Source organism: Cellulomonas sp. Leaf334 (assembly GCF_001424195.1).
Classification (GTDB): domain Bacteria; phylum Actinomycetota; class Actinomycetes; order Actinomycetales; family Cellulomonadaceae; genus Cellulomonas.
The window spans coordinates 459039-574381 of the sequence record NZ_LMOO01000005.1; the positions used below are offsets into that span (position 1 = coordinate 459039).

The 115343-nt window shown below is 72.6% G+C and carries 105 protein-coding genes, 1 tRNA gene and 1 riboswitch (2 of these 107 cut by a window edge); of the genes, 73 read left to right on the forward strand and 33 right to left on the reverse strand.

Annotated features, from left to right (window positions below; translation table 11 throughout):
* The 3 genes in view from ASF78_RS12545 to ASF78_RS12555 are tightly spaced (at most 56 nt apart) and all read right to left on the reverse strand, a layout consistent with a single transcriptional unit that may run on beyond the window.
* Window positions 1–110, reverse strand: the start of a protein-coding gene (locus ASF78_RS12545; protein ID WP_156374152.1) for a PQQ-binding-like beta-propeller repeat protein. It extends 1402 nt beyond the left edge of the window; only the first 110 of its 1512 coding nucleotides appear in the window; the start codon lies at window positions 108–110; the stop codon falls past the left edge of the window.
* A 56-nt stretch (window positions 111–166) separates the two neighbouring features.
* Window positions 167–940: a trehalose-phosphatase gene (otsB, locus tag ASF78_RS12550; RefSeq protein WP_056589645.1), complete on the reverse strand. Its 774-nt coding sequence runs from the start codon at window positions 938–940 to the stop codon at window positions 167–169.
* Window positions 933–2381 carry a trehalose-6-phosphate synthase gene (locus tag ASF78_RS12555; RefSeq protein WP_056589648.1) on the reverse strand — a complete coding sequence of 483 codons (1449 nt, stop codon included), beginning with the start codon at window positions 2379–2381 and terminating at the stop codon, window positions 933–935. The genes otsB and ASF78_RS12555 overlap by 8 nt, the downstream gene beginning before the upstream one ends.
* Before the next feature lie 95 nt (window positions 2382–2476).
* Here ASF78_RS12555 and ASF78_RS12560 point away from each other — a divergent pair, with 95 nt between their 5' ends.
* The 16 genes from ASF78_RS12560 to ASF78_RS12630 all read left to right on the forward strand — a co-directional run bounded on the left by ASF78_RS12560 (window position 2477) and on the right by ASF78_RS12630 (window position 21338).
* Window positions 2477–4201, forward strand: coding sequence for a serine/threonine-protein kinase (locus ASF78_RS12560; protein ID WP_056589651.1), 1725 nt, complete (start codon window positions 2477–2479; stop codon window positions 4199–4201).
* Between the two features lie 105 nt (window positions 4202–4306).
* Window positions 4307–4489: a hypothetical protein gene (locus tag ASF78_RS22395; protein ID WP_156374153.1), complete on the forward strand. Its 183-nt coding sequence runs from the start codon at window positions 4307–4309 to the stop codon at window positions 4487–4489.
* On the forward strand, window positions 4486–4902 hold the full coding sequence (locus ASF78_RS12565; RefSeq protein WP_056589654.1) for a hypothetical protein: 417 nt from the start codon (window positions 4486–4488) through the stop codon (window positions 4900–4902). The genes ASF78_RS22395 and ASF78_RS12565 overlap by 4 nt, the downstream gene beginning before the upstream one ends.
* 29 nt (window positions 4903–4931) lie before the next feature.
* Complete coding sequence (locus tag ASF78_RS12570; protein ID WP_056589657.1) at window positions 4932–5438, forward strand: hypothetical protein; 507 nt, start codon at window positions 4932–4934, stop codon at window positions 5436–5438.
* A 34-nt stretch (window positions 5439–5472) separates the two neighbouring features.
* Window positions 5473–6378: a thioredoxin domain-containing protein gene (locus ASF78_RS12575; protein WP_056589660.1), complete on the forward strand. Its 906-nt coding sequence runs from the start codon at window positions 5473–5475 to the stop codon at window positions 6376–6378.
* A gap of 55 nt (window positions 6379–6433) precedes the next feature.
* Window positions 6434–6510 (forward strand) — tRNA-Thr (locus ASF78_RS12580).
* A 54-nt stretch (window positions 6511–6564) separates the two neighbouring features.
* On the forward strand, window positions 6565–7428 hold the full coding sequence (locus tag ASF78_RS12585; protein WP_082495021.1) for a hypothetical protein: 864 nt from the start codon (window positions 6565–6567) through the stop codon (window positions 7426–7428).
* A 57-nt stretch (window positions 7429–7485) separates the two neighbouring features.
* On the forward strand, window positions 7486–7761 hold the full coding sequence (locus ASF78_RS12590) for a hypothetical protein (protein WP_056589663.1): 276 nt from the start codon (window positions 7486–7488) through the stop codon (window positions 7759–7761).
* Window positions 7762–7880: 119 nt separating this feature from the next.
* Complete coding sequence (locus ASF78_RS12595; RefSeq protein WP_056589666.1) at window positions 7881–8936, forward strand: hypothetical protein; 1056 nt, start codon at window positions 7881–7883, stop codon at window positions 8934–8936.
* On the forward strand, window positions 8933–9412 hold the full coding sequence (locus ASF78_RS12600) for a hypothetical protein (RefSeq protein ID WP_056589670.1): 480 nt from the start codon (window positions 8933–8935) through the stop codon (window positions 9410–9412). The genes ASF78_RS12595 and ASF78_RS12600 overlap by 4 nt, the downstream gene beginning before the upstream one ends.
* A 42-nt stretch (window positions 9413–9454) precedes the next feature.
* Complete coding sequence (locus ASF78_RS12605) at window positions 9455–9721, forward strand: hypothetical protein (protein ID WP_056589673.1); 267 nt, start codon at window positions 9455–9457, stop codon at window positions 9719–9721.
* A gap of 65 nt (window positions 9722–9786) precedes the next feature.
* Window positions 9787–14157 (forward strand): FtsK/SpoIIIE domain-containing protein, encoded by a 4371-nt coding sequence (locus tag ASF78_RS12610; RefSeq protein ID WP_056589676.1) that lies wholly within the window; start codon window positions 9787–9789, stop codon window positions 14155–14157.
* Window positions 14154–16973 carry a fibronectin type III domain-containing protein gene (locus ASF78_RS12615; RefSeq protein WP_056589679.1) on the forward strand — a complete coding sequence of 940 codons (2820 nt, stop codon included), beginning with the start codon at window positions 14154–14156 and terminating at the stop codon, window positions 16971–16973. The genes ASF78_RS12610 and ASF78_RS12615 overlap by 4 nt, the downstream gene beginning before the upstream one ends.
* Window positions 16970–17938 (forward strand): MoxR family ATPase, encoded by a 969-nt coding sequence (locus ASF78_RS12620; protein ID WP_056589682.1) that lies wholly within the window; start codon window positions 16970–16972, stop codon window positions 17936–17938. Before ASF78_RS12615 ends, ASF78_RS12620 begins: the two co-directional genes overlap by 4 nt.
* 2 nt (window positions 17939–17940) lie before the next feature.
* Window positions 17941–19131: a DUF58 domain-containing protein gene (locus tag ASF78_RS12625; protein ID WP_056589685.1), complete on the forward strand. Its 1191-nt coding sequence runs from the start codon at window positions 17941–17943 to the stop codon at window positions 19129–19131.
* Window positions 19128–21338: a transglutaminase-like domain-containing protein gene (locus ASF78_RS12630; protein WP_056589687.1), complete on the forward strand. Its 2211-nt coding sequence runs from the start codon at window positions 19128–19130 to the stop codon at window positions 21336–21338. The genes ASF78_RS12625 and ASF78_RS12630 overlap by 4 nt, the downstream gene beginning before the upstream one ends.
* Here the strand turns inward: ASF78_RS12630 and ASF78_RS12635 are convergent.
* The 4 genes from ASF78_RS12635 to ASF78_RS12650 form a co-directional block, all read right to left on the reverse strand.
* Window positions 21335–22942, reverse strand: a complete 1608-nt coding sequence (locus tag ASF78_RS12635; protein ID WP_056589692.1) for a serine/threonine-protein kinase — start codon at window positions 22940–22942, stop codon at window positions 21335–21337. The two genes, ASF78_RS12630 and ASF78_RS12635, sit on opposite strands and share 4 nt — an antisense overlap.
* Before the next feature lie 50 nt (window positions 22943–22992).
* Window positions 22993–23907, reverse strand: a complete 915-nt coding sequence (locus ASF78_RS12640; protein ID WP_056589695.1) for a hypothetical protein — start codon at window positions 23905–23907, stop codon at window positions 22993–22995.
* 65 nt (window positions 23908–23972) lie between these two features.
* A complete protein-coding gene (locus ASF78_RS12645; protein ID WP_056589698.1) occupies window positions 23973–24572 on the reverse strand; it encodes a pentapeptide repeat-containing protein in 600 nt (199 codons plus the stop codon).
* A gap of 36 nt (window positions 24573–24608) precedes the next feature.
* Complete coding sequence (locus ASF78_RS12650; protein ID WP_056589701.1) at window positions 24609–25280, reverse strand: response regulator transcription factor; 672 nt, start codon at window positions 25278–25280, stop codon at window positions 24609–24611.
* 101 nt (window positions 25281–25381) lie between these two features.
* Here ASF78_RS12650 and ASF78_RS12655 point away from each other — a divergent pair, with 101 nt between their 5' ends.
* The 7 genes from ASF78_RS12655 (at window position 25382) to ASF78_RS12685 (ending at window position 30369) form a co-directional block, all read left to right on the forward strand.
* Entirely contained in the window at window positions 25382–26539 is a 1158-nt protein-coding gene (locus ASF78_RS12655; protein ID WP_235518555.1) for a sensor histidine kinase, read from the forward strand.
* A 229-nt stretch (window positions 26540–26768) separates the two neighbouring features.
* Window positions 26769–27347: a hypothetical protein gene (locus tag ASF78_RS12660; protein ID WP_056589707.1), complete on the forward strand. Its 579-nt coding sequence runs from the start codon at window positions 26769–26771 to the stop codon at window positions 27345–27347.
* 82 nt (window positions 27348–27429) lie between these two features.
* A complete protein-coding gene (locus ASF78_RS12665) occupies window positions 27430–27972 on the forward strand; it encodes a signal peptidase I (protein ID WP_056589710.1) in 543 nt (180 codons plus the stop codon).
* Complete coding sequence (locus tag ASF78_RS12670; protein WP_056589713.1) at window positions 27969–28523, forward strand: LPXTG cell wall anchor domain-containing protein; 555 nt, start codon at window positions 27969–27971, stop codon at window positions 28521–28523. The genes ASF78_RS12665 and ASF78_RS12670 overlap by 4 nt, the downstream gene beginning before the upstream one ends.
* Window positions 28524–28568: 45 nt before the next feature.
* Entirely contained in the window at window positions 28569–29159 is a 591-nt protein-coding gene (locus ASF78_RS12675) for a hypothetical protein (RefSeq protein WP_056589716.1), read from the forward strand.
* A gap of 44 nt (window positions 29160–29203) precedes the next feature.
* Entirely contained in the window at window positions 29204–29803 is a 600-nt protein-coding gene (locus ASF78_RS12680) for an RICIN domain-containing protein (protein ID WP_056589725.1), read from the forward strand.
* Window positions 29800–30369 carry a hypothetical protein gene (locus ASF78_RS12685; protein WP_056589727.1) on the forward strand — a complete coding sequence of 190 codons (570 nt, stop codon included), beginning with the start codon at window positions 29800–29802 and terminating at the stop codon, window positions 30367–30369. The genes ASF78_RS12680 and ASF78_RS12685 overlap by 4 nt, the downstream gene beginning before the upstream one ends.
* Before the next feature lie 55 nt (window positions 30370–30424).
* Here the strand turns inward: ASF78_RS12685 and ASF78_RS12690 are convergent, their stop codons facing one another.
* A complete protein-coding gene (locus ASF78_RS12690) occupies window positions 30425–31222 on the reverse strand; it encodes an SGNH/GDSL hydrolase family protein (protein ID WP_369816329.1) in 798 nt (265 codons plus the stop codon).
* A gap of 14 nt (window positions 31223–31236) precedes the next feature.
* Window positions 31237–31914, reverse strand: coding sequence for a uracil-DNA glycosylase (locus tag ASF78_RS12695; RefSeq protein ID WP_056589730.1), 678 nt, complete (start codon window positions 31912–31914; stop codon window positions 31237–31239).
* Between the two features lie 176 nt (window positions 31915–32090).
* Between ASF78_RS12695 and ASF78_RS12700 the strand changes: the two genes are divergently transcribed.
* The 3 genes from ASF78_RS12700 (at window position 32091) to ASF78_RS12710 (ending at window position 33399) form a co-directional block, all read left to right on the forward strand.
* Window positions 32091–32396: a DUF3263 domain-containing protein gene (locus ASF78_RS12700; RefSeq protein ID WP_056590854.1), complete on the forward strand. Its 306-nt coding sequence runs from the start codon at window positions 32091–32093 to the stop codon at window positions 32394–32396.
* A gap of 105 nt (window positions 32397–32501) precedes the next feature.
* Window positions 32502–33092: a LytR C-terminal domain-containing protein gene (locus tag ASF78_RS12705; protein WP_056589733.1), complete on the forward strand. Its 591-nt coding sequence runs from the start codon at window positions 32502–32504 to the stop codon at window positions 33090–33092.
* Window positions 33093–33195: 103 nt separating this feature from the next.
* Window positions 33196–33399: a cold-shock protein gene (locus ASF78_RS12710; RefSeq protein WP_056589736.1), complete on the forward strand. Its 204-nt coding sequence runs from the start codon at window positions 33196–33198 to the stop codon at window positions 33397–33399.
* Window positions 33400–33463: 64 nt separating this feature from the next.
* On the opposite strand, the gene ASF78_RS12715 is transcribed toward ASF78_RS12710, so the two are convergent.
* Window positions 33464–34954 carry a hypothetical protein gene (locus ASF78_RS12715; protein ID WP_056589739.1) on the reverse strand — a complete coding sequence of 497 codons (1491 nt, stop codon included), beginning with the start codon at window positions 34952–34954 and terminating at the stop codon, window positions 33464–33466.
* Between the two features lie 254 nt (window positions 34955–35208).
* On the opposite strand from ASF78_RS12715, the gene groL reads away from it, so the two are divergent.
* Window positions 35209–36834, forward strand: a complete 1626-nt coding sequence (groL, locus tag ASF78_RS12720) for a chaperonin GroEL (protein WP_056589741.1) — start codon at window positions 35209–35211, stop codon at window positions 36832–36834.
* A gap of 189 nt (window positions 36835–37023) precedes the next feature.
* Here the strand turns inward: groL and ASF78_RS12725 are convergent, their stop codons facing one another.
* Window positions 37024–38250 (reverse strand): pyridoxal phosphate-dependent aminotransferase, encoded by a 1227-nt coding sequence (locus ASF78_RS12725; protein ID WP_056589744.1) that lies wholly within the window; start codon window positions 38248–38250, stop codon window positions 37024–37026.
* Window positions 38251–38475: 225 nt separating this feature from the next.
* Between ASF78_RS12725 and urtA the strand changes: the two genes are divergently transcribed.
* From urtA to ASF78_RS12755, 6 genes are all read left to right on the forward strand, one after another.
* Window positions 38476–39735, forward strand: coding sequence for an urea ABC transporter substrate-binding protein (gene urtA / locus ASF78_RS12730; protein WP_200940600.1), 1260 nt, complete (start codon window positions 38476–38478; stop codon window positions 39733–39735).
* Window positions 39736–39812: 77 nt separating this feature from the next.
* On the forward strand, window positions 39813–40697 hold the full coding sequence (urtB, locus tag ASF78_RS12735) for an urea ABC transporter permease subunit UrtB (RefSeq protein WP_056589747.1): 885 nt from the start codon (window positions 39813–39815) through the stop codon (window positions 40695–40697).
* Window positions 40694–41782, forward strand: a complete 1089-nt coding sequence (gene urtC / locus ASF78_RS12740; RefSeq protein WP_056589750.1) for an urea ABC transporter permease subunit UrtC — start codon at window positions 40694–40696, stop codon at window positions 41780–41782. The genes urtB and urtC overlap by 4 nt, the downstream gene beginning before the upstream one ends.
* Entirely contained in the window at window positions 41779–42642 is an 864-nt protein-coding gene (gene urtD, locus ASF78_RS12745; RefSeq protein WP_235518557.1) for an urea ABC transporter ATP-binding protein UrtD, read from the forward strand. Before urtC ends, urtD begins: the two co-directional genes overlap by 4 nt.
* The gene (gene urtE / locus ASF78_RS12750) at window positions 42642–43334 is read left to right on the forward strand and encodes an urea ABC transporter ATP-binding subunit UrtE (RefSeq protein ID WP_056589754.1); all 693 of its coding nucleotides are present in this window, start codon (window positions 42642–42644) and stop codon (window positions 43332–43334) included. Before urtD ends, urtE begins: the two co-directional genes overlap by 1 nt.
* A gap of 25 nt (window positions 43335–43359) precedes the next feature.
* Window positions 43360–44064 carry a GntR family transcriptional regulator gene (locus ASF78_RS12755; protein ID WP_056589757.1) on the forward strand — a complete coding sequence of 235 codons (705 nt, stop codon included), beginning with the start codon at window positions 43360–43362 and terminating at the stop codon, window positions 44062–44064.
* 173 nt (window positions 44065–44237) lie between these two features.
* On the opposite strand, the gene ASF78_RS12760 is transcribed toward ASF78_RS12755, so the two are convergent.
* Window positions 44238–44816, reverse strand: coding sequence for a hypothetical protein (locus ASF78_RS12760; RefSeq protein WP_056589760.1), 579 nt, complete (start codon window positions 44814–44816; stop codon window positions 44238–44240).
* 84 nt (window positions 44817–44900) lie between these two features.
* Between ASF78_RS12760 and ASF78_RS12765 the strand changes: the two genes are divergently transcribed.
* The 3 genes from ASF78_RS12765 (at window position 44901) to atzF (ending at window position 51138) form a co-directional block, all read left to right on the forward strand.
* On the forward strand, window positions 44901–45500 hold the full coding sequence (locus ASF78_RS12765) for a TetR/AcrR family transcriptional regulator (protein WP_200940601.1): 600 nt from the start codon (window positions 44901–44903) through the stop codon (window positions 45498–45500).
* A 131-nt stretch (window positions 45501–45631) separates the two neighbouring features.
* Window positions 45632–49234 (forward strand): urea carboxylase, encoded by a 3603-nt coding sequence (uca, locus tag ASF78_RS12770; RefSeq protein WP_056589766.1) that lies wholly within the window; start codon window positions 45632–45634, stop codon window positions 49232–49234.
* Between the two features lie 20 nt (window positions 49235–49254).
* Window positions 49255–51138: an allophanate hydrolase gene (gene atzF, locus ASF78_RS12775; RefSeq protein ID WP_235518558.1), complete on the forward strand. Its 1884-nt coding sequence runs from the start codon at window positions 49255–49257 to the stop codon at window positions 51136–51138.
* Window positions 51139–51244: 106 nt separating this feature from the next.
* Here atzF and ASF78_RS12780 read toward each other — a convergent pair whose 3' ends face one another.
* The 6 genes from ASF78_RS12780 to ASF78_RS12810 form a co-directional block, all read right to left on the reverse strand.
* The gene (locus tag ASF78_RS12780) at window positions 51245–52735 is read right to left on the reverse strand and encodes a hypothetical protein (protein ID WP_156374154.1); all 1491 of its coding nucleotides are present in this window, start codon (window positions 52733–52735) and stop codon (window positions 51245–51247) included.
* Window positions 52736–52838: 103 nt separating this feature from the next.
* A complete protein-coding gene (locus ASF78_RS12790) occupies window positions 52839–53114 on the reverse strand; it encodes a DUF4031 domain-containing protein (RefSeq protein WP_056589776.1) in 276 nt (91 codons plus the stop codon).
* A gap of 114 nt (window positions 53115–53228) precedes the next feature.
* Window positions 53229–53519 (reverse strand): WXG100 family type VII secretion target, encoded by a 291-nt coding sequence (locus tag ASF78_RS12795; RefSeq protein WP_056589779.1) that lies wholly within the window; start codon window positions 53517–53519, stop codon window positions 53229–53231.
* A 280-nt stretch (window positions 53520–53799) separates the two neighbouring features.
* Window positions 53800–54567: a hypothetical protein gene (locus ASF78_RS12800; protein ID WP_056589782.1), complete on the reverse strand. Its 768-nt coding sequence runs from the start codon at window positions 54565–54567 to the stop codon at window positions 53800–53802.
* 43 nt (window positions 54568–54610) lie between these two features.
* Complete coding sequence (locus ASF78_RS12805) at window positions 54611–56110, reverse strand: cell wall metabolism sensor histidine kinase WalK (protein WP_056589785.1); 1500 nt, start codon at window positions 56108–56110, stop codon at window positions 54611–54613.
* A complete protein-coding gene (locus ASF78_RS12810) occupies window positions 56107–56841 on the reverse strand; it encodes a response regulator transcription factor (protein ID WP_056589788.1) in 735 nt (244 codons plus the stop codon). Before ASF78_RS12810 ends, ASF78_RS12805 begins: the two co-directional genes overlap by 4 nt.
* Window positions 56842–57022: 181 nt before the next feature.
* Between ASF78_RS12810 and ASF78_RS12815 the strand changes: the two genes are divergently transcribed.
* Window positions 57023–57784 (forward strand): type 1 glutamine amidotransferase, encoded by a 762-nt coding sequence (locus ASF78_RS12815; RefSeq protein ID WP_082495024.1) that lies wholly within the window; start codon window positions 57023–57025, stop codon window positions 57782–57784.
* Between the two features lie 48 nt (window positions 57785–57832).
* Here the strand turns inward: ASF78_RS12815 and ASF78_RS12820 are convergent, their stop codons facing one another.
* Both ASF78_RS12820 and ASF78_RS12825 read right to left on the reverse strand, forming a co-directional pair.
* Entirely contained in the window at window positions 57833–59494 is a 1662-nt protein-coding gene (locus tag ASF78_RS12820) for a DNA repair helicase XPB (protein WP_056589792.1), read from the reverse strand.
* Window positions 59491–61902 carry a helicase-associated domain-containing protein gene (locus tag ASF78_RS12825; protein WP_056589795.1) on the reverse strand — a complete coding sequence of 804 codons (2412 nt, stop codon included), beginning with the start codon at window positions 61900–61902 and terminating at the stop codon, window positions 59491–59493. The genes ASF78_RS12820 and ASF78_RS12825 overlap by 4 nt, the downstream gene beginning before the upstream one ends.
* Window positions 61903–62017: 115 nt before the next feature.
* Here ASF78_RS12825 and ASF78_RS12830 point away from each other — a divergent pair, with 115 nt between their 5' ends.
* Window positions 62018–63238, forward strand: a complete 1221-nt coding sequence (locus ASF78_RS12830; protein ID WP_369816330.1) for a M20 family metallopeptidase — start codon at window positions 62018–62020, stop codon at window positions 63236–63238.
* 12 nt (window positions 63239–63250) lie between these two features.
* Here the strand turns inward: ASF78_RS12830 and ASF78_RS12835 are convergent, their stop codons facing one another.
* A complete protein-coding gene (locus ASF78_RS12835; RefSeq protein ID WP_056590873.1) occupies window positions 63251–63601 on the reverse strand; it encodes a TraR/DksA C4-type zinc finger protein in 351 nt (116 codons plus the stop codon).
* Window positions 63602–63712: 111 nt separating this feature from the next.
* Between ASF78_RS12835 and ASF78_RS12840 the strand changes: the two genes are divergently transcribed.
* From ASF78_RS12840 to ASF78_RS12855, 4 genes are all read left to right on the forward strand, one after another.
* Window positions 63713–64096: a cold-shock protein gene (locus ASF78_RS12840; protein WP_056019542.1), complete on the forward strand. Its 384-nt coding sequence runs from the start codon at window positions 63713–63715 to the stop codon at window positions 64094–64096.
* Between the two features lie 2 nt (window positions 64097–64098).
* The gene (locus tag ASF78_RS12845) at window positions 64099–65133 is read left to right on the forward strand and encodes a DUF3027 domain-containing protein (RefSeq protein WP_056589799.1); all 1035 of its coding nucleotides are present in this window, start codon (window positions 64099–64101) and stop codon (window positions 65131–65133) included.
* The gene (locus ASF78_RS12850) at window positions 65130–68159 is read left to right on the forward strand and encodes an ATP-binding protein (protein ID WP_056589802.1); all 3030 of its coding nucleotides are present in this window, start codon (window positions 65130–65132) and stop codon (window positions 68157–68159) included. The genes ASF78_RS12845 and ASF78_RS12850 overlap by 4 nt, the downstream gene beginning before the upstream one ends.
* A 97-nt stretch (window positions 68160–68256) precedes the next feature.
* Window positions 68257–68898, forward strand: a complete 642-nt coding sequence (locus tag ASF78_RS12855; protein ID WP_056589806.1) for a CAP domain-containing protein — start codon at window positions 68257–68259, stop codon at window positions 68896–68898.
* 19 nt (window positions 68899–68917) lie between these two features.
* Here the strand turns inward: ASF78_RS12855 and ASF78_RS12860 are convergent, their stop codons facing one another.
* Window positions 68918–69160, reverse strand: coding sequence for a DUF2530 domain-containing protein (locus ASF78_RS12860; RefSeq protein WP_082495025.1), 243 nt, complete (start codon window positions 69158–69160; stop codon window positions 68918–68920).
* Window positions 69161–69230: 70 nt separating this feature from the next.
* Here ASF78_RS12860 and ASF78_RS12865 point away from each other — a divergent pair, with 70 nt between their 5' ends.
* A complete protein-coding gene (locus tag ASF78_RS12865; RefSeq protein ID WP_056589808.1) occupies window positions 69231–70730 on the forward strand; it encodes an NCS2 family permease in 1500 nt (499 codons plus the stop codon).
* 52 nt (window positions 70731–70782) lie between these two features.
* Here the strand turns inward: ASF78_RS12865 and ASF78_RS12870 are convergent, their stop codons facing one another.
* Window positions 70783–71400: a low molecular weight phosphatase family protein gene (locus tag ASF78_RS12870; RefSeq protein ID WP_235518560.1), complete on the reverse strand. Its 618-nt coding sequence runs from the start codon at window positions 71398–71400 to the stop codon at window positions 70783–70785.
* A 209-nt stretch (window positions 71401–71609) separates the two neighbouring features.
* On the opposite strand from ASF78_RS12870, the gene ASF78_RS22400 reads away from it, so the two are divergent.
* From ASF78_RS22400 to ASF78_RS12890, 3 genes are all read left to right on the forward strand, one after another.
* Entirely contained in the window at window positions 71610–72209 is a 600-nt protein-coding gene (locus tag ASF78_RS22400) for a hypothetical protein (protein ID WP_156374155.1), read from the forward strand.
* Window positions 72210–72381: 172 nt separating this feature from the next.
* Window positions 72382–74247 carry a DUF4012 domain-containing protein gene (locus tag ASF78_RS12885; protein WP_056589817.1) on the forward strand — a complete coding sequence of 622 codons (1866 nt, stop codon included), beginning with the start codon at window positions 72382–72384 and terminating at the stop codon, window positions 74245–74247.
* 66 nt (window positions 74248–74313) lie between these two features.
* The gene (locus ASF78_RS12890; protein WP_082495027.1) at window positions 74314–74832 is read left to right on the forward strand and encodes a peptidase; all 519 of its coding nucleotides are present in this window, start codon (window positions 74314–74316) and stop codon (window positions 74830–74832) included.
* A 338-nt stretch (window positions 74833–75170) separates the two neighbouring features.
* Here the strand turns inward: ASF78_RS12890 and ASF78_RS12895 are convergent, their stop codons facing one another.
* Window positions 75171–76835, reverse strand: coding sequence for a polysaccharide biosynthesis tyrosine autokinase (locus ASF78_RS12895; RefSeq protein WP_235518561.1), 1665 nt, complete (start codon window positions 76833–76835; stop codon window positions 75171–75173).
* A gap of 119 nt (window positions 76836–76954) precedes the next feature.
* Here ASF78_RS12895 and ASF78_RS12900 point away from each other — a divergent pair, with 119 nt between their 5' ends.
* The 11 genes from ASF78_RS12900 to ASF78_RS12935 all read left to right on the forward strand — a co-directional run bounded on the left by ASF78_RS12900 (window position 76955) and on the right by ASF78_RS12935 (window position 88424).
* Complete coding sequence (locus tag ASF78_RS12900) at window positions 76955–78448, forward strand: sugar transferase (protein WP_082495029.1); 1494 nt, start codon at window positions 76955–76957, stop codon at window positions 78446–78448.
* Between the two features lie 284 nt (window positions 78449–78732).
* On the forward strand, window positions 78733–79767 hold the full coding sequence (locus ASF78_RS22405; protein ID WP_156374156.1) for an O-antigen ligase: 1035 nt from the start codon (window positions 78733–78735) through the stop codon (window positions 79765–79767).
* Between the two features lie 3 nt (window positions 79768–79770).
* A complete protein-coding gene (locus ASF78_RS12905; RefSeq protein ID WP_056589826.1) occupies window positions 79771–80745 on the forward strand; it encodes an NAD-dependent epimerase/dehydratase family protein in 975 nt (324 codons plus the stop codon).
* Between the two features lie 286 nt (window positions 80746–81031).
* Complete coding sequence (locus ASF78_RS22005; protein WP_369816331.1) at window positions 81032–81955, forward strand: glycosyltransferase; 924 nt, start codon at window positions 81032–81034, stop codon at window positions 81953–81955.
* A gap of 40 nt (window positions 81956–81995) precedes the next feature.
* Window positions 81996–82835, forward strand: coding sequence for a glycosyltransferase family 2 protein (locus ASF78_RS12915; protein WP_162243358.1), 840 nt, complete (start codon window positions 81996–81998; stop codon window positions 82833–82835).
* A complete protein-coding gene (locus ASF78_RS22010) occupies window positions 82832–83845 on the forward strand; it encodes a glycosyltransferase (protein ID WP_082495032.1) in 1014 nt (337 codons plus the stop codon). The genes ASF78_RS12915 and ASF78_RS22010 overlap by 4 nt, the downstream gene beginning before the upstream one ends.
* Window positions 83846–84241: 396 nt before the next feature.
* On the forward strand, window positions 84242–84448 hold the full coding sequence (locus ASF78_RS23070) for a DapH/DapD/GlmU-related protein (RefSeq protein ID WP_369816338.1): 207 nt from the start codon (window positions 84242–84244) through the stop codon (window positions 84446–84448).
* A 122-nt stretch (window positions 84449–84570) separates the two neighbouring features.
* Window positions 84571–85833, forward strand: coding sequence for an oligosaccharide flippase family protein (locus ASF78_RS22410; RefSeq protein WP_056589838.1), 1263 nt, complete (start codon window positions 84571–84573; stop codon window positions 85831–85833).
* Window positions 85830–86462, forward strand: a complete 633-nt coding sequence (locus tag ASF78_RS22020; protein WP_162243360.1) for a CatB-related O-acetyltransferase — start codon at window positions 85830–85832, stop codon at window positions 86460–86462. Before ASF78_RS22410 ends, ASF78_RS22020 begins: the two co-directional genes overlap by 4 nt.
* A gap of 145 nt (window positions 86463–86607) precedes the next feature.
* On the forward strand, window positions 86608–87933 hold the full coding sequence (locus ASF78_RS12930) for a UDP-glucose/GDP-mannose dehydrogenase family protein (RefSeq protein ID WP_056589840.1): 1326 nt from the start codon (window positions 86608–86610) through the stop codon (window positions 87931–87933).
* A gap of 2 nt (window positions 87934–87935) precedes the next feature.
* Complete coding sequence (locus ASF78_RS12935; protein WP_056589842.1) at window positions 87936–88424, forward strand: CAP domain-containing protein; 489 nt, start codon at window positions 87936–87938, stop codon at window positions 88422–88424.
* On the opposite strand, the gene ASF78_RS12940 is transcribed toward ASF78_RS12935, so the two are convergent.
* Together ASF78_RS12940 and ASF78_RS12945 are read right to left on the reverse strand one after the other, a co-directional pair.
* Complete coding sequence (locus ASF78_RS12940) at window positions 88425–88844, reverse strand: VanZ family protein (RefSeq protein ID WP_056589845.1); 420 nt, start codon at window positions 88842–88844, stop codon at window positions 88425–88427.
* The gene (locus ASF78_RS12945) at window positions 88841–89275 is read right to left on the reverse strand and encodes a VanZ family protein (RefSeq protein ID WP_162243361.1); all 435 of its coding nucleotides are present in this window, start codon (window positions 89273–89275) and stop codon (window positions 88841–88843) included. Before ASF78_RS12945 ends, ASF78_RS12940 begins: the two co-directional genes overlap by 4 nt.
* Window positions 89276–89333: 58 nt before the next feature.
* Here ASF78_RS12945 and ASF78_RS12950 point away from each other — a divergent pair, with 58 nt between their 5' ends.
* From ASF78_RS12950 to ASF78_RS12970, 5 genes are all read left to right on the forward strand, one after another.
* Complete coding sequence (locus ASF78_RS12950) at window positions 89334–89756, forward strand: MarR family winged helix-turn-helix transcriptional regulator (protein ID WP_056589851.1); 423 nt, start codon at window positions 89334–89336, stop codon at window positions 89754–89756.
* Complete coding sequence (locus ASF78_RS12955; protein WP_056589853.1) at window positions 89753–91084, forward strand: MFS transporter; 1332 nt, start codon at window positions 89753–89755, stop codon at window positions 91082–91084. The genes ASF78_RS12950 and ASF78_RS12955 overlap by 4 nt, the downstream gene beginning before the upstream one ends.
* A gap of 194 nt (window positions 91085–91278) precedes the next feature.
* The gene (locus ASF78_RS12960; RefSeq protein WP_056589856.1) at window positions 91279–95742 is read left to right on the forward strand and encodes a carboxypeptidase regulatory-like domain-containing protein; all 4464 of its coding nucleotides are present in this window, start codon (window positions 91279–91281) and stop codon (window positions 95740–95742) included.
* Window positions 95743–95894: 152 nt separating this feature from the next.
* On the forward strand, window positions 95895–97715 hold the full coding sequence (locus tag ASF78_RS12965; RefSeq protein WP_056589860.1) for a DUF4012 domain-containing protein: 1821 nt from the start codon (window positions 95895–95897) through the stop codon (window positions 97713–97715).
* Between the two features lie 117 nt (window positions 97716–97832).
* On the forward strand, window positions 97833–98540 hold the full coding sequence (locus ASF78_RS12970; RefSeq protein WP_056589863.1) for an LPXTG cell wall anchor domain-containing protein: 708 nt from the start codon (window positions 97833–97835) through the stop codon (window positions 98538–98540).
* 76 nt (window positions 98541–98616) lie between these two features.
* On the opposite strand, the gene serC is transcribed toward ASF78_RS12970, so the two are convergent.
* Window positions 98617–99750: a phosphoserine transaminase gene (gene serC, locus ASF78_RS12975; RefSeq protein ID WP_056589866.1), complete on the reverse strand. Its 1134-nt coding sequence runs from the start codon at window positions 99748–99750 to the stop codon at window positions 98617–98619.
* Window positions 99751–99877: 127 nt separating this feature from the next.
* On the opposite strand from serC, the gene ASF78_RS12980 reads away from it, so the two are divergent.
* From ASF78_RS12980 to ASF78_RS12995, 4 genes are all read left to right on the forward strand, one after another.
* Window positions 99878–100582 (forward strand): metal-dependent transcriptional regulator, encoded by a 705-nt coding sequence (locus ASF78_RS12980; protein ID WP_056589869.1) that lies wholly within the window; start codon window positions 99878–99880, stop codon window positions 100580–100582.
* A 291-nt stretch (window positions 100583–100873) separates the two neighbouring features.
* Window positions 100874–101039, forward strand: a riboswitch (cyclic di-AMP (ydaO/yuaA leader).
* 2 nt (window positions 101040–101041) lie between these two features.
* A complete protein-coding gene (locus ASF78_RS12985; protein ID WP_056589872.1) occupies window positions 101042–101818 on the forward strand; it encodes a C40 family peptidase in 777 nt (258 codons plus the stop codon).
* Window positions 101819–102109: 291 nt separating this feature from the next.
* Window positions 102110–102571 (forward strand): HNH endonuclease, encoded by a 462-nt coding sequence (locus ASF78_RS12990; protein WP_056590881.1) that lies wholly within the window; start codon window positions 102110–102112, stop codon window positions 102569–102571.
* Between the two features lie 127 nt (window positions 102572–102698).
* Window positions 102699–103637, forward strand: coding sequence for a universal stress protein (locus tag ASF78_RS12995; protein ID WP_056589875.1), 939 nt, complete (start codon window positions 102699–102701; stop codon window positions 103635–103637).
* Here the strand turns inward: ASF78_RS12995 and ASF78_RS13000 are convergent, their stop codons facing one another.
* Window positions 103638–104120 (reverse strand): Lrp/AsnC family transcriptional regulator, encoded by a 483-nt coding sequence (locus ASF78_RS13000; RefSeq protein WP_056590884.1) that lies wholly within the window; start codon window positions 104118–104120, stop codon window positions 103638–103640. It lies immediately after the preceding gene.
* A 168-nt stretch (window positions 104121–104288) separates the two neighbouring features.
* On the opposite strand from ASF78_RS13000, the gene ASF78_RS13005 reads away from it, so the two are divergent.
* A complete protein-coding gene (locus ASF78_RS13005; RefSeq protein WP_056589878.1) occupies window positions 104289–105449 on the forward strand; it encodes a hypothetical protein in 1161 nt (386 codons plus the stop codon).
* A gap of 169 nt (window positions 105450–105618) precedes the next feature.
* Here ASF78_RS13005 and rocD read toward each other — a convergent pair whose 3' ends face one another.
* From rocD to ASF78_RS13020, 3 genes are all read right to left on the reverse strand, one after another.
* The gene (gene rocD, locus ASF78_RS13010) at window positions 105619–106821 is read right to left on the reverse strand and encodes an ornithine--oxo-acid transaminase (protein WP_056589881.1); all 1203 of its coding nucleotides are present in this window, start codon (window positions 106819–106821) and stop codon (window positions 105619–105621) included.
* The gene (gene ddaH, locus ASF78_RS13015) at window positions 106818–107663 is read right to left on the reverse strand and encodes a dimethylargininase (protein WP_056589884.1); all 846 of its coding nucleotides are present in this window, start codon (window positions 107661–107663) and stop codon (window positions 106818–106820) included. The genes rocD and ddaH overlap by 4 nt, the downstream gene beginning before the upstream one ends.
* 105 nt (window positions 107664–107768) lie before the next feature.
* Complete coding sequence (locus tag ASF78_RS13020; RefSeq protein ID WP_056589886.1) at window positions 107769–108251, reverse strand: SRPBCC family protein; 483 nt, start codon at window positions 108249–108251, stop codon at window positions 107769–107771.
* A gap of 35 nt (window positions 108252–108286) precedes the next feature.
* On the opposite strand from ASF78_RS13020, the gene ASF78_RS13025 reads away from it, so the two are divergent.
* Window positions 108287–109276, forward strand: a complete 990-nt coding sequence (locus tag ASF78_RS13025) for an aldo/keto reductase (RefSeq protein WP_056589889.1) — start codon at window positions 108287–108289, stop codon at window positions 109274–109276.
* A 3-nt stretch (window positions 109277–109279) separates the two neighbouring features.
* On the opposite strand, the gene ASF78_RS13030 is transcribed toward ASF78_RS13025, so the two are convergent.
* On the reverse strand, window positions 109280–110020 hold the full coding sequence (locus ASF78_RS13030; RefSeq protein WP_056589891.1) for a hypothetical protein: 741 nt from the start codon (window positions 110018–110020) through the stop codon (window positions 109280–109282).
* Window positions 110020–110475, reverse strand: a complete 456-nt coding sequence (locus ASF78_RS13035) for an OsmC family protein (RefSeq protein ID WP_056589895.1) — start codon at window positions 110473–110475, stop codon at window positions 110020–110022. Before ASF78_RS13035 ends, ASF78_RS13030 begins: the two co-directional genes overlap by 1 nt.
* Window positions 110476–110576: 101 nt before the next feature.
* On the opposite strand from ASF78_RS13035, the gene ASF78_RS13040 reads away from it, so the two are divergent.
* The 5 genes from ASF78_RS13040 to ASF78_RS13060 form a co-directional block, all read left to right on the forward strand.
* Window positions 110577–111062: a septum formation family protein gene (locus tag ASF78_RS13040; protein ID WP_056589898.1), complete on the forward strand. Its 486-nt coding sequence runs from the start codon at window positions 110577–110579 to the stop codon at window positions 111060–111062.
* A gap of 4 nt (window positions 111063–111066) precedes the next feature.
* Entirely contained in the window at window positions 111067–111459 is a 393-nt protein-coding gene (locus ASF78_RS13045; RefSeq protein WP_056589902.1) for a DUF4280 domain-containing protein, read from the forward strand.
* Between the two features lie 120 nt (window positions 111460–111579).
* The gene (locus ASF78_RS13050) at window positions 111580–112152 is read left to right on the forward strand and encodes a DUF4255 domain-containing protein (RefSeq protein ID WP_056589905.1); all 573 of its coding nucleotides are present in this window, start codon (window positions 111580–111582) and stop codon (window positions 112150–112152) included.
* Window positions 112153–112154: 2 nt separating this feature from the next.
* Window positions 112155–114359, forward strand: a complete 2205-nt coding sequence (locus ASF78_RS13055) for a carboxypeptidase-like regulatory domain-containing protein (protein WP_056589909.1) — start codon at window positions 112155–112157, stop codon at window positions 114357–114359.
* Window positions 114359–115343 carry the beginning of a carboxypeptidase-like regulatory domain-containing protein gene (locus tag ASF78_RS13060; RefSeq protein WP_056589911.1) on the forward strand. 1538 nt of this gene lie beyond the right edge of the window, so only the first 985 of its 2523 coding nucleotides appear in the window; its start codon is at window positions 114359–114361; its stop codon lies off the right edge, out of view. Before ASF78_RS13055 ends, ASF78_RS13060 begins: the two co-directional genes overlap by 1 nt.

Sequence of the window (115343 nt, forward strand, 5' to 3'; positions counted from 1 at the left end):
CGGACGTCGTCGGGGGGCTCCGCGGCCACCGGCTGGTCCGGGGCCTGGCGCGCGGGGGCGCGCTCGTCCACGACCTCGACGAGCTCGACCTCACGCATCCGGCCGGGCATGAGGCGCACGCTACGCCTCGACCCCACGACCGACCAGCAGAGGCCGGGTGAGGTCCTTACAGCTGGTCGGCGAGGGCCGCCAGCGCGGCCACGAGCTCCTCCGGGTCGTCCACCCGGTACCGCGCGATCGTCGTCCCGTGCCCGACCTTGACCGTCACGTCGTCGTCGTGGAGCGCCTCGAACGCGTGCTCGTCGGTGACGTCGTCGCCGGCGTACAGCACCACGGGGGCGGCGAGCTCGTCGCGCAGCGCCGCGAGCGCCTCGCCCTTGCTCGCGCGCAGGACCGAGATCTCGACGACGTCCTTGCCGTGCAGGACGCCGGAGCCCAGCCGTTCGCCGAGGGTGATGGCCTCGCGCTCGGCCGGTTCGGCGTCGACCGCCTCCGCGAGGCGGGTGTGCACGACGACGGCGGTCGGCTTCGTCTCCACCCAGACGCCGTCCCGGCCGCGTGCGATCCGGGCCGCCTCCGCGCCCAGCGACGCCAGACGGTCGGCCTGCTCGTCGGTCAGCTGGACGACGTCGCGGTCCAGCCCGAACGTGGTGACGCGGGCGCGCTCGGCCCCGTGGCTGCCGATGAGGAACGTGCCCTCGGGCACGTGCGCCAGGACGTGCAGGTCGTGCATGGCGCGGCCGGACACCAGCGCGAGCGCGACGCCGGGGGTCTGCGACAGTCGGGCGAGGACCTCGACACCGGCGGGCAGGATGCGGGAGGTCGACGGGTCGTCCTGCAGCGGGGCGAGGGTGCCGTCGAAGTCGAGGGCGACCAGGAGCGGCCGGCGGGCGGGGTCGGCCGCGACCGCGGTGAGGACCGTCCGCAGCGCGTCAGTCACGGGTGGCTCGCACGGGGACCGCGTTGAGGGCGGCGAGGAAGTCCTCCGACCAGGCGACGACGTCGTGCCCGAGCACCCGTCGCCGCAGCCGGCGCATGCGCTTGCGGGACTCGCGGGGGTCCATGTGCACGGCGTACGTGATCGCGTCCTTCATCCCGTCGATGTCGTGCGGGTTCACCAGGACCGAGCCGGTGAGCTCGTCGGCGGCGCCCGTGAACTCGGAGAGCACCAGCGCGCCGCGGTCGTCGGACCGGGCCGCGACGTACTCCTTGGCCACGAGGTTCATGCCGTCGCGCAGCGCGGTGACCAGCATGACGTCCGCCGCGAGGTACAGGGCGGCCATCTCCTCCATGGGGAACGACTGGTGCAGGTACTGCACGGGCGCGTGGCCCACCTGGCCGTAGTCGCCGTTGATCCGGCCGACCAGGAGCTCCACGTCGTCCCGCAGCTGCTGGTACGCGCCCACGTTCTCCCGGCTCGGGCTGGCCACCTGGACCAGCGTGGTGCTCTGCGGGGACAGCCGGCCGTCGAGCAGGAGCTCGCCGTACGCCTTGATGCGGTGCCGGATGCCCTTGGTGTAGTCGAGCCGGTCCACGCCGAGCAGCAGGAACTCCGGGTCGCCCAGCTCGCGGCGGATCTGCAGGGCGCGCTCGCGGACGGCGTCCGTGCGGGCCAGCTGGTCGAACGCGTGCGAGTCGATCGAGATGGGGAAGGCCGCGGCGCGCACGTGCCGCCCGGGACCGGTGTGCCCCTCCTCCTCGTTGAGGGTGACCATCTGCCCGCGCGTCGTCAGGTCCGTGAGCCGTCGCACGACGCGCACGAAGTTCGCCGCGTCGCCCGCCCGCTGGAAGCCGACGAGGTCCGCGCCGAGCAGGCCCTCGATCACCTGCACCCGCCACGGCAGCTGCGCGAACAGCTCCAGGGGCGGGAAGGGGATGTGGTGGAAGTACCCGATGCGCAGGTCGGGCCGCAGCTCCCGGAGCAGCTTCGGGACGAGCTGGAGCTGGTAGTCGTGCACCCACACGGTCGCGCCCTGCGCGGCCTGGTCGGCGGTGGCCTGCGCGAAGCGCCGGTTCACCTTCTGGTACGCGTCCCACCACTGCCGGTGGAACGCCGGGGGCTCGATGACGTCGTGGTACAGCGGCCAGAGGGTGTCGTTGGAGAAGCCTTCGTAGAACTTCTCCAGGTCGTCCTCGGTCAGCACGACCGGGATCAGCTCGGTGCCGTCCACGTCGAACGGCTCCAGCTCGAGGTCGGGCGAACCGCCCCAGCCGACCCACGCGCCGGACGTGCTCGCCATCACGGGCGCGAGGGCCGTGACGAGACCGCCGGGGGATCGGGTCCAGGTGGGTTCGCCGTCGTCGCCCAGGCTCACGTCCACGGGCAGACGGTTCGCGACGACGACGAAGTCGTAGCCGTGCGCGGGCACGTCGGAAGGCAAGAGATCAACTCCTCGGGTCGTGTCCGACCCTATCCGTGCAGGTCGTACCGCGCGTTGCCAGGCAGTCTCCGCAGAGCGCCGGTTACGGTGCCTGGATGGAACGGATCGGTCTGGAGCCGGGCTCGGAGATCGGGGGCTACACCGTCGTCGCCCCCCTCGGCTCGGGCGGCATGGGGACCGTGTACCGGGCGGTGGACGGCGGTGGCGACGCCGTCGCGCTCAAGCTGCTGCACCCCCACGTCGGGTCCGACGCCGTGACCCGCGACCGGCTGCGCCGCGAGGTGCACGCCCTGCAGAAGCTCAAGCACCCCGGTGTCGCCGCGGTCCTGGACGCCGAGGCGGACTCGACGGAGGCGTTCCTGGTCACCGAGCTCGTGCCGGGCGACAACCTCGAGGAGCACGTGCGCGAGCGCGGCACCCTGGACGCCGGGGAGCTGCTCGACCTGGCCGAGGGGCTGCGCGACACGCTCGTCGCCGTGCACGGCGCCGGCGTCGTGCACCGGGACCTCAAGCCGTCCAACGTCGTCGTCGGCGACGACGGACCGGTGCTCATCGACTTCGGCCTCGCGCAGGCCGCCGACGACTCCAAGCTGACCTCCGACGGTCTGGTGCTGGGCACCCCCGGGTACCTGGCGCCCGAGCTGCTCGAGGGTGCCGAGCCCGACGAGGCGTCCGACTTCTGGGGCTGGGCGGCGGTCCTGGTGTTCGCCGCCACCGGTCGCCCCCCGTTCGGCTCCCGGCCGCTGGAGGCCGTGCTGGCCCGGGCCCGCACGGGGGACGTGGACGTGGACGGTCTCGGACCGCTGACGGCCATGGCGCTGCGGCGCGCCCTCGCGCCCGACGCGGCCGACCGGACGACGCCGGACGACCTGGTGGCGGCGCTGACGCTGGTGGTCGCGGAGGGCGAGCCGATCGCCGACGCGACCGACACGACCGTGCTCACGGAGTCCGACGTGGTCGGGACGACGGTCCTGGGCCCGGAGCCGGCGACCGTGGCCGTCGCGCCGGTCGCCGCCGCTGCTGCCGTGGCACCCGTCGTCGCGGCCAACGACGGCCACACGCGCGCGTTCGACCCGGGCCTCGTCGACGAGGACGAGGACGAGGACGACCTCGAGGACCCCGAGGACCTCGAGGACCCCGAGGGCGTCGACTGGATCGCCGAGGACCTCGACGCGTCCGAGGAACCGGAGCCCGAGGGTTCCGGCTACGAGCGCCCACCGGCGCTCCGGCGCTGGGGGACGCTGCTCGCGGCCGCCGTGCTCCTGGGGTCGGCCGGTGCCCTCTACCCGGGCATCGCGCTCGTGGTGTTCGTGCTGCTGGTCGTGGTCGTGCGGACGGTCGGCTCCACGGTCGAGGCCATGTACGGGCGCCGGGAACGGGCCGGCGTCAAGCGCTCGGACCGGGCGATCGCCGTCGCGACCCTCCCGTGGCACCTGCTGCGCGCGGTCGTCGGGCTGGTGCCGTCGCTCGTCGTGGCCGGGAGCGTCGTCGTGATCCTGGTCGGGGTGTCCTGGTGGCTCGTCGGCAACGACCACTGGGCCGTGGGCGGCTCGCCGTCCGGGCAGGAGCCGCAGGGCCTGACGGCGACGATCCTGGTCGGGTCGTTCGTCCTGCTCGGCGCGGCCGTCGTGTGGTGGGGGCCGCTGTCGCTGATGACCCGCACCGGCGCCCGTCGCGTCCTGGCCGCCGTGGCTCCGGGACCTCTGGGGGCGCTCGTCGCGACCGTCGTCCTCCTGGCCGCCGCCTCCGTCTTCATCGTGCAGATCCTCACCGGCGCCCCGATCACCTGGGCGCCGCTGCCCACCCCCGAGGTGCCCTAACCGTTTCGGTCGGACGGTTCCCGTCTCGCGATGCGGGACCCCGCTGGCGTGTCGTCCACTCACCCTCTTGGGTGAAGGCTCGGTGACCGGGGGGAGGGCGCAGGCATGGCTGCACAGGCTGAGGTAGAGGCAAGTCCCGAGGTCGTGGCAGGGCGCCGCAGCAACGGCGACGTGGTCCGCTTCGACCACCGCAACGGCGCGCTGGGGGTGTTCCGCGGCGACGTGATCGTGGCGTACTTCCGTCCCGACGAGGGCTACGAGTACTTCCTGCGCGAGATCGCCAAGTGACGGCGTTCGAGGAGGCGTTCAGCGAGGTCGTCCGCGCTCGCGGCGTGTGGCGTGACGACACCCCTGCCGAGCTGCTCGACCGCTGGGCGAGCTTCGTCGCCGAGTGCGAGCGCGGGTACCGGGGCGACGAGTTCGCGTACGGGAACGAGGCCATGGCCCGCACCACGATCGAGGCGGCGATGCGCCACCCGAGCCTCGCGGGGTTCCCCGAGATGGCGGGGTTCCGGCGCCGGGTCACGACGATCGACGCCCGGTTCCAGCCCCTCCTCGTCGAGCACGCGTTCCCCGGGATCGACCCCGAGGAGTGGTGGCTGCGCGGCATCGTGCGCCGGGCCGGCGGGCGGCTGGCGCAGGACTGGAAGCGGTCGTTCGGGTTCGACGTCGAGGTGGTCCGCCACCCCCGCGTGCCGTGATCACAGGTGGGCGCCCTACGCTGTCCCGCATGACCGCGCGACGAGGGCCGCACCTGGCCGCTCCGCGCCTGTCGCTGGCCGCCGCCGTCGTCCTCGCCGGCCTCGCCGCGGTCGTCGCGGCCCAGGGCCGGGTCCTGCTGCACGACTGCGTCAGCGCCGCAGGCGTCCTCGGCCCGCTCGGGCTGCGCCTGTCGGTGCTCCGCGACGCCGCGGACTGCCCGGAGGGTGCCTACGGTCTCGGCACGGTGTCGCAGGGCGCCGTCGTCCTGCTCAGCGTGGCCGCACCCGTCGCCGCCCTGTACCTCCTGCTCACCGTGTGCGGTGTCGGCCTGTCCGCCCTGTGCGTGCGCGCCGCCCGGCAGGTCCGGCAGCTGGCCGGCCGGGCCCTGCGGGGCGCCCTGCGCGTCGTGCCGCCACCTCCGGTCGACGTGCGCGACGGTGCCCCAGTCCCGCTGGGACGGGTCGTCGCCGTGTGGACGGAGCGCGTGCTCATGGGCTGTGTCGCACGACGGGGTCCGCCGGTCGTCCTCGCCTGACGCCCACCCGACCCTCGTCCTACCAGGAGCACCCATGCCCACCAACGACCCCCGTCCCACCAAGGCCGTCCGCCGCGACGAAGCGCGCGCCAAGGCCGCGCAGATGCGCAAGGAGCAGGAGCGCAAGGCCAAGCGGAACCGGATCCTCGCGATCAGCGGACTCGTCGTCGCCGTCCTCGCGCTCGTCGCCGTCGCGTTCTCGATCGTCAACCAGAACAGGGCCAACGAGGCCGCCAACTCGGACGTCGCCTACGGCCAGGGTTCGGAGGGCGTGATCTCGCCCACGCTGGCGGACGTCACGTCGCCCGCCCCCGCCAACGACGCCGGCGGGATCCCCGTCAGCGGCACCAGCGGTGACGACGTCGGCACCGTCGGCGACGACGACGTCGACCTCACCGTGTACTTCGACTACATGTGCCCCTACTGCGGCCAGTTCGACGAGATCAACTCCGCCGACCTCGACGCGATGCTCGAGGAGGGCGGCGTGACCATCACGTACCACCCGGTCTCCATCCTCGACCGCCTCTCCGCCGGCAGCTCCTACTCGACGCGTGCCGTCAACGCCACGGCGATCGTCGCCGACCAGTCGCCGGAGCACTTCACGGCGTTCGTCACCGCGATGTACGAGGACCAGCCCGCCGAGGGCACCTCGGGCCGTTCCGACGCGGAGATCGCGGAGATCGCCGAGGGCGTCGGCGTACCCGCCGAGGTCACCGCGACGTTCACCGACACCGTGTCCGGCACGTTCGACACCCAGGACGAGGAAGGCCTCGAGGGCACGTGGCGGACGTTCGCCCCGTGGAGCGCCGCAGCCACCACCCAGGCCGGCACGGACGTGCCGGAGTTCTCGACGCCCACCGTGCTGATCAACGGTGAGCCGTTCACGGACTGGACGCAGCCCGGCGCCCTCAAGACAGCCGTCGACGCCGCCAAGCCCTGACCCTGCGGTGACCGGGCGCCCCAGCACGGGGCGCCCGGTTATCCTGGGCCCGCCCGCCTCCTTAGCTCAGTCGGCCAGAGCACCTGTCTTGTAAACAGGGGGTCATCGGTTCGAATCCGATAGGGGGCTCCACTTCTCCGCACCCGTCCGGCTTCTCGCACGTCGACTGAAACTTGGGGAGGTCACGTGCTGCGGGTGACGCTGCGCGGAGCCGGGGTGCCGACCGTGGTCCTCGGCTCCGGTGAGACGCTCCTGGTCGGACGGGACCCGCACTCGGCACTGCCGGACGTCGACGCCGACACCGCGCTGCGCAGCACCGCGATCACCCTGCCGCGCGCGGCGGCGCACGTGTCGCGGGTCGTCGGCGAGATCGTCGTCGGCGAGGAGGTCGTCCGGCTGCGCTGGCACGGGTCGACCGAGGCGCAGCTCTCCAGCCTCTTCGACGCCCCGGGCGGCGCACGCCGGGTCGCGCTGTCCGACGGCATGGCGGCACTGCTCGACGAGGGCGAGAACCACGTGCTGCTGCTGCGCGGCCGCACGTCCGCCCCCGGGGTGTTCACCGACCTCGTGCTCGTCGTCGACGTGACCGTGCCCGCGGATCCTGGGAGCGCTCCCGCCTGGGTTCCGGAGCACGACCCGGACGGGGCCGTCACGGCGCCCGCACCCCGGCTCGAGCGGTGGTCGCGCGAGTGGTACGTCGCGCTCGCGCTCGCCGAGCCGTGGCTCGCGGGCGCCGACGACTACCCGCGGCCGGCGTCGAACCGGGAGATCTACGAGCGGGTGCTCGCGTGGCGCGGGCATGCGTGGAACCTCGAACGGGCGCAGCGCGTCGACGACGCGATCCGGGTCGTGGCCAGGATGGCGTTCGGCCCGGCCGACGACCCGTTCTCCCAGAAGGAGGGCCGCGTGCAGAACGTGCGGTTCGCCGTCGGCCGCCGAGCCGCCGAGGTGCGTCTCGTCACGGCCGACGACCTGGTGGTCGTGGAGGCCGCACGGGCCCGCGGCGCGGGTCTGAACCCGGAACGTTCCACCCCCGACGCCCTGTCCTGACGGCGTCCCGCTCTCCTAGCGTCGCGGCACCAGCCACGACGACCCCAGGAGTTCGCGATGTACGACAAGAGCAGGTTCCACGGCATCGACCCGCAGTACAGCCGCCAGCAGGCCCGCGCGATGCGCACCGGCGCAGGTGAGCTCGACGGGATCGTGGGGCAGATCGGCTCGATGCTGAGCGGCGTCACGTTCACCGGTCCGGGTGCGGAGCGGTTCCTCGGCGAGTGGGACGGCGCGCTGCGCCCCCAGCTCGCCGCCGCCGCGGAGAACATCCGCTCGAACTCCGTCGAGCTCGACCGGCGGGCGCAGCTGCAGGAGGACGCGAGCCGCTGACGCGGCGGAACCTTCCACCCCCGGGGCGCTGGCCCCGCAGGGAGCGCGCTCCCTAGCGTCCACCTCGAACCCCGATCCACCACCCGCCGGACACGTCCGGCCCAGCGCAGGAGGCACCCATGACCCAGCTCCAGGCCGGCTCGTTCCGCGGGTCGGACGTCGACGGGCTCGACCGGGTCGTGAACAAGATGACCGACGCGGCCGAGTTCGCGGACGACGTCGTGATGGCGCTCAAGGCCCTCGCGACCGCCCTGGACTGCATGTCCTGGACCGGCTGGGCGGCGGCGTTCGCCCGGTACCTGCGGGCCGTCGTCATCCCGTGGGTGAAGACGGTCGCGCAGTACCTGCGGGGCTTCGCCAAGGTGCTGGCGCTGATCTCGCAGACGCAGAAGGACACCAGCTCGGACCACCCGACGGTGCACATCCCGGCGTCCGCGTTCCAGCCCGTCACGCTGCCTGCGACGTCGACGGTCAACGCCCCGGTGCTGGCCGCGCCGGAGACCGGTGTGGCGGCGTCGGCGCAGGGTGGCGGTGCCGGCGGTGCGGGAGCGCAGGTCGTCGTCCCCGTGTCCATCGGGTCCGTCACCGTGCACGTCCACGGCGCCGCCGGGGGCGGGGCGGACGCAGCCGCGCCGACGACGCCGGTCGTCCGGACCGAGACAGCCGGTGGTGCCACAGGGGACGGCAGCGTCGGGGTCGCGGCCGGGCACGTCGCGGGCCCGGCCCCGGACCAGCGCTCCGCCGGCGCGATCGGCGGCGGTGCGGAGATCGCGAGCCCCGTCAGCGGTGGGACGGGCGGCGGCACAGGTGGAGGGTCGGGCAGCGGGTCGGGTGGCGGTCCCGTCGCCCCGGCCGCCCCCGCCATCGGCACGCCCGGCCCGACCCCGTCACCGGTCGACGCCGGTGCGGTCCCCGGCGACCCGCCCGTCTCGACGATCCCCGTCGGCCTCGGTGCCGCGCTCGGCGACGGACCGGGTGCGATCGCCATCCCCGCGCTGGAGGAGGGCACCGGTGGCGGTGGCGCGCCGGTCGCGCTCGCGGCGGCCCCGCTCGGCCTCGCCGCGCTCGGTGCCGCCGCGCTCGGTGCGCTGCGTCGCCGCGGGGACGACGAGACCGACGGGGCCGGCACACAGGTCGCGACGGACGTCACCATCGACGGGCGGTCGGCCCTGTGAGCGTCGTCCAGCACCCCGGGCCGCTCCTGCCGGGTGGGCCGAGCCTCCGCCTCGACGTGCCGGACGGCTGGCACGTGGCTCCCGCGCCGCGGGCGATCGCGGTCGCCCGTCCCGCGAGCGACCTGCCGGGCTTCGTGCCGAACCTGACCGTCACGGCGGACCTCGTGCCGGCCGGGACGACGGCGGTGCAGGTCCTCGACGCGATGCTCGCGCAGTACCCGGGGACGCGGGGCACGGCCGGCGGCACCCCGTCGAGCGCCCTGCTGACCCGCGACCACGACAGCGGCACGGTCCGCCAGCGGGTCGACGTGCTCGTCGACCCCACCCCGCTGCCCGGCGGGCACCAGCACGCCGTGACCGTCGTGTCGAGCTGGTCCGACTCCACCCCCACCGACCTGCGCGACTCGCTCGCCGACGCGCACACCTCCGTCCGGCTCGGCTCCCGCCGACCCGGTCCCGGCCTGACGGCCACCTGACCTGCACGGGTACCTGCCCGAGCACGACCCAAGGAGAGACAGATGAGCAACGTCCTCGGCATGGACATCACCGCCGCCCGTGACCTCGTTCGGATCATGAACGTCGACGCGGACTCGATCACGCAGATCACGAGCCGCCTCACGCAGCAGCTGCAGTCGACGCCGTGGTACGGCCCGGACGCGCAGCGGTTCACCTCCGACTGGAGCGGCCAGTACGTCCCGGCCCTGCAGCGCGTCGTCGAGGCGCTCCAGGCGAACGCCGCCGCGCTCGCGCAGCAGGCGGACGACCAGGAGACGGCGTCCTCCTGATCCACCCCGGGTGGTCCGCGCCGGCAGGGCGCGGACCACCTCTCTAGCCTGCGGAGCGATCGACCATGTGGCGTCTCACCCTCCAACCGACTCGCGAGAGCGGGCTGCGGCCCGTCGACGTCGAGGTCGTCGCCCGCCCCGACGCCCGCGTCGCCGACCTGGCCCGGGCGCTCGCCGCGCTCCTCGGCGCCGGTACGGGCGCCCTGCTCGCACCGACGACCGACGGAACCCCGTGGCCGGCCACGCTGCCGCTCGCGCAGGCGCCGCTGAGCACCGGCGCCGTCGTGCCGGTCGCGACGGTCCCCGCGTCCTGGCTCGACCGTCCGGGTGGCCGACAGCCGGTTCGCGCCCGCGTGCGGGTCGTCGCCGGGCCGGACGCCGGACAGGAGCTCGACATCGAGTCGGACGCGTTCACCGTGGGCCGCGGGTCGGCCGCGACCGTCCGGCTGACCGATCAGCTGGTCTCCCGCGTCCACGCCCGCGTCCTGCTCTCGGGGGGTGTCGTGGTGAGCGACGAGGGTTCCGCGCACGGCACCCGGGTCGCCGGCCGGCACGTGCTGCGGGCGGTCTCGGTCGGCTGGGGCGAGCGCGTCGAGGTGGGTCGGACGACGTTCGAGGTCCACCGGGGAGACGCCACGCCGCTGCCCGCCGACGCGGGCGTGCTGCGGCCGCCGCGGTTCGGCGCCCGGCTGGATCCCGCGGCGCTGGAGGTGCCCGCACCGCCGACGGCACCGCGTCCCACGCCGATGCCGTGGCCGATGATGCTCATGCCGGTCGTGCTCGGCGGCGCGATGTTCGCGACGAGCCGCAGCCCGTTCTCGCTGGTGTTCATGCTGGGCTTCCCGATGATGATGGCCGTGCAGCACGTCGTGTCCCGCAAGCAGCAGCGCGCGGAGCACGAGGCGCAGCTCCAGGCCTGGCGCCACGACCTCGACGACGTGACCGGCCGCCTCGACGCGGCGGCGGACGTGCAGCGCCGACGGGCCGACGAGGACGAGCCCGACCTGGTGACGGTCCGCGAGCGCGTCGCCGGCCGCCACCCCGGCACGTGGGCGCGGCGTCTCGACGACCCCGACTTCCTGCACGTGCGCGTCGGTCGAGGTCCCCGCCCGGCGCTCGTCACCGGATCCGTGGCACGCGGCGGCGACCGCGTGCAGCGCGACCTGGCGTCCCAGGAGCTCGACGCGCGCTCCGTGCTGGCCCACCAGCCCGTCCCGCTCGTGCTCGGCGGCCACCGGGTCGCCGCGGTGACGTGCGCGGACCGCGACCGTGCCGACGCCGTCGTGCGGGCCCTGCTCGTGCGCCTCGCCGCCGCGCACTCACCGACCGACGTCACCGTCGCGGCCGTCCTCGGGGCCGACACCGCGCACGTGGAGACGTGGCTGCGCTGGCTGCCGCACACCGCGCACCGCGTGGCGGGTCTCCCGCCGGTCGCCGTGGGTGCGACCGACGGGGGCGCGCTGCTCGACGCCCTCGTGGCGCCCGACGGGGCGCGCGGCCACGTCGTGTGCCTCGTCGACGAGACCGCGGGCGTCCCGCGGCGTGCCGTCGAGGCCGTCGCCGCGGTCGCCGGCGAGCGGAGCGTGCACCTGCTGTGGGTCGGTCGCGACGCCGACCGCGTGCCGGCTGCGACCGACGTCCTGCTCGACCTCGACGCGGGGCTCGTGCGCCGTCGTGACCGGGGCGGCGACGACGAGGTCGTCCAGGCGGACGAGCTGGACCTCGCCGCCGCCTGGCAGACCGCGCGCACGCTGACCGCGTTCCGGGACGAGGCGGCCGTCGTGCCGCCCGACTCGGCGCTGCCCGACGCGGTGCGGCTGCCCGACCTCGGCTCCGACCTGCACGACCCCGACGACGTGTCCGCGGTCGTCGGCCGGTGGGCCTCGTCGACCGGGCTGCGGGCCCAGCTCGGCGCGGGCGCCGACGGCGTCGTCACCGTGGACCTGCGCGAGGACGGCCCGCACGGCCTCGTCGCGGGGACCACCGGCTCCGGCAAGTCCGAGCTGCTGCAGACGCTGCTGTGCTCGCTCGCCGCGAACAACCCGCCGTCGCGCATCACGTTCCTGCTGGTCGACTACAAGGGTGGTGCGGCGTTCCGGGAGTGCGCCGACCTGCCGCACACGGTCGGCTACATCACCGACCTGACGCCCGCGCTCGTGGCACGGGCCCTGGTGTCGCTGCGGGCCGAGCTGACCTGGCGCGAGCACCTGCTGGCCGAGCACGGCGCCAAGGACCTCGTCGCCCTGGAGAAGCTGCGCCCCGACGTCGCCCCGCCGAGCATGCTCATCTGCGTCGACGAGTTCGCGGCGCTGCTCGCCGAGGTGCCGGAGTTCGTCGACGGCGTCGTCGACGTGGCCCAGCGGGGGCGGTCGCTCGGCATGCACCTCCTGCTCGCCACCCAGCGGCCGTCCGGCGTCGTCACGCCGCAGATCAAGGCGAACACCGACCTCCGGATCGCGCTGCGGATGGCCTCCACGGACGACTCGACCGACGTCGTCGAGTCGCCCGACGCGGCGCACCTCTCGCGCCGCACCCCGGGCCGCGCCTGGCTGCGCCGCACCGGGCACGGCACCCGCGAGCTCGTGCAGGTCGCGTGGGTCGGGGCGCACGAGCCGGTGGACGACGAGTCCGCCGCCGTGCAGGTCCGGGCGTTCTCGGCGCGCGCCGACGCCACGGCCACGGGCGGGACGGGGCGCGTCAACGAGCGGTCCGACCTGGAACGTCTGGTGCTCACCGTCGGCGAGGCGTTCGCACGGTCCGGCCATGTCGCGCCCAAGCGCCCCTGGCTGCCCGCGCTCCCGGACGAGGTCGTGCTCGCCGGGGGTGCGCTCGGCGCCCTGCTGCTCGGCGCGGACGCGGGCGACGAGGCGGCGGTGCCCGGCGTGACCGAGGACGTGCACACGTGCGTCCCGGCCCCGGGCACGCTCGCGATCGGCATCGCCGACCTGCCGGGGGAGCAGGCGCAGCATCCTCTGCTCGTCGACTACGCGCGCGCCGGGCACCTGCTCGTGCACGGGGCGTCGGGCAGCGGCAAGACCGAGCTCCTGCGGACCGTCGCCGTCGCCGCGACCCTCGCGCACGACCACGCGCCCGCGCTCGTCTACGGGATCGACGCCGCGGGTGGCGGCCTGACGGCGGTCGAGGTGCTGCCGTCCGTCGGCTCGGTCGTGGTCGAGCAGCAGCCCGAACGCGTCACGCGCCTGCTGCGGATGCTGCACCGCACCCTCACCGAGCGGAACGCGCTGCTGGTGCGCCACGGTGCCGCCGACGTCGAGGCGCTCGCGGCCGCGGGCGTCGTCCTGCCCCGGGTGCACGTGCTGGTGGACAACCTGCCGCAGCTCGTCGAGCACCTCGAAGGCGGCGGACCCCTGCGACGCGGGCACGTCGACCACCTCCTCGCGGTGCTCCAGGACGGCCGCCGCTGCGGCGTCCACGTCACCGCGACCACCCCGCGCCGGACCGGGCTGCCGTCGGCGCTCGGGGCCGCGTTCGGCCAGCGGCTGGTGCTGCGCATGGCGACCGTCGACGACTACCAGGTGCTCGGCGTGCCGCAGTCCGTGCTCGACGACCGCACCGTGGCGGGCCGCGGCCTGCTCGGGCGGACCGAGGTGCAGGTCGCGACGGTCGGCGGTGCCGGGACGCCGCGGCACGCTGCGCTGCTGCGCGCGGTCGCCGCACGCGAGGCGCAGCGGTACGCGACGCAGCCGCCGGTGGCCGTGCCCGCGATGCCGACGCGGGTGCCCGTCCACCTCGTCCCGGCGCCGGAGCGCGACGACGTGTGCGTGGGCGTCGACGGCGACCTCGCGACGGGTGTGGTGCTCCCGCTGCTGCCGGCCCCGCTGCTCGTCCTCGGTCGGGGTGGGACGGGGCGGACGTCGTTCCTGCTGGGCCTCGCCGAGCTGGTCGGCCGCGCGGCGGACCGGCCCGGCACCGTGCACCTGGTCGGGCCGCGCGCGTCGGCGGCCGCCGGTGTGGACGTCGTCGCGAGCGACCCGGCCGCGGTGACGGCGCTGCTCGACGGGCTGCTGGACGGACCGGTGCCGACGGACGGCGGATGGCGTGTCCTGCTCGTCGACGACGCGCACGAGTGGGAACGGGGCTGGGAGCGCGGAGGGGACGACCGCCGGCTCGTCGAGCTGCTCGCGCGGGTCGTCGAGAGCGCGGCGACGCTCCGGCTCGCCGTCGTGGTCGCCGCCGACTCCGACGAGGCCCGGGCCCGGCAGCACGTCGCCGGACCCGTCGCGGCCGCACGTCGGGCACGGCGGGCCGTCCTGCTCTCGCCCGAGCTCGCGGACGGGTCGCTCGTCGGGGCGTCGGTCCCCATGCACACGCACGAACCCTCCTCGGGCGTGGGTCGCGGTCTCCTGGTCAGTGCCGGATCTGTCCGAGTTGTCCAGGTACTATCGCCCGCAGTCGACCGGGAGGTAGTCCGTTGAACCGCTCGGCCGCAGGACCGCGCTCGCTCGTGCGCCGGCTCGCCCGGGGCGACCTGGGCTACACCGAGGCCGGGGTCGCCGTGCTCGGCGCGGCCCTCGTGTTCGGCGCCGCGCTCGGCTCCGGGGCCGCGAGCTCCGTCGTGACGATGTCCGACGGCGTGACGTGGCTGACCGACGAGCAGACCGGGCAGCTGGTCCAGGTGAACCCCGGCACCGGCCGGGCGGAGCGACGGCTCACGGTCGCCGGACCGGGCGCCGAGCTCGAGGTCAGCCAGCAGGACGGCCACCTCGTCGTCGGCGACGCACGCACCGGCACGATCACGAGCATCGACCTCTCGACCCTCCTGACGGGCGGGCAGCGACACTCCGACGAGCCCATGCGGGTCCTCGTCGGCGGCGGCCAGGCGTACCTGGTCACCCCGTCGACGGGCGTCGTGCGGGCGGTCGACCCGTTGACGCTGCGCGACCTCGGCGCGCCGTACCGGGTCGGCGCCGAGCTCGTCGACGTCGTCGTGGACCGCGGCGGCACGGTGTGGGCCGTCACGGCCACCGGCCGGCTCCTCTCGCTGACCTGGGTCCCCGACGACCGCGCCTTCGACACGGACGAGACCGCCGTCCGCGGCGGCGGCCCGGGCACCCGGCTGCTGCCGCACGACCAGGGCGTCACGGTGTTCGCCCCCGACAGCGGGTCGGTGCTCCAGGTCGGTGGCGGCCGGGACCTCTCTGTCGCGGTGCCGCACCTCGAGGGGCAGGTCCTGCCGGCCGCCGGGTCGCCGACGAACCTGGCCCCCGCGGGGCTGCCCGACCGCTCGACGGTCGTCCTGCTCACCGGCGACGAGGTCCGCGAGGTCGGCGTCGGCGCGCTGGGCTGCGACCGCCCCGGCCGGCCGGCCGTCTTCGGCGGCCTCGTCTACGTGCCGTGCGAGGGTGCCGGCCGCGTCGTCGTCCTGCGGCCCGACGGCAGCCGGGCGCGCGCGGACGTCGTGGTGCCCGGCGGTCGGAACCCGCGGCTCCTCGTCGACGACGGGCGTCTCGTCGTGCACACCGAGGACGGCGGGCGCGCCGTGATGGTCGAGACGGACGGCACGACGCGCGTGATCGACACCGGTCGCGGCAACGTGGCCGTCCAGGACCCGAACGACCGCTCGTCGGCTTCCGCGGGAGCCACGGGTCCGTCGCGCGGCCAGCGGTCCGGGGCCGACCGCGACCCGGGCGGCGAGGGCGCCGTGCCTGCCCAGGGCGAGCTCCCCGAGGAGACCGTCCCGGATCCCGACCTGCCGCTCCCGGACGTCACCGGTGCCCCGGGCGAGCGAGCGACCGCGACCGCTGCCGCGACCGCGACCGCCGGACCCGGCGAGGACGGCACGCCCGGCCCGACGCCCTCCGCGCCGACCGTCGGGCGCCCGACCGACGTGACGGCGGAACGCGTGACGAGCCTGCGGGCCACGATCCACGTGCAGGTCAGCTGGAGCATCGGGTCCCCTCGGCCGGACCGGCACGTCGTGCGTGACTTCGAGGGCGACGTGGTCGCCGAGGTCGCCGGCGACGCGACGACCGCGCTGGTCACCACCGTCACGTGCGGTGTGGCACAGGCGTTCACGGTCGACGCCGTGACCGACGACGGAGGGTCCGCCTCCGCCCGGTCGCCGGAGATCGAGGCGGCCTCGCTGGCGTGCTACGTCGGACCGCAGCAGCCGACCCCGCCGACGGACGTGGCCGCGACCGCGCACCCCGACGGGTCGGTGACCGTCACGTGGACCGACAACGGCAGCGTCGCAGACTCGTTCCTGGTCGGGCCGGTGGACGGCGCGACGACGACGGTGCCGGGCGACGCGCGCTCCGTCGTGCTCCGGGCGCTGCAACCCGCGGTGGGTGTCCAGTTCGTCGTCCAGGCGGTCCGCGGCACCGTCACGACGACGTCGCAGCCGTCGGCGCCGGTGACCGTCCCCGGACCGCCGGGTGCCATCGGCGGGCCCGTCCTGGCCGAGGTCGTCGCACGTGCCGGCGACCTGCTGACCGTGCACCTGAACTGGGACGCGGCGCGCGACAACGGCTCGCCGATCACCGGCCACGTCGTGGCGTGGTCGGTCGGTGGCAACGCCGACTCGACGATCGCCGCCGGGCCGGACGTGACTTTCGACGTGCTGTGCTCCGGGCCGCTGTGCACCGATGGCGGGCAGTTCGAGGTAAACGTGACACCGCGCAACCAGCTGGGCGACGGCCCGACGGCAAGCGTGTGGGTGACAGTGCCCCGTCCCGCGCCGGTGCTGCCGCGGGACGGCGACCCGGTCGTCGTGGGCATCGAGGCCGAGACCCCCGGGCAGTACGAGCCCGCCGTGGAGATGACTGCGCACCTCGACCCCCCGGCGGCCTGGGCCGCGAACGCCGGCGAGTGCATGGTCGTCGTCGAACGGTCCACCGGTGGGCAGACTGCGGGGTCGATCGGTTGCGGTGCCAGCTCGCACTCCCTCGGCCTGTTCAGCTCCGGCGGGTCGGTGACGGTGACGGTCTCCGCGTTGGACACCGCCGGCCGCACCATCGCCACGGCAGCGCCCGCCACCGCGCTGGTACCGCCGCGCAACCAGTGGGTGCTCTGCTTCCGGGACACCGGCATCTGCAACGCGCCCGCCGCCGCGGTCGATGCCGACGTCGTCGTCGTGCCGATCCCGTGGTCCCCGCAGCTCCCGCCGGGCGACGAGCGGCCCCTGCTGGTGGCCGGCGGGGTCGGTCTCCTGCTCACCGCCGCGGCGCTGCGTCTCAGCCGCGTGCGCGGCTCCCGGAACCCGTCCCGTCCCGTCGAGGAGAACCACGCATGACCGACCTCACCACCACCGTCGCGGAGTTCCGCGTCCTGCACGACCGCGTGGTCGACGCCGTCGAGCAGGCCGTGCACGGCAAGCGGCCGGTCGTCGAGCTCGTGGTCGCCGCGCTGTTCAGCGGCGGGCACGTGCTGCTGGAGGACGTGCCGGGCACGGGCAAGACCACCCTGGCCCGTGCCCTCGCGGCGGCGCTCGGCGGCTCGTCGCGGCGCATCCAGTTCACGCCCGACCTGCTGCCCGCGGACGTGACCGGCACGACGGTGCTCGACCCCGCGCGCGGGTACGTCCGGTTCCGGCCGGGGCCCGTCTTCACGCACGTCCTGCTCGCCGACGAGATCAACCGCGCGGCCGCGAAGACCCAGTCCGCGCTGCTGGAGGTCATGGCCGAGCGGACCGTCACGGTCGACGGCACCACCCACCAGGTGCCGCACCCGTTCCTCGTCGTCGCGACGCAGAACCCCGTCGACCTCGACGGCACGTACCGGCTCCCCGAGGCCCAGCTCGACCGCTTCCTCGTGCGCGTCGCGCTCGGCCATCCCGACGCCGAGCACGAGGTCGCCGTCCTGCGGCCGGGGTCGACGGCCGGGGACATCGCCGCGGTGCCCGCCGTGACCGACCCGGAAGAGGTCGCGAGCGTGATGCTCGGGCTCCAGGCGGTGCACGTCGCCGATCCGCTGCTGCGGTACGTGCGGGCGATCGGCGAGGCGACGAGGCTCGACCACCGCGTCCGGCTGGGCGCGAGCACACGGGCGCTGCGGGGGCTCGTCAGCGCGGGCCAGGTGCAGGCCGCGGCCCAGGGTCGGCACTACGTGGTGCCCAGCGACGTGCAGCGGATCGTGCACGCGGTGCTCGAGCACCGGCTGGTGCTGACCCGCGAGGCGATGCTCGACGGCGTGCGTGCCGTGGACGTCGTCGCCGCCGCGGTGGAGGCCGTCGAGGTGCCGCGCCCGGTCGCGGTCTGAGCGTGAGGCGTCTTCACCCGACCCCCCGCGGCGTCGGCCTGGCGCTCGTCGGGCTGGTCTCGTCGGGGCTCGGGCTGCTCGCCGGATACCCGGGGCTCGTCGCGCTGGGCGTCGCCGCGGTCGGGCTCGTCGCCGCCGCGACGGTCTCGCTCCTGGCGCCCGCCCCGCTCGACGTGACACACCGGCTCCTGGAGACGAGCACGCCGCGGCGGTCCCGTGCGGTCGCCCACGTCGGGCTGCGGAACGCGTCCCGGTGGATGCCGCTGGTCGTGGCCGGTGTCGAACGGATCGGCGGCCGGGACGTCGCCCTGGCGCCGCGGCGGCTGGCGCCGGGGGAGTCGGGTGAGGTCGAGGTGTCCGTGCCGACGGAGCGCCGCGGCCTGGTCATGGTCGGCCCGTTCGTGCTCGAGCGCCGCGCGCCCGCCGACCTCGTGCGGTCGCGCGACCTGCTCGGCCGGTCGTCGACCCTGCAGGTCACCCCCCGCGTGCTGACCGTCGACGGGCCGCCCCTCGGCCGCAGGCGCGGGCACGTCGGCGGCTACGGGCTCGTCGAGCGGGGCGGGACCGACCTGGTGGGGCTGCGCGAGTACGTGCCGGGGGACGACCTGCGCCGCGTGCACTGGGCGGGCAGCGCGCGGTCGGGGGTGCCGATGGTGCGCGACGACGCCGACCCGGCCGAGCCGCACCTGACCGTCCTGCTCGACGACCGCGCGGCCGCCTACCCGACAGGTCCGCACGACGACGGCTTCGAGGAGGCGGTCGACGTGGCCGCGTCGCTCGTCCGCGCCTGCGCCGACGCGGGGGTCCCGGTGCGCTGCGTGACCGTGTCGGGGTCCGTGGACCTCGACGTCCCGGCGGGGTTGCCGGGCGGCGACGGGCCGTCGTCGGCCGCCGGCCGCTCGCTCGACGTGCTGACGTTCGTCGGGACGACCGGGTCGGGCGCGTCCCCGGGCGCTGCCGTGTCGCTCCCGGCGGGCGGTCCGACGGCGATCGACGTGCTCGCCGTCGTGACCGGGCAGGGCGCGGCCGTCGCGCCGCTGCTGCTCGCGGGCCGCGGGGCGGCGACGACCGTCGTCCTCGTCGTGGACCCGGCGCCGGAGCGGGTGCTCGGTGCCGCCGACGCCGCCACCGTCGTGCGCGGTCCCCGCGCGGAGGACCTGCTGCGCGGCTGGGACCTGGTGGCCGCACGATGACGACTCCCTCGACCGTGTGGGCGGCGTCCCTGCTGCTCGTCGCCAGCCTGCCGCTCGCCGCGGCGTTCACCTCCCCGGTCGTCCTGCTCCCCGTGGCCGGCGCGGTGGTCGTCGTCCTCGCCGTCGTCGCCCTCGCGCGGCGCTGGCGCATCCCCGAGACGGCCACGGCGGTGGCCGTCGTCGGGGGCGCACTCGTCGTCGCCATGTCGGTGGCGCGCACGACGGAGCCCCCGCCCGTGGTCGACGCGGGGTCGTGGCGCGAGACGACGGGGGCGGGACAGCTCCTCGGGCCCGTCGTCGACACGGTCGCCCGCCTGCTGACGTCGCCGCGGCCCGCGGCGCCCGCCCTCGTGCTGCCCGTCGTCCTGCTCGCGACGGTCGTCACGCTCGCGGTGGCCCTCGCCCTGGGCCGTCGGGCCGCCCGGGTCGCACCGCTCGTCGGGGCGTGCGTGCTCTACGGTGCCGCGCTGCTGCTGACCGCGGGCGCGGCCGACCGTGGCCCGGTCGGGGTCGGTCTCGTCGCGCTGACCGTCGCCGGCTGGCTCCTGCTCGACGGCGACGCCGTGGTGGCCGAACGGGACCGACCCCAGCTCGGACGCGCAACTCCGGTCCACCGGGCGCGGTGGCGGGCGAGCGGGGTCACCGGGCTCGTCCTCGTGGCGCTCGTCTCGACCGCGGGTCTGGCGAGCGCCGCCGCGGTCACCGGCGCCGCGTTCGAACCGCGCGCGTACGTCGCGCCGCCGCGGGTCCCCGTCGACGCCGTCCACCCGCTCGCCGAGGTCTCCCGCTGGCAGTCCGACGCCGACGCGACGGTCCTGCGCGTCGCCGGCACGCACCCGGGCTTCCTGAGCTGGGTCGCGCTGCCCGACTTCGACGGCGCCGGCTGGTCGGCGGACCTCGACCTGCGGGAGCTCGGCTCGGTCGTCGAGCCGTCCCTCGCGCCGGGGGCGGTGCGCGGCGCGGTCGACGTCGAGGTGCACCTCGTCGAGCTGGCGGGTCCGTCGGGGTCGCCGGGGACGTGGCTGCCGTCCGTGGGCGACGCCGGCGTGACGACCGTGCCGGGAGCGCTGGTGGACGTCGACACCGGCGTGCTCACCGCGCCCGCCACCTCCGACGGGCACCTGCCCGCCGGGCTCGCCTACCGGGTGAGCGCGACGGTCGACCTGCCCGACGCCGACCGGGCCGCCCGCGCCGGGGTCCCCGGCGGTCCAGAGGTCGACCGCTACCTGCAGGTCGACCGGCTGCCCGCCGACCTGCGGGTCTACGCGCAGGACGCGGTCGCCGGCGCACGCTCGCGCCTCGACCAGGCCCAGAACCTCGCCGAGGCGGTTCGCGGCGACCGGTCGCTCGCCGTCGACGCCGTGAGCGGGTCGTCCTACGCGCGGCTGCGCGAGTTCCTGTTCGCCGACCCGACCGCCGGCGGGCAGGTGGGCAGCACCGAGCAGTTCGCGGGGGCGTTCGCCGTGCTCGCCCGGGCCGTCGGCCTCCCGTCGCGGGTGGTCGTCGGGTTCCGCGTGCCCGGGGGTGCCGCCGCCGACGACACGCTGCGCGACGTGCACGGCGAGGACGTGCGCGCGTGGGCCGAGGTGTACCTCGCGGGCACGGGCTGGGTGCGGTTCGACCCGGCGCCCGACGCCGCGAGCGTGACCGGGCTGCCCGCCCCGACGCGCGAGCTCGCCCCCGCGCCGGTGCAGGAGGACCCGGCCGACCTCGCCGGCTCGGACGGGACCGGCGCGGCGGACGACCCCGTGGACGAGGACACGACCCCGACCTGGCAGGTCCCGTGGGACCTCGTCGGGCTCGCGGTGACGGCGATGCTCGTGGCGGGGCTGGTCATGGCGCTCGCGGTGCCCGTCCTCGCGCGCGCCGTGCACCGTCGCCGGCTGCGCGGGTCGGGGGTGGTCGGCGCGTGGCAGCACGCCGCCGAGGCGCTCGCGCTGCGGGAGGGCCGCGCCGACGCCGCCGACACCGCGGACGTGCTCGCGGCCCGGATCGAGCACCTCGCCGGGGTCCCCGCCCGACCGCTCGCCGGCGCCGCGCAGGAGGCGGCGTTCGGGGGTGCCGTCCTCGTCGACCCGGCGGACGCCCCGGCGTGGCGGGCGGCGCTCGACGTGGAGCGCGGGCTGCGCTCCGGTGTGCCGTGGCACCGACGCGTCCGGTGGTGGGTCGGTCCGGCGACGTGGCACGTCCGCCGGGGACAGCGCTAGCGCTGTACGCAGGCTTCCTCGGAGACGCCGCGGTGATCCACGTCGTCGACGGCGATCGCCAGCACGAGGACGCACAGCGCTGCGGCCTGGGGATCGACCCCCTCGACGGTGTGCTGGGTGATGCCCGGGTCGACCTGGGCGAGCGCGCGGGGCTCCGGGGTGGCGTACGGGTCGACGAGCACGAACTGCACGGCACCGCCGGTCGGGTCCGACCAGCTCACGTCGAGGCTCGTGCCCTGGTCGACCGCCACGACGTCCGTCGGCGCGATCGCCGGGTCGGACGACACGGCCAGGTCCGGCTGCGGGTCGGTCGCGGCGGGGGTCGGTGCCTCGCGGGTGGGGACGCCCGCCGCGGTCGGCTGCGCGCTCGGGAGGGTCGCCGTCGTCGGCGGTGTGCGGCTGGACGCCCAGAGCGTGGCACCCCCGCCGAGGGCGCTGCCGATGAGGATCGCCCCGCCGACGAAGCCGACGACGCGCACCCAGGGGCGACGTCCGCCCGCGCCCTCGGGCTCGGGGCGGGGCGCTCCGAAGGCCTCCGGGTGCAGACCGGTGGCCTCGTCGTCGTCCGTGGCGACGGGCGGGGGAGCGAGCAGCGACAGCGCCGAGGGGGCGAGCCGGTGGTCGTCCTCGGGCTGGACGGGCGGCAGCTCGAGCGCGGGCAGCAGCACGGGGACGGGTGGCGTAGGTCTCGGTGCTGTCACGACGGGTGTCGCCGGCTGGGGCGTCCACGACCGCGTCTCGGTGGGCAGCGCGACGAGCGCCGCGTGCACCTCGTCGGCCGACGGGTACCGGTCCTCGCGCGCCGGGGCGAGGCACCGGTCGATGATCGTGCGGAGGCCGTCGGGCACGTCGTCGCGGTCCAGCGGTCGACGCGCACCGGTCCGGACCCGACGCAGGTAGCCGAGCGCGGTGTCGTCGGCCGGGTCGGGCGAGGCGAACGGCGCGCGGCCGTCGAGCAGGGTGTGCAGCGTCGAGCCGAGCGACCAGACGTCGTCGGTGGCGGTGGGCTCGAGCCCGTCCAGCACCTGCGGGGACGCGTGCCGGTAGCTGAACCGCTCGAGCGACGCCGTGTGCCCGGCGTCGGCCATGCGGGCGATGCCGAAGTCCGTCAGCACGTACGACGTGGGCAGGAGCAGCACGTTCTGGGGTTTCACGTCGCGGTGCAGCACGCCCTGGTCGTGCGCGAACGCGAGCGCGTCCGCGACGTCCGTCCCCGCCGCGACCACCTCGGCGGCGGGCAGCGGACCGTGCGCGCGCAGCCGGTCGTGCAGCGACCCGAGGTCGTGGAAGTCCATGACGAGGCAGGGGTGGCCCTGCGCGGTCGTGCCCGTGTCGAGCACGGTGACGATGTGCGGGTGCTGGCGGCCGAGGCGCACGGTGAGCTCGAGCTCGCGCGCGAACCGCGCCACGGTCGCCGGGTCGGTCTCCAGCAGGACCTTGATCGCGACGTCCCGGTGGAGGGCGGCCTGCCGCGCGCGGTACACGACGCTGTCGCCGCCCCGCGCGACCTCGCGCAGGTCCGTGTAGCCGGGCAGACCGAGGTCGACGGTGGACGGTGCGGCGGTACGGGTCGGCGCGGGCGCCCACAGCTCGTCGTCGTCCATCGCTCCTCGTCCTTCGGGTGCCCGGTATGTCCGCGCACCCGCGAGCGAGACTACTGGGGCGGGTCGACGGTGCCGGTGCCCGTTCCGGTGACACCGTTCCACAGCCCCTGCGCCGCGAGGCCGACCTCCTCGCCCGCGGTCACGAGCAGCGCGCCCGGGGTGTTGAGCATGCCCCACGCACCGCCCACCTCGAAGGCGCCGTCCATCCGCGCGGAGAACCGGTCGCCGAACGCGGTGCCCTGCATCGCCTCGTTCGCGGCCGTGCCCACCGCCGTGCCGACGTCCCACGACGCGCCGAGGGCGGCGCTCGCCAGGCCGTAGCCGGGGACGAAGCCACCGGCGCCGAGGACCGCACCGACGGCGTTGTCGACGGTGCCGTGCAGATCGCCGGTCGTGTGCGCGCGGTACGCGCCGTACGCGTCGGACGCGACCCCGAGCGCGGCGGCCCCCTGCAGCGCCCCGCCGACGACGGGACCGATCTGCGCGCCCTGCATGGCGCCGTGCGCCTGGTCGAGCAGGCGGTACGGCGCGTCCGTGGTGACGTTCGACCAGCGGGCCGCGGCACCGGCCACAGCTGCGACGTCCGCCCCGGTGGCCACCCAGCCGACCTGCGTGAGGAGGCGGTCGGCGACGTCGTGCCCACGGTCGACCGCCTGACGGACCTCGGCCCACGTGGACGAGGGGGCCGCACCCGTCACGCCGCTCGCGCGGTCCTGGGCGTCGGCCTCGTCGAGCAGCCGACGGGCGGCGTCCTGCATCGCGACGGACGACGCGAGCAGCGACCGTGCGTGCAGCGTCCGCCACTCCTCCCGGGTCCGGTCGGCGTCCGCGCCACGCCACGCGACCGCGTCGAGGGACTGTCCTGTCCGCTGCGCGCACGCGGTCAGCGCCTCGGCGGCCTCGTGCAGGGCGACGGCCTGCCTCCGCAGCGCGTCGGTGTCCGCTCCGTGCAGGTGGGTCGTCATGCGTCGAGCCTCCCGGAGCGCCGCGCGGTGCGTCGAGCCGCGCAGGGGTGGAAGGTTCCGCCCCGTCAGTCCACCCGCAGGTCCAGGCCCATCGCCTCGACGATCGTCACGGCCTGCGGGAGCGTGATGATCGCCCGGTCGAGGGTCACCGCAGCGGGGTCGATGCCCGTCAGGTCGCTGCCACGCAGGTCGCAGCCGGTCAGGTCCGCGCGGTCCAGCCACGCGCCGGCCAGGTCGCAGTCGCGCAGGGTGCCGCCCGCAGCCCGGACCCCGGTCAGGTCGGCCTCGCGCAGGCGTACCCCGGTGAACGACGCGGAGTGCAGGTCCGCCTTGGTCAGCGCCACGAACGACCAGTTGCCGCCCTCGACCTTCGCGATGTCCCAGGTGCAGTCCTCGAACCGGGAGCCGATCAGCTTGCACCGCTCGAACCGCACGTCGAAGAACGTGCACCGCGTGAACGTGCAGCTGATGAACGCGGCGTCGGTGTGCACGGAGGCGTTGAGCTTGGCGCCCCGGAACACGCACTCCTCGAACACCGCGCCGGTGCCGTACGCCTCGGTCAGGTCGAGGTCCACGAACTCCACGTTGCGGAACTCCTGGCCGGACAGGTCCCGCGCGTACCAGTCCTCGCCTCGGACGGTCGTCGTGGTGGTGGGCTGGGTCATGCGTCGATCATCGCGGGTGAAAACCTTGCGTGGGGGTCAGGTGGCCGGACCCGTCTCCTCGAGGAGTCTCAGGGCCGCGCTGACACGCGGGTTGCGTTGCGGGTCGGCGTCGATCCCGAGCGTCGCGTACATGCCGTTGACGTGGTTCTGCACGGACTTCTCGGTGATGCCCAACCGGTCGCCGATGCCCGCGTTCGACAGTCCCGCGGCCAGCAGGCGGAGCACCTCGTACTGCCGGTCGGTGAGGCGCGCGACGTCGGACCCGGCCCGCGGCGTCATCCGGTCCAGCAGGGCGGGGTCGAGCACCGTCTCGCCGACGGCGGCGGCGCGCACCGCGTTGACCAGCACTTCCTCGCTGGTCGACGAGGTCTTCGAGAGGTACCCCCAGCCGGCTGCGACGTCTGCGGGCAGGTCCAGGAGGAGGTCCATCGCGTCGTGGGCGGACAGCAGCAGGATGCCGAGGGTGGGGGTCGTGCGGCGCAGCGTGACCCCGAGGGCGATGCCGTTCCCGTCGGGCAGGTCGATGTCCAGGATCACGCAGTCGACGGAGCCGGGGCGCAGCAGGCGGGTCGCCTCGGTGGCGGTGCCGACGGCAGCGACGACCTGCAGGCCGGGGGTCCCGGACAGCGTGTGCTCGAGCATCGAGCGGAACAACGGTTGGTCCTCGACGATCGCGACGCGGAGGGGGCCGGTGGTGGGAACAGTCATCGCCGCCAGTATCGTCTGCGGCCGGGTCCGACGCGCGGGCTCACGTGGTGGACCATGAAACGTCACACGAATGCGGGCGGGGGCGAGCAACGATGGTCACGATGTCGACCGAGTCGGCAGCCGTCGTCGCGCAGCGTCGGCGGGACAGCCGTCAGGACCAGATCACGCTCCTGCGCGGGTCGGCGATCATCGCGCTCGGCTACGGCCTCGGCGCCGCGCTGCAGTCCACGTACGTCTACGCCAACCTCGTCCCCGCGTGGCAGATGGTGCCGCTCGGCTCGCGGCTGGCCGCGAACGGCATCGCTGTCGCGGTGCTCATCGCCGTCCTCGCCGCGGTGCGGGCCCACCGTGCCCGACGCTGGTGGTCGAGGATCCTCGTGGTGCTCGTCGCGGCGGCTGCGGCGGGCTTCGCGAGGTACGTGGCCCAGCTCGCCTTCGGCGTGTACGACGAGCCGACGGAGGCCACGCGGGACGCCGAGGTGCTCAGCGGCTTCCTGCTCGGCGTCGTCTCGGCCGGGATCGGGATGTGGGCGCTGTCCACGCGCCAGATCGCGCGGGTGAGGACCCGGGCCGCGACCCGGGACGCCGTCCATGTCGAGCTGGCCGTCAAGGCGCTGGAGCAGGAGGAGATCCGCGTGCGTCGCGCCGTGGCCGAGGGGTTGCACGGCACGCTGCAGTCGAAGCTGATCCTGGTCGACGCCCGGCTGGGCGAGGTCCTCGCCAGCGCGGACCGCCTGGACCCCGCCGACGCCGACTCCCTGGCCTGGGTGCGCAGGGAGCTCGACGAGGCGCGCGACATCGACGTGCGGCAGATGAGCCGCTTGCTCTACCCGGACCGCCTCGAGCTGGGTCTGGTCCCCGCGCTGCGCGCGCTGCTCGGCCGGCTGCCCGCGAGCATCGCGACCCGGCTGACGGTGAGTGACGCGGTCCGGACGCTCGACGACCCCACCGGTTCCAGCCTGACGGTGAGCGAGCGGCTGCTCGCGGTGCGCGTCGTCGAGGAGGCCGTGTCCAACGCGCTCAAGCACGGCCCGGCGTCGTCGGTCGCCGTCACGCTCGACGTGGTGCAGGACGTCCTGCACGTGAGCGTCCGCAACGACGGGGCGCTGTACGTCCCGGAGACGGCGGGCCTGCCGTCGGGGACCGCGCGTCTGCAGACCCGGCTCTCGCTCGTCGGGGGTCGGCTGTCGCTGACGCCGGGCTCCGAGAAGGGGGCGCATCTCGAGGCGTGGCTGCCGTTGGGTGCAGGTCTGGCCTAGATCGACTTCAGTCACGAGTTGGACGACTGTCCTACTTGACGGATGTGCCGTCTATGTGCTGGGTGAAAGAACCCGACAAGCCGGGCGGGCGGGGTGCTGCAACCCAGGGCCGACCGGGTGATGCTGCCGATGTCACCTACGTTCGCGGTCGACCGCCTCCCGGCGTGTCTCCGTGAGCGGGTCTCGGTGAGGTGCCGATTCCCCGCACCTTCCCGATCAGGAGATCACCATGGCTTCCACGAACGTCAGGAACGACGTCATCGCCCAGGACGCGCCGGAGCGCAAGAAGCGCAAGCGCGCCGCCATCGTCAGGTTCGGCCTCGTCGGTGCTGCCCTCGTGGGCATCGGCGCCGCCGCCACCTCCGCCGCCTGGACCGACGACGCCTGGTTCAGCGCCACGGCCACCGCCGCGACGATCGAGCTCGAGGGCAGCCTCGACACGACGCCGCGCACCTGGGACGTCGCGGACGACGAGGTCGGCGCGCTGGAGATCCCCGCGGAGGCCTTCGCCGACCTGGTTCCCGGCGAGGTCCGCGAGTACATCGTCCACGTCCAGAACGCCGGCTCGGTGGACATCACCGTGGCCGCGCCCGTGTGGACGCCCAGCACGACGGACGCCGACCTGTTCGCTGCTCCCGCGCCCGTCACGGTGACTCTGAGCCAGACCGCGCCGTTCACGCTCGAGCCGGGCGACAGCGGCGACGTCACCGTCACCATGACGGCCCCGTCGTGGACGAACGCCGAGGACGAGTACCAGGGCGCCAGCGGCTCCGGCACCATCCGGTTCACCGGCACCGTCGGGTCCTGATCCACCCGTGCGGCCGGCCGGCGACGCTCGGCCGGCCGCACGACCTCCATCACCGTCCGTCTGCAACCCGAGGGGGTGGCTCGTGCGCGTCGTCCGTCTTCTCGGGAACGTGGTCCTCTGGCTGCTCGCCGTGGTCGGCGTCCTCAGCGCGGTGCTGTGGGGGGCGACCAAGCTGGGCTACGTCCAGCCCCTCGTGGTGATCTCTGGCTCGATGGAGCCGGGGATCATGACCGGTGACCTGCTCCTCGACGTCCGCACACCCACGCAGGACGTGCACGTCGGTGAGGTCGCCGCCATCTACAACCCCGTCACCCAGAACCTCGTCTCGCACCGGGTCATCTCGGTCGAGCGGACCGGCGACTCGGCGTGGGCCATCCAGATGAAGGGCGACGCCAACAACTCGCCCGACGGTGGCGTCTACGACGTGGGCGCGTACGTGTGGCAGCCCGTCCTCCAGGTGTCCGGTGGCGGTCGCGTGATCGCGGCCGTGGCGCGCCCGTCCGTCGCGATCCCGCTCGGTGTCACGCTCCTCGCGTTCATCGGACTGAGCTCGCTCTCCCGGCCGGAGGACAGCGAGGGCGACGACACGCCCGCGCCCGCGCTCGAGGACGCCGTGACGCGATGACCCGACGACTCGGAGCGGCCGGCGTCGCGAGCATGATCCTGGCGCTCGTGCTCACGGTGGCCGGGGCGCTGCTCGGCGCCGGCGCCGCAGGAGCAGCTCCGACGAGCGTGCCGCTCGCGTTCGAGTTCGCCGGGCTGTACCCCGGCGAGAGCCAGGCGCAGTCGCGTACCTACCGGCTCGACCGCGACGCTCGCGTCGTGTCCGTGAGGTCCGGCACGACGCCGGGCGCGACCTGGACGGCCGTGCTCTGCCGGCAGGGGACGTGCACCGACGTCCTCGCGATGCGGGCTGGCCAGGAGCTCGCCGCGGGGGACTACGACCTCCGGGTCGGTGTCACCGCGACGAGCCTGCTGCCCGGTGACGTCAGCTCGATCGAGGGGCGACTGTCGCTCGTCGAGGCCGGGACCGGGAACCTCGCACACACCGGTTCGGACACCTGGCCGGTCTCGCTCGCCGCACTCGCCCTGACCGCGCTCGGCCTGCTCCTCGTGCTGCTCGCACGCCGCCGGCGTGACGACGACCGGGCCACGACGCCCGACGCCACCGCCTGACCTCGAACGTCCCACGACCTCAGACCGACCGGAAGGACCGACATCATGGACAGCACCACCGAGGGTGTCGCGGCACCCGACCCGAACCGTCGTCGCCGCCGCAAGGGAGTCGCGGTCCGGTTCGGCCTCGCCGGCCTCGCCCTGGTCGGCATCGGCGCGGCAGCCACCTCCGCCGCATGGACGAACGACGCCTGGTTCAACGCGAGCTCGAGCAGCGCGAGCGTCCTGCTCGACGGCTCGGCCGCCTCGGCGACGGGGCCGTGGACGGCCGCGGACACCGACGCGACGGGCATCACGTTCGCGGGCACCACGTTCTCCCTGCTGGTGCCCGGCCAGACGCGCACGGCCACGTACTGGATCAAGAACAGCAGCTCCACGTGCCTGAACGTTCCCGCGCCGACGATCACGAAGGCCGAGCCGCTCGCAGGTGTCACCGCGAACGACGCCGCCGTGACGCTGTCGACGACAGCGATCGGCAACATGGCGCCCGGCGCCGTCCAGGCGGTCACCGTCACGGTGACGACCCCGACCACCTGGTCGACGACGCACCAGAGCCAGACCTCGGCGACCGCCCTCAAGATCGCCTACACCGGTACCACGGTGGCCGCAGCGACCTCGACCGGCGCCTGCGCGTGACAGGACCCGGCCCGACCCGGCACCGCGCGCGTCTCCGACGCCGCGTGGTGCCGTTCGTCGCCCTGGCGGCGATGGTCGGGCTGGTCCAGTCGGTCGGGACGACGACCGCGGCGTGGACCAACGACGCCCGGACCGTGGCGTCATCCTCGGGCATCATGTCGGGCGAGGAGTTCCAGGCCCGTGGCCCGGGTGACAAGTGCCTCGACATCGAGAGCCGGCAGAACGCGAACAACACGTCGATCCGGCTCTACTCGTGCAACAGCACGCCGGCGCAGAAGTGGTGGCTGACGACGACCGGGCGCATCGAGGCCTTCCGCGAGGACCCGGGCGACAACGGCGTCACGGGCATCCGCTGCATGCGCGTCTCGGGCAACACCAACGGCGCGACCGTCTACCTGATGACCTGCCCCGCCGGCACGAACGTGTCAGCGGACTTCCGGTGGCGGTTCGTCGCCAACGCCGACGGCACGGTGCAGATCCGCAACCAGCAGGGGACCAACCCGGCCACCGGCGACCGGTGCCTGAGCTGGCAGACGCCACCGCCCGGCACCGACCCCACCCCGCTCACGATGCGCACGTGCGGCGCCACCGGCTACGGCAGCTCGTGGCGGATCGAGCAGTACGGCACCCCTCCGTTCCCGTGATCGGCGCCCTGACCCTCGGCCGTGCTCGCCGAACGTTCCTCACCGTCGCCGTGGCGGCCGCACTGTTCCTCGCCGTCGCCGTCGGGACCTCCGCGATCGGTGCGACCTCCGCCGCGTGGACCAACGACGCGCGGGCTGCCGCGGCCGCGTCGAGCGGGACCTGGTCGGCCGCCGGTGTCGGCTGCGTCGTCACCGACTCGGCCGGCAACCCGGTCCCCGGGCCGACGTGCCAGGTGGCCTTCGGTCCCGACACCGACGGCAGCGCCAACTGGAACATCAAGGCCACGGTCTCCACGACGAGCGCCACCCCCGTGTACTGGAAGCTGACGGTCGACTTCGCCGCGGCCCCGTTCGCGCCCACGGTGAAGCGGGTCGGCGAGTACTCGGGCGGCGCCGTGATCGCCCCGCTGCCCGCCGGCTTCTGCTCGGCGTCCACCCGCGCGGTGACCTTCACCGGTCGGGCGGACTGGGGCAGGGCCACGATCAGCGCAAGCAGCCCGGTGGTGCTCGACTTCGTCGGCAGCAACACGGGAAACGCCGGCAACCTGGTCTACGCCTGCCCCTGACGCGGTCACTCCACCGGCGACAGCTCGGGGCGCTTGGGTGCGCGGTCGTCGCTGCTCACTCGACCGGCGACAGCTCGGGGCGCTTGGGTACGCGGTCGTCGCCGGACGACGTCCCGCGCAGCCGTCGCGTCGCCCACGGGTACAGGTGCTCGCGCACCCAGGCGGCGTCCTCGCGTGCCTTCTGCATCCGGGGGGTGGGCGGCAGCGGTGTGAGCGGGTCGTCCCAGGCGGCGTCGTCCGGGGTCAGGCCGAGCCCGACGAGCGCGCCCTGGGCCACCCGGGCGTGCCCGTCGGTGGTCAGGTGGATGCGGTCCTCGGCCCACATCCGCCAGTCACGCAGGGAGCGCATGCCCCACAGGTCCACGACGTAGGCGCCGTGCCGCCGGGCCATGGACCAGATGAGCGCGTTGTAGATCCCGACGCGGCTCCGGGTCGCGCGCACCAGCGGGCTGTCGGCGGCGTCGACCCCCGTGCCGAGCAGCACGTCGACCCCCGCCTTGCGCAGCCGGACGACCCCGGCCTCGAGGTTGCGCGCCATCCGGTCCACGTCGGCCCCCGGCCGGAGCAGGTCGTTGCCGCCGCCGACGAGGCTCACCAGGTCGGGCTGCAGGGCGAGCGCCGCCGGGACCTGCTCGACGAGGATCGGGCGCAGCAGCCGCCCCCGGATCGCGAGGTTCGCGTACTCCACCGGGGACTCGCCCGCGGCGGTGCGGCGGGCGGACAGGTGCGACGCCAGCAGGTCGGCCCAGCCGCGCTGGGCTGCCTCGCGGCCGTCGGGGTCGTCCCAGAGCCCTTCGGTGAACGAGTCGCCGATGGCGACGTACCGGGACCAGCGGGGAGTCGAGGAAGTCACCACCACATTGTTGCTCAGGTCAGCGACCAGTCCACCGGCGCCGCCCCCTGCGCCACGAGGAGCTCGTTCACGCGCGAGAACGGCCGTGACCCGAAGAACCCACGGCTGGCCGACAGCGGGCTGGGGTGCACGCTCTCGACCGTCGGCACGTGCCCGAGGGCCGGCTTCAGCGACTGCGCGTCCCGGCCCCACAGCACGGCGACCAGGGGTCCGCCCCGCTCGACGAGGGCGGCGATCGCGCGGTCCGTCACCGCCTCCCACCCGTGCCGACGGTGCGACGCGGGTGCGCCCGGCCGGACCGTCAGCACCCTGTTCAGCAGCATCACGCCCTGGTCCGCCCAGGGGGACAGGTCCCCGGTGGTCGGGGGCGCGACGCCGACGTCGGCGACGAGCTCCGTGAAGATGTTGGTCAACGACCGGGGCAGCGGCCGGACGTCCGGCTGCACCGAGAACGACAGCCCCATCGGGTGCCCCGGCGTGGGGTACGGGTCCTGCCCGACGATCAGCACGCGCACGTCGGCGAGCGGGCGCCGGAACGCGCGCAGGACCGCGTCGCCCGCCGGCAGGTAGCTGCGCCCGGCGGCCACCTCGTCGCGCAGGAACTGGCCGGCAGCACGCAGCTGCGGCTCGACCGGTGCGAGGGCGACCGCCCAGTCCGGGGCGACGAGCTGGTCCAGGGGTGCGGCGGTCACGCGGGCGAGAGTACCGAGTCGTCGGCCCGGCTCGCCCGGGTCGCGGCACACGGGGGACGACGCGCCGACGGGAATGACACGCGTGTCATTACGGTCGTACGATGACCGAGGTCGTCGTCGGCACGCCGTCGAGACCGTTCGCAGGAGAGCAGGACCAGGAGAGCACAGGAGGACGCATGGACGCCGCGACGATCGCCATCGGATCGCTCGAGCAGACCCACGGCACGTCCTCCACCGGGCTCTCCGAGCGCGACGAGCAGGTCCTCGCGTTCGAGCGGCAGTGGTGGAAGTACGCAGGTGCCAAGGAGTCGGCCATCCGTGAGCTGTTCGACATGACGGCCACCCGGTACTACCAGGTGCTCAACGCCCTCATCGACGACCCGGCGGCCCTCGCCCACGACCCGATGCTGATCAAGCGGCTGCGCCGGATGCGCTCCTCCCGGCAGCGCGCGCGCACGGCCCGCCGGCTCGGGGACGCCTGATCCGCCCTGGTCGGCGGTCTCGATCGACGTCCTCGCACGTGACACGGCACACGTCGTGCCTCAGGTGGACCCGTCTGCACGACCTGAGCCGTTAGCCTGTCCGGCGTGAGCAAGGCGGAGTACTCCTACCCCGAGGACGAGTTCGACGTCCCGTCGAACCCCGACGTCCCCCGCGGGGTCCATCGCGCACCCCGGTCGGCATGGAGCAGGTGGTGGAAGTTCCTGGTCGTCCTCGCCCTGCTCCCCGTGCTCGCGTTCACGCTCGTGAACCTCGCCGCACGCGACGGCAACCTCCCCACGCTCCCCGGCACGTCGAACTCGCCGGACGCGCAGGAGACCCCGGCCGACACCGCCACCGAGGGTGAGGGTGAGGCCCCGGCCGAGGAGACACCGCCCGTCGAGGAGCCCGTCGCGCCCGCACCGGTGATGGACACGCCGATCGTGGTGCTCAACGCCGCCAGCATCGGCGGTCTCGCCGGGGAGCAGGCGGAGCAGCTCACGGCGGCCGGATTCACCGCCGTGACGACGGGCAACACCGAGGCGGAGGGCGACTCCGTCGTCTACTTCACGTCGGAGGAGCTCCGGGCGACCGCCGACCTCGTCGCCCAGACCCTCGGTCTGACGACCGTCACGCTCGAACCCGCGGACGACGTCATCGGCATCTCGGTCGTGCTGACGAGCGACCCCGACGCCTGACGAGCGCCTCGAACGGACCCTGGTCCGGCCCGGAGCGTGGCCACTAGGCTCGCGCGCACCGGGCGCCGGCGGAGCGCTCGGCCCCGGACGTCGAGGAGTGCGCATGGCTCAGGGCATCGTGAAGTGGTTCAACGCGGAGAAGGGGTACGGGTTCATCACCCCGGTCGGGGGAGGCCAGGACCTCTTCGTGCATTTCAGCGCGATCCAGTCGGACGGCTACCGGTCACTCGAGGAAGGCCAGGACGTCGAGTTCGAGGTCGGCCAGGGCACCAAGGGTCCGCAGGCCGAGCAGGTCCGCGCCCTCTGACCCCGTGGTCCGCACGGGCCGTGCACCCCCGGTGCGCGGCCCGTCGCCGCGTCCGGACCCCGCGTCACCGCTCCAGCGCGTCCAGCGCGAGCAGGACGCACGCAGCGCTCCAGCCGAGCGGCGCCACGGCGGCGGGGGACCCGTCGGCCAGGACCTTCTCCGGCAGCGACCCGGACGGGGTGCGGTGCGTGTCCAGGAACGAGAGCCACCCGTCGGCGAGCTCGGGGTCGCCGTTCTCGGCTGCCACCCACGCGTAGAGCGAGGTCTGCGGCGTCCAGGAGACGCCGTCGTCGCGCCACCCGGCACCGGGAGCGAGCCCGTTCGCCGGCCGCACCATCGCCGTGGCCGACGCCCGCCACGCCGCGTCGACCCCGGGCACGGGGCTGGTCAGGAACGGGGGGAGCAGGAACGCGCTGGCGGCATCCGCGTGCCCGCCGTCGAGGTGCCGCGCGAACCCGGTGGCGCCGAACCCGTTGATCACGGCGACCTTGGACCGGATCGAGGCGTCGAACGCGGACCGGGCGAGGGCGTCGTCGTCGGCGAGCTCCAGGACGACCGCGGCCTGCTGCAGGCCGGCGACCAGGGGCGCGACGGTGCCCAGCGTGAGGGTGTCCTCGGGCACCTCCCAGTAGTCGGGCGACGCCGGTGGCAGACCGTCGTGCGCGACCAGCGAGATCGCGTGCCGCGCGGACCGCTGCACCAGCGGCAGGAGCTTCTCCGCGGCCTCGGCACGCTCGTCGGGGTCGGTGATCTCTGCGAGCACGAGCCCCGACGCCCACATCACCCAGCCCGTGCCGTCGGTCTGCACGCCGCGGTCGTCCGGCGGGCCGGAGCCGTCGGGGAGGTACCGCGCCTGGAACGAGCCGTCGGGGGACTGGACCCGGTCGAGGAAGCCGAGGATCTCGAGGGCGTCGTCGACGTGCCCGGTGCGGGCCAGGGCGACGGCGACGAACGACGCGTCACGCGGCCACACGTACCGCCACTTCTCCGACCAGGCCGCGACCGCGGCGCCGTCGGGGAGCTGGAGCGCGTGCAGGTCGAGCAGAGCGGCGCGCGCCATGTCCTCGTACGGTCCGCCGGTGCCCGGGACCGTGCCGGCGGCGAGCCACGCCCGCTGCCGGCCCGCGACGGAGTGGGCGGCGCTCACCGTCGCGCCGCGCTCGGCGGCGACCGCACCCGCGACTGCGCGCGCGAGGGTCGAGGCGGCGGGGTCGACGACGTGCGTGCCGGCCAGGAACGTGGCGTCGGTGCCGACCGCGAGCGGGACCCGTCGGCCGCCCGGCAGGGTGGTGAGGCCCTCGAGGTACAGCGGGATGGTCGCGTACTCGGGAGCGGCCGGCTCGGGGACGACCACGGTCGCGGTGCGGGTGTCGGTGGCCAGCGCCCCCGCCGGTGCGGTCGCGACGAGCAGCGTCGTCCCGGCCGCCACGAACGCGGTGGCGACGAGCCCGCCCGTCCGGCGGCGGCGGTGCGCAGGGCCGTGCCGGTGCGCGCGCGCGACCACCACCGCGGCGTGTCGGCCGTGGCTCTCGACGTCCTCGTCGTGATCGCGCACCTGCGCACGATAGCCGTGACGGGCTCCGCAGGGGTCGCTTCGGGGCCCGCGCGGGACGCGCTCTGGGCGAACGCTGCTTGCACTCTCGGGGGTCGAGTGCTAACCATTGGACTTAGCACTCTCCGGTGGAGAGTGACAGAACCACCACGGCCGTCCGGTGAGGGCCGTCGCACGCGGGACAAGACCGCGGGTGACGTGCTCGTCCGTCGCGGGCACCCTCGGCCGACCCGAACCCAGTGAAGGATCACAGCCCCATGGCCAAGATCATTGCCTTCAACGAGGAGGCCCGCCGCGGCATCGAGCGGGGACTCAACATCCTCGCCGACACCGTCAAGGTCACCCTCGGCCCGAAGGGCCGCAACGTCGTCCTGGACAAGAAGTGGGGCGCCCCCACGATCACCAACGACGGCGTCTCCATCGCCAAGGAGATCGACCTCGAGGACCCCTTCGAGAAGATCGGTGCGGAGCTCGTCAAGGAGGTCGCCAAGAAGACGGACGACGTCGCGGGCGACGGCACCACCACCGCCACCGTGCTCGCCCAGGCGCTCGTGCGCGAGGGCCTGCGCAACGTCGCGGCCGGCGCCAACCCGATCGCGCTGAAGAAGGGCATCGAGAAGGCCGTCGAGGCCGTCACCGCCGCCCTGCTCGCGCAGGCGAAGGACGTCGAGACGAAGGAGGAGATCGCCGCCACGGCCGCCATCTCCGCCGGCGACCAGGCGATCGGCGACCTGATCGCCGAGGCGCTCGACAAGGTCGGCAAGGAAGGCGTCATCACCGTCGAGGAGTCCAGCGCGCTGGGCCTCGAGCTCGAGCTCACCGAGGGCATGCGCTTCGACAAGGGCTTCCTGTCGGCGTACTTCGTGACCGACCCGGAGCGCCAGGAGGCCGTCCTGGAGGACGCCTACGTGCTGCTCGTCGAGTCGAAGATCTCGAACGTCAAGGACCTGCTGCCCCTCCTGGAGAAGGTCATCCAGGCCGGCAAGCCGCTGTTCATCGTCGCCGAGGACGTCGAGGGCGAGGCCCTGGCCACGCTCGTCGTCAACAAGATCCGTGGTCTGTTCAAGTCGGTCGCAGTCAAGGCCCCCGGCTTCGGCGACCGCCGCAAGGCGATGCTGCAGGACATGGCCATCCTCACCGGTGGCCAGGTCGTCTCCGAGACCGTCGGTCTCAAGCTCGACACGGTGGGCCTCGAGGTCCTCGGTACGGCGCGCAAGATCGTCGTCACCAAGGACGAGACCACCATCGTCGAGGGCTCCGGCGACGCCGCCCAGATCCAGGGCCGCGTCTCGCAGATCCGTGCCGAGATCGACAACTCCGACTCGGACTACGACCGCGAGAAGCTCCAGGAGCGCCTCGCCAAGCTCGCCGGTGGCGTCGCCGTCATCAAGGCGGGCGCGGCCACCGAGGTCGAGCTCAAGGAGCGCAAGCACCGCATCGAGGACGCCGTGCGCAACGCCAAGGCGGCCGTCGAGGAGGGCATCGTCGCCGGTGGTGGCGTGGCGCTCATCCAGGCCGGCAAGACCGCGTTCGAGGGCCTCAAGCTCGAGGGCGACGAGGCGACCGGTGCGGCGATCGTGAAGCTCGCGATCGAGGCTCCCCTCAAGCAGATCGCGATCAACGCCGGTCTCGAGGGTGGCGTCGTGGCCGAGAAGGTGCGCAACCTCCCCGTGGGTCACGGCCTCAACGCCGCGACCAACACGTACGAGGACCTGCTCGCCGCGGGCGTCAACGACCCGGTGAAGGTCACGCGCTCCGCGCTGCAGAACGCGGCGTCCATCGCCGCGCTGTTCCTCACCACGGAGGCCGTCGTGGCCGACAAGCCGGAGCGCAACCCCGCGCCGGCCGGTGGCGGCGGCGAGGACTTCGGCGGCGGGTTCTGATCCGCAGCTGAACAGCTGAGCACGACCTAGCACGGCCGAACGGGCCGGTCACCTCCGGGTGGCCGGCCCGTTCTGCGTCGCGCCGTCCTGGGTCCGCCGAACTCGTCCGTCCCAGCCGAACTCGTCCGTTGCAACCGACGAGTTCGGCTGGGAGTGACGAGTTCGCCGCCCGATCTGGTCGCAGGCGGGTTACTGGCGGTAGCTCGACAGGAAGTTGCCCATGCGTTCGACCGCTTCCGCCAGGACCCTCGCCTCCGGGAGCGTGACGATGCGCAGGTGGTCGGGTGTGGGCCAGTGGAAGCCGGTGCCCTGGACCAGGAGGATGTGCTCGCTGACGAGCAGGTCGTAGACGAGCCGGGCGTCGTCGCGGATCTCGTGGACGTCCGGGTCGAGGCGCGGGAACAGGTAGAGGGCGCCGTCGGGGCGCACACAGTCGACGCCGGGGATCGAGGTCAGCCCGCGGTAGGCGACGTCGCGCTGCTCGTGCAGGCGACCACCGGGCGCGATCAACGCGTCGATGCTCTGGATGCCACCGAGCGCGGCCTGGACGGCGTGCTGCGCGGGGACGTTCGGGCACAGGCGGGTCGACGCCAGCAGGGTGATGCCCTCGAGGAAGCCGGTCGCGTGCTCGCGGGGGCCGGTGACCACCATCCAGCCGGACCGGTAGCCGGCCACGCGGTACGTCTTGGACAGGCCGTTGAACGTGAGGCACAGCAGGTCGGGGGCGACGGAAGCCATGGGGATGTGCTCGGCGCCGTCGAACAGGATGCGGTCGTAGATCTCGTCGGAGAGCACCAGGAGGCTGTGCTCGCGGGCGATCGCGGCGATGCCCTCCAGCACGGTGCGTGAGTAGACCGCGCCGGTGGGGTTGTTCGGGTTGATGACGACGATCGCCTTGGTGCGGGGGGTCACCAGGGAGCGGATGTGCTCCAGGTCCGGCTCCCAGCCGGCGGCCTCGTCGCAGCGGTAGTGCACGGGGACGCCGTCGGACAGGGACGTCATCGCGGTCCACAGTGGGTAGTCCGGCGACGGGATGAGCACCTCGTCGCCCTCGTCGAGGAGCGCCTGCATGACCATCGTGATCAGCTCGGACACGCCGTTGCCCAGGTAGACGTCGTCGACGTCGATCTCGGGGAACCCCGGCTCGGTCTCGTACCGCGTGACCACGGCGCGGCGGGCACTCAGGATGCCGCGCGAGTCGGTGTACCCGTGCGCGTGGGGGATCGCGGCGATGACGTCGCGCACGATCTGGTGCGGGGCCTCGAATCCGAACGCGGCGGGGTTGCCGGTGTTGAGCCGCAGGATCGTGTGGCCCTCCGCCTCGAGGCGGACGACCTCGTCCAGGGCGGACCCGCGGATCTCGTAGAGCACGTTCTTGAGCTTCGACGACTGGTCCAGCGGACGGTGCAGCGGCATCTGTCGAGAGTATCCGGCGCCGTGACTCGACTTGTGACGGAACTGAGCCCGGCCCGAAACAGACCGTTTACGCGGGCTCGCCCCTGCCGGAAACACCCCGTCCCTAGGTTCGTCACCCATGGGCACAGGGATGTATACAGCGCGGGACACAGCGCGGTGTCGCACGCTCCTCGAGGCCCGGACCCGGAACTGCCCCTCAGCTCGTCCCCAGCGAAAGGCATCCCGTTGACCAGATCTCGCACGCGCGCACTCGCTCTCCCGGCGGCCGCCCTGGTCGTCGCTCTCGGCGTCGCCGGCTGCGGCGCCCGCACCTCCGACGACCCGGCGGACGCCGGCACGGCTGCGTCGGCCTCGTGTGTCGACACGTCCGGCGACACCGTCAAGATCGGCTTCCTCAACTCGCTGTCCGGCACCATGGCCATCTCCGAGCAGACGGTCCGGGACTCCCTCGACCTGGCTGCCGAGGAGATCAACGCCGACGGCGGGGTCCTGGGCAAGCAGCTCGAGATCGTCGCCGAGGACGGCGCCTCCGAGCCCAGCGTGTTCGCGGAGAAGGCCGAGAAGCTCATCTCGTCCGACTGCGTCGCCGCGGTGTTCGGCGGCTGGACGTCCTCGTCGCGCAAGGCGATGCTCCCCGTCTTCGAGGCCAAGGACTCGCTGCTGTTCTACCCGGTCCAGTACGAGGGCCTGGAGGCGTCGCCGAACATCTTCTACACGGGTGCGACGACCAACCAGCAGATCCTGCCCGGCATGGACTACCTCAAGGAGCAGGGCAAGTCGAAGATCTTCCTCGTCGGCTCCGACTACGTCTTCCCGCGCACGGCCAACAAGGAGATCGTCGCCTGGGCCGGCGCCAACGACGTCGAGATCGTCGGCGAGGAGTACGCCCCGCTGGGCCACACCGACTTCGCCACCATCGTGAACAAGCTCAAGGGCTCCGGCGCGGACGCGGTGTTCAACACCCTCAACGGTGACTCCAACGTCGCGTTCTTCAAGGAGTACAAGAACGTCGGCCTCGCCGCGGACACGCTCCCCGTCGTCTCGGTGTCCATCGCCGAGGAGGAGGTCGGTGGCATCGGCATCGACAACATCGTCGGCCAGCTCACCGCGTGGAACTACTACCAGACGGTCGAGAGCCCCGAGAACGAGACGTTCGTCGCGGCGTTCAAGGAGAAGTTCGGCGACGACCGCGTGACCTCCGACCCGATGGAGGCGGCGTACACGTCGCTCTACCTGTGGAAGGGCATGGTCGAGAAGGCCGAGTCGTTCGACGTCGCGGCCATCCAGGAGGCGGCCGATGGCGTGACCTTCGACGCCCCCGAGGGCACGGTCACCGTGAACGGCGACAACCACCACATCGCCAAGACCGCGCTCATCGGCAAGATCGGCCCCGACGGCCTCATCTACACCGAGTGGTCGTCGGACGGCCCCATCGAGCCGGACCCGTTCCTCGAGGGCTACGACTGGGCCGAGGGCCTGTCCTGACCCACTGCTGACGGTGGAGGCCCGGCGTCCTGCGGACGCCGGGTCACCACCCTCTCCCCACAGGAAGGACGGGTCGGATGGACGCCCTCGTCTCACAGCTCTTCGCGGGGCTCAGCCTGGGGTCGGTGCTGCTGCTCGCGGCGCTCGGCCTGGCGCTGACGTTCGGTCAGATGGGCGTCATCAACATGGCGCACGGCGAGTTCATGATGGCCGGCGCGTACACGGCGTTCGTGGTGCAGGGCGTGATCGCCGACGCGGGCGTCTCGCTGCTGGTGTCGCTGGTCATCGGGTTCCTCGTCGGCGGCCTGCTCGGGCTGCTCCTCGAGGTCACGCTCATCTCGCGGATGTACAAGCGGCCGCTGGACACGCTGCTGGTGACGTTCGGGGTCGCCCTGGTGCTCCAGCAGCTGGCCCGCGACGTGTTCGGCGCCCCGAACGTCGACGTCCGCGCCCCCGCCTGGCTCTCCGGTGCGGTGCCGATCCTGGGCGTCGAGCTTCCCAAGGCCCGCCTGTTCATCCTGGCGCTCGCGCTCCTGTGCGTGCTCGCGCTCTCCCTCGTGCTCAAGCTCAGCCCGCTCGGCCGCCGCATCCGGGCCACCGTGCAGAACCGGGACCTGGCCGAGACGTCGGGCATCTCGACGCGCGCCACCGACCGGCTCACGTTCTTCGTCGGCTCCGGCGTCGCCGGCGTCGCGGGCGTGGCACTGACCCTGCTCGGGTCGGTCGGTCCGACGCTGGGCACCAACTACATCGTCGACGCGTTCCTCGTCGTGGTCGTCGGCGGCATCGGGCAGCTCAAGGGCGCGGTGATCGCCGCGTTCGCGCTCGGGCTGCTCCAGGCGAGCTTCGAGTACTCGACGACGGCGAGCATCGCCAAGGTGCTGCTGTTCGTCGTGATCGTCGCGTTCCTGCAGGTCAGGCCCCAAGGCCTCGTCTCGGTCCGTACCCGGAGCCTCGCGTGAGCCCCCGCGTCCGCCTCTGGGGCGGTCTCGCGATCGCCGCCGCGCTGCTGTTCGGCGTCGCGCCTGCGCTGCTGTCGGACTTCCGGCTCAACCTGCTCGCCAAGTTCTGCTGCCTCGCCATGGTCGCGGTCGGCATCGGCCTGGCCTGGGGACGCGGCGGGATGCTCGTGCTCGGGCAGGGCGTGTTCTTCGGCCTCGGCGGCTACATCATGGCGATGCACCTCAAGCTGTCCGACGCTGGCCCCGGTGGGGTGCCCGACTTCATGCTGCTGTACGGCGACGGCACCGTGCCGGGCTGGTGGGAGCCGTTCCGGGACCCCGTCGTCACCATCCTGGCGATCCTGGTCGTGCCTGCCCTCGTCGCCACCCTGCTCGGTCTGGCGGTGTTCAAGCGGCGGGTCCGGGGTGCGTACTTCGCGATCCTGTCGCAGGCGCTCGCGGCGGCGTTCGCCATCCTGCTGGTCGGCCAGCAGAAGGTCACCGGTGGCACCAACGGGCTCAACGGCTTCCAGTCGTTCTTCGGGTTCACGCTCTCCGACCCCGTGAACAAGCGGATGCTCTACTTCATCGCCGCGGGGGTGCTCCTGGCGATGGTCGCGATCGTGCGCCTCGTCATGAACTCCCGCTACGGCGAGCTGCTCGTCGCGGTCCGCGACGAGGAGAACCGCGTCCGGTTCCTCGGCTACGACCCCGCGATCGTCAAGACCGTCGCCTACGCGATCGCCGCCTGCTTCGCGGCCGTCGGCGGCGCCCTGTTCACGCCCATCGTCGGGATCATCTCCCCGGCCGACGTCGGCGTCGTGCCCTCCATCGGGTTCCTCGTCGGCGTCGCGATCGGCGGCCGGGCCACGCTGCTCGGACCGGTGCTCGGAGCGATCGGGGTGTCCTGGGCGGAGACGTCCCTGTCGGAGTCGTTCCCGTCGTTCTGGATCTACTTCCAGGGCGCCCTGTTCATCCTCGTCGTCGCGTTCCTGCCGAACGGGCTCGCGACGATCGGTCGTCTGTTCCGTCGCCGGAAGAAGGAACCGGACCCTGCTCCGGTCCCCGAACCCGCGGCACTCGAACCCACCGGGACACCCTCATGAGCGACGAGATGCCCACGACCGCCGCCCCCCTGATCGGCGAGGGGTCGCTGGACCCCGACGCGTTGGAGCAGGTCATCGCCGCCGACGACGCCCGGTTCAAGCACGACTACCTGGAGATCCGGGACCTGCGCGTGGTGTTCGACGGGTTCGTCGCCGTGGCGGGTGTCGACCTGACCGTCACGCAGGGCGACCTGCGGTTCCTCATCGGACCCAACGGCGCCGGGAAGACCACCATCGTCGACGCCATCACCGGCCTGGCGCCCGCCACCGGGACCATCCGGTTCGGCGGCGTGGAACTCCTGGGGAAGCCGTCGCACAAGGTCGCCCGCGCCGGGGTCGGCCGCACGTTCCAGACGGCCAGCGTGTTCGACGAGCTCACGGTCCTGCAGAACCTCGACATCGCCGCAGGGTCGCGTCGCAAGGCCCGCGTCATGCTCCGGCGGCGGAAGGGGATCCCGGATGCCGTCGAGGCGGCGCTGGAGACCGTCGGCCTGTCCCACGCACGCGACTCGCTGGCCGGCGTCCTGGCGCACGGGCAGAAGCAGTGGCTGGAGATCGGGATGCTGCTCGTGCAGGACGCCCGGCTGCTGCTGCTCGACGAGCCCGTCGCCGGCATGAGCCAGGCCGAGCGGGAGGAGACCGGGCAGCTGCTCCAGCGCATCGGGGCGCAGCGCACCGTCGTCGTCGTCGAGCACGACATGGAGTTCCTGCGCAGCTTCGCCTCGTCGGTGACCGTGCTCCACCAGGGGTCGGTGCTCAGCGAGGGGACGGTCGCGCAGGTGCAGGCGGACCCGAAGGTGGTCGAGGTGTACCTGGGTCGCGGCGCAGGTGCACGGGGCTCTACGAAGGAGGCGTCCTGATGTTGCAGCTCACCGGCGTGCACGTCGGCTACGGGCGGACGTCCGTGGTGCACGGGGTCGACGTCGAGGTGGCCGACGGCGGGGTCACCGCGATCATGGGTCACAACGGCGCCGGCAAGACGACGCTGCTGCGGGCGGCGGTCGGGCTGCTCCCCGTGCGCAGCGGACGGGTGACCCTGTACGGGGAGGACGTGTCGAAGCTCCGGCCGCACCAGCGGGTGCGTCGGGGTCTGGCCTACGTCCCCCAGGGGCAGCAGTCGTTCGGGCAGCTCACGGCGCGGGAGAACCTGCAGCTCGTCGCCGACGGCGCCGGGTCCGCCGGGGCGTCCCGGATGGCCGACGCGCTCGACCTGTTCCCGGCTCTGCGTGACCTGCTCGGCCGACGGGCCGGCCTCCTGTCCGGTGGCCAGCGCCAGCAGCTCGCCATCGCGCGGGCCCTCCTGACGGGGCCGAAGGTGCTCATCCTCGACGAGCCCACCGAAGGCATCCAGCCGTCCGTCGTCCAGGAGATCGAGGATGCCATCGGCACGCTCAGCGCCGACGGGCTGTCGGTGCTGCTGGTCGAGCAGCACGTCGGGTTCGCGCTCGGCGCGGCCGGACAGTACTACGTGCTGGAGTCCGGACGGGTGACACAGTCGGGGGCCGGGGGCGCGGACCGGGAGGCCGACGTGCGCGCCGCGATGGCCCTGTGAGCCGGGAGGTCTACGCTTCGTGACCATGAGCACGGGTGGGACGACCGGGCTGTCCGAGGATCCGCGATCGCTGCGTGACGTGGTCTATCAGCAGCTCCGCGACGAGATCTTGAACGGCCGCATCTCCCCACGGGAGCGCCTCACCGAACCCAAGCTGGGCAAGCTGTTCGACGTGTCCCGCACCCCCGTCCGCGAGGCGCTGTCGCGGCTGCTGTCCGACGGGCTCGTGGAGCGCACCGACTTCGGCTACGCCGTCGTCGTGCCCAGCCTGGAGGACCTGCGCAACCTCTACGAGCTGCGGATCACCCTCGAGCTGCGCGGCATCGCCCGCGCCATCGAGAACCCGCAGGTCCGGCACGACGAGGAGCTCCTGGGCGCCGAGCGGGAGAAGTGGGCCGAGCTCCGCGACGCCCCGCCCGAGCCCGACGCCAGCTTCGTGCTCTTCGACGAGGGGTTCCACCAGGTGCTGTCCCGGTCGTCGGGGAACACGCAGCTCACCGGCGCCCTGGTCACCGTGAACCAGAAGATCCGCGCCGTGCGCATGCACGACTTCGTGGAGACGGACCGCATCACCGCGACCATCGACGAGCACCTCGAGATCCTCACCCTGGTCCTCGCCCGCGAGCTGCCCTCGGCCCTGACCGCCCTGCACAAGCACGTGGGGGAGTCGCTCGAGGTCGTCATGCAGCGCGCGACGCAGTCGATGACCCGGATGGCGCTCGCGGGCTGACCAGCCCCGAACCCGTCGTTCTCGCAGTCGCCCGGGTAGCGCCGGGGCTCCTCAGGCGTCGGGGTCGGGGGCGGGTCTCCGCACGGACGTGCGGTGCATCACGGCTGGGCCACGGCCCGGCCACGATGTGGCCGGCATCGCGCCCGGCCGACGGCGTTCGCGCGCTGAGCAGCTCACCCGGCGACGGCGGCGACGACACAGGCGCCTCCGACGACCAGGTCCAGCCCGATGCACCACAGGGCGAGCGACCGGGTGACCACGGCCTCGCGGCGGTAGTGGATGACGTCCCACACCACGTGCGCCGCCAGTGCGAGTCCGGCGATCGCCAGCCCGACGCGGGGGGCGAGCAGGAGCGCGACCAGGGCGACACCCAGGTAGCCGCCGGCAGCGAGTGCCTGGGGCACGGTGAGCCGGGGGCGCAGGACGAGGCCCACGCCGGTGAGGACCACACCGGAGGCGACGAAGAGGACGGTTCGGGGGAAGTCCAGGAGCCCGGCCAGCACGACGAGGACCGCGAACGTCCACGCGCCGACCCATCCGACCCACCGCCGCCCGGCGACCGCGGCGGCGAGGTAGCCCAGCACGGCGATGCCGATGACCGTCGTCGGCTGCATGCTCGTGAGGCCGTCGTCGTCGCCGCCCGGCAGGATCGCGAGCACGCCGGTGGCTGCGCCGAGGGCGACCCAGGCCACGAGTGCCCAGGCCCGGACGGGCGTCGACCGGACCGTGACGGCTGTGTGTGTGGTGCTCATGTCTGGACGCCTCCCGCGATTCGTGAACAAGGGTTCATGAACGCTAGTTCATGTTATTTTCAGGTGTCAACGACGGGAGAACCAGTGACCCCCCGACCGCCTCTGGACGTCGACGGTCTGCGCGAGACGCTCCTCGCGCACGCCCGGACCGTGATCGCCCGCGACGGCGTCGACGGGCTGACGATGCGCGCGCTCGCGACCGAGGCGGGCATGGCGGTCGGCATGTCGTACAAGGCGTTCCCGTCGCGCGAGGAGCTGCTCCGCGAGCTGACGTGGCGTTCGCTCCGGGAGCTGGCCCGCGCCCTCGACGACTGGGCCGTACGGCCGGGCGGCGACCTCGGCGACCGGCTCCTGGAGTTCTCCGACCTCTACGCAGCCTCGGACGCGCCCCTGCTCGTCGCCCACCTCGGCCGGCTGCCCGGCCCGGACCGGTCGCTGCACGTCGCGGTCGACGCGGGCGTCACGCGGTCCTGGGCGGCCGTGATGACGGAGTTCCTCGCGGCACGGCAGCGCGACGGGGACCTGCGTGCCGACGTGGACGTCGAGGCGTTCGGCTTCCTCCTCGGCGCGGCGATGCACCACGTCATGGTCGCCGAGGAGCCGTTCCCTGCACCCGACCGGGCCACGCTCACGCAGTACGTCGCCGCGGTCGCTGCACAGCTGACCGTGGACGACAAGGCGTAACGCACCGTTTACGCGGGCGCGTGGGCCGGGAAACACAGCCTCTCTAGCGTGCCGGATACCGGGGTGTATACATCCCGCGCCGGGCGCCCGACGGGGGCGCGGCCCACGCACGACCGCACCCGGGGGACGCCGTGTTCGACACCCTGCTCGTGGCCAACCGCGGCGAGATCGCCGTCCGCATCCTGCGCAGCGCGCGCGACCTCGGCCTGAAGACCGTCGCCGTGTACTCCGACGCGGACGCGGCTGCCCCGCACGTGCGGCTCGCCGACGTCGCAGTGCGCCTCGGCCCGGCCGCCGCGAGCGAGAGCTACCTGCGGCCCGAGCTCGTGCTGCACGCCGCGGCGGAGACCGGCGCCGGTGCGATCCACCCCGGGTACGGGTTCCTGTCCGAGAACGCGCAGTTCGCCCGCGAGGTCGAGGCGGCGGGCATCGCGTTCGTCGGGCCGACGGCCGCGCACCTGTCGGTGTTCGGCGACAAGCACCAGGCGCGCGAGGCGGCGCAGGCGGCGGGTGTCCCGCTGGTCGCCGGCAGCGGGCTGCTGGAGTCGGTCGAGGAGGCGCTCGCGGCCGCGTCCGTCGTCGGCTACCCCGTCATGGTCAAGGCCGTCGGCGGCGGCGGTGGCATCGGCATGCAGGCGTGTGCCGACGCCGACGAGCTCGTGGCCGCGTTCGACCGGGTGCAGCGGCTCGCCGCGGCGAGCTTCGGCAGCGCCGGGGTGTTCCTGGAGCGGTTCGTGTCCCGCGCACGGCACCTGGAGGTGCAGGTCTTCGGCGACGGCGCCGGACGCGTCGTGAGCCTGGGCGACCGCGACTGCTCGTTGCAGCGGCGCAACCAGAAGGTGGTCGAGGAGGCGCCGGCACCCGCGCTCCCCGACGACGTCCGCGCGATGCTCCACGAGTCCGCCCGGGCGCTCACGGCGTCGGTGTCCTACCGGTCCGCGGGGACCGTCGAGTACGTGTACGACGTCGACCGCGGCGAAGCGTCGTTCCTCGAGGTCAACACCCGGCTGCAGGTCGAGCACCCGGTGACCGAGGCCGTGACGCGCGTCGACCTCGTCGCCTGGATGCTCCAGCTCGCGCAGGGCGACTCCTCGTTCCTCGACGAGGTGCCCGACGAGGGGCCGGCCATCGAAGGTCACGCCGTCGAGGTCCGTGTGTACGCCGAGGACCCCCGCAAGGACTACCAGCCGAGCGCCGGGCTGCTCACCGAGGTCGTCTACCCCGAGGACCCGGCCGTCCGCATCGACGCCTGGGCCGAGACCGGGCAGCAGGTGACCAGCCACTACGACCCCATGCTGGCCAAGGTGATCGTGCACGCGGCGGACCGCACCGCGGCGTTCGGGGCGTCGGCACGCGCGCTCGCGGCCACGCGGTTCACGGGGGTCCAGACGAACCTCCCGCTGCTGCGCGTGGCCGTCAGCCTGCCCGACGTCATCGACGCCGTGCACACCACCGGGACGCTCTCGGGCGTCACCGACGACGAGCCGTACGTCGACGTCGTCCGGCCGGGGGTCATGACGACGGTCCAGGACTGGCCGGGCCGGCTCGGGTTCTGGGACGTCGGCATCTCCCCGTCGGGGCCGATGGACGACCTGTCGTTCCGGCTGGGCAACCGCGCGCTGGGCAACGCCGAGGGTGCGCCCGGGCTCGAGTGCACGCTCACCGGGCCGCGCCTGCGGTTCAGCCACGAGACGGTCGTGTGCGTGACCGGGGCGCCCGCGCCCGTCACGGTCGACGGCGTCGACGTCCCGCAGTGGGAGCCCGTCACCGTCCCTGCCGGCGGTGTCCTCGACGTCGGCGCGCCGCACGACGCCGGTCTGCGCACCTACGTGCTGCTCCGCGGTGGGCTGGACGTGCCGCTCTACCTCGGGTCGGCGTCGACCTTCTCGATGGGCGGCTTCGGCGGGTACACCGGGCGCGCGCTCGTCGTCGGCGACACCTTGGTGCCCGGCGTCCCGCTCGGTCCGCCGCCCGTCGCCGTTCCGGAGGACGTCCGGCCGCACCTGGTGCACGAGTGGGAGGTCGCCGTCCAGGAGGGGCCGCAGCCCGCGCCGTCGTACTTCACGCCCGCGGACATGGAGATGTTCTACGCCGCGACGTGGCAGGTGCAGACGCACGCCAACCGCACCGGCATCCGCCTGACCGGGCCGAAGCCGCAGTGGGCGCGCCCCGACGGTGGCGAGGCAGGGCTGCACCCGTCGAACCTGCACGACAACCCGTACTCGGTCGGCGCGCTCAACGTCTCCGGCGACACCCCGATCCTGCTCGGACCCGACGGCCCGAGCCTCGGCGGGTTCGCCTGCCCGCTGACGGTCGTCGTCGGGCACCGCTGGAAGATGGGCCAGATCCGCCCCGGCGACACGGTCCGGCTGGTCCCTGTGCCCGACGCCACCGCCGACGCCCTACGCACCGACGACGCCCTGCGCGCGTCCGCGCACCTCGGCCCCGACGTGCGCACAGGCCCCGACGGTGACGACGGCGTGCTGGCCCGGATCGCCGGCGATCCCGACGTCGTGTACCTGCGCGGGGGCGACGACAACGTCCTCGTCGAGTACGGCCCCATGGTCCTCGACCTCGGCCTGCGGATGCGCGTGCACGCGCTCGGCGAGGCACTGAAGGGCACCCCGGGCGTCATCGACATCACGCCCGGCGTGCGCAGCCTGCACGTGCACGTCGACCCGTCGGTGATCTCGGTACGCGCGCTGGTCGACGTCCTGGTCGGGATCGAAGCCTCGCTGCCCGCGACGGAGGACCTCGTGGTCCCGAGCCGCCGCATCCACCTGCCGCTGTCGTTCGACGACCCCGTGATCGCCGAGGCGGTCGCCCGGTACCAGGCCGGGGTCCGCCCCGAGGCGCCGTGGCTGCCGTCGAACATCGAGTTCGTCCGCCGCATCAACGGTCTGCCGTCCACCGACGACGTGTTCGACACGATGATGGCCGCCGAGTACCTGGTGCTCGGCCTCGGCGACGTCTACCTCGGCGCCCCGCTGGCCGTCCCGCTCGACCCCCGGCACCGCCTCATGACCACCAAGTACAACCCGGCGCGCACCTGGACCGCCGCGGACACCGTCGGCCTGGGCGGCCAGTACCTCTGCGTCTACGGCATGGACTCACCCGGCGGCTACCAGCTGGTCGGCCGCACCGTGCCCATCTGGTCCGGGCACCGGCAGCGCGGGGTGTTCGAACCCGGGAAGCCCTGGCTGCTCCGGTTCTTCGACCGGGTCGTCTGGCACCCCGTCGCCGCCGACGAGCTGCTCGCCCAGCGCGACGCGTTCGCGGCCGGACGCCTGGACGTCGAGGTCGAGCACGGCACGTTCTCCTACCGCGAGCACCTGGAGCTCCTGGCCGAGCACGCCGACGACATCGCCGAGTTCCAGGCGCGGCAGGCCGCCGCGTTCGCCGACGAGCGGGCTGCCTGGGCGCTCGCGGGCGAGTTCGACACCGCCGAGGCTGAGCCGGCGCACAGCGGCGACCTCGGCTCCGGGCCCGGGGAGATCGAGCTGCTCGACGGCTGCGTGCTGGTCGAGGCGCCGATGGTCGGCAGCGTCTGGCGGATCGAGGCGCAGGCGGGCGAGCAGGTCAGGGAAGGGGACCTGCTGATCGCCCTGGAGGCCATGAAGCTCGAGCTCGGCGTGACCGCGCCGTCCGACGGCACCGTCCTGAAGGTCCTCGTCGAGCCCGGGCAGCACGTCGCCCCCGGCGCGCCGCTGGCGATCCTGGCGGTGGGCGCGTGAGCCGGGCGACGATGAGCGACGTGACCAGAGCGGACGGAACGGCGGAGGGATCAGCAGCGGTCGATGTGGGTGAGCCGGCCGGTGGCGCGTCCTCCCCGGGTCGCCTGGACCTGCACGGCGTCGCGGCCGTCGGTGTCGCCGAGGCGCGGGTGCGCCGCGCGTACGCCCGGATCGCCGAGGTCGACCGCCCCGAGGTCTGGATCACGCTCGTGCCCGAGGAGTCGGCGACCGCCGCCGCCCGAGAGGTCGACGCCCGGCTCACCGCCGGTGCCGTGCTGCCGCTGGCGGGGCTCACGCTCGCCGTCAAGGACAACGTCGACGTCGCCGGGCTGCCGACGACCGCGGCGTGCCCGTCCTTCGCGAGCGACCCCGCGGGCAGGCCCGGCCCTGCCCAGGTGAGCGCGCCGGCCGTGCAGGCGCTGGTCGATGCCGGTGCGGTGATCCTCGGCAAGACCAACCTCGACCAGTTCGCGACGGGACTCGTCGGCGTCCGCAGCCCGTTCGGCGCCGTCCGGCACGCCACGCTCCCGGACCGCGTCTCGGGCGGGTCGAGCTCCGGGTCGGCGGTCGCGGTGGCGCTCGGCATCGCGGACATCGGCATCGGCACCGACACCGCGGGCTCCGGGCGCGTCCCGGCCGCGTTCGGAGCGCTCGTCGGCATCAAGACGACCCTCGGTCTCGTCCCGACCACCGGCGTCGTCCCCGCGTGCCGCAGCTACGACGTCGTCACGACGTTCACGCGCGACCTCGAGCTCGGGGTCGCCGCCACCCGGACGATGGTCGGCGCCGACCCGACGGATCCCGCCCGCCGGTCGTGGCCGGTCGACGTGCGTCTCGGCCTGCGGTCCGTGCCCGTCGTCGCCGTGCCGCGCGCCGAGGACCTCGAACCGCTGTCGCCGGGCTGGCGAGCGGCGTTCGACACCGCGGTGCAGGCCGTCGTCGCGACGGGCGCGCAGGTCAGGACTGTCGACCTCAGCGGCATGCTGTCCGCCGCGCGGCTCCTCTACGACGGCGCGATCGTCGCCGAACGGTACGAGGCCGTCGGGGCGTTCCTGGCCGACGCACCCGACGCCGACCCCACCGTGCGCTCGATCATCCTGTCCGGCCGCGACACCCCGGCGCACGCGTACGTCGCGGACCGTGCCCTCCTCGCCGCCGCCAAGGCCGAGGCCGCCGCGGTCCTGGACGGCTGCGACCTGCTCCTGCTGCCGACCACCACCGAGCACCCGACGATCGCCGCGGTCCAGGCCGACCCCCTGGCCATCAACCGGCGCCTCGGCACCTACACCAACTTCGTGAACCTCCTCGACATGGCGGCCGTCGCGATCCCCGCCGGGGAGGCCGACGGCGGACCGTTCGGGATCACCGTCCTGTCCCGCGCGTTCGACGACCAGCTGGCTCTCGACCTGGCTGCCCGCCTCCTGGCGAGCGCCGACGCCACGAGTGCCGACGACACGAGTGCCGACGACACGAGTGCCGACGACGCGCCGGACGTGGACCGGTCGCTCGTCGGGACCGGTGTCGACGTCCTCGTCGTCGGTGCCCACCTGCGTGGCCAGCCGCTCAACGCCGAGCTCGAGGAGCTCGGGGCGAGGTTCGTCCGCGCGGTCCGCACGTCTGACGCCTACCGCCTGGTCGCGCTCGACACCCAGCCTCGCAAGCCGGGCCTGGTGCGAGCGGGCCCGGGGGCGGGTGCCCCGATCGCGGGCGAGGTCTGGCGTCTCTCGCCCGGGGCGCTCGGCAGGCTGCTCGCGGGCCTGCCCGCGCCGATGTCGCTGGGGCAGGTGGAGCTCGCGGACGGCGCCTGGGTGGTCGGCTTCGGTTGCACGGCCGAGTCCGGCGCTGCCGGCGCCGACATCACGTCGTCCGGCGGCTGGGTCGAGGCCCTCCGGCGTGGGCTCTGACCACAGCAGGGCGGCCCCGGACCGTGCACCGGTGCCCGGAGACGGCGCGTCACCTGCACCCGGAGGACCGTTCCCCCTGTCAGCGCGGAACCGTCATTGAGCGCGCTCAGCGGTCCGCGAAGAACCCGGTGACGTCGATGACCCCGTAGGTATCGCCAGAGTTGTAGACGTCCACGATCCACGAACCGGCCACGGCGGCGGCGGCGACGTTGGAACCCGGGCGGGCGTTGGTCGCGCTCGTCGCAGGCTCCTCCTGGTCGTAGCCCCACACCTTGAGGTAGGTCGGCCGCGTCGCGCTGAAGGTCGTCACGTTGAGCATGACGGCCTCGGCGCTCGAAGAGAGACCGAACGTCTCCGGGTAGAGGATGAAGCTCTGGGACGGGAAGATCGTGGGCCGGATCTGGTCCGGCACCCGCTTGGCGTCCAGCGGGAAGTACATCGACCCCTGGCCTTCCACGAACCACCCGGTGACGTCCACGATCACGTCGGTGCGTCCCGCGTTGTTGTAGAGCTCGATGTCCTGGCCGTCGCCGAGCGGGACGATCGACAGGTTCGCGATGTCGTCGCCCCGGTAGGCGTTCACCAGGCTCGTCGACGGGCCGTCCTGCGCGCCCGCGGGGTACGCCGACACGTACGACGTGCCCGCGCTCGCCCTGGTCGTCGTCACCGTCACCATCGCCGCGACCGCGCCCGCGGGTGCGATCGCACCCAACGGCACCCGACGCCTCTCGCGCTCGCCCACCGGCGTCGACGAGCGTGAGTCGAACGCGCGCACCGGGTCGAGCTCCACGTAGCCCGCGTCGGAGCTGGGCGTGTAGTAGCCCGCGAGGTCGGCCACGAGGTGCGTCGTGCCCGCGTTGTTGTACAGCGTCACCTCGGGAAGGGTGTGGCCGGTCACCCGGGCCGGCGCGATGCCGACCGTCACGAGGTTCGCGACGTCACGGCCGCGCTCGGTGTTCAGCACGCTCGTCGTGGGGGTGCCCGGGTCGCCGGACTCGTCGTCGTGCACCACCGACACGAAGGACGTCTGCGCGCTTCCCTGCGTCGCGGTGAGGTTGAGCACGACCGCGGTCGCGTCGGCGGGCACGCCCTCGAGCGCGAACCGTCGGCTCTGCGCCGGCCCCAGGGGGCCGCCCGGGTCGTTGCGGGTGTCGAAGGCACGGCGAGGCTCGACAGGGACGAAGCGCCCGCCCGGCGTCACGAAGACGTCCTGCTGCACGCGCCCTTGCAGCGTGAAGGTCGCCGCGCGTGCGATGTCCGTCGCGTGCAGCCCGTACTGCTGCCCCGCGTACGGCTCGTCCCAGGCGGCGTCCACCAGGACGACGCTCTCGGTGTCGGAGCACTCCTCCTGGAGGGAGTACTGCCCCGTGGAGCTCGTGTAGACGTAGTTGAGGTTGTCGATGCTGGCGCCCGACGACCCGTCGGCCGCCATCACCATGACGGTCAGGTCCGGGACCGGGGAGCCGGTGATCGAGTCACGCACCGTCCCGCTCACCGTCGAGACGCACTCCGCCGCCGAGGCGGTCGCCGGTACGAGCCCGGCGCACGTCGCCGCGACCAGCGCGGCCGTTGCGACGGCCCTGCCCCTGAGTCCCACGACGACGCCCCCTTCGTGAACCCGGACGCTCGTCCGGACCGGCGCACACGCTAGCAGCGCGCGCCTACAGGTCGGGGCGGTTTCAGCGACGTCTCCGCGCGGTCTACCGGTGCCGAACGCGGTCCCGTGCGGGAACCCGCAGGCCCGACGCCCGCAGCCGACGGATCAGCTCCTTCGCGCTCACCAGCTCCGCGCCGAGGGCGACGAGCTCCTCGATCCGCTGGTCCGGCACGTCGTAGTGGTCCCGGTCGAACCCGCGCGCCGGGATGCCCGCCCGGGCGGCGAACGCGTGCAGCTCCTCCAGCGAGGAGTCGCTGACGAGGTGCCCCCAGAGCATGCCGTGGTTCGGCCACATCGGAGGATCCACGAGCACGGTCACCGCCCGAGCGTATGCGCGTCCCGACCGTGGTCACACAGGTGACGAGGACGCGGGAGGTCTGCGCCTCCGCCTCGGGTGCGTCCGGGCCGAGCGTGGGTGCGTCCTCACCCGAGGTCACACGGTGAACAGTCGGGAGGCCTGCGACTCGGCCTCGGCGTACGTGCGGGCCGCCGACTGCATGGCGGCGACGATCTGGGCGAGGGAGGCGTCGAGACGCGCCTCGGTGGCCGTCCAGTCGGCCAGCACGCCCGTGAACGCCGTGGCCGCCGCGCCCCGCCACGAGCCCTGCAGCTCGGCGAGCTGCCGGTGCATCGCGGCGACCTCGCTGCGGATCGTGCCTGCGCGCGCCTGGACGCTCGCCGCTGCCGTCGCGACCTGCGCACTGTCGACCTCGTACCTGCTCATGGGGACCTCCGTCGGTGAGGCCGGGCGGTCCCGGCTCCTGACCGACGACGGTAGGAGCGGCGACCGCCCGCCGGGGGCCCGACGTCAGCACCGGTGGACGCGCAGCGGAGAGGGCGAGCTGTGGGCGGCTCGACGGACACCGCCCGGAGCTGACCGACGGCCGCAGCCGAGCTCGTCAGTTGCGGCCGAGCTCGTCAGTTGCAGCCGAGCTCGGCGGTTGCAACAGACGAGTTCGACCCGGAGCGACGAGCTCGGCGTGAGCGTGAGCCTGAGCGTGAGCTCAGGTGCGGGCTGCGTTCGAGCCTTCCGCGTCCGCGCCGCGGGCCGGGGCCGCCGCAGCGGCCTCCGCGGCGGCGGCGTCGATCCCGCGGAGCTCCTTCTCCAGCCGCTGCAGCTCGCCGGACAGGTTCTGCCGCGCGGGCTCCTCCCACGCCGACCCGAGCGGGCTGACGAACAGGGACGGCCGGGCGAGGAGCTTGTGGATGATGCGGACGCGGGCGCGCACGTAGTCCTCGAGCGGCAGGTGCGCGTACTCGGTGCGGATGTCCTGCACGTACGCCTTGTACTTCTGCGGCTCGGTGGCGAGCATCGCGAGGTCGGCGTCGCACAGGACCGCGCAGTCGAAGTCCGAGGGGTTCGGGGCGTGCCGGACGAGGGCGACGACGAGGTCGTGCACCCGCTGGGCGCGGGCCTCGGGGACGCCGAGGGCGATCAGCTCGTCGTAGCCGAGGCGCGCGCTGGCGATCTCGTCCTCGCCGCCGCGGTTGGCGTACGCCTTGCGGTCGGCGGCGTCGAAGATCGCGCCGTGGTACCAGGCGGCGAGCCGCACGACGTCCGGCTGGTGGGTCTCCTCGACGAGCTCGTCGACGCGGACGAGCACGTCGACCAGGTGCTTCAGGTTGTGGAAGGAGCGCCCGGGCGAGCCCCACCGGTCCACGAGCGCCTGACCGGCGTCGCGGATCTGCTCGGTCGGGGCGGTGGCACCAGCCCCGACGGCGCTGCGCACGAATGCGGACAACAACCACTGCGGTGCGTCGTGGACGCCCATGGATCAGCCTTACTCCGACGGCAGGAACCCGCCATGTTAGCCCTCACACCTGAGGGTCGTGTGCCGGAACGGGGAGTGCGATCTGGACGGTCGTCCCACCGCCGGGAGTCTGCGCGAGACGCACCGTGCCGTCGTGCGCGTCGACGATCGCGGCGACGATCGCCATGCCCAGGCCCGCCCCGCCGGAGTCGCGACCGCGGCTGGCGTCGACCCGGTAGAACCGCTCGAACACCCGCGCTGCGTGCTCGGGGTCGATGCCGGGTCCGTGGTCGCGCACCTCGATCGCGCCCTCGCCGGACGGCAGGTGGCCGACGGCGATCTCGACGGGGGTGCCGGGCGGCGTGTGCTGCACGGCGTTCCCGACGAGGTTGGCCACCACCTGCCGCAGCCGCGGCTCCTCGCCGACGACGACGCACGGGGCCCCGTCGGCACCCTCCACGAGCGGGACCAGCCGGGTGGCCCGGGCGGGGTCGAGCGCGTGCAGGTCGCTGACCGCGTCGGCGGCGAGCACGGTGAGGTCGACGGGGCCGGTGCGCATCGGCCGGCCCTCGTCGAGGCGCGCGAGCGCGAGCAGGTCCTCGACGAGCGCGCCCATGCGGGTGGCGGACTGCTCGATGCGGCGCATGGTGTCGTCGACCTGGTCGGTCGTGGTCAGCGCGCCCATCCGGTACAGCTCGCCGTAGCCGCGGATGGTGGCCAAGGGGGTGCGGAGCTCGTGGGAGGCGTCGGCGACGAACCGGCGCATGCGGGCCTCGGACGCGGTCTGCGCACCGAAGGCCTTCTCGATCTGGGCGAGCATCCCGTTCAGCGCGGCGCTGAGCCGGCCGACCTCGGTGTGCTCGGAGGCGGCGGGGACGCGTCGGGAGAGGTCCCCGTCGGCGATCGCGGCGGCGGTGGTCTCGATCTCCCGCAGCGGCTTGAGCGAGCGACGGACCGCCCACGTCCCCGCGGCGGCGCCGAGGAGCAGGATGCCGAGCCCGCTCAGGAGCAGGACCACGCTCATGTGCCGCACGGTCCGGGCGATGTCGGCCAGCGGCAGCGCGATGACCGCGGTACCGACGGTGCCGTCGCGCATCGAGAAGTTGTAGGCGACGGCCCGCCACTGGGACCCCGGCTTCGTCGAGGAGACGGTGAAGGGCTCGCCGTGGCGGGCGCGCGCCTCGGCGATGCCGATGGTCGGGACCTCCGGCGTGCCGTACTGCGCCTCCGTCGTCTCCGACAGGACCGGGAGCTCGTCCCCGTCCACCGCGTACCGCAGGTAGTAGTCGCTCGGTGTGTACAGGGACCTGCCGGTGAGGTCGAGCTCGCTGAGCCGCTGCTCCGCGACCACCTTGCCCTCCGACTGCAGCTTCGCGTCGACCTGCGCCACCAGCGTCCCCTCCAGGAGCGCAGCGCTGGTGGCACCGGCGAGCACGAGGCCGACCGCCAGGAGCACGGTGACGATGCCGACGAGCCGGGACGCGAGCGTCGTTCCCGCCCACCAGTCGCGTGCGAGCCCGAACGCGCGCCGCCGAGGCGGAGCCGTCTCGACCTCAGCCGTCACGACGACTCGCGCAGCAGGTAGCCCACCCCGCGCTTGGTGTGGATGAGCGGCGGCAGGCGCCGGCCCTGGGCGTCGTCGAGCTGGTCGATCTTGCGCCGCAGGTACGAGATGTAGGACTCGACGATGTTCGCGTCGCCGCCCCAGTCGTACTGCCAGACGTGGTCGAGGATCTGCGACTTCGACAGGACCCGGCCGGGGTTGAGCATGAGGTAGCGCAGGAGCTTGAACTCGGTGGGGGACAGGTCGACGGGGTGGCCGCCGCGGACCACCTCGTGGGAGTCCTCGTCGAGCTCGAGGTCGGCGTACCGCAGCACGCTGCTGTCGTCGTCGAGCCCCGGCCGGGTGCGGCGCAGGACCGCGCGGATCCGGGCGACGACCTCCTCCAGGCTGAACGGCTTGGTGACGTAGTCGTCGCCGCCGACGGTCAGGCCCTGGACCTTGTCGGCGGTGTCGTCGCGTGCGGTGAGGAAGAGCACGGGGACGTGCTGGCCCTTCTCGCGCAGCCGCCGGGTGACGGTGAACCCGTCCATGTCGGGGAGCATCACGTCGAGCACCACGAGGTCCGGCTCGACCTCGCGGGCGAGGCGCAGCGCCGACCCTCCGTCGGCGGCGGCGTAGACCTCGAAGCCGGCGAAGCGCAGGGAGGTCGCCAGGAGCTCGCGGATGTTCGGCTCGTCGTCGACGACGAGCAGACGCGCCTCGGGCGTGCCGGACGGGTGGGAGGTCGACATGGGTCGAGTCTCCACCTGGAGACTGGGAGTTCGCTGGATGAATGCCGGACGGTCGGGCGGTTGTGACGCGCTCGCGTGACAGATTTCACCTGGCGGCAAACATGGACGACTGACCTGCAAGGTGACAGATCGGGCAGCCATTCCCTGTCGACGCACCTGCCGACGGGGGTACCGTCTCCGCGTGACCACCCCCCTGCACGGCGACCGTCGCCCGGTCGTCACCGTCATCCAGAGCTCTCCCGACGTCCCCCTCGACCGCTTCGGCGACTGGCTCGGCGACGTCGAGCTGCGCATCGTCGCGGCGTTCGCCGGTGAGAGCGTCCCCGTGGCGAGCGAGGTCGGCGACGGTCTCGTCGTCCTCGGCGGGCACATGTCGACCTACGACGACGCCACCGCACCGTGGCTCCCCGAGCTGCGCGCGCTGCTCGCCGACGCGAGCACCCAGGGCGTCCCCACGCTCGGCATCTGCCTCGGCGCCCAGCTGCTCGCCGCCGCGCGCGGCGGCCGCGTGCAGGTCGCGGCCCCTCCCGGGCGCGAGTCCGGGATCGTCGACGTGCGCTGGCGCCCCGAGGCCGCCGGTGACGCGGTCGTCGGTGCGGTCGCGGCGCTCTCGGACAGCCGCCACAGCACCCCGCAGCCCAGCATGCACGCGGACGCCGTCGTCGACCTGCCCCGCGGTGCGGTCTGGCTGGCGTCGTCGGCGATGTACCCGTACCAGGCGTTCCGCATCGGCTCGGCCTGGGGTGTGCAGTTCCACCCCGAGGCGGGCGCGGAGACGCTGCGCGGCTGGGCGGACAGCCACGACGACGGCTTCACCGACGCCGTGCTGGCCGCCTACGCCGCCCGCGAGGACGAGGTCGTGGCCGTGGGTCGCACGCTGGCCGAGTCGTTCGCCGCGCACGTCCGCGCGAAGGCCGACGAGCCCGAGGCCGTCTCCGTCTGAGCAGACAGCAGAGCGCCCGACCCCTGGGGGTCGGGCGCTCTGCTCATGTCACGCGGCGTCGTCGGCGGTGTCGAGCCCCAGGTCCTCCGCGTCGACGATCGAGTACGCGTACCCCTGCTCGGCCAGGAACCGCTGCCGGTGGGCGGCGAAGTCCTGGTCGACGGTGTCCCGTGCGACGACCGTGTAGAAGTGCGCGGTCCGCCCGTCGCCCTTGGGCCGCATGATGCGGCCGAGCCGCTGCGCCTCCTCCTGGCGTGACCCGAACGAGCCGGACACCTGGATGGCGACGGACGCCTCGGGCAGGTCGATGGAGAAGTTGGCGACCTTGCTGACGACGAGCTTGGTGATCTCGCCGGCCCGGAACGCGTCGAACAGCCGCTGCCGCTCGTGCACGGTGGTCTCGCCGGTGATGAGGTCCGCGTCCAGGTGCTCCGCGAGCGTGTGGAGCTGGTCGAGGTACTGGCCGATGACGAGCGTCGGGTCGCCCTCGTGCTTGGCGACGAGCTGCTCGACCACGCGGTTCTTGCCCTTCGCCGTGGCCGCCAACCGGTACCGCTCCTCCGGCTCGGCGGTCGCGTAGGCCATGCGGTCGGCGTCGGGCAGCGTGAGGCGGACCTCGACGCAGTCGGCGGGCGCGATGTAGCCCTGCGCCTCGATGTCCTTCCAGGGGGCGTCGAACCGCTTGGGGCCGATGAGGCTGAACACCTCGTCCTCGCGGCCGTCCTCGCGCACGAGCGTCGCGGTCAGGCCGAGCCGCCGGCGGGCCTGCAGGTCCGCGGTCATGCGGAAGATCGGCGCCGGGAGGAGGTGCACCTCGTCGTAGACCACGAGGCCCCAGTCGCGGGCGTCCAGCAGCTCGAGGTGCGTGTAGACGCCCTTCCGCTTCGTCGTGAGCACCTGGTACGTCGCGATGGTGACCGGGCGGATCTCCTTGCGCGCACCGGAGTACTCGCCGATCTCGTCCTCGGTCAGGGTGGTGCGCTTGACCAGCTCGTCGCGCCACTGCCGGGCGCTGACGGTGTTGGTGACCAGGATCAGGGTCGTCGTCGACGAGCGCGCCATCGCGCCCGCACCGACGAGCGTCTTGCCGGCACCGCAGGGGAGCACGACGACGCCCGAGCCGCCGTGGAAGAAGCCGTCGACGGCCTGCTGCTGGTACGGCCGCAGCGCCCAGCCGTCCTCGAGCAGGTCGATCTGGTGCGCCTCGCCGTTCACGTAGCCCGCGAGGTCCTCCGCGGGCCAGCCGAGCTTGAGCAGCACCTGCTTGAGGTGGCCGCGCTCAGACGGGTGGACGACGACGTCGGTCGCGTCGATGCGCGCGCCGAGCAGCCCGGCGGTGCGCTTGGAGCGGACCACCTCGACCAGGACCGCGGGGTCGAGGGCGTGCAGGATCAGGCCGTGCACCGGGTCCTGGATGAGCTGGAGGCGGCCGTAGCGGGACATCGTGTCGGCGACGTCGACGAGCAGGGCGTGCGGCACCGGGTAGCGCGAGTACTCGAGCAGGACGTCGACCACCTGCTCGGCGTCGTGCCCCGCGGCGCGCGCGTTCCACAGGCCCAGCGGCGTCAGGCGGTACGTGTGCACGTGCTCGGGGGCGCGCTCCAGCTCCGCGAACGGGGCGATCGCGCGACGGCAGGCCTCCGCCTGGTCGTGGTCGACCTCGAGCAGGAGCGTCTTGTCGCTCTGCACGATGAGGGGGCCGTTGGTCACGAAGTCTCCTGATGCTCGTCTGCCTGGGGTGAGTCTGCGATCGCGCGGGTGACCGTGGCTATCCGGTGCACCGCGACGGTCAGCTCGGACTCACGAGCGGTGTCGATGGCCCGCAGCCGGCCGCCCTCGACCCGCAGGGGTCGGAGCAGGCGCCGCTGCGGGACGCCGTGGGAGCCGACCAGCTCGACCCACACCTCGGCCTTCTCGGCAGCCGCCTCGCGCAGGAGCACCAACGCGTCGACGGGGTCGGCTGTTCCCGTGCCCGGCTCGGGTGCGCTGGGCGGGGCCGGGGCACGACGGGTCGGTGCGGGCAGGACCGTGCCCGGCACCCGCTCGGCCTCGTCGGCCTTGCGGTCCGCCTCCGCCCGCCGCAGCTGCGGGACGAGGGCGAGCAGACGGTCGTCGGTGAGCGTCTCCCGGGCGCTCGTCGGGGCCGTGTCCGAGGCTCGGCGGCGCGCTCCCGCGGTGGCGCGACGGCCCACGCGACGGATCGACGACACGACGTGCACGACCTGCCCGTCCGGACCTTCCGCGACGGGTGCCAGACCGTGGGCGCGCAGGGCCTCGACGAGCTCCCGGGCCGGCGCCTGGGACGCCAGGACGGTCGGCGCGAGCCGGACCAGGCCGAGCGCAGCCAGCCGCGGGTCCTCGGCGAGCCCTGCGAGCAGGGACGGGTCGTCGGCCCGGACGTAGCCCGACGCCGACCCGACGCGCAGCCGACCGTGGCGACGTGCGGCGTCGCGGACCAGGTACTCGAGCGGCTGCGGCACGCCCGCCCGGCTGTGGGTGGCCAGCTCGGCGAGCAGCCCGTCGGCGGTCGACCCGGCGTCCAGGGCGCGACGGACCGACTCCGGCGTGAACCGGACGGTGAGCGCGCCGCCGCGGGACTCGACGTGGGCCGTCCGGTCCAGGAGGTCCTCCAGGTCGGGGCTGGGCCGGCCGGGCACGACGCCGGTCAGGTCGCCCTGCAGGAGGATCTCGTCGACGGCCGGGGGCAGGGCCGCGGCGAGCGCGTCCGCCGGGTCTGCGGCGCCGACCAGGGGAGCGGTCTCCGTGAGCAGGGCACGGCCCGCGTCGGACAGTGCACCGGCGCCGAGGATGCCCAGGCGGCCGGCCTCGATGAGCATCGCCTGGACCGCGGCGGGCGGTGGCACGGACCGCGGGGACCGCCAGCGCAGCACGGCGAGCACGTGCGCGGGGTCCAGTGCGGTGCCCGGCGGGGTGTCGGCGAGCACGTCGAGCACCGCCCGTCGCAGGCGAGGTGCCCAGGTGCGCTGCAGCTCGGGGTCGAGGGCCGCCCGCACGCCACCGCGGTCGTCGCGGCTGCCGACGAGCCACGGGGTCCGCACGGTCGAGCGCCACGTGCGGGCCAGCGCCGCCCAGCGGTCGGGCACGTCGCGCACCGCCCACTCGTCGACGGCGACCGTCGGGGCGAACGACGGGTTGTCCTCGCCGTCGTCCGCGACGAACGCCGCCGCGCCCGCGAGCTCGATGACGAACGCGGCCTCGGCCTCGTCGGTGTCCAACGCGCTCGCCACGCGCCGCAGCTCGCGCACGCCCAGGCCGCCGCCGCGCAGGACACCGGGCGGGGTCTGCTCCCAGAGCCGGACCAGCCGGGCGACGAGGAGCACGATGCGCTCGCCCGCGGCGGCCGACTCCGCGGCGACCAGGGCGTGGTTGCGGTGCGGGACGCCGTCCGGGAGCGGCGGCGGGAACGCCGGGGCGGCGTGGGTGCGGCCACCGCGCAGCGCCAGGGCGACCGCGCGGGGCAGGACCACGTGGCGCGAGTCCCCGGGCAGGAGCAGGTGGCGACGGACCAGCCAGTCGACGGCCGCGGCCGCCGCGGTGCTGTTGGAGGGAGCGAGCCCGACGGGCGGACCCCACAGGAGGGCGTCCAGGACCGGGCGCGCTCCGGCGGGGGCGGTCGCGAGGAGCGTCGGCAGGTCGTCGAGGTCGACCGGCTCCGGCGGGGTGCCGCGGCGGATGCCCGCGTCGGTCGACGCCAGGCCCGCCGGGTAGGGGCCGAGGATCTCGGCGAGGCCCGGCGACGGCTGGAGCGGGGCGTCGGCGGCGTCGGAGTCCGGGTAGACGAGCGTGCCGACGACCGCCAGTCGCAGGGCCCGCTCGACCAGCTCGACGCCGGCTGCGTCGGTCGCGCCGACGGCTGCGGGGAGGTCCGCCGCGGTGACCGGGCCCGGGTCGGACAGGGCCACGACCGCCTCGAGCACCTGGAGCACGCTCGCGTCGACACCCGCGAGCGCGCGTTCGAGGCTGGACCTGCTGGTCGCGCGCACGGCGAGCGACGACAGGGTCGCGGGCGACGGCGACGCGAGGTCCGGTCGGCTGCGCAGGAGCGCGACGAGCTCGTCGTCGCTCCGTTCGCGCAGGTAACCGGTGAACGTGGGCATCCGCACAACCTTACGCGGCGCAGGACGCACGCGGGGGAGTTGGCTACCCGTCGGTAACGCGCTGGCTCTGGCACGCTCGACGGGAGCACCCGCCCTCACCTCGGAGGTCAGCCGCGTGACCATCTCCCCTGACACCCTCGCCGCCCTGCGGTCCGACGCCGCCGCCCAGCTCCCCTCGCTCGTCGAGCTGCGCAGAGCCCTGCACCGCACCCCGGAGATCGGCCTGGACCTGCCCACCACCCAGCAGCTCGTCCTCGACGCGATCGCGCTCCTCGGCCTCGAGGTCAGCACCGGCTCCGGGCTCAGCTCGGTGGTCGCCGTGCTGCGCGGCGGTCGGCCCGGGCCCGCCGTCCTGCTGCGCGGGGACATGGACGCCCTGCCCGTCTCCGAGGACTCCGGCGAGCCGTTCACGTCGGAGCGCGACGGGGTCATGCACGCGTGCGGCCACGACCTGCACGTCGCCGGCCTCGTCGGCGCCGCGCGGCTGCTGGCCGACCGTCGCGACCAGCTCGCGGGCGACGTCGTCCTGATGTTCCAGCCGGGCGAGGAGGGCGACCACGGCGCACGCCTGATGATCGAGGAGGGCGTCCTCGACGCGGCCGGCTCGCGCGTCGTCGCCGCGTACGCCCTGCACGTGGTGTCGGCCGTCCAGCCGGCCGGTCTCGTCGCGTCCCGACCCGGGACGATGCTGGCCGCCGCCGACTCGGTCGTCGTCACCGTGCACGGCCGCGGCGGGCACGGGTCGATGCCGCACCTCGCGGCCGACCCGGTACCGGTCGCCGCGGAGATCGTCCTCGCGCTGCAGGCGATGGTCACGCGGCAGTTCGACGTCTTCGACCCGGTCGTCGTGACCGTCGGCAAGATCGCGGCCGGCACGACGCACAACGTCATCGGCTCGACCGCGGTGCTGGAGGCGACCGTCCGCTCGTTCTCCGACGCGACCCACGCGGTCGTCCCCGAGCGGCTGACGCGCGTCGTCGAGGGCATCGCCGCGGCCCACGGCCTGACCGCGACGGTCGACTACCGGCGCGGCTACCCGGTCACGACGAACGCCCCCGCCGAGGTGGACCGCGTGTCCGGCCTGGTCCGGGGGATGTTCGGCGAGCACGCCTACGTGACCGCGCCGCAGCCGATGTCCGGCGCGGAGGACTTCTCCTACGTGCTCCAGGAGGTGCCCGGTGTGTACGTCGGGCTCGGCGCGACCCCGGTCGGGGAGGACCCCGCGACCGCCCCCTTCAACCACTCGGCGCAGGCCCGCTTCGCGGAGGAGTCGCTCGCGGTGGGACCGGCGGTGCTCGCCGCGCTGGCGATGGACCGGCTGGCGGAGGGCGTCTAGGCGAGTGCCGGCTCAGGCCGTCGCGCAGGACACGCACGTCGTCGCCGTTGGACGTGCCTCCAGCCGCCCCGCCGCGATCGGCCGGCCGCACCGGGCGCAGACCCCGTAGGTGCCGTCGTCGATCCGCTGCAACGCCTCGTCGACGGACTCCAGCCGCGCGACCGCGTCCCGCACCAGGGCGTCCACCTGCGCCCGCTCGAACGCGATGGTCGCGCCCTCGGGGTCGTGCTCGTCGTCGGCGTTGCTGTCCCGGGACGCGTCGACGACCGCGTCGTGCTCACCGCGCAGGGCGGCCAGGCGCTCGAGGGTCACGGAGCGGAGCTCGGCGAGCCTCGCGCGGGCGTCGTCGTCGGCGGTCGTCACCCGCACCACAGTGCACCCGCCCGCGGGCCTTGTGCGAGGACGGGGATTTTCGCGAGCCGTGGCCGGTAACCTGGTGGCCAGTACGTCTTCTTCTCATGAACGGGGTTCACCGTGCCTACCGGCAAGGTCAAGTGGTTCGACACCGAGCGCGGCTTCGGGTTCATCGCCGGCGACGACGGCGGCGAGGTCTTCCTGCACGCGTCGGCGCTCCCGGAAGGTGTCAACGCGCCGAAGCCCGGCGCCAAGGTCGACTACGGCGTCGCCGACGGTCGGCGCGGTCCGCAGGCCCTGTCGGTCAAGCTGCTGGACCCCGTGCCCTCTGTCGCGAAGGCGGCACGCAAGCCCGCCGACGACATGGCCGTCATCATCGAGGACCTCATCAAGGTCCTCGACCGCGTCGGCAACGACCTGCGTCGTGGCCGCTACCCCGAGAAGGCCCGTGGGGTGCAGTACGCCGCCCTGCTGCGAGCCGTCGCGGACGACATCGAGGCCTGAGCATGCCTGCAGCAACGAAGGACGCGGTCCTCGGATCGGCCGTCGACCTCGCCCGTGAGGTCGCGATCGGCCTGGCCGAGGACCCCTCCGACGTCGGCGAGTACCTCGGTCTCGTCGTCGAGGGGGAGCGGCTGGTGTCCCACCGGTTCGCCTCCGCCGCCCGCGGCTACCGCGGCTGGGAGTGGACCGTCACGGTCGCCCGCGTGCCGCGCGGCCGCACCGCCACCGTCTGCGAGGCCGAGCTGCTGCCCGGTCCCGACGCGGTGCTCGGCCAGGCCTGGCTGCCGTGGTCGGAGCGCATCCGGCCCGGCGACATCGGTCCCGGCGACGTCCTGCCGTTCAAGGCCGACGACCCGCGGCTCGAGCCCGGCTGGACCCCGACCGGGGACCCCGAGCTGGACGACGTCGCGATCGACGAGCTCGCCCTGGCCCGGGTGCGGGTGCTGTCGCCAGAGGGTCGCGACGAGGCCGCCGAGCGCTGGTACCGCGGCCCGCACGGCCCGACGAGCGCCGGTTCGCTCGCGTCGGCCGCCGCGTGCGGCAGCTGCGGGTTCCTGGTGCCGCTGCAGGGGTCGCTCGGCCAGGTCTTCGGCGTCTGCACCAACCAGTGGTCGCCCGACGACGGCGTCGTCGTCAGCGTCGACCACGGCTGCGGCGCCCACTCGGAGACCGCCGCGGAGGCGCCGCCGACCGACTGGCCCGCCCCCGACCCGCTGATCGACGAGCTCAGCCTGGAGCTGGTCCAGCTGGCCCCGTCCGCCACGGAGGCCCAGCCGGAGACGGCGGCGGCCGACGATGCTCCCACGGACGAGGTCGTGACGGACGAGGTCGCGACGGACGAGGTCGTGACGGACGAGGTCGCGACGGACGAGATTGCGACGGACGAGGTCGCGACGGACGAGGTCGCCGCGGTCGACGTCGTGCCCGTCGAGGTCTCCGACGGGCCGGACCCGCAGGACCCGACGAACATCCCCGGCGACGCCTTCCCCGCCGACTCCGCGGACGAGCAGGCCGCCCGCCCCGACCCGGAGCCGTGACCGCCGACGCCTTCGGGACGGCCGCCCTGCGCGCGGCCGTCCTGGGGGCGTGGCGGGTCTCCCCGGCGAGGCTGCGGGAGGACGCCAACACGGAGGAGGACCACGCCCGCGGCTACTACCGCGACCGCGTGGTCGTCGAGCTCGCCCAGAACGCCGCGGACGCGGCGACGCGTGCCGGTGTGCCGGGTCGGCTGCTCCTGCGGCTGGCGCGCACGGACGGCGACCGGCTGGTCCTGGTCGCCGCGAACACGGGTGCGCCCCTGGACGCGGACGGCGTCTCGTCGCTGGTGTCGATGCGGGCGTCGGCCAAGCGGGACGACGCCCGGGCGGTCGGCCGGTTCGGGGTGGGGTTCGCCGCGGTGCGGTCGGTGTCCGACGAGATCTCCGTGCTGTCCACGACGGGCGGGCTGCGGTTCAGCGTGGCCGACGCGGCCGAGCTGCTCGCGGAGGCGTCCCAGGACAACCCGGCGCTCGCGGACGAGGTGCGTCGCCGCGACCGTTCGCTGCCGGCGCTCCGGCTCCCGTTCGCGGCGGAGGGCACCCCGCCGACCGGGTACGACACGGCGGTCGTCCTGGAGCTGCGCGACGAGGTCGCCGCCGACGAGGTCCGCTCGCTCCTGCACGACGTGGGCGACCCGTTGCTCCTGGCCCTGCCGGGTCTCGTGGAGATCGTGGTCGACGACGACACCGGACCGCTCCGGCGGCTGGCGGACGTCGCGGAACGGTGGACGGTCGCGACCGGCGAGGGCGAGCTGCCGCTGGCCCTGATGGCGGACCGACCCGTCGAGGAACGTTCGGCACGGGCGTGGCGGGTCACGTGGGCGCTCCCGCGCGACGGCGAGGCGCTCGCCCGGGCGGAGCAGGTGGTGCACGCGCCGACGCCGACCGACGAGCCGTGCACGGTGCCGGCCCTGCTCGTCGCGACGTTCCCCCTGGACCCGTCGCGCCGGCACGTCGCGCCGGGCGCCCTCACCGAGGCGGTGCTGGACCATGCCGCCGACGTCTACGCCCGGCTCGCGCACGGCCGCGCGGCCGCCGGGCACGACGCCCTCGCGCTCGTGCCGACAGGGCTCGCCGCGGGTGCCCTCGACGCGGCGCTGCGGGACCGCATCGTCGACCGCCTGACCCGCACGCCGCTGCTCGTCCCGGCGGCGCCCGTGGACGGCGCGGCTCTGGTCGTGCCGGAGCGGTCCGTGGCTCTGGCGGGCTCGTCGGTGCACGACCCGGGCGCGCTGGCGGCGCTGGGCCGACGGGTCGCGGCGCTGGTGGTGCTGCCGACGGGGCGTGAGTCGCAGGCGCGGGCGCTCGGGGTGGAGATCCGGTCGTTGGCGGACGTCGTCGAGGACCTGCCGGCCGCGAGCGACGGCGGCTGGGTCGAGCTCTACGACGCCCTGGCGCTGCTCGCCGACGACCCGCAGTCGCGCGAGGCGCTGGGTGCCGTCCCGGTGCCGCTGGCCGACGGTCGGGTGGTGCGGGGCGCGCGCGGCACCGTCGTGCTGGACGCCGACCTCGCGGACCGCCTCGGTGAGCGGTCGCTGGAGGCACTGGGTCGCTGGGGGGTCCGCGTGGTCGACCCCGCGGCGGCGCACCCCGTGCTGGAGCGGCTGGGCGCGCAGGCCCCCGACGCGGTCGGTCTGCTCACCCTCGACGCGGTCCGACGCGCCGTCGTCGACCTCGCCGACGACGAGAGCGAGTCCGACGACGTCGTCGCCACGGTGCTGGCCCTCGTCGGGGCCGCGGACGGCGCGACCCTGCCGAGCGAGGCCCTGCCGTGGCTCGGCCTCCTCCCGCTCCCGGCCGCGGACGGCGACCGGACGCCCGCGGACAGCCTCGTCCTGCCCGGTTCGCCCGCGGCGCAGCTGCTCGACGACCGGGTGCTGGGCACGGTGTCGGCGGACGCGGTGGACCGCTGGGGCGCACAGACCCTGACCTCGGTCGGCGTCCGCGCCGACCTGGTGCTGGTCCACGTCCCCGACGTCCTGGCGGACCCAGCCTCGGTGCGCGACGGCGGGACGGACTCGGCGACACTGGCCGCGCAGTCGCTGGACGGCTGGGACGACTACCTCCTCCACCTGGGGGAACGCCTCGGCAGGGGCGCGTACGTGGGGGAGGCGGTCGCGGTCGCGGACCTGGACGCGGTCGACCCGGAGGCGTGGCCGAGGGTGCTCGGCCGCATCGCGGGGGAGCCGGCGCTGCGGCGCGCCCTCGTCGACCCGGTGCGCGGTGAGTCGTCGGCAGCCGCGCCGTCGTACACGTCGTGGTGGCTGCGCGAGCGGTCGGAGCTGGGCCTCGGGCGCCCGTTCGCCGTCGGGGACCGGCTCGGCGCCCTCCTGCCCGCCGCACCGGAGGCGGTCGCGCACCTGGACGCCGCGGTGCAGCGGGCGCTCGGCGGCGTGGCCGCGCTGGAGGAGCTCGACGGCGCGGGCTGGACGCAGCTGCTCGACGCGTGGGGTCCCGTCGGGGTGTCGGTCGACCTGGGGCTCGCCGTCGCCGTGTGGCGGTCGATGGCCCCCGACGAGCCTCCCGAGCGGCTGCCCGCGGTCGTCGGGCCCGGTCGGGTGGCCGTCGTGCACGCCGAGGACGCCGCCGTCGCCGACCACCCGATGTGGTACCAGCGCACCGACGTGGCCGCCCTGGTGCCGGGCACGGAAGCGACCGCCGCCCTCCTCGACCTGCCGTTCGCCGGCGACCTGGCGGACGGCGACGTGTCTGCGGGCGGCGAGGTCGGCGACGTCCCCGCGGGCGTGCGTGCGCTGCTCCCGGACGCGCCGGGCACGTGGGTGCAGCACGACGACCTCACCGTGGACGGCGCCCCGGTCGACTGGTGGGTCGAGGACTCCGTCGTCCACGCGGTCCACCTCGCGGGCCTCGCCGCGGGTCTCGCGCAGGCGGCCGGCCGGTGGGACCTGCGCTACGCGGTCGAGGTCCTGCTCACGGATCCGGACCGGGCCGGGGAGATCGCTCTGGACGTCGTCGAGGGGGGTCGACCCGACGGCCGACTGTCCGATCTGTCCGGAACCCGATAGCGTCCCGGTCGTGCCCCCGCTCCCCGTCGCCCCGGAAACCCGCCGGAGCCGGCGAGCCCGACGGGTCTCGAAGCCGAAGCGGCACCGGGTCCGCACGGTGTCCCTCGCACTGGTGAGCACGTTCGCCCTCGTGGCGGTGGGGTTCGCCCTGAACCCCACGGGCGACCCGTCCCACATCCCTGACGTCTTCGAGCTGGCCGCCCCGCGCGACGGCGCCGTGGTGTCCCGGTCGGGTGACCGCGCACCGGATCCCACCACGGCAGCGCCGACCACTGCGGAGACGCCGACGGCCACCCCAGAACCGGAACCAGAACCAGAGCCGGAGCCGGAGCCGGAACCCGAACCGGCCCCTGAACCCGCCCCTCAGCCGGTGCCCGCAGCGCCGACGCTGGTCGAGGAGATCGTCACGCGCACCAACGAGGAACGGGCTGCGGCCGGCCTGCCCGCCCTGGCCGTCTCGGAGTGCGCGGCGCAGCAGGCGGTGGCCCGCACGGCGCTGCTCGTCGCCGAGAACCGGTTCGAGCACGACCCGCTGGAGCCCATCCTCGAGGCGTGCGCCGCCCGGGCCGTGGGGGAGAACCTCGCCCTCGGCTACCCGACGGCGCGCGCGGTCGTCGCGGGCTGGATGGGGTCCGACGGCCACCGCGCCAACATCCTCAACGACAGGTACACGCAGATCGGCGTCGGCTGCACGGACGGCCCGCGGGGCCTCCTGTGCGCGCAGGTGTTCGTGGCCTGAGCGGTCCGAGCCGAGCGCGTCAGCGTCGGCGCGCGGTGTTCCGACGGGCCCACAGCACGCCGAGCAGCCCGAGGACGACCCCGGTCGCGCACACCCACGCGGGCATCCACGACGCGTCGCCGCTGCCCGCCAGCACCACGGCCACCACGAACGCGACCCCCCAGACGGCCGTGCCGACGAGCATCACCCGTCCCAGGTCGACGTCCACGGGGGGTGGCGGGGTCCGGGTCGGGTGCAGCAGGCGGGCGATCAACGAGGGCACCGGCAGAGCCTAGTTGTACCCGGCGGGCTGCCGTCCGCCGCCGGAAACATGGGTCTGCAACACTGCGCGCATGTCTACGACCCCCACTGCGCAGACGGACCGTCCTGCGCCTCCGACGAACGCTGTCGACCGCTGGTTCAAGATCACCGAGCGCGGCTCGACCATCGGTACCGAGATCCGCGGTGGTCTCGTCACCTTCTTCACGATGAGCTACATCATCGTGCTCAACCCCCTGATCATCGGCACGGTCCGCTCCGGGGACGGCCAGTTCCTCGGCGGCGGCGACGCCCCCGACCTGACGGCGGTCGCGGCCACCACGGCGCTCGTCGCCGGCGTGCTCACGATCCTCATGGGCGTCGTCGCCAACTTCCCGCTGGCGCTCGCCGCGGGGCTCGGCCTCAACGCCGTCGTCGCCTACTCGATCGCGGCGCTGCCGAACATGTCCTGGCAGGACGCCATGGGCATCGTCGTGCTCGAGGGGCTGATCATCCTGGTCCTCGTGCTCACCGGGTTCCGGGCGGCGGTGTTCCGTGCGGTCCCCGTGGAGATCAAGACGGCGATCAGCGTCGGCATCGGCCTGTTCATCGCGTTCATCGGCCTCGTCGACGCAGGTTTCGTGCGGATCCCCGCGAGCATGGCCGTCCCCGTGGAGCTCGGCATCGCCGGGTCGCTGGGCAGCTGGCCGCTGCTGGTGTTCGTGTTCGGGCTGCTCCTGGCGATCGTCCTCATGGTCCGCAAGGTCAAGGGCGCCATCCTCATCGCGATCGTCTCCGCGACGGTGCTGGCGTTCGTCATCGAGCTCGTCGGCAACATCGGGCCGCAGAAGGACGAGACCGGTGCCGTCGTCAACCCGGGCGGCTGGGCGCTGGGCAACCCGCACTGGCCGGACGGCGGGATCATCGCGACGCCCGACTTCTCGCTGGTCGGTCAGTTCTCCCTCTTCGGCTCCATCGAGTCCATCGGGATCGTCGCCGTCCTGCTGCTCGTGTTCTCGCTCCTGCTCGCCGACTTCTTCGACACGATGGGCACGATGGTCGCCGTCGGCAGCGAGGCGAAGCTGCTCGACAAGGACGGCAACCCGATCGGCACCCAGAAGATCCTCGTCGTCGACTCCATCGCGGCGGCCGCCGGTGGCGCCGGCAGCGTCTCCTCGAACACCAGCTACATCGAGTCCGCGGCGGGCGTCGGTGACGGTGCGCGCACCGGACTGGCCTCCGTCGTCACCGGTATCGCGTTCCTGCTGGCCACGTTCCTGGCGCCGCTGGTCTCCATGGTCCCGTTCGAGGCGGCCACCCCGGCGCTCGTCGTCGTCGGCTTCCTCATGGTCACGCAGATCACGGGCATCGACTGGAGGAACTGGGAGCTCGCCATCCCGGCGTTCCTCACGATCGTCCTGATGCCGTTCACCTACTCGATCACCGCGGGCATCGGCGCGGGCATCATCACGTTCGTCGTCATCAAGCTGTCCCTCGGCAAGATCCGCGAGATCCATGCGTTCATGTGGGTGGCGTCGGCGATGTTCGTCGTCTACTTCCTCATCGGCCCCATCAAGAGCGTGCTCGGGGTCTGACCCCACGCACGACGGAGGCCGGGTCCCGACGGGGCCCGGCCTCTTCTCGTGCTCAGCGGCGGACGGCCGCCACGATGGTCTCGACCGCGGGCAGCAGCTGCGTGAACGACTGCCGGTACAGCGCCGCGTCACCGCGGTACGGGTCGACGACGTCGTCGTCCACCGGCCGGTGCGCCATGAGCCCACGACGCGACGCGGCCACCGGTACCAGGGTCCGGATCCGGTCCGCGGTGGTCGCGTTGGCGCCCGGGAGGGTCGCGGGGTCGACGTCCGTGACGAGCCGCGCCAGCTCGCGCAACGTGAACGTGCGCCGCACGGCCGACGGGACCATCTCGACGATCGCGGAGCGGTGGCGACGGGTCAGCGCGAGCACCAGGTCCGCCTGCTGCACCAGCCCGGGAACCAGCTGCCGAGCCTCGAAGCCACGGGGGTCGACACCCTGCGCAGCGACCATCTCGGCCATCTCGTCGGTCATCGGGTGGCCGACGAGGGCGCCCGTCCCGGCGGAGCCGATCTCGATCGCGGGCGTCAGCCCCCCGGCGCCGTCACGCCCCCGGTACGCAGCACCCAGACCGGCAGCCAGCAGTCGCTCGGCGGCCGGCGACCGGCAGATGTTGCCGGTGCAGACGACGAGGACGCGGAACGGCTCGGCCAGGTCGGAGGGGTTCACGGTCTCTATCTTGCGGTCTGCGCGGCTGGTTCCCCGCATCCCATGACCCGATCGGCGCAGCGATTCCACCCTGGGCCCCTCGCGGGGAGTCGGGTGCCTCTGGCCCGAAAGGGCAGGCGCCGAGGGTGTGTCCGGCGGCGAAACGTCGCTATTGTCGGATTCGGACGAGCGGGCCGGGGGGCGGCGCGGACGATCTGGGGGACTGAAGGATGAACAGAAGATCGCGCACCATCGCGACCGTCGTCGTGGCCGCCGCGCTCGCACTCTCACCACTCGCGGCCTCCGCGGCCAGCGCGGTGAACGTCCCCAGTCCGACGGACACCTCCACGGCGACGACCACGCCGACGCCGACGCCGACGGTCACGGAGACCACGACTCCGGCCCCACAGCCGGCGGCCTCCTGCGCGGTCAGTGTGAGCACCACGACCGTCGGCGCCTCGGTGACGCTGAGCTGCACCGGGCTGGTGCCGGGGGCGGTCCACAGCATCACCGTGACGTCGACCGACCCGGCGACGCCCGACTCGGCGATCGCCGTCGCCGGTGAGAAGACCACGTCCAAGACGGCAGGAGCCGACGGGACGGTCACCGGTGTCGTCACCCTGACCGCGGCCGGCACCTACACGATCGTGGTCCGGGACCAGACCAACGCGGCGCTCAGCAGTCTCACCGTCACCGCGGTCGCGCGCGCCACGCCAACCCAGCTCAGCGAGACCGGCGTGGACCCGCTGCCCCTCGCACTCGGCGCGGGGGCCCTCGTCGCCCTGGGCGCCGGGATCGTCGTGCTCGTCCGGCGCCGACAGGTCTCCTGACCATCGACTCCTCTGAGCGTGTCGATCGACCTCTCTCCCGTGGATCCGGCCTTCCCGTAGGCCGATCGGGCCAGGCTGTGCCCCGCCTGACCGGCTGACTCAGGCGGCGCCGGTACCATTCCGACCGCCGACGCCTGCCCGGGCGGCGGTTCGCCAGGGGGAGAGAGACGTCGTGACGCACCCGGGATGGGGAGACGACTGGAACGCGCAGCCGGTCCCCGCGGCGCCCGAGCACCCCGAGACGGTCCGCCGACGACGCACCAGCTACGTCCGCGCGCGCCGCCGTCGGAACCTGCGCCGCGTGCTCGTCGGCTGTGGCGTCGTCGTGCTGATCGTGATCGCCCTCGGCGTCTGGCTGGCCGTCGACGCGAAGCGCGCGTCCGACGCGCTCCAAGCCGCTCGCGGAGACGTGCAGGACCTCCAGGAGCAGGTGCGGGCCGGCGACTCGGCCGCCGCGGACAAGACCCTCGTGCAGCTGCAGGCGCACTCCTCGACCGCCGCCATCGCGACCAGCGGACCCGTCTGGACCCTCGCGGGCAGCGTGCCGTGGGTCGGTCAGAACGTGGACGCCGTGCAGACCGTCGCGCAGGCCGTCGACGACCTCGCCCAGCACGCCCTGCCGTCGCTGATGCAGGCGAGCACCCTGGTGGACCCGGCCGCGCTCGCTCCCGTGGACGGTCGCGTGAACCTCGCGCCGCTCCAGGAGGCGGCACCGGCGATCGTCGCGGCCGACGACGCCGTGCAGATCACCGCGCAGCAGCTCGACGACCTCGACACGTCCTCGTTGCTCGCGTTCGTCGCCGAGCCCGTCGAAACCTTGCGTGACCAGGTCGCCGACGTCGCCGTGACCACCGCGACCGCGTCGCGCGCCGCGCAGCTGGTGCCCGCGATGATGGGCGCCGAGGGGCCGCGCAACTATCTCGTCCTCGTGCAGAACAACGCGGAGCAGCGCGCCACCGGGGGTATCCCGGGCTCGGTCCTGCATCTGCGGGCGGACGGAGGTGCGGTCACGGTGGTCGTCGAACGGTCTGGGGGCTCGCTCAGCGGGTTCGCCGACCCTGTGCTGCCGCTCACCGAGGCTGAGCTCTCACTCTTCGGTCCGCTGCTCGGCACCGACATGCGCGACGTCACGTTCACCCCGGACTTCCCACGCTCTGGTGCTCTGGCCAAGGCGATCTGGGAGCAGGAGGTGGGTGACACGATCGACGGCGTCCTCTCCGTCGACCCGGTCGCGCTCGGGCTCGTGCTCGACGCCACGGGTCCGGTCCCGCTCTCCGACGGGACCACCCTCTCCGGCGACGACGCCGCGCAGCGCCTGCTCAACCAGGTCTACCTCGACCTCGACGACCCCCGGGACCAGGACGCCTTCTTCTCGGACACGTCACGTTCGGTGTTCGCCGCGGTCGTCGGCGGCCAGGGCGACGCGCCCGCGGTGATGGACGCGCTCGCCGAGGCAGCCCGGCAAGGCCGGTTCATGGTCTGGTCCGCCGACGAGGGGGAGCAGGACCTCCTCGCGCCGACCGTCCTCGGCGGGGTGCTGCGCGGTGTCGACGACGACTCGGCCGTGATCGGCGTCTACCTCAACGACGGCACCCAGGCGAAGCTCGGCTACTACCTGGACCTGCTCATCGAGGGCGAGGCGACGGAGTGCCGTCCTGACGGGTCGCAGATCGTCCACGCCGTCGTGACGCTGCAGTACGACGCACCCCCGGATGCCGCCGACCTACCGTCCTATCTCGTCGGTCTGGACAGCATCGTCCCCCTCGGTGAAATTCGGACAAATACCCTGATCTACGCACCCGCGGGGGGCGGAATCGATTCAGTGCGGGTGAATCCTGATCCGCAAGGCCTGCTCGCCCAGATCCACGATGATCTGGGGGTAGGCGGTCGGACATTCACGCTCAAACCCGGCGAAAGCGGCTCCCTGGAGCTGGACATCGTCACCGGAAAGGAACAACGCGGTGACGTGCACATTCGCTCCACGCCGACCGCCCGCCAAAAGGGTGACGCAGTCGTGGGTTCCGCATGCGAGAAGTAGCAGGTACGGTTGCCCCTAGTCACAAGACGCCACTCCTGTAACACGACTGTCCGGGGGGACACCCACATGAAGATCCGTCGCACCGCTCTGGTCGCTGTTGCTGCCGTGTCACTTGCTCTTGTTCCGTCCGCCGCATTTGCCTATGGCGCCGGTGACTACTCGAACCTCGGCACGGTTTCCGACACAACGCCCGCCGTCGGTCAGAGCTTCACCGTGACGGTCACCGGGCCCCCCAACACCCCGGTCGGGCTGACCATCACCAGCAACCCGGCCTCGATCCCGGACTCCGCGATCACCATCGCCGGGACGAAGTCGCTCACCAAGACCACGAACGCTTCGGGCACGGCGGTCTTCACCGTCACGCTGAGCCAGGCCGGCACCTTCACGCTGGTCGCCACCGACGGCGTCTCCGGTGCGGTCCTCAGCTCGCAGGCCGTCACGGTCGCCGGTGCTGCCGGCTCGGGCAACCTGAGCTCGACCGGTTCCAACGCGCTGCCGATCGCCTTGGGCGCTGGCGCGCTGGTCCTCATCGGCGCCGGTGGCGTCGTGATGGCCCGCCGTCGCTCGGCCGACGTCGCGGCCTGAACCGCCTCGCACTGACCGAGAGCCCCGCACCGGATGGTGCGGGGCTCTCGTGCGTCTGGGGATGGTCTGGGCCCCACGGCCGTATACGTGCGGCGCCGTAGCTCGCCTGCACTTGCCTCGCGTCTCCAGACCCGAGCAGCGCGTCACGACGCGCGCGGTCATCGCCTGACGCCGTAGCCCGGCGGCCGGTGTCCACGGTCCTTGTCGCAGGGGCCCCGCTGCGCCCATACCGCGTCGTCTGCGTAGCGACCACGACGGCCGACGGCGCGCGAGCTACCGGGAACGAGAACGGCCCCGGACCGTGAGGTCCGAGGCCGCCGTCGAGGAGCCGATGCAGGTCAGCTGCTCGGTCGCTGGTGCTGCGCAGGCAGGTTCTGCGCCTGCTGGCGCTGGAAGTCGCTCAGCTGCGTGTCGCTGAGGGAGTCTCCGGGCCACAACGTCGTGGGGCCGGTGACCACCGACGGCTCCGACGGCTGCGGAGCACGGGCAGGCGGCGAGCCCTTGCGCTTCCTCCGGCTACCTCGGCCCGAGTCCGCTGCGGTGGCCGGCGTGGGGGAGTAGTCGTAGTACGCGTACTGGTCGCTCTGCTTGCGCTTCTGGCGGTTGACGACGATCCCGAGGATCCGGGCACCGACGGTCTCCAGGGCGCCCACCGACTCCGCCAGCTGGTTGCGATGCAGCTTGTCCGCGCCGACGACCAGCAGCGCGCCACCGGTCAGCTTCGACAGGATCGCCGCGTCGGTGACGGGCAGCAGAGGAGCGGTGTCGATGATGACGACGTCGTACTGCGACACGAGCTTCTCCAGCAGGTTCGCCATCGCCAGCGACCCCAGCAGCTCGCTGGGGTTCGGCGGCACCTGACCGGCGGGCAGGACGTGCAGGTAGCCGTTGCCCCACGGCTGGATGACGTCCTCGACGCTCGCGCGACCGATCAGGACTGTGGTCAGGCCGACCTTGCCCTCGAGCCCCATGTACTTGGCGACGGACGGGCGACGCAGGTCGGCGTCGATCAGCGCGACCCGCGTACCGGCGTCGGCCAGCGTGATCGCCACGTTGATCGACGTCGTCGACTTGCCCTCTCCAGGAAGCGACGACGTGATGACGATGGACTGTGGCCGATCGGCGATGTCGAGGAACTGCAGGTTGGTCCGCAGCCGCCGGAACGCCTCGGACCGCTGGCTGTGCGGGCTGCTCTGGACGATGAGGGGGTGCTGGGGAGCGTCGGGGTCGTCGGGAATGATGCCGATGACCGAGGTGTCGGTGACGCGGGCGACGTCGGCGTCGGAACGGACGCGAGTATCGAGCACCGCCCGGAGAACAGCAACGCCGACGCCGACTGCGAGGCCAAGGAGCAGACCGAGCGCGAGGTTGAGCTTGAGGTTCGGCGATGAAGGGCCTTCCGGCGAGACCGCATCGCGGACGATCGAAATCTTGACAGCCGAGGCGCTGCCGTCGCTGGGGGTCTCGAGATCCGCAATGACGTTCTTGAACTCTTTGGCGATGGCGTCGGCTGTGGCGGCCGCCATCGCCGGGTTCTCGTCGGTCACGGAGACGTCGATCAGCGAGGTGTTGAGCGGGGAGCTCGCGCTCACCCGGGACGCGAGGACCTCTGACCGGTCCTCAAGTCCGAGGTCTTCGATGACGGGCTGAAGCACGAGCGGGCTCGTGACCAGTTGGGTGTACGAGGTGACCTGCTGGCGTGTGAAGTTGGAGCCCTGCAGGAGGTCGCTCGACGACTCTCCGGCCTTGACCGAGACATACAGCTGTGTCGACGCCTGATAGAGGGGAGTGGTCGCGAGCGATACCGCTACTGCAAGTCCGGCGCCGAGCAGCGTGAAGACGGCAATCGAGAGCCACCGCTTCCGCAGAATGACCCAATAGTCCTGAAGCTCCACTGCCCTGATCTCCCCTGCTCGGTTATACGCGGGCGCAAGTCTCTCATAGCCCGTGATCTCGCGGATCTCCGGGTGAAAAACGGCGACGGGTCCGGCTTGCCCCCCCATTAGTCCCGATCCCTCGATTCTCGCCCTCGGCGCGCCGATGTAGGATTGCGGCTACGCGTTTCCTGTGGCTCGCGCAGCAAGGAAACGGACACCGGGGGGTAAATGTGACGAAATCGGACATGCGCGCGCCAGTCGTGGGATTCGTCCCTCAGCAGTTCGCGCGCTCGGCAGACCTGCCAACCGTCGTCACCAACCCTCGCTGGCGTGACTTAGCAATCCGACTCTGGGCGACGGACGCAGCTGCCGTCATGGTCGCGGTCGCGGTCGCATATCTCGTGCGGTTCGACGGGTCCGGCCTCGCAATTGTCTCGGGGGAGTTCGCGCCCTCGTACCTCTCGGTGTCCGCCACGCTCGCCGTGGCGTGGCTCGCTGCCCTCGCAGTCGGACGGACGCGCGACAGGCGCGTGCTCGGTGCAGGGGCTGCGGAGTTCTCCCGCGTGTTCAACGTGACCTGGCGGCTGTTCGCTGCTGTCGCCGTCGTGGCCTACCTGCTCCGGATGGAGATCGGTCGCGGATACCTCGGCTTCGCCGCGCCGCTCGGGCTCGGGCTGATCCTTGCCGGCCGGGCATTCTGGCGGCGCTGGTTGCACGCGAACCGCGACGCGGGCGGATTTCAGTCCGGGATCCTCGTCATCGGTCACCGGGACAAGGCGGCGGGGCTCATCGGAGAGCTGCACAAGAACGCACGAGTGGGCTTCACCGTCCTCGGCGTGTGCGTCCCCACCGGCGAGATCGTCGAGGGTGAGCTCATCGGCGGTGTTCCGGTGCTGGGTGGTATGGACCGTGCTGCTGAGATCGCTGAGCGTGTCGGGGCGTCCGCAGTCGCCGTCACGGGTGCTGATGCGATCACCGCCGACACTGTGCGTCAGCTCGGGTGGGACCTGGAAGGCAAGGGGATCGACCTCGCCCTGACGCTCTCCCTCGTCGATGTCGCCGGACCTCGCGTGCTCATGCAGCCGGTCAGCGGACTTCCCCTGATGTACGTCGACGAGGCGCGTTTCACGGGCGGCAAGTACATCGCCAAGTCGGTGTTCGACTGGGTGATGGCCGCCTTGATCACAGCTGTGCTGCTCCCGGTCCTCGCCATCATCGCGATCCTGGTCCGTGTCACCAGCTCTGGTCCGGCGCTCTACCGCCAGGAGCGCATCGGCAAGGACGGCCGGCGGTTCCGCATTTTCAAGTTCCGGACGATGGCCGTCGGTGCCGACAAGAGGCTCGCCGAGGTCCTGGCCGACCAGGGCATCGAATTCGTCGGCATGTTCTATAAGCCGACGAACGACCCGCGCGTGACGCGAGTCGGGCGCGTCCTACGCAAGTACTCCCTCGACGAGTTGCCCCAGTTGTTCAACGTCTTGGCAGGTGACATGGCCCTCGTCGGGCCGCGTCCGCAGATCGATGCAGAGGTCGCGCAATACGACCGGACCGCGCACCGTCGGCTACGCGTAAAGCCCGGCCTGACGGGCTTGTGGCAAGTGTCCGGTCGGTCGAGCCTAACGCCCGAAGACGGCATCCGGCTCGACGTGAACTACGTGGAGAACTGGACGCTATTCGGGGACCTGGTCATTCTGGCTCGAACCTTGAGAGTCGTAACTCGTGGCGTGGGCGCCAGGTGACCCGAGGAACGTCGAGTGCGGACCTCCGCACTTTTCGTCGGTCGTCACTTAGGGCTCCGGCTTCGGTACTTGGCAGTTCTGCGGCCCTCGGGGCAGCCCCGCGTCTGAGCGCGATGCTCGCGGGCGTCGTCGTCGCCTGTCTGAGTCTGGGCAGCGTCGTCTCGCAGCCATCGGAGAGTAGCCTCGCCCCTGTCGCTTGGGCCCACCTCGCATTCGCTGTCCTGCTGATTCAAACGCTCTTTACCGTCTTGGCGGGGCGGACTGCCCTGGCGCGCTCTCGGTATATGCGATGGGTGATCGTTGCGTGCGCGCTCCTCCTTCCGCCCGTCCTATGGGCGACCGACTTGGCGGCGGGAGGTTTGGCATACTTCAACTTTGCTTCGGGAGTCGTCCTCGGAGTGACGGTCGGCCTTGTGTGGCGTGCACTCCCCGGCAACCGAATCAACGCGATCGACGTTGGCCTTGTCGTATTCGTCGTGTGGTCCGCGGTCCAGCTGATGAGGACTACTTCAGCCGGAGGCAGCCACGAGGCCCATCAGCTCGCTGAAACCTCCTGGGGGCGCTCGAACTACGTCGGTGGCGTTCTCGCCGTGGCGGCGTTTGTCCTCATAGCCCGCTCGTCGCAGATCGAACGCGGCAGGTGGGTGCTGTGGCTCGGGTCGGCAACGGCCGTCCTGGCCAGTGTGGAGACACAGTCGCGTGGAGCACTGATCGCGTTGTCAGTCGGCGCACTGGCCGTCGTGTGGAACATGGGGGAGCGACCTGCTACCAGGGCCGTAGTCCGACTGGTTGCTGTCGGTCTCCCATTTGTCGCTGCTCGTGCTTTCGCCGACTTGAACGAAGCCAGGACGATTGCGAGCACAAATGCCGTGATCAATGTGGACACGCGCGTTGAACTTTGGCGTGCAGCAGTTCAACAGTTCGTCTCCTCGCCGCTGACCGGCACAGGGTGGGCATCTTTGCGCAGTGTCCCAGTGGGAGTTCACTCCGAATCGCAGACGTTCGCTCACAACGCGATCGTCTCCTTCCCCCAAATTGGTGGATTGCTCTTCGGGGTACCATTGTTGATTATCCTCGCAGGGTTGACCTGGCGGGCGCTGCGGTACGGGAATGCTGCATTTCGTGCGCCAGTTCTCGCCGCTATTGCTATTAGTATGACCGATCCGTTCCTTGAGGGCATGGTGGGCGGTGCACTTGTTTGGATGGTGTTCTGCCTCGCCATACCGGTTGGCGAAGTTGAACTCCGCGGTCCTCGAACTGTTCGCCCAGGAGGAGCGCAAGTCGACGCCACATGGCACACCGGTACGGAGAGGAACTAGAGCATGAAGGTTGTAGTCACTGGAGCGGCCGGCTTCATCGGGCACACGCTCACCATCGCGTTGTCCTCTAGGGCGGATGTGACGGAAATTGTCGCAATAGATGCTCTGACTTCCTATTACGACAGAGGGCTCAAACTTGCGAATAGAGTCCGAGCGTCCCACCCGAAAGTGACCGTTATCGAAGGCGATCTGAATGAGATCGATCTCTCGACCTATCTCAAGGGTGCCTCTGCTGTCTTTCATCTTGCCGCACAGCCCGGAGTCCGGTCTTCTTGGGGCGAGGGCTTTGAGGAGTACGTGTTGTCGAACGTCCTGGCTACACAGCGTTTGCTGGAAGCGGCGCTGGCGGCCGGTACCGTAGAGCGTTTCGTCTACGCCTCTTCGTCGTCCGTGTACGGCGACAGTGCGACGTACCCGAACTTTGAGGATTCTCCGACGAGGCCAAAGAGTCCGTACGGCGTGACCAAGCTTGCTGCCGAGCACTTGGTCACCATGTACGGATCATCGTACGGGTTGCCGACCATTTCACTGCGCTTCTTCACGGTGTATGGGCCTGGTCAGCGTCCGGATATGGCATTCAACCGTTTCATCGACCGTGGCCTCCGCGGTGCCCCGATCGAGCTATATGGCGACGGCGAGCAGATACGCGAATTTACTCACGTCGACGACATTGTGAGCGCTATTATGTGCTCCTGGACTGAGTCGCCCGAACCGGGTTCTGTCGTAAACGTCTCTGGTGGGACGTCGGTGAGCGTAAACGAGACGCTCCAGGCTATTGAGCGCGCCATTGGTGCAAGGTTGGTGATCCGGCAATTGCCGCCTCAAAGAGGCGACGTGATGCGCACCGGCGGATCTACTGACCTAGCATCCCGAGTGCTTGGCTGGTCTCCCCTGGTTTCGATGGAGGATGGACTCCGCAGCCAGGTGGAGTGGCAGCGCGCGGAATTCCGTCGAGTCGAGGGCGGCGCTGATGACTAATCAGCATTCGCCGCCCACTGGCGCAGGGTATGCGACCACGGATTTCATGCCTATGGACGTCGATCGCGCAGGACGGTTCGGCAGTTCATGGTCCGGGCCGCGATCGGTTGTCTTCGTGGTAAATGTCGATCGTGCGTTCCTGTCGCACCGGGCGTCGTGGGCGGCAGCTTACGCAGGTGCGGGGGCGCGGGTTACTGTTCTTGCACAGGACACCGGTTATGCGCGGGCCATTCGCGAGCTCGGATTTGGCTTCGTCGCCCTGCCCGGAACACGCGAGGTCAGCGGAGTGACGGCGCAGATCGCTGCCGCGGCACAGATCCTCCGACATCTACTTAAGATTCGACCGCAACTCGTTGTTCTGTCGGCGACGGCTGCGTACGTGCTCGGCTGGCCCGCAGCAGCTTTCCTGCCCTCCACGCGGTTCGTTCGGGTCGTAGCTGGAGCCGGCCGCGCGATGTCAGAGCCCCGGTCAGTGGCCGGCAAGGTGCTCCGTCTTCAGATCCGCGTCGGAGGATGGCTTCGGAACGTATGGACCCTCTTCCAGATCGAGCCAGATCTCGAACTGTTCTGCAGGTCCGGTTTGGCCACCCGCTCTCGGTCGCGACTCATCCGCGGAACCGGGATCGACGTGGAGGTGTGGCAGCCCACGGGCATCACCCAGACCACGCCAGTCCGTGTGGTGTTCGCGTCGAGGCTGTTCCGGGAGAAGGGTGTCGACACGTTCGTCGAGATCGCTCGTCGGGCGGGGTCGAGCGACGCGGAGTTCCTGATGTACGGCGGCCTGGACTCCGGTGTCACATCGAACGTGTCAATGGAGGAGGTCGTCGGCTGGGAGTCGGAGGGACTTCTGATGTACCGAGGCGAGAGCAGCGACATGCGCTCGGTGCTTGCCGATACGGACATCCTCGTGTTTCCTACCCGCCACCCGGAGGGGACGCCACGCATCCTGATTGAAGCGGCCGCCATGGGTGTTCCAGTGATTGCGGCGGACCAGGCAGGGTGTCGTGCTGTGCTCGGCGATGCGGGAGTTCTGGTCGCTGCCGATGATGTAGAAGGTTTCGTATCAGCGGTTGAACTATTGGTGGGCGACCCCACGGAACGGGCCAGGCTCGGGTCACTCGGGCGAGCGCGCATCGTCGACGGATTCTCGCTCGAACACGTCCTCGAGGAGCTCTTCCGTATGACCCGTTGTGTGCCGACTGATAGGTGACGAAACCGTGCCGAGTGTTCTTGCAGTAGTGCCTACGATCTTGCGCTCCCAGTCGCGCTCTGCCTATCAGATCGTCGACGCCCTCATGCGTCGGGATGTTGTTGTGCGTGTCGTCGCCAACTCCCGCAGCGCCCTGGATGCTCTCGACGCCCTCGGGGTCCGTGCGCTGACGGCAGGCCGCAACCAGGGGTTTGGTGCGGCAATCAACCAGGCTGCCCGAAACGTCGAGCATTGGGACTGGCTGCTGGTGCTCAATGACGACGTGGTGGTTGAGCCGGCGGCACTGGACGAGATCATGGCTGGCCTCGCGAACGAGCAAGCATCGATCGTGTACGTCGGTGGCGAACCGACTCGGCGCCTCCCCGATCGCCGTTCTGCTTTCCTCCAGACCGCGATGCTCTCGAAGGTCGTCGCACGGCGGACGGCACCCAGGGTGGGTGAGGGCACGTACTCGTCCTTCAGCGCTGTACTCATCGCGCGGCGGGCATGGGACGCCGTCGATGGGTTCGACGAACGGATGCCCTTCAGTTACGAAGACGCTGACTTCGTCCGGCGAGCGGTCGCGGCTGGCAACGGTCACGCGCGCGTCGCGAGTACCGCATTCCGACACACGCAATCGGTCTCAACCGGCCGCCACGTCGACACCGTATTGCCGGTGTCCGTCGCATCAGCACGCGTGTACCTCGACACCTGGTGCGGGCATCCGTGGCTGAACACACTTGTGCTAATGGGCGGTCTCGTAGCCCGCTGCCTTGCTGCACCAGTGTCCAAAGCTCCGTTTCGGCGCCACCTCGTCGGCATCAGGCGATCGTTCGGCGCTGCCCTGCGCCCGGCGTTGTTCGTCGACCGCCTGCCGGACTACGAGAGGGTTGGCTTATGAGACTCGACATCGTTGCCGGTGGGCTTGCCCGTCCGAACACGGGCATAGGAATCGTCCAGCGCAATCTCTTTCGCAGACTCGTCGATGATGGTGATCGTATGGTGCTCACCGCGGAGCGAGACCACGAGCGCGGCGGCATCGTTGCCGCATCCCTCGGCCTAGCCCGAGGATGGCGGCCTCCGAAGACTCGTGGGCACGCCTATCTCGCGGCAATCCCTCCTCTTCCGTTCCTTTTGCGAGGGCCCGTAGTTGCGCTGGTATACGACCTGAGGTGGCTTGAGACTCGAGGGCGGTTGGGACGGGCCTACCGAGCATGGGACCTGCGACGGACGGTGCGGCGTGCCGACGTTCTCCTCTGCATCAGCGATCACACGCGGCGTGGCCTGGAGGAGTTCTCTCCGACCTCAGCCCGTAAGGCACGCACCGTTCACCTGGGGCCCGGGATCGCTGATCCCGGGATTGATCAACCCCGCACACCTGGTGCAACTCTGCTTGTCGGCGGCGCTCCGCATAAGGAGAACGAGCGGGCAGCCCGACTTCTTGCGCGAGCGCGCCCGGAATGGTGCACCAGCATCATCGGCGTCAACGTCTCCGACGAGGTCCGGGCCACGTGCGAGCAAGCATTCGGAGCGAGCCGGTGCGATTGGCGGGTCCGGCTGTCCGACGAACGTATGGCGCGCGTATATCGCGAGGCGGAATACTTCGTCTTTCTCGGGACGAACGAGGGATTCGGAATGCCCTACATCGAAGCTGCCGTCTCCGGCGCGACCGTCGTGGCAGTTGATCAGCCGTTGACCCAGGAGCTTCTCGGTCGTGCGGCGCACCTATTACCGCGGGTCGACGACGACGTTTTGGTCGAGCAACTCCGCCCGCGTCCGAGCGTTGATGCAAGCGCGACCAGAGACGTTGCGGACAGATACTCCTGGGATCGGTTCGCCACAGAGGTGCGGAAGGCTCTGCTCGAGGTGGCCAGCGCCGAAGAGGTTGATAGTCGTGCATCGTCGTTCTGATCGTTCGACCAGTCGGGTCGAGCTAACCGCTCCACATGTTGCCCGCGAACCCGCCAACATTTCCAGGAGGGGAGCACCGTGAGAACGATTCTTCTCGACGTCTACCAGGACCAGGTGGCTGCGAGCGTCGATGCACCCGTCTCGCTTCCGAAGGCTGCGATCCGCGGACTCGTCGCGGTGCGTCACTCGGCGACGACCCTCTTTCGCGTGTCCCAGGTGGTCGGGCGCCGCCTCCCGGCGCTTGGCCACGCAATCAAGCAGTTGAATCACGTCATCACTGGCGCCGACTTGGCGTGGCGGGCTGCCATCGGGCCGGGACTGGTTCTGTTTCACCCCACGGGTGTGGTTATCGGTCCCGGAGTGGTCATCGGCTCGGGCTGTCGGATCCAGCAGGGCGTGACGCTTGGCGGAAGCGGACGTTCGGTCGGCGATGGCTCTCCTCGGGTTGGAGACGATGTGCACCTCGGAGCCGGAAGTCGAGTCCTAGGACCTGTCGTCGTGGGAGATCGTGCGGTAGTCGGAGCGAATGCCGTCGTTGTGGCCGACGTGCCCGCTGGCGCTGTAGCAGTTGGCGTCCCCGCGCGTTCGCGGATGCCGGCGTGAGCAGGTCAAAAACGCCACGATCCGCCGAACCTGGGGACGCTCCAAGGCGCTCCGGCCCGCCAGGCGTACGAGAACTCGTCGCGACAGTTGCTGCGTCCGCGACCGGACGTCTCCTGCGTGCGATGGTGGCTGGCGCGACCGGGCCGCTGCTTGGTTTCGCAGTCCTGTTCGTACTCCCGCTCATCGGTGCGTGGCTCCTCCCGACTGATCAGTTCGCGATGTGGGCGATCCTGAGCACGATCTCGTCGATCTCGCTGTCACTCGACTTTGGTGGTGTCGCACTGGTGATGGCGCGGTGGAACTACGAGCGCCGTGGGCGCCTGGTACTTCGTGGCTCACTCTTGTCGGTCGCGGGATCGGTACTGATCGGCCTCATCGCGACCGTGGCGTGGATACCGTTCTCGCGAACGGAGACAGGTTCGACGTTCTCGCTAGGCGCTGGCGTTGCTGCGATTGCTGTCACAACTGCTGGCGCGGGCCTCCGCAGCTGCCTCTTGGTGTTCGCACAGGCGGCACTCAACTGCGAGCGATTCGCCCTCCGCAACTTCATTACTGCTGGGCAGTCGTTGATCGCCTTCGCTTTCACGATTGCAGCGATTATCGCTACTCGCAGCGCCTGGGCGCTCCCCATCGGGTGGCTCGCGTCGGGCTTGATCGTTCTTCTCGTAACCGTTGTCTGGGCAAGGCGCGTACGACTCTTCCAAATCGACCCTGGCGCACTCAGCCGCCCAGACGATGCCTCGAGCACAACAGCATTCGTCTGGTCGCGGACGCTTGCAACGGTGATCGGCGCTTTGCTCCTGCAGTCGGACCGATGGGTAGTTGGCGCGCTCGCGCCGCCAGCCTTCCTTGCGGCGTACGAGATCGCGTGGAGATTGGCTGCTATGCCGAAATTCCTGGTGCAGAACCTCTCAGTCGCGGTCGGGTCGCGCGCAGCGACCTCGCGCGCTGAGGTGGGCGAAGCATGGCAAGTGCTTCGACGATCCCTGCGGATTGCCGCCGCCGTAGGGCTCCTTGCCGCGATTCCCTTTGCCGTCGCGTACGTGCCGATCGCACGGCTGGTAGGTGTTGACGATTTGCCGTGGATGTTCGCCGCCATGCTCGCCGTATATACCTTCCATGCGGTCACAGCCCCAGTGACATACGTGAGTGTTGGACTCGGATGGCCCACACTCGACGTGCCGTACCTGCTACTGACTGCTGCGCTTGCGTTGTCTGCGGCCACCCTTGCGTTCACGAACGATCAGGTCTGGATATTCATCATCGGCAACTTGGTGGCGCTGGCGGCCGGTACCGCATGGTTCCTGTCATATGGTCCCAAGAGAATCCATCATCGATTGCAGGTCCCGAAGTCCGTCGAGAGTCGAGCGAAAGGTGGGCTATGAAGTACACACCGCGCCGAGTGATCGGCGCTGCGACCCGTCGGTTGGGGCGCTTTGCGCGATTGCGACGTGCCGGTCGAGTGTCGGTGGGCTACGGCAGCTACGGTGCGCCGCATGTTGTGACGTTCGACAACGACGCGACGACGAGGTTGCGCATCGGACGCTATTGCTCGATCGCCTCCACTGCGACGATCCTGCTCGGCGGAGGGCACCCAACCGACAGAGTGTCGATGTATCCGGTGCGGCTTCGCATCGGAAAGCGCTCCGGATCGAATGACGGTTTTCCTTTGTCGCGCGGCGACATCGAGATTCAGGATGGGGTGTGGATCGGCCACGAGGCGCTGATCCTCAGCGGCGTCACGATTGGTAGCGGTGCGGTCATTGGGGCCCGCGCCGTCGTGGCGAGAGACGTGCCCCCGTACGCGATTGTCGCAGGAAACCCGGCCCGACTCCTCCGCTATCGATTCGATGACGAGACGATCGCGGCGGTCGAATCGCTTGGGTGGCCAGCGTTCTCGAAAGAACGGATGCTAGCGGAAGTCGAGGTGGTCAACGGCCCCGCCAGTCGCTTGGTGCGTTGTCCCCCAGAGCGAGCAAGTGACTTTGAGTCGGAAAGTGGACCGGCTGACTGACCCCGAAGAGCGCACAGGGGTCGGCTCGTGTAGGCGGAATGCACCTCCTCGCACATCGGCGGCGGACTCGTCCGTGCGACCGGTTCGGCCGAGCCGCATGCGGCTAGAGTGCGCGCATACCATTCCCATCACCAGGAGCTCCTCAATGCGATTGAGCGTCATCGGCTGCGGCTATCTCGGTGCGGTCCACGCCGCCGCGATGGCGTCCCTCGGGCACAGCGTCGTCGGCATCGACATCGATGAGAACAAGGTTGAAGCGCTCCGCAACGGTCGCGCGCCGTTCTATGAGCCGGGCCTGCCGGAACTGCTGACGGAGGCAGGTGCGACCGGCCGGTTGAGCTTCAGCACCGACATGGCCGACGCAGCGGGCGCTGACGCTCACTTCATCTGTGTCGGCACGCCGCAGGTTCACGGTGAGTTCCGCGCGGACCTGACGTTTGTGAACTCCGCTGTCGAGGCGCTTCGGCCGCACCTGCGCCCTGGCGACGTCGTCGCGGGCAAGTCGACGGTCCCGGTGGGGACGGCGGAGGCGATCGCGGAGTCGCTCGAGGGGACGGGCGCGATCCTCGTCTGGAACCCGGAGTTCCTGCGTGAGGGCTTTGCGGTGAAGGACACGCTGCACCCGGACCGGTTGGTCTACGGGGTGCCGACGGACGACGAGGGTGTGCCGACCGCCGAGGGTGCGCGGGCGAAGGCGGTGCTCGACGAGGTCTACGCGACACCGCTGTCGGAGCGGACTCCGCTGGTCGTGACCGACTACGCCACGGCGCAGCTGGTCAAGGTGGCGGCGAACTCGTTCCTGGCCACGAAGATCTCGTTCATCAACGCGATGGCTGAGCTGTGCGAGGCGACGGGTGCGGACGTGACGCGCCTGGCCGATGCGATCGGGTACGACGCGCGGATCGGGCGGCGGTTCCTCAACGCGGGTCTGGGTTTCGGTGGCGGGTGCCTGCCGAAGGACATCCGCGCGTTCATGGCTCGCGCGGGCGAGCTGGGCGTGAGCGACGCGTTGTCGTTCCTGCGCGAGGTCGACTCGATCAACATGCGGCGCCGCGTGCGGATGGTGGACCTGGCGCGGGAGGTGTGTGACGGGTCGATCGTCGGCAAGCGGATCGCGGTGCTGGGGGCGGCGTTCAAGCCGGACTCGGACGACGTCCGCGACTCGCCGGCGCTCTCGGTGGCGGCGCAGATGCAGCTGCAGGGCGCGCACGTGACCGTGACGGACCCGCAGGCCGTGGAGAACGCCGAGGCGAAGTGGCCGGACCTGCACTTCGCCGAGACGGCTCTCGAGGCCGCCAAGGACGCCGACGTGGTCCTGCTGGCCACCGAGTGGCCCGAGTACCGCGAGATCGACCCGGACGCCCTTGCTGCGGTCGTGGCGCACAAGCGGATCCTCGACGGCCGCAACGTGCTCGAGCCGGCGGCGTGGCGCGCGGCGGGCTGGACCTATCGGGCGCTGGGGCGGCCCTGAGCATGTCCCGCAAGGCAGGCGGGGTCCTCGTCGCGGTCGGCCTCGTGCTCGCGGCTGTGGCGGTCTTCCTGGTGCTGCGGCCCTCTCCGACGACGACGGAGCCGTGGTCCGCCGACGGCGCGGACCCGGTGGCCTACGCCGCGGAGCTCGTCGTCGGGACGAACGCGGCACGGGCGGACGAGGACCTGCCGGCTCTGACGGTGTCGCAGTGCGCCACCACGGAGGCGACCGTGCGGGCCGAGGGGCTCACCGGTGGCGAGGAGCTGGAGCACGCATCGCTGACGCCGGTGATCGAGGCGTGCGCGCCGGCGTCGACGGCGGCGGAGAACCTGGCCCGGGCGGCGGCGTCTCCGCATGACGTCGTCGACGCGTGGCTCGACTCTCCGGGCCACCGCGCGAACCTGCTCGACCCCGACCTCGAGCAGGTCGGCATCGGCTGCCTGCTGGACGGCGACGAGATGCTCTGCTCGCAGGTCTTCCTCGGGCCGTAGTCAGCCCGTGCCGACGGGCTCCGGGCTCCGCGACCGACGCCGCGCGACGAGCAGGACCGCGACCCCGACGGCCGTCCCCAGCGTGTTGGCGACGAGGTCGCGCACGTCGGACACCCGGTCCGGCAGGAACAGCAGCTGCGCGAGCTCGATGACCGCGGAGGTCGCGAGTCCCAGGGCGATGACCAGCCACGCGGGCCGTCGGGGCAGGAGGAGGCTGACGAGGATGCCGAACGGCACGAACAGGGCGATGTTCGCGAGGAACTCGGTGACGCTGTAGGTCAGACCGATCCCGAGGGAGCCGAGCCACGTCAGGATGGTGTGGACCAGGTCGAATCCGCCGTCGTCGGCGAGCTTGGGCCAGAGGGTCACGCGGGCCAGCGCGACGAGGTACAGGGCGAACAGCAGGCGCGTCCTCGTCATGGCGTCTCGGCGACGGCGACGGGTTGCCGCCGGAGCAGCAGGGACGCGGCGACGCCGATGGACGCGCCGAGCGAGTTGCCCAGCACGTCGCGGGTCGAGGGCTGCCGGTCGGACAGCCCGAGCGCCTGCACGGTCTCGATGCCGACGGAGAGTGCGACGAGCGCCACGAGCGCGACCCACCAGCGCCGGCGGGGGAGCAGGAGGGCGGCCAGCAGCCCGAGCGGGACGAAGAGCAGGATGTTGGCGGCGAACTCGGCGGCGTGCACGTTGAGCTTCTCCGGCAGGCCGAGGTCGTGCAGGCGGCCCAGCCCGCGGTCGATCGGGGCGTCGAGCGCGTTGTGCAGGCCCCACGGGTTGAGCACGAGCACGGCGGCGGCGACGAGCACGGCGACGAGCAGGCCGATGACCACCTGTCGTTGCCGCTCGTTCACGCTGACCAGGGTACGTCCTGACTTTCTTTACGCAGGGTAATGATCTAGAGTAAGGATCATGCCCTCCTCCCGTGACCTCGCCGGCGAGCTCCGCATCGCCATCGGCCGGGCCTCGAGGAGGATCCGGGCGGAGCGGGGCGAGGCGGGACTGACGGACCCGCAGTTCACCGTGCTCGCCTGGCTCACCAAGGAGGGCCCGCTGACGCCGGGCCAGCTGGCGGAGCGCGAGCGCATCCAGCCGCCGAGCATGACCCGCACGGTCAACTCGCTGGTGGAGATCGGCCTCGTCGCGAAGGCTGAGCACCCGACGGACGGTCGGCAGGTCGTCGTGAGCCTCACGGACGCCGGTGTGGCGGAGGTCGACGAGACCCGTCGCCGTCGGGACGCGTGGCTGGCCGAACGCCTCCGACAGATGACCAAGGACGAGCGCACCCTGCTCGCCGACGCCGCCGAGCTCCTCCGGAGGATCGCCGCTTCATGAGTCCCACGTTCTCCTCGCTGAAGTTCCGGAACTACCGGCTGTGGTTCGCCGGGGCTCTGGTGGCGAACGTGGGCACCTGGATGCAGCGCGTCGCGCAGGACTGGCTCGTCCTGACGGAGCTCACCGACGAGTCCGGGGTCGCGGTCGGCATCACGACGGCCCTGCAGTTCGCGCCCGTGCTCCTGCTGTCCCCGTACGCGGGGCTCCTGGCGGACCGGGTGGACCGGCGCAAGCTGCTGATCGCCACGCAGGTGGGCCAGGGCATCCTCGCGGCGGGGCTGGGCGTCCTTGTCCTGTCTGGGCACGCACAGCTGTGGCAGGTGTACCTGTTCGCGCTTGCCCTCGGGTGCGTCACGGCCATCGACGGGCCGGTGAGGCAGACGTTCGTCGCGGAGCTGGTGCCCGCGAGCAAGCTGTCGAACGCGGTGGGCCTGAACAGCGCGTCGTTCAACGCCGCCCGCCTCATCGGTCCGGGCGTCGCCGGTCTGCTCATCGCCGCCGTCGGCACCGGGTGGGTGTTCCTCATCAACGCGGTGACGTTCGCCGCGACGATCTTCTCGCTGACACGGATGCGCCGCTCCGAGCTCAGCCCGATGCCGACCACCGCCCGCGCCAAGGGGCAGCTGCGCGAGGGCATCGCCTACGTCCGCGGGCGCAGCGACATCCTCGTGATCATGGTCGTCGTCGGCGTCGTGTCCACGTTCGGCCTCAACTTCCAGCTGACCAGCGCCATGATGGCGCGCAGCGAGTTCGGCATGGGGGCGGGGGAGTACGGGATCCTCGGGTCGGTGCTGGCCATCGGGTCCCTGACCGGGGCGCTGCTCGCCGCACGACGGGAACGGCCCCGCGTCCGCCTGGTGATCGGCGCCGCGTTCGGGTTCGGCGTCACGACCGGCGTCATGGCCCTCATGCCCACCTACCTGACGTTCGCGATCGCCTGCATCCCCGTCGGGCTCGCGTCGCTGACGATGATGACGGCCGCCAACGCGACCATCCAGCTCAGCACCGACCCCGCCGTACGAGGGCGGGTCATGGCGCTGTACATGATGGTTTTCCTCGGCGCGACGCCCATCGGCTCGCCCATCGTCGGCTGGGTCGGCGAGACGTTCGGCCCCCGCTGGGCCATCGGCATCGGGTCGATCAGCGCCCTGCTCGTCGCGACCGGCGCGGCACTGTGGGCCTGGAAGAAGTGGGACGTCACCGTCCGCTACCACGTGCGCACCCGGCCCCACCTCGAGGTGCTCTACCCGGCGCTGCCGGAGCGCCGCGCGCAGACGGCCACCGAGCTGGCCGCGCAGGAGGCGGCGGACCGCCAGACGGCGGCGTGACGAGGACCTCACGTCGGTTGCCCGGGTCTATCGCTTTTGTGCTCCGCCCGGCCGGGTGAATCCCGCTCCCCAAAGACGTTCGGCCTGCGGAGGTGTCGGGGGCGCCTAGTACGGTCACGCCGGGTGACGCACAGCGCGCGCCCCAGGCGTTCCCCCGATCGGGCGGACGACCGCGGTCTCGAGGGGAACGTTGCATGCGTCGCAGCAGCTTGGTGCAGGGGGAACGGTGGAGGGCGCGCGGGCTCCGGCTCGCAGCCACGGCAGGCCTCGCGGCCCTCGTCGTCGGCGGAACCTCGGTCCCCGCGACCGCGGCCGGACCCGGCCTCGGCGCCGTCGGTGGCACCATCACGGTGCCGGAGGGCCAGTCTCCGTCCTCCGTGTGGGTCAGCGGCACGTCCACAGGCTCGGGCGAGTGGCTCTCCTTCAGCGCCATGGTCGACGAGGACGGCAGCTACCTCGCGCAGGACGTGACGCCCGGCACCTACGTCGTCGAGTTCGCCACGGGGTCCAGTGACATGGTCCCCGAGTTCTACGACGACGCCGCGTCGCAGACCCTCGCCTCGGTCGTGACCGTCGAGGCCGACGCGACCAGCGACGTGGACGCCAGCCTCGAGCTCGGCGCCACAGTCGAGGGCCGCGTCACCGACGCCGACGGTCTCCCCGTCGACGGGGCGTCCGTCTCGGTCTCGGACACGAGCAGCACGCTCGGGTACCGATGGACGAACACGGACGAGAACGGCGAGTACCACGTCGGCGGTCTCCGGGCGGGCAGCTACCGCATCTCCGTCATGGCCCCGTGGGGCTCGGCGCTGGCCGACACCTACTACGGCGGCACGAGCTGGCAGACGGCGACGACCCTCCCGATCGCTGCGCGCGCAGAGCTGACCGGCATGGATGTCGTCATGCCGAAGGCGGCGGTCGTCACCGGCCGACTCCTGCGCGCAGGCGCACCGGTCGACCTCGGCACGGTCACCTTCACCAGCGCGACCGACGGCTCGTCCACGACGACGGGCACGACCACGGACGGGACCTTCACCAAGTCGCTCGTCCCCGGCACGTACATCGTGCGCTTCGACGGTCCCTACAACAGCGGCACGACGACGCAGTACTGGCAGGGCGCGTCGACACAGGCCGGTGCGACGCCGCTGGTCCTCACGTCCGGGCAGAGCACCCCGCTCGGCGACGTCACGCTCATCGACGGTGCGGCGATCGCCGGGACCGTGACGGACGCGGCGGGCGCCCCCGTCGCCGGTGCGAGCGTGTGGGTCACCGCGCCGACGGGTGGCAGCGCGCAGGCCACCACCGACGCCACCGGGTCCTACCGCGCGTCGGGCCTGACCGCGGGCGACTACAAGGTGCAGTTCAGCGGACCCAGCGGCTCGTTGCTGCGGAGCGAGTACTACGACGACGCGCAGCAGTGGATGGACGCCGACGCGGTGACCTCCACGGGCACGGGCACCGTCAGCGGCATCGACGCCGAGCTCGAGATCGGCGGCGGCGTGTCCGGTCGCGTCCTCGACGCCGACGGTCGTCCTCTCCCCGGCGCGTACGTGTCGGCGAGCTCGCGCAGCGGCCTCAGCGGCGTCTGGATGTCGGCGTCCACCGACACCGACGGCAACTACTCCCTCGGCGGTCTCGCCGCTGGCGACTGGACCTTCCAGATCCAGGCACCGTCCGGCAGCACCTTCGCCACCGAGTGGTACCTCGACGCCACCAGCGGGTCCGACGCGGAGGTCGTGTCGATCAAGGCGGGTGTGCGCACCGAGCTCGACGACGTCTCGTTGGAGCGCGGCGTGACTCTCACCGGCCGCGTCGTCGGTCCCGACGGTTCCCCGGTCCGGGGCGCCAGCGTCTCGCCGCGGATCGGCGACAGCTTCCCCCCGTCGGCCGTCACCGGCGATGACGGCACCTACACGCTGCGCGGCCTGCGACCCGGCGCGTACGAGCTCTACGTCGGTGCACCCCTCGACGGGCCGCTGCTCTCGGGCTACTACCCGGACGGCGGCATCCCGGAGCACCCGCAGAAGTTCACGCTCACGACGACGCCGGTGCAGACGCTGCCCGACACCCGTCTGCAGCGCGGAGGGACGGTCGCGGGCACCATCACGCGCCCGGACGGCACGCCTGTGCGCGATGCGAGCGTCTGGGTCGAGCTCGACGACCCTCGCGGGTCCGGCTCGTCGACGACCACGGACGAGCACGGCGACTACGTCGCCACCGGCGTGCGTGCCGGCAACGTCACGGTGTCGGCCGTGTCGGTGCTGAACGAGGAGTGGGGTTCCGACTACGCCGGCATCAACACCTTCTACGCAGGCTCGGCCGGAACCCCGCGTCGCAGCCTCGCGACGAGGCTCCCGGCGACCAGCGCTGGCTCGCTCTCCGACATCGACATCGCCCTGCCGCCCCGTGGCACCGCGATCGCCGACGTGGCCATGTCGCTCTCGCCGGCGTCGCCGGTGATCGGACGCCCGGTCACGGTCACGGTGCAGGCGTCGGGTGACGCCGGCATCCCGACCGGCGCGATCGACTTCTGGGCCGATGGCGGCGCGACCGACGCGATGCTCGACGCCCAGGGACGAGCGACGTTCACGTTCACCCCGGACGCGGATACCGATCCCGAGCTGCACGCGCTCTACTCGGGCAGCGCGGCCTATGACGAGGCGTGGGGAACCCTCGTGTTCACGCCCGGCGAGCCCGCCCCGGCTCCCACGGTCACGAGCGTCTCCCCGACGACCGCCAGCGCCGTCGGCGGCGCCACGGTGACGCTCACGGGCACGGGCTTCGACCCGAGCGCGACCGTCACGGTCGGCGGTGTGCCGGCGACCGACGTGGTGGTCGAGTCGACGACCACGCTGCGCGCGACGGTCCCCCCGCACGGGGTGGGCGAGGTCCCGGTCATCGTCACCACAGCGGCGGGCGGCGCCAGCAGCGCGGCGTCCCTGACGTACACGACCGAGCCGACGACGCTGGCGCTGACCACCTCGGCACCGTCGGTCACGGTGGGCCAGCCCGTCACCTTCACGGCGACGGTCACGTCCGCAGCAGGCGCCCCGACCGGAGCGGTCACCTTCGTCGTCGACGGCGGGACCCCGGTCAGCGTTCCGACGGTCGCCGGTGTCGCGATGTACTCCCCGACCGGGCTCACTGCCGGGTCGCACACGGTCGCGGCATCGTTCGCCGGTGGCAGCACCTACGGCGCGAGCTCGGCGAGCGTCACCCAGGTCGTCGTCCCGCGCGGTCCGACGGTCTCGTCCGTCTCCCCGGCGGTCCTCACCACGGCCGGTGGCGAGCGCGTCGTCACGGTCACGGGTGCCGACCTGACGGGTGCCACGGCGGTCACGTTCGGTGACGTGCCCGGCACGGAGCTCCAGGTCGTGTCGGCCACCCAGGTGTCGGTCGTCGCCCCCGCGCACGCTGCGGGGTCGGTGCCGGTGCGGGTGACCACGCCGGTCGGGACCTCCACGACGAGCGCACCGTTCCTGTTCGTCGACGTCGCCGACGGTGTGGTGTCCCAGACGCCGGAGCGTGCGGTCAGCGCGCCGGCGGTGGCACCGAACTCTCCGGTGTGCGTGCAGATCACCGGCACGAACGGGGTCCCGGTGGGGGCCTCGGGCGTGGTGCTCAACGTGACCACGGTGCACCCCTCCCACCTGGGCTACGTCGTGGTGTACCCCGACACCGCAGGCAACGGGGCGACACCCCCGCCGGCGGGCTCGTCGGTGAACTTCGAGCCGGGCGCGGACGTCGCCAACGCGGCGTTCGTGCAGCTGCCCGCCAACGGGAAGGTCTGCTACTTCACCAAGAGCGCGGGTGCGGTCGGGGTCCTGCTGGACGTCACCGGGTTCACGATGCCGGACGCCGGAATCGTGACGCAGGCCTCGCAGCGTCTGGTCGACACGCGGCCCGGAGCCGGGCACGTGGGCTCGGTCAGCGGTCCGGTGGCTCCACGCACGGTCAAGACGGTCCAGGTGCGTGGCATGGCCGGGGTGCCCGAGGACGCCAGCGCGGTGATCCTCAACGCCACGGTCACCGGGGCGACCCAGCCCGGCAACTTGCGGGTGTTCCCGGCGGGCCAGGACGTGCCCACCGCGTCGGTGGTCAACTTCGCCTCCGGGACGGACAAGGCGAACGCGACGATCGTGGACCTGCCCGTCTCCGGGAAGGTGTCCTTCTACTCGGACACCACCGCACCGGTGAACGTCTCCCCGGTCCAGGTGATCCTGGACGTGACCGGGTACGTCGTGGGCGGCTCGACCTACTCGGCCGTCACTCCCACCCGGGTCCTCGACACCCGGCCGGGCACCAACCACCTGGGTTCGATCCCGGGCGCCCTGAAGGCGCGCACGGTCTACCAGGTGGAGCTTCCGGGCACGGGCGGAGTGCCCGAGGACGCGTCCGCGGTGGTGCTCAACGTGACGGCGATCGGCCCGACCTCGCTGGGCAACCTGCGGGTCTACCCGAACGCGCCGGGGTCGACCGTCCCGCCGACGGCCTCGACGATCAACTACGTGCCGGGGCGTGACATCCCGAACCTCGTGGTGGTCGCCCTGCCGGCCGACGGGATCGTCAACCTGTACTCCGACATGTCGCCGGGCGGGATGGTCCACGTGGCCGCCGACGTGGTCGGGTACATCTCGGGGGACGCGCCCACGCCCTGACCCACGAGCACGCACCAACCGCAGGGCCGGCTCGAGCGCTCGGGTCGGCCCTGCGGTCGTCACGGCACCGGCACCGCCGACCGGGTGGATGCTCGGGTGAAGACCGCCCCGGACCATGTCGCCCGGGATGTCCGAGATGTCACGATCATCGGGTGAGTGCCACCGTCGACGAGCCGCGCGCGCCCGAGGCCGCCGTGCCCGTCGACGACGAGCTGCCCGACGCACCGCGTCCGCGCCGTCGGCTCGCGCGGCGCATCGCGTTCGGCGTCCTCGCCCTCCTCGTCCTGCTGGTCGTCGCAGCCGGGTGGCTGGCGTTCCGCGGTTACCAGGCCGGGACCGCGCTGCTGTCGGCGAAGGACGTGGTGCTCGACCTCCGCGGCGACGTCGGGGGTGGCGACACGCAGCAGCTCGAGGCGCGGCTGCCGGAGGTCCAGGCCGACCTGGCCGCCGCCCGGTCCGCGACCGCCGACCCGGTGTGGCGCGCGGCGGAGCACCTGCCGTGGGTCGGGGCGAACCTGGAAGCCGTCCGCGTCGTGTCCTGGTCGCTCGACGACGTGGTGCGCGACGCGGTGCCGGCGATCGGCCGGATCGACGCCGTGCTGCACGCGCAGGAGGCCCGCGGCACCGACGGTCGGATCGACCTGGCACCCCTCGTGGACGCCGCCCCGGACATCGTCGCCGCCGCTGCGAGCGCCCACGCCGCGCAGGCGGCGGTCGCCGCGATCGACACGGACGCCCTGGTGGGCCGGCTGGCGGGGCCCGTGGTCCAGCTCCAGGACGGGCTGAGCCAGGTGACGGGTGCGCTCGACGCGGGCGCGCAGGTGGCGTCGCTCCTGCCGCCGATGCTGGGCGCCGACGGGCCGCGGACGTACCTGCTGGTGTCGCTGAACTCCGCCGAGCTGCGCAGCGCGGGCGGGATCGTGGGTGCCTTCGCCGTCCTGCGGGCAGACGACGGCAACGTCGACCTCACCGAGCAGCGGACCACGCTCGACCTGCCCGGCATCGAGTCGTCGATCCTGCCGCTCTCCGCCGAGGAGCTCCGGATCGACACCGACCGCCTGGGTCGGTGGGTGCAGAACGCCGTGCTGACGCCGGACTTCCCGCGCAGCGCGGAGCTGCTGGCCGCACGGTGGGAGCGGGACATCGGCTCGCAGGTGGACGGGGTGATCGCGACGGACCCCGTCGCCGTCTCCTACCTGCTCGGGGCGACCGGTGCGGTCACCGAGCCCGGGGGAGTGCAGATCGACGCCTCGAACGTCCTGCAGGTGCTGCTGCGCGACGCGTACCTCACCTACGGCGACGACGCCGACTCCGGTGACCGGTTCTACACGGGTGTCGCCGCGACGATCTTCCAGGCGGTCGGCTCGGGCCAGGGGGACTCCCGCGCGGTCGTCGACGCGCTGGCCCGCGCGGGCGCCGAGGGCAGGCTGCGGATGTGGTCGGCGCACCCGGCGGAGCAGGAGCGGCTGGTGTCCACGAGCGTCGGTGCCGCGTTCCTCACGGGACCGTTCCCCGACGCGACGGGTCTCTTCCTCAACGACGGGACGGCCGGCAAGCTCGGCTACTTCCTCAGCACCGCCGTGACGGTCGAGGACCTGCGCTGCACGGGCCCTGACCCGATGGCCACGGTGCGCCTCGACCTCTCCTACTCGCCGCCGGCCGAGGTCGAGAGCTTCCCGCGTTACGTCACCGGGTGGAGCGGCACGGACCTGCCGGTCGGCTGGCTGGCGACCAACATCACCGTGTACTCCCCGGTGGGCGCGCCGCTCGACGCGATCGGGCTGGGTGACGGGTTCGTCCTCGGAGGCAGTGCCGAGGCGGGTGGACGCGACGTCAAGGTGGTCACGTCGTGGCTGGCGCCCGGCGCGAGCGAGACGTACCGGGTCGACGTCCCGGTGCGCGACGGACGCGTGACGGTGTGGACGACGCCGACGCTCACCAGCCCCGGCATGGTCACGGCCACCTGCCCGTAGGCGCCGCGAGGGCGAAAAGTCCGAATCGGCCGTAAATCACCCGTTATGCCCATGTGGGAACCCCTGCCCAGAGGTCACAATGGACCGAAATGTCCGGTTACCCGACAGGGGCTCATCATGGTCAGGCTCGTTCGGGGCGCGCTCGTCGCGCTCGTCGCAGTCCTCGCGGCTGTCGTCGGCGCGCTGCCGGCCTCCGCCCTCTCCGACGGCCCCACGGCCTCGCCGTCACCCGACGAGCAGGTGTACGGCTGCATCAACCCCGTCGACGGCTACGGTGCCCCCCGCGCCTGCCAGCTCCTGGTGCAGGTGCTCGCGCCGATCTGCGACAACGAGGTGCCGAAGCTCAAGTACACGGTCGACCCCGTGGGCACGCCGAACGACAAGGTCACGATCACCTTCGTCAACCCCAGCGGGCCGAGCGTGGTCTACGCGGACCAGCCGCTGACCGGGATCGTGAACTGGCCCGGAGCGGTCGTCGGGCCTGACGGTCGCGGCATCGACTGGCCCGGCTGGACCAAGCTGGCCGACGGCACGTGGGTCGAGGGTGACGAGTTCGACTGGGTCCGGCCGAACGTGAAGGTGCTGTTCGAGGTCAACCCGTCGCAGACCGTCACGGTCGCGTACCCGCCGTCGAGCCCCGTGTGCAACACGAACCCGGACGAGGTGCTCGACACCGTCGTCCTGGCGAGCAACCCGACGAGCGCCACGCTCTCGGCGACCGGCTCGGAGTCGCAGCCGCTGCTGATCGCCGGAGCAGCTCTGATCCTGGTCGGCGGCCTGGCCGTCGGGTCGGTGGCGATCGCCCGCCGTCGTCGCACGATCTGAGCATCCGCTCCGACCGACAGGCGCCCGCCTCCCGTGCTGACCACGGGGGGCGGGCGTCCGTCATGAGCGGGGGGCGTCAGGCGAGCTGGCCCACCACGTGGTCGATGCACGCGGTGAGCGCGAGCACGTCGTCCGGCTCGACCGCCGGGTACATGGCGACCCGCAGCTGGTTGCGGCCCAGCTTGCGGTAGGGCTCCACGTCGACGACGCCGTGCCCACGCAGGACCTTGGCGACGGTGGCCGCCTCGATCTCCGGGTCGAGGTCGATGGTGCCGACGACGTCCGAGCGCAGCGCCGGGTCCGCGACGAACGGCGTCGCCCAGTCCCGCGACTCCGCCCAGCCGTACAGGTGACCCGCGGACGTCGCCGTCCGCTGCGCGGCCCACGCCAGGCCCCCGTTGCCGAGGATCCAGTCGAGCTGCTCGGCGAGCAGCACCAGGGTCGCGATGGCCGGGGTGTTGAGGGTCTGGTCCAGCCGGGAGTTGGTCAGCGCGGTGGTGAACGACAGCGACTCCGGCACCCAGCGTCCGCTCGACTCGACGCGGGCCGCGCGCTCGATCGCCGCGGGGGAGGCCGCGGCGAGCCAGAGGCCGCCGTCGGACGCGAAGGACTTCTGCGGCGCGAAGTAGTAGACGTCGGTCTGCGCGACGTCGACCGCGAGGCCGCCCGCGCCCGACGTCCCGTCGACCAGCACCAACGCACCCTGCTCGCGCGACCCGGCGACCCGGCGCACGGGCGCGACGACTCCGGTCGACGTCTCGTTGTGCGGCCAGGCGTAGGTGTCGACGCCGTCCGCGAAGTCCGGCACCGCCACGCCGCCGGGCGCCGCGGAGGTGACCACGGGCTCCCCGACGAACGGCGCCCGGGCCGCGGCCGCGGCGAACTTGGCGCCGAACTCGCCGAACGTGCCGAAGGCCGCCCGGTCCTCGACCAGGCACAGCGTCGCGACGTCCCAGAAGAGGGTCGAGCCGCCGTTGCCGAGGACGACCTCGTACCCGTCGGGCAGGTCGAGCAGCGCGGCGAGGCCCGCGCGGACGCGACCGACCAGGGCGCGCACGGGCGCCTGGCGGTGGGACGTCCCGAGCAGCGCGGCGGCAGGGCCGGCGAGCACGTCGACCTGGGCCTGCCGGACCTTCGAGGGACCGGAGCCGAAGCGGCCGTCCGCGGGCAGCAGGTGCGCGGGGATCGTGATGTCGTGGGCAGCGGGCACGAGGCGAGGATAGGCGGTGCCGGACCCCGCCTGTCGGCCCGACCAACTAACCTGTGCACAGCGTGGCGCCCCGACATCGAGCGGGCGTGTGCCACGCGACGATGACGCGACGCGGGAGGCCTGAGCAGTGAGCGACCTGATCGACACGACCGAGATGTACCTCAAGACGATCTACGAGCTCACCGAGGAAGGCATCACCCCCCTGCGCGCCCGGATCGCGGAGCGGCTCGGGCACTCGGGGCCGACGGTCTCGCAGACGGTCGCCCGGATGGAGCGCGACGGACTCGTCGTCGTCACCGGGGACCGCCACCTCGAGCTGACCGCGGTGGGCGAGGGCAAGGCGGTGCGCGTCATGCGCAAGCACCGCCTGGCCGAGCGCCTGCTCACGGACGTCATCGGCCTCGAGTGGCCGTACGTGCACGAGGAGGCGTGCCGCTGGGAGCACGTCATGAGCGAGCGCGTGGAGAAGCGGCTCGCGTCGCTGCTGGACCACCCGCACTTCGACCCGTACGGCAACCCGATCCCGGGGCTGGGGGAGATCGGCGAGGAGACGACGCGCGAGACGTTCCTCGACGGCGTCACGTCCTTGGTCGCCTACCGCGGCGACGTGGGGGCCGACGGCTCCGAGCGTGCCGTGGTCGCGCGGATCGCCGAGCCCCTCCAGGTGGACGTCGAGCTCCTGACGAGGCTGGCCGAGGCGGGCGTGCTGCCGCACCAGGAGATCGCGATCGAGCGCAGCTACGGCACCGTGACGGTGTCGCGGCCGGGTTCGGAGACCGTCCTGGACCTGCCCGAGGACGTCGCACGGCACATCTTCGTCGGGACGCGCTGAACCTCTTCCGCCCTCCCGGCGGACCCCTGGACGGTGTCAAGCGATGTCGGTCGTGATCTTCGCCACGCCTCCGGCGGGTGACTCGTGCGCGCGCTCCCATGCCTGTGATCGGCGTCTTTGCAGGTCACCTCGGCGATCCGCGGCGGGCTGCAGGACGGCCGTCCAACAAGAAGCACATCTCTCGTGATCGGAACGTGACAATCGCGGTGGGGGTCCTGTACGTTCGACCTGCTTACCCGGAACCCTCCTCCAGGAAAGCCCTCGAGCGGAACGCCTAACCCTGCCGCCGCCACGAGGTCCGCACTGACCGCCGGCAGGGGCGGGGGACCCAATTGCGGGCACCGGAAGTTCGGTGTCCTTGGGGTGAAGCCGGAGAACCGATCTCGATCGGGGACACGGCCGGGTGTTCTCCCACCCGAACCCGACAGCTGACCTCGTAGGCATCAGGAGAGGCAACGCGTGACCGTGAGCACCACTCGCGCCCGCCATCGTGCGGCGCGCCGTCCTTCGACGCCATTGACCGAGCTCGCTTCGGCTGCCTCGGACCAGATGGGAACCGTCGGACGTCGTACTGCAGTCGTCGTCGGGACGTCCGGACTGGTCGTCTCGATGCTGGGCTCGTCCGCCAGCGCCGCCACCGGTGGTGACGCGGGGGCTCTGCCTGCCGTCGACACCGCTGCGCTGACCGCCTCGGCGCGTGCCGTCCTGAACACCTCGCCGGTGGTGACCGCTCCGGTCGACGCCGCGTGGACGTTCGACGCCCCGGTCGTCACGGCCGAGAAGCCGGCCCCGCCGCCGGAGCCGGTCCGCGCGACGACCACGACGTCGCGCAGCACGGCCCGCGCCGCGACCACCACCACGACCGCGACCCAGGCCACCAGCGCCGCGGTCCCGCAGTCGGTCGCCGGCAACGCGGTCCTCGAGATCGCCGCCCGCTACGTGGGCACCCCGTACGTCTCCGGTGGCTCGTCGCCCGACGGCTTCGACTGCTCGGGCTTCGTCTCCTACGTCTACGGCCAGCTGGGGATCAGCCTGCCGCGGACGTCGAGCGGCATCAAGGCAGCCGGCACCGTCATCTCGCGGGCCGACGCACAGCCTGGTGACCTCATCTGGAGCCCCGGCCACATCTCGATCTACGCCGGCGGCAACGACCAGATCGACTCGCCCCGCCCGGGCAAGACGGTCCAGTTCCGCGCCATCTGGCAGAGCTCGCCGGTCTTCATCCGCATCGGCTGAGATCACTCTTCGCCGACGAGGCCCCGACGACACCCGTCGTCGGGGCCTCGTCGCATTCCGGCTCCGGGTGCGGCCCTCCGACCGGGGCGGCGCGTACTCTGGCCGTGCACCACGCTGTTGCTTCGCTTCGCCGGGCCGGCAGCCAGCCGGTCCGACCCCCGAGGTCGGGAGAACGCCGTGCTCATGAATGCCACGAAGCTGTCCACCGAGGCCGTCGGTGGGGCAGTGTCCGAGGTCGGCTCACCAGGGCTGATCGCGTCCGGAGCACGCACCCTGCTGCTCAACGCCAGCATGGAACCGCTGTGCATCGTGAGCCTGCGCCGTGCCGTGGTGCTCGTGATGAGCGGCAAGGCGACCGTGCTGGAGACCGATGGTCGCGTGCTGCACTCCGAGCACGTGTCCGTGCCCCTGCCGTCGGTCCTGTGCCTCACGCGCTACGTGCACGTCCCGGTGCGTCGCCCGGTGCCCCCCACGCGTCGCACCGTGCTGCAGCGCGACGACCACCGGTGCGCGTACTGCGGGGGTGGGGCGGACACCGTCGACCACGTGAACCCGCGGTCGCGCGGCGGTCGGCACGAGTGGACGAACGTCGTCGCGGCCTGCGTCCGGTGCAACCACCGCAAGGCCGACCGGCTCCTGCACGAGATCGGCTGGGAGCTGCCCTTCGTCCCGCGTGCGCCGCGGTGGTCGGTGGCGTTCGGGACCACGTCGGTCCGCTCCGAGCCGTTGTGGTCGGCGTACGTCGTGGCCTGATTCTCGTCTTCGTCAAGGATCCACCAACGTATGGCATCATTCCGGGAACTCGAAGGCGCAACTGTGCCTCAGAGGAGGACACTGGGACGAGCGCACGGTGGGCTCGGTACGAGCACGGAGGCTCCGGATGACGCGTGACGATGTGGTCCTCGTCGGGGTGGACGGGTCGGCAGCGAGCCTGCACGCGCTCGACTGGGCGGCGGCGCAGGCCCGCACCCACGGCTGGGCAGTCCGGCTCGTCTGCAGCTACTCGCTCCCGTCGTTCACGGCCGCCTCGCTCGACGGCGGGTACGCGGCGCTGGACGACACCGCGATCCAGGAGGGCGCCAAGGCGGTGCTCGCCGAGGCGACGCAGCGGGTGTCCACGATGGGCGTCCCCGTCACCGCGAAGGTGCTCACGGGTGACGCCGCGGGGGTGCTCGTCGAGATGTCGCACTCCGTCCGGCTCGCGGTCGTCGGGACGCGGGGGCGTGGCGGGTTCGCAGACCGGCTGCTGGGCACCGTCTCGTCGGCCCTGCCCGCGCACGCGTACTGCCCGACGGTCGTCGTCCCCCTGCGCGAGGCGGGCAAGACCCTGCCCGACGACGCGCCGATCCCTGCCCCGCGCCCGGTGCAGCGGATCGTCGTCGGCGTCGACGGGTCCCCGCAGGCGGAGCGCGCCCTGCGCTACGCCATCGGTGAGGCCCGGGCGTGGGGAGCCGAGCTGACCGCGGTCGCCGGGGTCCCCGTCGGGTCGATGTCGGGCGTTCTCGCGTGGCTGCCGGCCGCCGTCGACCACGAGCAGGTGCTGCGGGACGTCACCGAGGGCCTGAACGTCGTCGTCGACCGCGCGCTGGCGGACGTCCCGGACCTCACCGTGCGGCGCATCGCGCTCGACGGCACGGGCGCGGAGCTGCTCACGGAGTTCTCCGTCGCGACCGACCTGATCGTCGTCGGGTCGCGGGGCCGCGGGGGGTTCGCAGGACTGCTGCTCGGGTCGACCAGCCAGGCCGTCCTGCACCACTCCGACTGCCCCGTCATGGTCGTCACCAACCGGTGCGCCACTGCGGAGGCTGCCGCCGGGTAGTCAGCCCGCGGGCGCGGGCGGGACGTCCGGGCGGCGGACGAGCGCCGAGAGCACCACGGTCGAGCGCGTCCGGGCGACGAACGGTTCCGCAGCGAGCCTCTCGACCACCCGCTCCAGGTGGCGCATGTCCCGAGCGCGTACCTGCACCATGAGGTCGACGTCCCCGGTCACGGTGCTCGCGGCGACGACCTCGGGGTAGTGCTCCACGGCCGCGCGCATCGTCGCCGGGCTGGTGGAGCCCTGGCAGAACAGCTCGACGAACGCCTCGGTCTGCCAGCCCATCGCCGCGGGGTCCAGCCGGACCGTGAACCCGCGGATGACCCCCCGCTCACGCAGCCGGTCCACGCGCCGCTTCACGGCCGGCGCCGAGAGCGAGACCAGCTCCCCGACCTGCGCGAACGTCGCCCGGGCGTCGAGTGCGAGGACGCGGAGGATCGCGGTGTCGAGGGCGTCGAGCCCGGAGTCGTCCGTCACGTCACTCATCATCGCGGACATGCCCTCGATTGGTGGGGTCAACCAAACGATGACAATGTGCACGCAATACGCCGAACGGGTGATTCAACAAATGCGGCAAGTTGCCTCAAGGCGGACGCGCAAGGTGCCGACATCAGGGGAGGCCCCCGCAACGGGGTCTGATGAGGGGGAGGCAACGTGGTCAAGGAGACCAAGAAGCGGCTCGACGAGGTCCCGAGCCAGCGACCGTCGGTGATCAGTGCGCCGACGCCGGTGATCGCGGATGCACCCGCGATCACCGACGTCCCACGTCCGCACGCGGCACCGTCGCCCCTCGTCGAGCCCCAGGCGGCCCCGGCCGCACCCCGGTCCGCCGGGGTCCGCCGGGCCGTCTGGGTCGGTCTCGCTGCAGGTGTCGTGCTCGCCGTCGCAGCCGGCGGCAGCGTCTACGCCGCCGAGCAGCGCGCGCAGCAAGCCGAGACGGAGGCGCTCGCGGCGGGGTCGCGCGTGGACGAGCACGTCCTCGCCGCGGCACGCGACGCGGTCGCTGAGCGCTCCACCGACGTCGTCGTCGCCCAGGCTGCCTACACGGGCAGCCGTGCCGCCGCGACGAGCACCGCACAGGCCGCCGTCGACCACGCGAACGCGACGCTCGCCGCCGTGCCGAACGCCGGGGAGGCGCCGCGGGCAGCCCTCGCCGGCGCGTCCGGCGCCGTCGGTGCGGCCCTGACCGCTCCCGACGTGAGCATGCGGTCGTTGCGCTCGCTCGTCGCCGGTGTCGCCGCACCCGAGAAGGCCGCCGTCGACGCGCAGGCGGCGTGGCAGGCCGCCGAGAACGCGCGGATCGCCGCCGAGCAGGCCGCGGCCGCTGCCGCCGCACAGGCTGCCGCCGCACGTTCCACCGCCAAGGCGCCGGCCCGGTCCACCGCGACCCGGTCGACCACCCAGAAGTCCACGTCGGGTTCCGCGCCCGTCGCGTCGAGCGGCGCCACCATCCCGTCCGGCGGGAAGGTCTGCAGCGGCTCGGGCGGTTCCGGGGCGGGCGAGTCGAGCGTGTCCGCCATCGGCTCCGCCATCAACTCCTACCGCGCCTCGCTCGGGCTCTCGCAGCTGTTGGTGTCGCGCAGCGGCAGCCTGGTGTCGCACTCGATCACCATGGCCAACGCCGGCGGCATCTGGCACTCCGGTGGCGACAACATCGTCGCCTGCGTGAGCAACGGCTCGGCGTCGTCGATGGTCTCCGCCTGGTCCAGGTCCGCGGGCCACGACGCGCAGATGCGTCGCACCGACGTGTCGAGCATGTCCGTCGGCGGCGCGAGCCTGGGCGGCTGGCTCTTCGGCGCGGTGAAGTTCAGCTAGCACCGCCGCAACGTCCGCACTCGAGAGGGCTCCAGCCCGTACGAGTGCGGACGTTGCGCTGTACCCGCACGCTGCGTCCGCACTCGTGCAGGGTCCAGCCCGTACGAGTGCGGACGTCCGCGGATTCGGTTGTCCGGACGCGCGGATGTGCGGACGTTGCGGGAGGGGGTTAGCGGAGGGCGTCCGTGAGGGTGTCTGTCGCCAGGTCCAGGTCCTCGACCGTGATCGTGAGCGGGGGAGCGAGGCGGATGGTGCTGCCGTGGGTGTCCTTGGCCAGCACACCGCGGGCCAGGAGGCGCTCGCAGAGCTGGCGGCCGGTCAGCGGCGGGGTGACGTCCAGGCCGGCCCACAGGCCTGCGCGGCGCGACGAGGCGAGCAGGCCCTCGTCGACCAGCGTGTCCAGCCGGGCGCCCCAGTGCAGCCCGAGCGTCGTGGCGCGTGCCTGCAGCTCGCCGGTCTCCAGCAGGCCGATGACCGCGATGCCCACCGCGCACGCGAGCGGGTTGCCGCCGAACGTGGAGCCGTGGGTGCCTGCGGTGAGGACGCCGAGGACGTCGGCACGACCGACGACGGCGGACACGGGCATGACCCCGCCGCCGAGGGCCTTGCCGAGCGTGACCAGGTCGGGCTTCACGCCCCACAGCTCCGACGCGAGCGTGGTGCCCGTGCGGCCGAGACCGGACTGGATCTCGTCGGCGACGAGCAGGACGTCGTGCTCCGTGCAGAGCGCGCGGAGACCGGGCAGGTAGGACTCGGGCGGGATGACGACGCCCTGCTCGCCCTGGATCGGCTCGACGAGCACGGCCACGGTCGTCTCGTCCATGGCCTCCCGGATCGCGTCGACGGAGCCGTAGGGGACGATCCGGAACCCGGGCGTGTACGGGCCGAAGCCTCGGCGCGCGTCGGGGTCGGTGGAGAACGACACGATCGTCGTGGTGCGGCCGTGGAAGTTGCCGTCGACGACGATGATCGTCGCGCGGTCGGCGGGCACGCCCTTGACGTCGTAGCCCCACTTGCGGGCTGCCTTGACGGCGGTCTCGACGGCCTCGGCACCCGTGTTCATCGGCAGCACCATGGGCGGGCCGGCGACCAGCGGACCGATCAGGGCGGCGAGGCGCTCCGCGAACGGCAGCAGCAGCTCGTGGTCGAACGCGCGGGACGTGAGCGTGAGCCTGTCGATCTGCGCGTGGGCCGCGGCCGTGAGCGCGGGGTGGCGGTGGCCGAAGTTCAGCGCCGAGTACCCGGACAGCAGGTCGAGGTAGCGCCGCCCCTCGTCGTCCGTCACCCACGAGCCGAGACCCTCGACCAGCGTGACGGGCAGGGGGTGGTAGTTGGGGGCGAGGACGGACGCGGCGCCCACGGTGAGTGTCATCGCCCGGAGCCGGACGCGGGACGGATCTCGAGCGTGCAGCACTTGGCGCCGCCGCCGCCCTTGAGCAGCTCGCTGGTGTCCACCGGGATCGGGTTGTAGCCGCGCTCGGCGATCGCTGCGGCCAGGTCGACGGCGCCGGGGGCGACGACGACGTTCAGGCCGTCGGAGACCGCGTTGAGGCCGAGGGCGACGGCGTCGCGCTCCGTGGCCTCGACCGCGTCGGGGAAGAGCTGGCGCAGCACGGCGCGCGAGCCGGCCGAGAACGCGGGCGGGTAGTAGGCGATCTGCGGGTCCGCCGGGTCGCTCGACAGCACCGCCAGCGCGGTGTCGAGGTGGTAGTAGTGCGGGCTGACCAGGTCGAGCGAGATGACCGGGCGGCCGAACAGCTCCTGGAGCTCGGCGTGCGCGGCACGGTCGGTGCGGAAGCCGGTGCCGGCCAGGACCAGGTCGCCGACGACGAGCAGGTCTCCCTCGCCCTCGTTGGTCTCGGACGCGGTGTGCGTGACGTAACCGCGGTCGGCGAACCACTTCTGGTACGCGGGACCCTCGGGCTGGCGCTCGGCGTAGCGGAACTTCGCGGAGTAGACGACACCGTCCAGGACGGTCGCGCCGTTGGCGGCGTAGACCATGTCCGGGAGGCCGGGGATCGGGTCGATCGTCTCGACGGTGTGGCCGAGGTCCAGGTACACGTCGCGCAGCGTACGCCACTGGCGGACGGCCAGGTCGGCGTCGGTGTACTTGGTCTTGTCCATCCACGGGTTGATCTCGTAGGACACCGTGTAGTGGACGGGCTCGCACATCAGGTAGCGGCGATCGGTACGTCCGGGGGCGGTCGGGGTCATGAGTGCTCCTCGTGGCGTGTCGTTGCGACAAGGCTACGAGCCGGTACGGTCCGGACCGTTCATCTCGGATTGCGCGCTGGGGCGCGATCCGTTGCGCAGATCGTGCTACCTGAGGCGATCTGTTGCGCGAGCCTCGTGCCGGGCTTTCATCAGCGCGTATCGGACCATCCCGCCGAGGAACGGCTTGAGCGCTGCCTCGGTGAGTCGGCGGGGGAGCGGGCCGGCCAGGTACACGTTCTCGCTCCAGAAGACCCGGCTCGACGACGGTCCCGCCGGCACCACGACGATGCTCGCGTGGCCCTTGAGCACGTGCCCGGTCTTCGTGAACGTCGCGACGCCCGGCTCCGCGCCCACCGGCGGGTCGTACCGGTCGACCGTCATCACGTCGGCGAGCCCGGGGAACCCGCGCCGCGCGAACGGTCCCGAGACAGCGGTCACCGTGGCGCCCGCCGCAGCCGGGCCGTCGAGCGACACCCGCGTCAACGGGATCCACCGCTCGTGGTTGCGCAGGTCCGCGACCAGCGCCCACGCCGTCGCGGCATCGACCGGGAAGGACCGGACCACGGCGTCGATCGGGAGGCTCGTCACGCGCCCCATCGTCCGCGCGGGTAGCGTCCCTGTCCATGGAGAGCAGGCTGCTGGGGCGTACGGGTCGGTCGGTCGGGGTCGTGGGGCTGGGGTGCTGGCAGCTCGGCGCGGACTGGGGCTCGGTGTCCGACGAGGCCGCACTGGAGGTGCTGGGTGCCGCCGTCGACTCCGGGGTGACGTTCCTCGACACGGCCGACGTCTACGGCGACGGCCGCTCCGAGAAGCTCATCGGCTCGTTCCTGGCCGCCCGCGGCCCGAACCACGGCCTCACCGTCGCGACGAAGATGGGCCGCCGCGCGGACCCGCACGTCGCCGACGCGTACACGCTGTCCTGGTTCCGCGCCTGGACCGACCGCTCGCGCGAGAACCTCGACGTCGACACCCTCGACCTGGTCCAGCTGCACTGCCCGCCGTCGGAGGTCTACCGCCGCGAGTCCACCTACGACGCCCTCGACGTGCTCGTCGACGAGGGTCGCATCGCCGCGTACGGGGTGTCCGTCGAGACGGTCGACGAGGCGCTGGAGGCGATCGTCCGCCCGCACGTCGCGACCGTGCAGATCATCCTCAACGTGTTCCGCCGCAAGCCGCTGGAGCAGGTGCTGCCGCTCGCCGCCGCCGAGGGCGTCGGGATCATCGCGCGCGTGCCCCTGGCATCGGGCCTGCTGTCCGGGAAGTACGACGAGGGCACGCAGTTCGCCGCCGACGACCACCGGTCCTACAACCGGGACGGCAGCGCGTTCGACGTCGGCGAGACGTTCGCCGGGGTGCCGTTCGAGGTCGGGGTCGCCGCCGCACGCGAGGTCGCCGACCTGACGCCGACGGGTGCCACGACGGCCCAGCTCGCGCTGCGGTGGATCATCGACCAGCCCGGGGTGTCCGTCGTCATCCCCGGCGCACGCTCGGCGGTCCAGGCCGTCGCCAACGCCCAGGCGGCGTCGGTGCCGCCCGTCGACGAGGAGACGCTCGACGGGCTGCGCGGGGTGTACGACGGGCGGATCCGCCAGCACGTGCACACCCGCTGGTAGGCGCTACTTCTTGGAGCCGATCCGCTTGAACCGGCCCGAGACCTGCTTGGGCCGGTCGGGCAGGATCACGGGCACGTCGGCGGGACCGGCGACCTCGATGACCTTCGGGAACGTGAGCGGGGGCGGGCCGAACGCCCGGCGGGCGCCCTCGATGACGTTCTTGCCGAGCGCCCGGGCACCCGCGACACCGACCACGAGCCCGATGCCGAAGGGGATGAGGCGCCCGAAGGCCAGGCCGGTCTGCTTGGTGACCTGCGTCCGCACGAAGCGCCGGGTCATCGTCGTGTTCACCTTGCGGACGGTCGCCATGGGCATCCGCGTCAGCAGCGCGCGCGCGACGCTGACCGTGGTCAGCTCCGCGCCGTCCGTGACGATCTTGGCGCCGGAATCCCCGAGGATCGTCGTCAGCAGGAGGGCCCGGCGCCGGTCCGCGTCCTCGACCTCGATGCCGTGCACGCTGGCCACCGCGAGCGCGAACGCGGCCGACGCACCGAAGAACGTGGCGACGTCGCTCGCGGTGAGCGCCAGGGCCACACCGGTGCCGACGGCCGGGGCTGCCGCCGTCGCACCGACCGCGCCGCCGGTGCTCTGCACGACGAGCAGGTACTCCTTCTCCAGGAGCCGCACGAGCTGCTCGGGCGTCGCCTCCGGGTTCCTGCGCCGCAACGAGCTGACGTGCGCGTGGATCGTGGACGACGGGATGGTCACGGCCTTGGCGAGGGCCGCCTCGACGATGCTCGGCATCAGCGCTCCCCGGTGATGGTCAGCTGCACGTTTGCTCCCGCATCGAGGGTGCGGCCGACCGTGCAGTGCGAGTCGATGGCCCGGTGCACGACGGTGATGAGGCGCTCGCGGGCCTCGGGGTCGAGCGAGCTCAGGTCCACCACGAGCTCCTCGGCGAACGCGGGGTAGCGGTCCTCGTCGCCGGCCATGCCCGTGACCTTGATGACCACGTCGACGTCGTCGCCCAGGCGGTGCGCGAGCTTCGAGTCGGCGGACAGGCCGCTGCAGCCGGCCAGAGCGATCTTCAGGAGCTCGCCCGGGCTGAACGCGCCGTCGACCTCGACACCACCGATGCTCACCTCGGCGCCGCGCGAGTTGCGGCCCGTGTAGAGGCGCTTTCCCGTGCGCTCCACCCACAGCTCGGTGTCGCCCGCGTTCTTGGTGATGTCGGGCGCTGTCGTGTGCTCCGTCGTCATCCCGCGATCCTGCCACGGGGTGCGGCCAGTCTCTTGTCGGGCGCAAGTTGCGCAATGACTACGGATGGACGGTGCCGACGGTGCTCCTAGGCTCCACGTCCATGAAGGTCTGGCGCGGGGTGCTCGCTGGTGGACTGGGCGTGGCCGCTCTTCTCGCGCTGCCGGGGTGCTCGCTGTTCGACCGCGACGACACCGACCAGGTCTCGGTGTTCGACGTCGAGGTCGGCGACTGCTTCACCGCGCCCGAGGAGATCACGACGACGTTCACCTCGCTGGACCGCGTGGCGTGCGACGTGCCGCACGAGCAGGAGGCGTACGCGCTCGCGACGTACACCGACCCGGGGACGGACACGACGCCGGACACGTTCCCCGGCGAGGCCGCGCTGAAGTCGTTCGCGGACGGGGCGTGCGCGCAGGAGTACGCGGGCTACGTGGGGGTCGACTACCGCGACTCCGAGCTGTTCTTCACCTACCTGCTCCCGTCGCCGCGCAGCTGGGAGCAGGACGAGGACCGCACGACGCTGTGCTTCGTCACGACGACCGACGGGGTGCAGCTGACGCAGTCCGTCGAGGGGACGAGGTGGTGACCTGATGGGCAAGCCCGCTGCGACCGCGACGGCCATGCTGCAGTGCAGCTTCGGCATCGCACCCTCGACCCTGGTCGTCCTGCCGCTGGCCCGCGTGCTGGTGGAGGGCAAGCCGGCGGCTGCGATCACGGACATGCTGCCCGGGGCGAACATCCCGCCCTTCGGCATGTGCACGAGCCTGGCCAACCCGACGGTCGCGGCGGCTACCGCGGCGGCGCTCGGCGTCCTGACGCCCATGCCGTGCATCCCCGCGACGGTCGCGCCGTGGATGAACGGCGCGACGCAGACCCTCATCGGCGGCAAGCCCGCCCTGACGATGGGCGCCACCTGCCAGTGCGCGTACGGGGGCGTCATCCAGATCCTCAACCCGGGTGCGATGAAGACCCTGGAGGGCTGAGCAGGCAACTTCGGTAGCGATTACCGATGTTGCCGCCTCGGGCCCCTGCATAGCCTGCGGATGTCCCGTCGTGCCTGGTCATGCGGGGAAACACCCGCAGTGTGAGGGGGCAGGGGAGCTGTGCTGATCCCGGTGGTCGAGGACGGTCTGGAACGCCTCCTGCGCACCACGCTGCCGCTGTCCACCGAGCAGGGGGACATCTCGTTCGAGGCGCCGTCGAGCACGTGGTCGGCGCAGGTGAACCGGCTGACCGTGAACCTGTTCCTGTACGGGGTGTCCCGCAGCAGCCAGCCGTCGCGCGGGCCGGCGACGCGGGCCGCCACGAACGGGTCGACGGAACGGCGGCACGCGCTGCCGATGGTGCAGCTGTCCTACCTGGTCAGTGCGTGGGCGGGCTCGTCGCGCGACGAGCACCTCCTGCTCGGGGACGCCCTGACGCGGTTGCTGGCGCACCAGGTGCTCCCCGGGCAGCACCTGCCGCGGCCGTTGTCGTCGACCGTGCAGCTCGCGCTCGCCCCCGACGACCACAACCGGCCGCGCGACGTGTGGTCGGGGCTCGGCGGCTCGCTCAAGGCGTCGTTCACGCTGCTGGTCACGGTCGCCGCGGACGCGTACGACTGGGAGGCCGCCGCCCCCGAGGTCACGTCCGTGTCCGGCTCGGCGGTCCCGATCAGGGCGGGCGTCAGCCCGTGAGGGTGAGCAGCACGGTCGAGCGGCTGGACGTGTCGCCCGGTACCTCCGGGGTGGTCCCCCTGGAGGTCATCAACACCTCCGAGGTCATCGAGTCCTTGTCGGTGCGGGCGATCGGCCTGCCCGAGGCGCTCGTGCGGTCCGAGCCGCGGGCGCTCGCCCTGTTCCCGGAGGCGTCCGGCGCGCTGACCCTGACCCTCGACCTTCCCGACGCGTTCCCGGCGGGCACGTACCCGCTGACGTTCGTGATCGCGGGCAGCGCCCCGGGTGCGACGGAGGCGTTCCACGACCTCGACCTCGTCGTGCCGCCGCAGCCGCGGCTCGCGCTGACCGCGTCGCCGTCTCTCGTGCGCACGCGGGGACGGGCGGCGTTCACGGTCGAGGTGCGCAACGAGGGGAACGTGCCGCTCGACGTCGCGCTGCGGGCCGTCGACACCGACCGGACCCTGCGCACGTCGCTCACGCCGTCGACGCTGTCCGTTCCGGCGGGTGCGGTCGCGACGACCACGGTGCTGGTGCGCGGCCCGCGCCAGCTGCTCGGCTCCGACCGGGACCGCCCCCTGCGCGTGGTCGCGCAGGCGACCGAGACGACCGCCGACGTCGAGCTGGTGCTCCGGCAGAAGTCGACGTTCAGCCGGGGCCTCCTGACGGCGCTCGTCCTGCTGTCGATCCTCGCGGCGTGGGCGCTCGCGTTCGTGCTCGGCATGCGCGAGGTGCTCGGCGCGGACCCGTACGCGAAGGTCGCGCCGCCGTCGTTCTTCGTGAACACGGCCACGGCCGAGGGCACGCTGCCGGAGGGCATGCCCGCGGGCGCGATGCCCAAGGAGGGACCCGTCCCGGCGGGCACCGGTGCGACTCTCACCGGGCTGGTGCTCGGCGAGACCGACCAGCAGGGCGTCGGGCGGGTCACCGTCACGGCGTGGCGGCAGGGTCGCGACGCGCCGGTCGAGGTGTCGTCGGCGGCCACGCAGGCGGACGGGAGCTACGCCCTGGCGGGGCTGTTCCCCGGGCCGTACCTGCTCGAGGTCGCCGCCGAGGGGTACGAGACGGCCTGGTACGAGGCGGGCACCTCCTTCGCGACGGGGACGCAGGTCGACGCCCTCGCGCAGCAGGTCACCACGGGCGTGGACCTCGCGGTGACCGGCGACCCGGCGTCGATCAGCGGGAACGTCGAGACGGGCGAGGCACCCGGCACGGTGGTCGTGCAGGTGACCGCGAAGCCGGCGTGGGCGGGCGCCGACCCGGCGACCGAGTACGTCACCGCGACGGACGCCGCCGGTGCGTACACGTTCGCGGGCCTGCCCGCGCCGGGGACCTACGAGCTGAGCTTCGTCGCGGAGGGCTACCAGCCGAGCAGCCTGTCCGAGCGGGTCCTGGGCGGGCAGTCACGGTTCGCGCTCGACGTCACGCTCGGTGCGGGTCCCGGGCAGATCGCCGGGACCGTGACCGACGGGTCGGCGCCCGTGGGCGGCGTCGAGGTGAGCACGACGATGGACGGCAAGCCGGTGGTCGTCGGGACGCCGACGATCGGGCAGGTCGGCCAGTTCGTCGTGCCCAACCTGAAGACCCCCGGCACCTACGTCCTGACGTTCACGAAGGCCGGGTTCAGCACGCAGACGGTCGTCGTCGACCTCGGGCCCGGGGAGCAGCGTGCCGATCTGCAGGTGGTGCTCGCCGGGGGCGCGGGGACCGTCACAGGGAGCGTCGTCGACGCGAACGGCATCGGGATCGGCGGCGTGACCGTGACCGCGGGCGGGTCGGCGAACACCGTGACCACCACGACCCTGACGTCGGGGGCGGTCGGGTCGTTCACGCTGACCGGTCTGGCCACGGGCTCCGTGACGCTCACGTTCAGCAAGACCGGGTACACGTCGGCGAGCGTTCCGGTGACGCTCACGGACTCCGGCCCGCCGGCCCCGGTGACCGTGGCGCTCACCTCGGCGCTCGGGAACGTGACCGGTCGCGTGACGCAGAGCGGAGCGGGCGTCCCCGGCGCGACGGTGCAGGCCACCGACGGCACCATCACGCGTTCCACGACGTCGACGGCATCGGGTGGGTTCGGTGCCGGGACGTACCTGCTGCCGGACCTGCCGGCCGGGACCTACACGGTGTCCGTGACGACCGGAGGGTCGGTGCTGGCGACCGCCGTCGTCACCGTGCGACCCGGCGCGACCACGTCGCAGGACCTCCCGATCGCGGGGAGCCCCTGATGCGTCTGTCGGTCGAGCCGCGGCGCGCCGTCGCCACCCCCGGGACGCCCACGATGCTGGGCGTCGTCGTCACGAACGGGTCCGACGTCATCTCCGGGTACGTGCTGCGGGTGCTCGGTGCGGACCCGTCGTGGGTGGAGATCGAGGACCCGTCGCCGCGGCTGTTCCCCGGGGAGTCGGTGTCCGTCGGGATCGTCCTCACGCTGCCCGAGGGGATCCCCGCGGGAGAGCGACGCGTGTCCGTGCAGGTCCGCGACGTCACCGACCAGGCGGCCATCGCCATCGAGGACGTCACCGTCGACGTCCCCGCGCTGCCGCGCACCACCGTGAGCCTGGAGCCGGCGACCGTGACCGCCGGCAAGGTCGCCGGGTTCGCCGCCGTGGTCCGCAACGACGGCAACACCGTCCAGCACGCCCGCCTCGTCGCACGGGACCCCGAGGCCGCCACGACATACACGTTCGACCCCGACGGGTTCAGCCTCGCACCGGGGCAGAGCACGTCCGTGGCGCTGGCCGCGAGCGCGAAGCGACCCTTCGTCGGTGACCCGCTGCTGCGGCCGTTCGAGCTGCGGTTGGAGGGCCCGTCCGCGCCACCGACGGACGCACCCCCGGCCGCCTCGGGCGTCTTCGTGCAGAAGCCGCTGCTGTCCCGGGGGATGCTCGGGCTGCTCGGGCTCCTGCTGGCCATCTCGACGTTCGCCCTCATCATCACGATCGCGCTGAGCTCCGTGGTCGGCCGGTCCGCCGCGGACCGCGACCTGGCCATCCAGGTGGCGCAGGCCCGGCAGGCCGCCGCCCAGACGGGGACGTCGACGGTCGAGGGCACCGTGATCCAGCTGAGCACGGGCGCGCCCGCGCAGGACGTGACGGTGCTCCTGTTCGGTGCCGACGACCCGTCGCAACCGGTCAAGACCCAGGCCACGGGCACCGACGGCGCGTTCGCGATGTCGGACCTGCCCGCCGGGGAGTACACGGTCCAGGTGA

Coding starts and splice junctions, on each gene's coding strand:
- ASF78_RS12760 (WP_056589760.1), bottom strand. CDS start 44,816: ATGAGCACCACACACACAGCCGTCACGGTCCGGTCGACGCCCGTCCGG.
- ASF78_RS12645 (WP_056589698.1), bottom strand. CDS start 24,572: ATGACCCAGCCCACCACCACGACGACCGTCCGAGGCGAGGACTGGTAC.
- ASF78_RS12825 (WP_056589795.1), bottom strand. CDS start 61,902: ATGCCCACGTTCACCGGTTACCTGCGCGAACGGAGCGACGACGAGCTC.
- ASF78_RS13045 (WP_056589902.1), top strand. CDS start 111,067: ATGGGCAAGCCCGCTGCGACCGCGACGGCCATGCTGCAGTGCAGCTTC.
- ASF78_RS22020 (WP_162243360.1), top strand. CDS start 85,830: ATGAAGTACACACCGCGCCGAGTGATCGGCGCTGCGACCCGTCGGTTG.
- ASF78_RS12950 (WP_056589851.1), top strand. CDS start 89,334: ATGCCCTCCTCCCGTGACCTCGCCGGCGAGCTCCGCATCGCCATCGGC.
- ddaH (WP_056589884.1), bottom strand. CDS start 107,663: ATGACCCCGACCGCCCCCGGACGTACCGATCGCCGCTACCTGATGTGC.
- ASF78_RS22010 (WP_082495032.1), top strand. CDS start 82,832: ATGAGACTCGACATCGTTGCCGGTGGGCTTGCCCGTCCGAACACGGGC.
- ASF78_RS13025 (WP_056589889.1), top strand. CDS start 108,287: ATGGAGAGCAGGCTGCTGGGGCGTACGGGTCGGTCGGTCGGGGTCGTG.
- urtD (WP_235518557.1), top strand. CDS start 41,779: ATGAGCGACGAGATGCCCACGACCGCCGCCCCCCTGATCGGCGAGGGG.
- urtE (WP_056589754.1), top strand. CDS start 42,642: ATGTTGCAGCTCACCGGCGTGCACGTCGGCTACGGGCGGACGTCCGTG.
- ASF78_RS12605 (WP_056589673.1), top strand. CDS start 9,455: ATGAGCAACGTCCTCGGCATGGACATCACCGCCGCCCGTGACCTCGTT.
- ASF78_RS12675 (WP_056589716.1), top strand. CDS start 28,569: ATGGACAGCACCACCGAGGGTGTCGCGGCACCCGACCCGAACCGTCGT.
- ASF78_RS12650 (WP_056589701.1), bottom strand. CDS start 25,280: ATGACTGTTCCCACCACCGGCCCCCTCCGCGTCGCGATCGTCGAGGAC.
- ASF78_RS12570 (WP_056589657.1), top strand. CDS start 4,932: ATGACCGCGCGACGAGGGCCGCACCTGGCCGCTCCGCGCCTGTCGCTG.
- ASF78_RS12895 (WP_235518561.1), bottom strand. CDS start 76,835: ATGGGGGGGCAAGCCGGACCCGTCGCCGTTTTTCACCCGGAGATCCGC.
- ASF78_RS12590 (WP_056589663.1), top strand. CDS start 7,486: ATGTACGACAAGAGCAGGTTCCACGGCATCGACCCGCAGTACAGCCGC.
- ASF78_RS12865 (WP_056589808.1), top strand. CDS start 69,231: ATGTCTACGACCCCCACTGCGCAGACGGACCGTCCTGCGCCTCCGACG.
- ASF78_RS12710 (WP_056589736.1), top strand. CDS start 33,196: ATGGCTCAGGGCATCGTGAAGTGGTTCAACGCGGAGAAGGGGTACGGG.
- ASF78_RS12845 (WP_056589799.1), top strand. CDS start 64,099: ATGCCTGCAGCAACGAAGGACGCGGTCCTCGGATCGGCCGTCGACCTC.
- ASF78_RS12610 (WP_056589676.1), top strand. CDS start 9,787: ATGTGGCGTCTCACCCTCCAACCGACTCGCGAGAGCGGGCTGCGGCCC.
- urtB (WP_056589747.1), top strand. CDS start 39,813: ATGGACGCCCTCGTCTCACAGCTCTTCGCGGGGCTCAGCCTGGGGTCG.
- ASF78_RS12970 (WP_056589863.1), top strand. CDS start 97,833: ATGGTCAGGCTCGTTCGGGGCGCGCTCGTCGCGCTCGTCGCAGTCCTC.
- ASF78_RS12890 (WP_082495027.1), top strand. CDS start 74,314: ATGAAGATCCGTCGCACCGCTCTGGTCGCTGTTGCTGCCGTGTCACTT.
- ASF78_RS12620 (WP_056589682.1), top strand. CDS start 16,970: ATGACCGACCTCACCACCACCGTCGCGGAGTTCCGCGTCCTGCACGAC.
- ASF78_RS12995 (WP_056589875.1), top strand. CDS start 102,699: ATGACGCGTGACGATGTGGTCCTCGTCGGGGTGGACGGGTCGGCAGCG.
- ASF78_RS12900 (WP_082495029.1), top strand. CDS start 76,955: ATGCGCGCGCCAGTCGTGGGATTCGTCCCTCAGCAGTTCGCGCGCTCG.
- ASF78_RS12670 (WP_056589713.1), top strand. CDS start 27,969: ATGACCCGACGACTCGGAGCGGCCGGCGTCGCGAGCATGATCCTGGCG.
- ASF78_RS12635 (WP_056589692.1), bottom strand. CDS start 22,942: ATGGACGACGACGAGCTGTGGGCGCCCGCGCCGACCCGTACCGCCGCA.
- ASF78_RS12640 (WP_056589695.1), bottom strand. CDS start 23,907: ATGACGACCCACCTGCACGGAGCGGACACCGACGCGCTGCGGAGGCAG.
- ASF78_RS12560 (WP_056589651.1), top strand. CDS start 2,477: ATGGAACGGATCGGTCTGGAGCCGGGCTCGGAGATCGGGGGCTACACC.
- ASF78_RS12795 (WP_056589779.1), bottom strand. CDS start 53,519: ATGAGCAGGTACGAGGTCGACAGTGCGCAGGTCGCGACGGCAGCGGCG.
- ASF78_RS22410 (WP_056589838.1), top strand. CDS start 84,571: ATGGTGGCTGGCGCGACCGGGCCGCTGCTTGGTTTCGCAGTCCTGTTC.
- ASF78_RS12700 (WP_056590854.1), top strand. CDS start 32,091: ATGGACGCCGCGACGATCGCCATCGGATCGCTCGAGCAGACCCACGGC.
- groL (WP_056589741.1), top strand. CDS start 35,209: ATGGCCAAGATCATTGCCTTCAACGAGGAGGCCCGCCGCGGCATCGAG.
- ASF78_RS12930 (WP_056589840.1), top strand. CDS start 86,608: ATGCGATTGAGCGTCATCGGCTGCGGCTATCTCGGTGCGGTCCACGCC.
- ASF78_RS12595 (WP_056589666.1), top strand. CDS start 7,881: ATGACCCAGCTCCAGGCCGGCTCGTTCCGCGGGTCGGACGTCGACGGG.
- ASF78_RS22405 (WP_156374156.1), top strand. CDS start 78,733: ATGCGATGGGTGATCGTTGCGTGCGCGCTCCTCCTTCCGCCCGTCCTA.
- ASF78_RS12655 (WP_235518555.1), top strand. CDS start 25,382: ATGTCGACCGAGTCGGCAGCCGTCGTCGCGCAGCGTCGGCGGGACAGC.
- ASF78_RS12955 (WP_056589853.1), top strand. CDS start 89,753: ATGAGTCCCACGTTCTCCTCGCTGAAGTTCCGGAACTACCGGCTGTGG.
- ASF78_RS12810 (WP_056589788.1), bottom strand. CDS start 56,841: ATGTCGACCTCCCACCCGTCCGGCACGCCCGAGGCGCGTCTGCTCGTC.
- ASF78_RS12800 (WP_056589782.1), bottom strand. CDS start 54,567: ATGGGCGTCCACGACGCACCGCAGTGGTTGTTGTCCGCATTCGTGCGC.
- ASF78_RS12575 (WP_056589660.1), top strand. CDS start 5,473: ATGCCCACCAACGACCCCCGTCCCACCAAGGCCGTCCGCCGCGACGAA.
- ASF78_RS13040 (WP_056589898.1), top strand. CDS start 110,577: ATGAAGGTCTGGCGCGGGGTGCTCGCTGGTGGACTGGGCGTGGCCGCT.
- ASF78_RS12660 (WP_056589707.1), top strand. CDS start 26,769: ATGGCTTCCACGAACGTCAGGAACGACGTCATCGCCCAGGACGCGCCG.
- ASF78_RS13030 (WP_056589891.1), bottom strand. CDS start 110,020: ATGCCGAGCATCGTCGAGGCGGCCCTCGCCAAGGCCGTGACCATCCCG.
- ASF78_RS12725 (WP_056589744.1), bottom strand. CDS start 38,250: ATGCCGCTGCACCGTCCGCTGGACCAGTCGTCGAAGCTCAAGAACGTG.
- ASF78_RS12755 (WP_056589757.1), top strand. CDS start 43,360: ATGAGCACGGGTGGGACGACCGGGCTGTCCGAGGATCCGCGATCGCTG.
- ASF78_RS13035 (WP_056589895.1), bottom strand. CDS start 110,475: ATGACGACGGAGCACACGACAGCGCCCGACATCACCAAGAACGCGGGC.
- ASF78_RS13000 (WP_056590884.1), bottom strand. CDS start 104,120: ATGAGTGACGTGACGGACGACTCCGGGCTCGACGCCCTCGACACCGCG.
- ASF78_RS12940 (WP_056589845.1), bottom strand. CDS start 88,844: ATGACGAGGACGCGCCTGCTGTTCGCCCTGTACCTCGTCGCGCTGGCC.
- ASF78_RS12905 (WP_056589826.1), top strand. CDS start 79,771: ATGAAGGTTGTAGTCACTGGAGCGGCCGGCTTCATCGGGCACACGCTC.
- ASF78_RS22400 (WP_156374155.1), top strand. CDS start 71,610: ATGAACAGAAGATCGCGCACCATCGCGACCGTCGTCGTGGCCGCCGCG.
- ASF78_RS12630 (WP_056589687.1), top strand. CDS start 19,128: ATGACGACTCCCTCGACCGTGTGGGCGGCGTCCCTGCTGCTCGTCGCC.
- rocD (WP_056589881.1), bottom strand. CDS start 106,821: ATGACACTCACCGTGGGCGCCGCGTCCGTCCTCGCCCCCAACTACCAC.
- ASF78_RS12990 (WP_056590881.1), top strand. CDS start 102,110: ATGGAACCGCTGTGCATCGTGAGCCTGCGCCGTGCCGTGGTGCTCGTG.
- ASF78_RS12935 (WP_056589842.1), top strand. CDS start 87,936: ATGTCCCGCAAGGCAGGCGGGGTCCTCGTCGCGGTCGGCCTCGTGCTC.
- ASF78_RS12960 (WP_056589856.1), top strand. CDS start 91,279: ATGCGTCGCAGCAGCTTGGTGCAGGGGGAACGGTGGAGGGCGCGCGGG.
- ASF78_RS22395 (WP_156374153.1), top strand. CDS start 4,307: ATGGCTGCACAGGCTGAGGTAGAGGCAAGTCCCGAGGTCGTGGCAGGG.